Source organism: Haloarcula salina (assembly GCF_049603855.1).
GTDB classification, from domain to species: Archaea; Halobacteriota; Halobacteria; order Halobacteriales; family Haloarculaceae; genus Haloarcula; species Haloarcula salina_A.
On record NZ_CP187146.1, the window covers coordinates 2927171 to 3036733 of the forward strand.

The window sequence follows — 109563 nt, forward strand, 5'->3', positions numbered from 1 at the left end:
GCTGGACCGGCGCTGCTCGGCGTGGGGCCGGTGCTCGCGGTGGTCGCCCTGCTGAGCGCGGCGGCGCTGTACGCCGTCGAGCACGACGCGGTCCCGGGCGTCTATCCGGAGGTGACCGCGCTGGCGTCGCTCGTCGTCCTCGCGAGCGTCGTGGCGGGATTCGTCGTCGTCATCGAAGCGAGCGCGACGATCGTGCTCGCCGGCGCGCTCTCCGGGTTCGGGGGCGGCGTCCTGTGCTATCGGCTCTGCTACGGCTTTCTCTTGGCCGTCCCGGATTACCGACTCGATCGGGTCAGAGAGCGGTGATCCCGGCTACTCGACCACTTCGCCGTCCGCGTCGCGGACGTTCTCGCCCTGGTGGTCGTAGAACACGTCCTCCTCGCCCCCGTCGCCCAGCGCGTCGCCGCGCTCGTACACGACGGCCCCGCGGACCATCGTCCACTCCGGGAACACCGCGTCGAAGCCCTCGAAGGGCGTCCAGTCGCACTTCGAGTGAAGGGCCTCGCCACGGACCGCGGTCGTCTCGGTGGTGTCGACCAGGACGAGGTCGGCGTCCCGGCCGGCCTCGATCTCGCCCTTCTGTGGCAGGTCGAACACCTCGGCGGGGTTGCGCGCGGTGAGGTCACAGACGCGCTCGTAGGTGAGGTCGCTGTCCGAGTCGCGGGCCTCGGCGAGCAGGAGGGGGAGGGCCGTCTCGACGCCGGGGACGCCCGACGGCGCGTCCCAGATGCTCGCGTCCTTCTCCTCGCGGGTGTGGGGCGCGTGGTCGGTCGCGATCATGTCGACGGTGCCGTCGACGACGCGGTCGTAGAGCTTCAGTCGGCGCTTCTCGCGACGGAGCGGCGGATTCATCCGACCGAACGTGCCCAGGTCGGAGAGGTCCCGACGGGAGAGCAGCAAGTGGTGCGGCGTCACCTCGGTCGTCATGCCGGCCTCGCTGGCGATGTCGACGCCTTCCGGCGTGGAGGTGTGGGCGATGTGGATAGTCGCGCCGCGTTCGTTCGCGACCGAACAGGCGCGCTCGACGGCCTTCGCCTCCGCCGTCGCCGTTCGGAACGCGCTCCAGGCGTCTGCGTCGTCGCGGGCGCGGGCGTCGTCGTTGAAGTAGTCGGCGTCCTCCGCGTGGACCGTGACCGGCACCTCCTTCTCCGTCGCGGCGTCGAGCGCGTCGGCGAACAGGTCGGCCTCGATGCCCATGTCGCCGGTCGAGTCGGCGAGGAACACCTCGCCGAGGGCGAACAGTCGCCGTCGAAGGAGGACGTTCGGGATCCAGTCGGCCGTGACACCGCCGTTGATGCCCCAGTCGACGATGGCGTCGGCGGCGAACTCGGCCTTCTGGTCGAACGCCTCGCCGTCGATGGTCGGCGGGTCGGTGTTGGGCTGGTCGACGACGGTCGTGACGCCGCCGGCCGCCGCGGAGCGAGCGCCCGTCTCCCACGTCTCCTTGTGCGGATAGCCCGGTTGGCGAAAGTGGACGTGGGCGTCGATCATGCCGGGGAACAGGCGCTTGCCCGTCGCGTCGATGACGTGCTGGTCGTCAGCGTCGAGGTCGCGACCGACCTCGGCGATAGACTCGCCACGCACCCGGACGTCGCGCTGGCGACCGTCGGGCAGCGTCGCGTTTCGAATGAGCATACCTCCAGTCGACCGGGCGAACCCCTAAGTGTCTCGGATATGGCTCACCGAGACGTCCCGCCCCGCCGTCAGCGCCGCTTCGAGCGCCGCGACGACGCGGTCGGGGTCGCCGGTCCCGCCGGCGCGGGCGACGCTTCCGACGCTGTCAGGGTCGAAGGGAACGCCGAGCGCCGCGTACATCGGCGTCAACACCGCTGCGACCGCCTCGTGGTCGCGGACGACGACGACAGCGCCGACCACCGCGACGGACTGGCGGACCCGCTGGGCGAGGCCCGCGACCTTTCCATCGGCCTGCAGCGAGTGGGACCCCGGACAGAACGAATCGGGAGGCTCGCCCGCTCGGGCGTCGACGCCGCACTCGGCGAGGGCACGCCGGACCGAGTCGCTGACTCGGTCGTAGCGCGACTGGATAGTTCCGCGAGGGTCGTCGGTCGGCTCTGCGAGCGCGACGGCGACGGTCGACCCGGTGTAGGCGACGGCGCGGCCGCCCGTGGACCGCTCGACGACCGCGTAGCCCCGGTCGCGAGCGGCGGCCCTGGCTTGCTCGTAGCCGTCGCTGGAGGGGTCGCGGCGGCCGAAGGCGACCTGCCGGTGGGGTCGCCAGACGCGAAGCGCTGGCTCGCGGTCCGACGCGACGCGGTCGGCCATTTCCCGCGTCCGCCGGGAGTCGCAGTCTGGGTCGTCGGCCCGTCCCCGGAGGAGTCGCATAGCTCGACAGTGGGTCCGCGGGGACAAAACGCCCGCGGCGGCGGGTGCGGCGGACGAGCACCGGAGCTGATCGGTCCGCACGCCCACCGATGGCGAACAGGCGACACTCGGCCCTCGCGACGGGACGTGTCGCGCTATCGCAGCCCCCGTCGCGTCTGCAGTCAGCGCACGTCCGTGGGTGGTCCCGGCATCGGACATGAACCCTCGGGCGACAGCCACTTGCAGACGCACTCCCAATCAAGGGCGATGGCCGTGACGCTCTCCCGGGACGTACTCGCGCAGTACTACCGCTTCTCGCTGTACAACTCGCCGTTCGACGCCCACGACGAGGGGTGCGCGATCGACCTCTATCCCGAGGGAGAGCGCGCGCCGTCGCCGGTCGCCGGCGAGGTGCTCGACACCGAGACGGTCCGCGCACCGCCGAAAGCCTACGCCGCCGAGCACGACCACCTCGTCCTGGTCGACACGGGCGAACACGTCGCCCGGCTACTCCACGTCGACCCGTCCGTCGACCCCGGTGACTCGGTCGCGGTGGGCGACGACCTCGGCGAACTGGTCCGGGCTGGCTTCTTCGCACCGTGGGTCCCGAACCACGTCCACCTGGGATTTCGCGACCCGGACGCGAACCCCTACCGGGCGTCGGGGTCGCTCCCCGTCGACGTGGCCGTCGACGTCGAGGCGGTCTCGTGGGACGGAACCGGGACGGTCGCCGCGGCCGGCGAGACGTGGGCGCGACTGGACGCGCCCGAGCACCCCGCGCCGGGCGAGCGCTTCGCCGGGGTCGCAAACGGCGCTGGCGGTGATGGTGCCGGCGTCCTCGACAGCGGCCTCCCGCACTACGACGGCGGCGGCCTACTCGGCGGAAGCGGTGCCGACCACGCCGTCCTCGCCGGCCAGCGAGTCGGGACGGTCGCTGACCGCACCGTCACGTGGGACGACGTGACCGTCCTCGCGAACGGCGAGCCGGTGACCGGAATCGCGCTGTTCTGCGACCGGGAGCGGGCTGGCGTCAAGCTGGTCGGCCGTGAGATCGACCTCGGCGTCGGCGACGCGGTCAGGGTGACTATCGATCGCGAGACCGGTTCAGACGCCGGGTGACGGCGCTCCGGGCCATCCGCGACGTCGGGCGCGTCGCCGGGGACCGCGTCGGCCATCAGGCGAAGTCGAGGGCCGCGCGGTCGGTCACCTCGCCGAACAGCCAGTCGGCGTGCTCCAGCGCGTACTCGCGGTGGTCCGCCTCGATGAAGCCGATGGCGTCCTCGACGAGGACCGGGCGGTAGTCGCGCAGGCCGGCGCTGGAGGCGGTGTGGAGGACACAGACGTTAGCGAGCGTGCCGCAGATGACGAGGTCCTTGATACCGTGGGCGTCCAGCCAGCCGTCCAGTTCCGTCTGGTAGAAGGCGTCGTAGGTGTGCTTGACCACGACCAGGTCCTCGTCGGCGGGGTCGAGGTCAGCGACGAGTTCGGCCTCCCAGGAGCCCTCGACGACGTGTTCGCCCCACCGCTCGAACTCGTCGTAGTAGTGGGCGTCGTCGAACTGCTCGGGCGGGTGCACGTCGCGGGTGAAGACGACGCTGGCCCCGGCCTCGCGGGCGCGCTCGACCAGTTCGGCGCAGGGATCGACGGCCGATTCGCTGTCCGGTGCGTAGAGGCTCCCGTCGGGGTGACAGAAGCCGTTCTGCATGTCCACCACGACGAGCGCGGTCTGTGACGGATCGAGTTCCATACGCGGACGTTTGCACTGATAGCGTACCAACGTTACCCCGGCTAGCGTGTGACTTTTCACTGCGCTGGCCTACGTTCGGGTAGATGCGCCGCCCCCTCGCTCTCGCCGTCGTCTGTGTCGCGCTGCTGCTCGCAGGCTGTCAGGCCCCCGGGTCGCCGTCGGACCAGACGCCGCTTGCCGGTGACGCCGGGTCGACCGGTGCCCCCGAAACCCCGACAGAACCCGCGGTCGACCTCGCCGTGAACGGGTCGGCCCCGCCAGCGCCGACGGCGGACCGACTGGGCTACGAGAACGGCTACTGGTACAACGAGTCGCTCGCGGTGACGACCGAGGACGGCCTCAACGAGACCGAGCGCGAGGCCGTCGTCGCCCGGACGATGGCCCGCGTCGAGCGGATTCGCGGTCTGGAGTTCGAGGAACCGGTCCCCGTCTCTGTCGTCTCGCGGGCCGAGTACCGCAACAGCACCGGCGGCGAGACCGGCGAGTCGCTGCGGCGGTTCGACAACGCGAAGTTCGAGGCGCTGTTCTTCGTCGGCGAGGACCGCGACTCCATCGCGGTCCAGAACAGCAACCGCGGCGAGAGCGTGCTGGGCTACTACAGCAGTCGTCGGGGCGAGATCGTCGTGGTCAGCGACTCCGAGACGCCCACGATCAGCCGCGGGACGCTGGCTCACGAACTGGTCCACGCGCTCCAGGACCAGCAGTTCGGACTGGAGAGCGACGCGAACACGCGCGACGGCGTGCAGGGCCGGAACGGACTCATCGAGGGCGACGCCGTGGCGACGCGCCTGATCTACTCCGAGCGCTGTGGGTCGACGTGGGACTGCATCGAGACGCCGAGCGCTGGCGGCGGTGGCGGCGGCGACCGCCACTTCGGCATCAGCTTCATGCTCTATTTCCCGTACAGTGACGGTCCGAGCCTGATAGCCGACCTCCGTGAGCGCGACGGGTGGCGCGCGGTGAACGACGCCTACGACGACCACCCCGACAGCGCCGTCGAAGTGATCTATCCGGCCCGCTACCCCGACTGGGAGCGGGCGTCGGTGTCGCTCGCCGACAGGTCGAACGCCGACTGGGAGCGGGTCCGCCCCTCGACCGACCGCGACCGCCCGGACTACGCCGTCGTCGGGCCGTCGGCCATCGCGGCCTCGATGGCCTACACGCTCGCCGACGACTACAACGACTCGGCGGTGGTCCGCACGGGCGACGTCATCAACTACGAGTCGGACGGCTCGCTCCAGAGCGAGGACCCGTACAACTACGACCTGCCCGCCACCGACGGCTGGCGCGGCGGCCGCATGCACGTCTACGAGAACGACGGCGAGACGGCCTACGTCTGGAAGACGCGGTGGGACAGCGAGACCGACGCCCGGGAGTTCGCCCGCGCCTGGGAGCGCGTCGTCGCCCACTGGGGCGGGAGCCAGCGCGCCGACGGGACATGGGTCATCGCGGACGACAGCCCCTACGCAGACGCCGTCGATATCTCCGTGGACGGCCGGACGGTCACCGTCGTGAACGCGCCGACTGCGGCCGAACTCGACGAGGTCCACGATGCGTAGGCAGCGCCTGCTCGCGCTGTTACTCGTCCTCGCCACGGTCCTCGCCGGCTGTTCGGTCCCGTCGTTCGGCGGGAGCGACCACCCGGCGACGCCGGCCGGCGAGGACGCGGTCGGCTGGGAGGACGGCTACTGGTACGACGACCCCGTGCGCGTGACGACCGAGGACGGCCTCAACGAGACCGAGCGAGAGGCCGTCGTCGCCCGGACGATGGCTCGCGTCGAGCAGATCCGCCAGCGGGAGTTCGAGGAGACGGTCCCCGTGTCGGTCATCTCGCGGGCCGAGTACCGCAACCGCTCGCGCGGCAACGGGAGCGGCGGTGGCCCGCCGGCGGACCCCTGGAACGACCAGGTGTGGGAGGCGCTGCTCCTCATCGGCGAGGACTCCGGCAGTAGCGAGGAACTGGACGACACGCTCTCGACGACGGTCCAGGGGTACTACTCGCCGAGTCAGGACGAGATCGTCATCGTCAGCCCGACGGAGACGCCACAGATCGACCGACGCACGCTGTCGCACGAACTCGTCCACGCGCTCCAGGATCAGCACTTCGGCCTGAACGGCTCCGCGGAGACCCAGGACACCCAGCTCTCGCGCCAGGGCGTCACCGAGGGCGAGGCGAACTACGTCCGCATCTTCTACGAGCGCCGGTGCGGCGACCAGTGGGAGTGTATCGCGCTCCCGGACCGCACGTCAGAGAGCGGCGACGCCGGCGACGGAAACGGCAGTGCCGCACAGGAGCCGAGCTACAACGAGGGGCTGTTCACCGTCCTGTACCAGCCCTACGTCACCGGGCCGGCGTTCGTCCACGCTATCCGCGACGAGGGCGGCTGGGACGCCGTCGATGCGCTGCACGACGACTTCCCGGACAGCACCGAGCAGGTGCTCCACCCCGAGAAGTACCCCGACGAGAAGCCGGTCGCCGTCAGCGTCTCAGACCGCTCGACCGACGCGTGGAACCGCTTCGACCACGACCCGGTCGGCGACACCGTCGGTGAGGCGTCCATCTACGCGACGGTGTACCACAACGGCCAGACAGAGGGCGACCGCTACAGCTACGAGAGCGAGGCCTCAGAGGGCTGGGCCGGCGACCTCGTCGTGCCGTACCGGAACGGTTCAGGCGGTTACGGCTACGTCTGGGAGACGCGCTGGGACACCGAGGAAGACGCCCGGGAGTTCGCCGACGCCTACCGCGGCGCGCTGGTCGAGGAACACGACGCCAGCCAGCCGCGAGCGAACGTCTACGTCGTCCCCGAGGGCGACCAGTTCGCCGACGCGTTCCGCGTCGTCCGGTCGGGCAAGACCGTCCGCATCGTCAACGGGCCGACGGTCGACGACCTGAGCGAGATTCACCCGACCGAGGCGTGAGCGGGCGTCAGACGACGCGGCGGTAGGCGAACCGGCCGAACCCGATGACGGTGACGACGGCCGTCGCGTAGGCTGTCAGGTCGTGGGGCGGTTTCGAGACGGCGAGGTAGCCGCCGACCGTCCCGAGCGCGGCGAGGGCACAGAGCGTCCACAGCACGACGGCCCAGCGGCCGCCGACCGGCGCGTCGGGGTCCGAGTCGCCGCCGTCGGACTCGCCGGACGTAGCGTCGTCCCGGTCGAGAATCCGCGTCGGATCGTCGGGAACGCGGTCGTCGGTGTCGGGCCGGGAGAACGGATCGCGTTCGTTCTGATTCAGCGGGATCTTCGACAGGACGAATCGGAGCCACCGCGTTCGCGGCGTCAGCGCGTCGCCGAACAGGAGGAGGCCGAGCGCGACCAGGACGCCGACGGGGAAGAAGTCGAAGCGCTGGGCGAGGTAGGCGTCGCCGGGATTGGCCGGGTCGTAGCGAACGGTGACCGACGATCCCTCGGCGTAGTTCGACAGCACCCGCGCGGCGCGGTCCCGCTGGTTCGTGTCCACGTCGGTGCCAAAGGCGATGTCGCGGCCGGTGTAGGTCTGACCGTCGACGCGGTACGTGTAGGTCACGTTCGGCTGGTAGTACCGGTTGCCGCCGAGCGTGGGACGGCTGATCTCGGCGTAGCTGTCCATCTGGGCGTTCTCGACCGTGCCCGTCGTCGCGGCGTAGCCGGTGGCCGTCCGGTACTGCGAGACGCCGAGGACGGTCCCGGCGGCGAGCAGCGCGAGCGCGAGCAGGAGGGCGACGGAGCGGCGGGGGCTGAGCACGCCCGACGGGTATCGTCGGCGACGTAGAAAGTGTTACGAGGCAGTGTCACTCCGGCGGCGAGACCGGGCTGAGAGCGGTGTCTCGCGACCGTCGACCGGACCGCTTTTTCCCTCGCACGGCCGAAGACGGGACAATGACCGAGGAGTTCGACATCGTCTCGCCGGAGGCGATTCGCGACGGACGGGCGACCGACGCCTACTTCGACCGGACGATGGAGGCGCTAGAGCACGCGGAGAAGAACCCGGACGTCGTGGCGGAGGTCACGGCGAACCAGTTCGCGACGGGGACCTGGAAGCTGCTGGCCGGGCTGAAAGACGCCGCGCGATTGCTCGACGGGCGCGCCGTCGACGCCGACGCGCTCCCCGAGGGCCAGCTGTTCGACGGCGGACCGGTGATGCGCATCGAGGGATCCTACCGCGAGTTCTGCCGGCTGGAGACGGCGCTGCTCGGCTTCCTCTCGCACCCGACCGGTGTCGCCACGCGGGCGCTGGAAGCGCGCCACGCCGCGCCGGAGTCGACGGTGCTGTCGTTCGGGTCCCGCCACGTCCACCCCTCCATCGCCGCGATGATCGAGCGGGCGGCGCTGCTGGGCGGCCTCGACGGCATCTCGAACGTCGCCGCGGGCGAGGTCATCGGGCGCGAGGCGGGCGGGACGATGCCCCACGCGCTGGTCATCTGCTTCGGCCGGGGCAACCAGGAGGAGGCGTGGCGGGCGTTCGACGAGGCCGTCCCCGAGGAGACGCCGCGCATCGCGCTGACCGACACGTACAGCGACGAGACGGACGAGGCGCTCCGGGCGGCCGAGGCGGTCGCGGACTTAGACGGCGTTCGCCTCGACACGACCGGCTCTCGCCGCGGCGACTTCCGACACATCATCCGCGAGGTCCGCTGGACGCTGGACGCGTACGGCCACGAGGACGTGGACCTGTTCATCTCGGGCGGGCTCGGGCCGACGGAACTGCGCGACCTCCGCGACGTGGCCGACGGCTTCGGCGTCGGGAGCTACGTCGCCAACGCCGACCCACTCGATTTCGCGCTGGACATCGTCGAAGTGGACGGCGAGCCGGCGGCCAAGCGGGGCAAGCTCACCGGCAAGAAGTCGGTGTACCGGACCGCAGACGGCGGCCACCACGTCGGGCTGGCCGACCGCGAGGGACCGGCGAACGCCGAGTCGCTCATGGAACCGCTCGTCAGGGACGGCGACGTCGTGCGGGAGTTCGACCTCGACGCGGCCGTCGAGTGCGCGGCGACGGACGCCGAGCGGGTCGGCTACGAGGGCGTCGACGCGTCGGAAGGCCGGGATTAAGTCGGCCGACCGCCAACCGCGGGTATGGTCGACCGCATCATGAAGGTCAACGCGTACACGACCTTCGACCTGCTCGACGGCGAGGTAGAGGGCCACGGCTTCGAAGAGGAAGCGCTCGCGGTGCTGAACGTGACCGCGCCGCGGAAGAACCCGGACCACGTCGAGCTCCAGTTAGAGATGGACAACACCGACCTCGACGCGGTGAAACCTCACGCGGACTCGGTCACGCTGTCGGCCGAGCAGGCGCGTGAACTCGCGGCTGAACTCGAAGAGTACGCCGGACGCGTCGAGGATGCGCAGTCGGACGACTGAGCGCGTCGCACCGGCGACGAGCGGCGGTGCCTGACGGCACAGGGCGTGAACAGTCGGAAATGCTTTGGTGTGACGACACATACCAAAATTCATGTCGACCGAGACGCCCGGCAATCCCGCGGCGCGGGAGCTCGGCTACTGCCCGTGCTGTGGCTACCGGACGCTCCCCGAGGGTCGGCCCGGGTCCTACGAGATGTGTCCGGTGTGCCACTGGCTCGACGACCCGATCCAGTTCGGCGACGACGAGTACGTCAGCGACACGAACCACGTGTCCCTGCGCGACGCCCGCGAGAACTTCCGCGAACACGGCGCGTGTACGCCGGACGAGGTCGGCGACTGCGAGTCGCCGGACGGCATCGACCGCGACCCGAACTGGCCCTACGAGGAGTGAGAACGCGCTCGGCCGCCCGTTCACGCGGCCAGCGAGATGTCCAGGTACAGCATGACGACCACGCCGACCATCAGGCCGAGCGTGGCGACCCGTTCGTAGCCGTGCTGGTGCGTCTCGGGGATGATCTCGTCCGAGATGACGAACAGCATCGCCCCGGCGGCAAAGCCCATCGCGTAGGGCAGGAGCGGTTCGACGAGCGTGACCGCGACGGCCCCGAGCACCGCGAGCGGAATCTCCACGACGCCCGCGCGGACCCCGGCGAAGGCGGCGTAGAGACGGCGGTCCAGCCCGGCGTTTATCGCCGCGACTGAGACGGCCAGCCCCTCGGGGATGTTCTGGATGCCGATGGCGAGCATCAGCGAGAGCGCGCCACCGAGTCGGGCCGGGTCGCCGCCGGCCGCGCCGAAGCCGACGCCGACGGCGAGCCCCTCCGGCATGTTGTGCAGCGTGATGGCGAGGATGAACAGGACGACCCCCGTCAGGCGCGCCTCGTCGACCGGCAGGGACTGACTGGGGTTGGCGGCGTCGGTCCGCCGGCGGCCGGTCAGGAGGTAGTGTGCGTGGGGAACGAGAACGTCTGCCCGGTCCAGAAAGAGCGCGCCCAGCGCGACGCCGACGAGCGTCGGGATCGGGTTGCCGGCGGAGTACTCCTCGATTCCGGGGAGGATGAGGCTCGTGAACGCGGCGGCGAGCATCACGCCGGCTGCGAAGCCGAGCGCCGCGTCGAGGGCCCGCTCGGAGGGGTCGCGCCAGACGAACACGAGCGACGCGCCGAGGAGGTTCATGAACGCGATGACGACGCCGCCGACGAGGCCGCTTATCAGCGGGTCGGTGCCGACGACGCCGGCGAACAGTTCGACGAGCCCGGATTGCATTCGTCAGGGGGTGCGAGTCGATGGCCCTTTGCTGTACCGCCTCGGCGTCAGGAGCGGGCGCGCAGTGGCGAACCAGTCAGAACGGCTCCGGCGAGCCCATGAGACGGCGCATCTCCATCGCGCTGGCGAAGTCCTCCCGCGTCACGACCCGGGTCCCCTCGGGCCCGTCGACGAACGCGGCGGTCGCCCCGCTGGTATCGAGTTCGACGAGCGCGTCGAACGCCGCCGTCTCCGCGGCGAACCGCGGGAGGTCGGTCTCCATCAGGTCGGCGACGCTGTCTGCCTCGCGCTGGGCCTTGGACAGCGCTCGGAAGTCCGCGACCGTGACGACACCGACGACGTCGCCGCCGCGCGTGACCGCGAACTCGGTCCGCCGATCGGCGAACATCCGGTCGACGAGGTCCTCGACGGTCGCGTCGGCCTCGATAGTCGCTTCGAGCGGACTCGCCACGTCGTCGACAGTCATGCCGTCGAGCAGCGCGGCGAGCGCGACCGACCGGGACTCGCTCGCCGCCGCGCCGTAGACGAACAGCGCGAGCAACAGCAGCATCGGGCTGATGGAGAGGACGCCGACGACGGCGAACAGCACGGCGAACCCGGTCCCGATTCGGGACGCGATGCGAGTCGCCGCCGCGTAGGGCCGGTTCCGGGACAGCAGCGCCCGCAGGACGCGGCCGCCGTCCATCGGAAACGCCGGCAGCATGTTGAACACGGCGAGCAGGAGGTTCGTGACCGCCAGCCAGCCGACGAGGAACAGCGTCACCTGCGCGCTGGCCGGCAGGGCGAACAGCGCGGCGTAGCAGCCGACGCCGACGAGGACGCTGACCGCGGGCCCGGCCAGCGCGATGACCAGTTCGCGGTTCCACTCCTTGGGCATGGCTTCGAGGCTGGCGAGTCCCCCGAGGATCCAGAGCGTGATCGACTCGACGCGGAGGCCGTAGCGCATCGCCGCCCAGGCGTGGCCCAGTTCGTGTAAGGCGACGCTGACGAACAGCCCCACCGCCGCGGCACCGCCGATGAGCCACGGCGTCGACCCCGCCGTCAGTCGGCCCAGGTCCAGTGACACGCCGGCGAGTCCGCTCACGATTCCCGCGTACACCTCGATCTGCGCCCCACTCCCGATGATCCAGGCGAGCACCGGCAAGAAGACCAGCAGCGAGACGTTCACGCGGATCGGGATGCCCCAGACCGTCGTGATGTGGAAGTTTCGCACGCCGGAACCGACAGGTGGGCCGGAGTTATATCTTCGGCCCGCCGACGCCGACGAGTAGCTGACTTATTCAGGGTGTAGCCCGTACGGAGCACAATGACGATTCGACACGACGGGCTCACCGTCGACTGGCTCGGGTACGCCACGCTCCGCTTCGCCGGGGCGGACGACGTGGTGTACGTCGACCCGGGCCGGTACGGCGTCCTCACCGGCGAGTGGGAGCCCCACGTCGACGGCATCGGTCACCCGCCCAGCAGCGACTACCGGGCGGGAGACGGGGACGTTGTCTGTGTCACCCACGTCCACCACTACGATCCCGACGGCATCGAGCGCGTGGCGAGCGACGACGCGACCATCGTCGCCTACGAGGGTATCGACGAGCGCGTCGGTGACCGCGATCTCCCGCCCATCTCTTCGCTGGGCTACGATGTCGTCGAAGTGGGCACGAAGTCTCAGGTCACCGTCGGCGACGTACCCATCTGGTCGACGCCGGCGTACAACGAACCGGACGGGCCGCACACCCTCCCCGACGGAACGCCCTACCACCCCGAGGGGTTCGGCTGTGGCTTCATGATCGCCCTCGACGAGACCAGAGTGTTCTACCCCGGCGACTCGGACGTCCTCCCCGGCCACCGGACGCTGGAGGTGTCGCTGCTGTGTCCGCCCATCGGTCCACGGGCGACGATGGACCGCCACGAGGCCGCGGCGCTGGCCGCGACCATCGAACCGGACCTCGTCCTCCCGGTCCACTACAACACCTTCTCGAACCTCGAAGCCGACTCCCGAGAGTTCGCCGCGGACGTGGCCGAGGCCGGCGTGCCGGTCGTGCTGGACGAGCAGTGACCCCGGACGCCAGCGCCCACCCTCCGCGTCCACTCACCCGCTCTCGACCCACTCGCCTCGCTCCCGGTGCGCGTCGGCGACCGCGCCGATTTCCTCGGCATCGAGGACGCCCCGCTCCGTGACGACGGTCACGGCGTCCGCCGGCGTCACGTCGAACGTGGGGTTCGCCACGTCGACGGCGGCGTCGCCGTCGTACACCTCCGTCGGGTCGCGGTCCTCGCGCTCCCACTCGGCGGTCGGCGCGACCTTGTCCGTGGCACAGACCGCGTAGCAGTCCGCGCCCGCGGCGGCCGCCGACAGCGCCGCCGAGCGGGTCCCGACCTTGTTGACGACCCGGCCGTCGGGGAGGACCCAATCAGCGCCGACGACGAGTGTCTCGGCGTCCCACGCGGCCAGTTCGTGGCCGAAGGCCGCGTCGGTCGTCAGCGTCACCGCGGCGTCGTCGACGAGCGATTCGGCGACGCCGACGCCCTCCCGGCCGGGTCGCGACTCGGCGACGAGGACGGCCGACGGACCGGCGGCTTCGAGGACGGTCCGGACCGTTCCCGACCGCGAGAGGGTGGCGACGCAGTCGCCGACGTGGTCGGCGGCGACGGCCGCGGCGACCCCGTCCGCCCCCACGGCGTCCGAAATCGTCTCGGTCGCCGCTCGCTCGACGGCCGTCGGCGTGTGGTCGGCGACGGCGTGCATCGCCCGGTCGATCCGGTTCGCGACGACGACCATCGAGGGGCGGGCGTCGCGGAGCGTGCGAGCGAGCGCGGCGAGCGCATCCCAGTCGTTCCCGTCCCGTTCGGCCGTCTCCATGCTGTCGGCCCACTCCGACTCCTCCGGGTCGGCCGCCCGCCCGGTCGCAGCGAGAGCGGCCTCGTCCCGGAGGACTTCGAGCGCCCGCAGCGACAGCCACGCGGAACCGTGAGTGCGGTCCTCGTGGACCGTCGTGATCCGGGGCCGAACCCGGTCGTAGGCGGTCCACAGCCGTGGCACTGTCTCGCGGCGCAGTATCTCGGGCGGATGGACCCACGCCGTCGCCGCCGTCTCTGCGTTGACTCGCACGTCGCGAGAATCGCAATCGAACAGGAACGGGTGGACGACCCACCGGGTTCCGCGGTCGGCGTCTTCGACGGGAAACGAGGGTCCCCGGCGGGCCAGCGTGACCGCGTCGCCGAGTCCGGTCTCCTCCTCGACCTCCGCTCGCGCGGCCGCTTCCGGTTCCCGGTCGCGGCCGTCGTCGTCGGCGACGTGGCCCGCCACGCCGCCCCACCGGCCCGCGTACGACCCGACGGCGTCGCTCCGGCGCAACAGCAACACCTCGCCCTCGCTGCGCAGGAAGCAGGTGACGACGGGGCGTTCGTCCATGCGAGCGCGAACGGCCGGCCGGGACAAGAAGGTGCGGCCCGCGCCGAACGCGCCAGCGCTATGCGACGACCACGCCAGCGCTACAGCGCGTCGAGCAGGCGATCGACGTCGTCGGCCGTGTTGAACACGTGGACCGAGGCCCGCACCGCCCCGTCCGGGAACGGCAGTTGGCGGGCGACGATTCCCTCGTCGGCGAGGCGCTCGACCGTCGCGTCGGGGTCGTCGACCGCGAACGTCACGAGCCCCGACTCGTACTCGCGCGGGCTCAGGAGCCGGTCGCCGAGGCCGTCCTTGAGCCGGTCGGTCAGTCGCTCGACGCGGGCCTGGACGGTGTCGAGGCCGACCGACTCGATGGTCTCGACGGCCTCCGCGAGCGCGACGTAGGGGACCGGCGACGTGGTCCCGACCTCGAAGCGGCGCGCCCCCTCGTGGAACTCGTAGGCGTCTGCGGTCGGTTCCTCGACGCTTCGATAGCCGATTCGGGTCTGCCGGAGGCCGTCGTAGGCGTCCGGGTCGACGTAGAGGAACCCGCCGCCCCAGACGCCGAGCAACCACTTGTGACCCGCGGCCGCGACGAAGTCCGCACCCCACTCGGTCACGTCGACGGGGTGCTGGCCGACGGACTGAACGGCGTCGACGAGCACCTGCGCGCCCGCGTCGTGGGCAATGTCGACGACCTCGGAGACCGGCAGCCGGGTTCCGTGGGTCCAGGTGAGCGAACTCAGCGTCACGAGCCGCGCGTCCCCCACGGCCGTTCGAACGTCGTCGAGGTCGAGTCGGCCGCGCTCGGTCTCCACGACGCGGACCTCGACGTCGTGGGTGTCGGCCAGGCGGTCCCACGGGAGCGACCCGGCCGGGTGTTCGAGGTCGGTTCGGACGACCACGTCACCGGGCTGCCAGTCGATCGCGCCGGCGACGAGGTTCACCCCATCGGCCGTGCTCTGGGTGAACGCGACGGTCTCGGAATCGGTCCCGAGGTGGCCGGCGACGACCTCGCGGGCCGCCGCCAGTGCGTCCCAGGCGACTGTGTAGGGCCCCTCGCCGGCCGGGGCCTCGAAGGCGTGGCGTTCCAGAAACGCCGTGGCGCTCTCGACGACCGGCCGCGGCGTCGGCCCGCTTGCCCCCGTGTTGAAGTAGGTACAGCGGTCGAGCGCCGGAATCGACGCCCGCAGTTCGGCTGGCTCCATACCGCCCCCGTGGGCCGCCGGCGACTTCAGCCCTGCGTGCCGCGGACCGCCACGAGGTGCCAAACCGAAATAAACCGGTTCCCAACTGACTCGAGTTTATTCACGCAACCGAAGTCAGAAGACGATTTAGAATTGTTGCGTTTCGCAACTGCTATCAGTTGTTTCATCCACTACTCGTGCCCCAGCGTCGGGCGCATCGTGGCGAGAGGTCGGTCAGTCCTGCTGGCACTCACAGCCGCCCTGTTCGAAGAAGTCGGCGACGGCGTACTGGCTGCCACAGGACTGACAGAGCACCTGCGCGTCGAGGAACACCTCGAAGTCGTCGATGTCGATGCGGCCGGTGTCGCGCAGTTTCTCGATGCGCTGATCGGTGACCGACAGCGTCCGCGTCAGGAGCCGCTGGATGCTCTCTAGGTCCTTCTCGATCTTTTCGTCGTCGGAGAGCCCCTGGTACTCCGCGCCGCGCCACTCCTTGAGGTAGGAGCGGATCGCCTGGTAGGTGACGAAGTCCGTCTCCAGGCCGTCCACGTCGATGTCGTTTCGTTCGAGGCGGTTGCGCGTGTCCGTCCGGACACCGGTGCTGATGTCGTCACTGGTGAGGTTCTCGTAGGTCGATTCAACGTCGCTCTCGAGGGCGCTCATACCCGCGTCGACCAGGGCCCGCTCCAGCAGTCGCTTGTTGAAGAACTCCGCGAGGTCTCGCAGGCTCATCCGCTCCTCGCCGTCGCCGGTCCAGCGCGCCTCCATCTCCGCGCCCAGACCGTCGAGGTCGTACTCGTCGATGAGCCGGGCGACCTTGCTCGACGGTCGCCCGTCTGTCGTGTCTGCCATCTCTCGTCACCACGTACGTGAACCGGAAGTAAAAGGTGTTGGGGTTAGATCGAAGTGATGCGGCTGTAGTCGTCGTCGAGCGCCTGCGCGTCCTCGGGCAGCAGGGCGACGACCAGGTGCTCGGCGTAGTCGGCGAAGTAGTCGACGAGTTCGGCGATGCGCGCCGAGTCGATGGCTTCCAGCGAGTCCAGCAGCATGAACGGGACCGACTCGTGGAGGTCGTGGACCAGGTAGCCCGCCAGCGCGAAGATGAGTCCCGTCACCTCGCGCTCACTCTCGCTCAGGTGCTCGATGGTGTCCTCGTAGGCCGCGCCGTTCTCCGTGGTCCGGACGATGTGGAGTTCGAAGACCGTTCGGTCGACCTTCTGGCGGCCCTCGCGGACGGTCTGCTCGACGCGCTCGATCCAGATGCGTTCGAGGTTCTGGTACTCGAGGATGCCGAGGATGGCGTCCATGTGCTCGTTGAACTGCTCGACCGCGTTGGCCTCGATCTGGTCGATCTTGGTCCGCTTGTCGGTGAGTTGGTCGACCAGTTCGTCGCGCTCCTCGCGGAGGTCGTCGGCGCGCTCGACCATCGCCTCGATCTCCTCGATCTCCTCGCTCACGTCGTCGAGATCGGACTCCAGGCTGTCGATCTCGAACTCGAGCTGGTTCGCCTCCCGGTGGAGCGAGAGGATCTCGTCGAAGTCCTCGGACTCGAGGTTGTCGACCTCGTTTTCGAGGGCCTCGACCTCGTCGGTCAGTTCCTCGCGGCGGTCTTTCAGCGACGAGACCTGTTCGTCACGGCGCTCGATCTCCGTCTCGGTCTCCTGGATCTTGCGCTCGACGTTCTCTCGACGGCGCTGTTTCTTCTCGGCCTCGCGCTGGTCGGCCTTGAGGTCGTCGAGGTCGGACTTGATCTCGTTCAGATCCTCGACCTTCTCCTGGCGGAGATCCTGCAGTCGGTCGACGGTGTCCTCGATCTGCTCGCGGTCGACGGTCGAGCCACACGTCCAGCAGACGACGGACTCCTCGTCGTCGTCACCGAGCAACTGCTCGGTCACCGCGCCGTCTTCGGCGTCTGACGCGTCTTCGAGCGACTGGATCACGTCGTAGTCCTCCTCCTCCAGACGTTCCTCGTTGTACTGGATGAGACTCTGGAGGTCGGAGATCTCGCTGTTCAGCGTCTGGCGCTGCTCCCGGAGGCGCGCGATTTCGTCTTCGAGGTGCTGCTTGTCGCCCATCGGCGTCTCGGGGAGCTCGTCGAGTTCGTCTTCGAGATCCGCGAGCTCGCGCTTCAGCGACGAGATGCTGTCCTCCTGTGTCTCGATGTCCCGGCGGACGGATTCGAGGTCGGACCGCGTCGAGCGAAGCTCGTCGAGCTTCTCCTCGAGCACGTCCTGCTCCTGGCGGCTCTCCTCGATGTCGCGGCTGCTGTCGTCGATCTCCTCTTCGCGTTCCGCGAGTTCCTCGCGCTTGTCCTCGATCTGCTCGCGGATGTCGTTGCGGCGCTGTTCGAGATCTGGGAGGTCACGCTGACGGGACTCGATCGTGGCGAGTTCGTCGTTGATCTCGCCCTTCTCACTCTCCAGGCGTTCGACCTCGGACCGGATGGCGTCGATGTCGACCGGCCGCATGATGATCTCGCGGAGGTCGTCGCCGCGGGCGACGGACCGACGCGCTTCGTTGGTCTCGAGCAAGAACGCGAACAGGTCGGCGACGTCCGGGTCGTCGAGGTAGCCGTCACCGCTGAACTGGACGGTGTTGCCGGCTCGCGTCAGCGTGCGTTCGTACTCCTCGCCTCGGTAGGAGAGAGCCACGCGGCCTTCCTCCGCGTCGCCTTTGAGCGTCGCCTGTTTGCTTCCCATCGCCGCCATGATCGACTGCAAGAACGAGGTCCGGTTCGTCGCGTTCTTCCCGGTCAGAACCGTCACTCCCGGAGGAATATCGACCGACGTTTCGTCGATCCCACCGATGTGTTCCACATCGAAGTGGGCGATGCTAGATTCCTGCTGTGATTCTGGCATTATACGGCCCATTATCGTACAACGTATAAAAGTGGTTCCCTTCAGCTGAATTTCTGGCGGCGACCGGGCGGCTACAACGGTCTCGCGTTCAGGAACGTGGGATAGCGTTCGGAATAACATCTGTACCAATATTATTCTCCGGCCGCCAACGGGTCGCTCGGCGACGTATTTTTGTCTGACTCTAAAACGTATTTTCCTTGCGTCTCGTAATCTGTTTCGGTTATATATCGATGAAATATGAGAACGTATAAGGTGGGCGCATTGCAATACGTATCTATGACACGATACGAAACGCTGCTCGAAGTCGAACTCGACGAGTGGGACAGCGGGTACGGCGTCTTGCAGGTCGTCAAGCCGGACTACAGCGACACCGCCGAGCTCCGGTTCTGTTATTTCAACGACGACGGGAAGTTCACGAACCGACCGCTGACACTGCGACCGGACGAAGACGTGCTCGACCGGACGACGAAGATGGTCGAGAACCTCGGCTACGTGGCGCGAACCTTCGACCCGGACGAGATTCGCGAGCTCGTGGACACCCTCGGCGAGGAGCGGGTCATCGAACTCGCGCAGCTCGTGGACACCCTCGGCGAGGCGCGGCTGGCCGAGATTCTCGGAGACTGACGCATGGCCGACACCCATCCTCTCGTAACGATCGAGACCGTCGTTCTCGTCGGTATCGGGGGATTCGCGGGGTCGAACCTCCGGTACTTCGTCGGTCTCTTTCTGCCGGGGCTCCAGGGAACGGTGCTGGTGAACGCGCTCGGGAGCTTCGCGCTCGGGTTCTTGCTCTACGAGGCGCTACAGGTGGGCGTGCTGGCGAGCGAGACGAAACTGGCCGCCTCGACGGGGTTCATCTCGTCGTTCACCACCTACAGCACGTTCGCTGTCGAGACCGTCACGACGCCGGAGTGGGCGCTGGCGAACGTCGTCGGGAGCTACGCGCTCGGGTTCGCCGGCGTGCTGGCCGGCCGAGCGGTCGTCCGCCTGTTCGCGGGAGGCGATCGCTGATGGTCGCCGTCGACCCTGCACACCTGGTGGGTACCGGCGGCGCACTCGGCGCGCTCGGTCGCTACTACCTGACCCAGGCCGTCCAGCGGGAGACGTTCCCGCTGGGAACCCTCTCGGTGAACGTCATCGGGAGCTTCGCGCTGGGGCTGCTCACGTTCGCCGGGGTGACCGGCGAGGCGGCGCTGCTGGTCGGCGTCGGTGCCTGTGGCTCGTTCACCACGTTCTCGTCGTTCTCGTTCGAGACGGTGCGGCTGTGGGAGGACGGCTACGTCGCGCTGGCGGCGCTCAACGCCGTCGGCAACCTCGCCGGCGCGCTGGCGGCGGTCGGCCTCGCGTGGGCCCTCCTCCGGGTCCTGTGACGGCCCGGCGGTGTCACTCCGAGACGGGCGTCGCGCCCGGCAGCCGCTGGAGCACGCTCTCCAGTCGGTCGCCCACGTCGTCTGCGAGCGGGTCTAGCTCCGGGTTCTCCGTGACCGACAGCATCACGCTCGGATCGACCGCGCTCACGCCGACGTGGTCGTCGGTCTCGAAGACGACGACGTTACACGGGAGCAACGCTCCGATCTCGATCTCCTCGGTCATCGCCTGGTGGGCGAGCGACGGATTGCACGCACCCAGGATGCGGTACTTGCGGAACTCCTCGCCAAGCTTCTCCTTCAGGGTGGCCTGGACGTCGATGTCACAGAGGACACCGAATCCCTCCTCGGCCAGTTCGTCCTGGACCGCCGCGACGACCTCGTCGAACGCGCCGTCGACCCGGTAGCGAATGGTGTAGGGAGCCATACGGGCGACCCGACGGCCGGAGCCGAATTAAATCCCGCCGTCGGTACGGGTGGTCGCGGGCGGCCGGTCGCTCGCCCGCGGTGCCCCGCCACCGTGCGGCGTGTCGCGCTCGCGAACGGTCACGTGGTGGACGGACTCCGTCGCGTCGTCAACGACGAGCGCACCGCCGGTAGCGGTCGGCAGACGCTCCGAGAAATCGCCGTCGAGGTACGTCGGGCGCGCCGACCGGAGCGCGTCGACGTCCGCGGTGCTCGTCAGTCGATGCGCGATCAGCAGATCGGCCTGCGATATCGCTGTCGACGGGAGCGCGCTCGGGCGCTGTGTCGCGAGCACGACGCTCACGCCGGGCTGGCGGCCCCGCGTCAGGAGGCGGCGGATTGGCCGGGCCGCGACCCCATCGGTGAAGGCGTGGGCCTCGTCGACCAGCAGCCAGGGGAGTGGACCCGTCTCGCCTGCGGCCCGAGTCTCGTACAGCGCCGTCGCGACGGCCGCCAGCACCGCGCCCGCCGGGCGGGTGTCGAGACCGGCCACGTCGAGGACGGTCAGGTCGCCGCCGCACAGGTCCGACGCCGAGAGCCCGTCGGGGTCGAAGACGCCCCACGACGCCGCGAGTTCGAGGTGGTTCGCCGCCGCCCGCCGCGTCGGGTCGGCCGCCGCCGCGTCCGCGACCCACTCGCACATCCCGTCGAGCGTTGTCCGCTCGCTCGCCGCCCGCCAGAGCAGCGCGCCCGCGGCCCGTTCGGGGTCGAGGCCGAGCACGGTACACCACTGACGCGGCCCGAGAGAGTCCGCACACACCCGCGGGTCCACCACCGTCGCCGGCACGTCCGCGTCGGCGAGCGGCGTGAACGCGCCCATCGGATCGACGACGACCGGCGCGACGCCGTCGGCCGCGAGCAGCCCCTCGGCGAGCACGCCGAGCGTGTACGTCTTCCCCGATCCGCGCTTGCCGACGACGAGCCCCGCGTGCGGACGATCGAGATCGACATCGACCGCTGCACCGCGGCTCCCGTCCCGTGCCCGGTAGTGTCCGAGGCGTCCCGTCGGTCCGTTAGTCCCCTCGCGTCCGATGACGACCATGCCGAGGCTGGTCCCGCCCCGCTACGTGAACCTTCGGCCGAGGGTTCAAGTACGAGTCCGGGACCAGCCCCGTCCATGTCAGACTCGCTGTGGCGCGACGAACGCGCGATCGAAGGCCTGCCAATCCGCCTGGTCATCGCACTGGTGGTCGGCGTGGCCTGCCTCTCCGTGATGATGAGCACGATTTCGGGCATCGAGACGCTGCAGGTGACCGAAGTGGACGTGGAACCGGCCCCCGAGGTGACGACGCCGGGGACGCAGAACGTGACCGTCACCGTCGTCGACTCGAAGGGGTCGCCGGTGTCGGGCGCGACGGTCGTCGCCAAGAGCGGGACGGCGACGCTCGACGGCGTGCGGACCGGCGAGACGAGCGCCGCCGGGAACGCGACGCTCTCGCTGTCGCCGTCGCTCGGGTCGAACCAGCAGGACGGGACGGTCGTCTTCGAGGTGAAACCGCCCGCGGGAAGCAGCTACGAGGACGCGCGCTCGAACACCGACCTGCTCGTAGTCGAGTCGGGCTAATCCTCCCAGTCGATCCACTCCTGCTCCCAGCCGGCGCGGGACTGCGCCGCGCGGCGGGCGTGCTCGCGGTCTTCGCGGTGGGTGCGGTTCCGCTCGACGGTGTCGGCCTGCTCGCCCTCGACGAGCATCGGCTGGAAGGCGACGGTCCCGAGCCGCTCGGTCGAGCCGTCGGCCCCGACCACGGCCAGCGACTGCTCGCCGGTCCCCAGCGGCATCACCAGTCGACCGTCGTCCGCCAGTTGCCGGACGAGCGCGCGCGGTGGATCGACCGCGGCCGCTTCCAGCAGAATGCAGTCGTACGGCGCGTACTCCGGGAGTCCCTCGGCCCCGTCGCGGCGGTCGACGAGCACGGCCTCGTAGCCCGCCCGCGCGAGGTTCTGCCGGGCCTCGACGACCAGCCGTCGGGTGATGTCGATGGCCTGGACGTTCGCGGCCCCGACGCGCTCGGCCAGCACCGCGGCCGTGTACCCGACGCCGGCCCCGACCACGAGCACTTCGTCGTCCTCCTCGGGAGCCAGTGCCTCCAGCAACCGGGCGGCTGTGCTGGGCGAGAGCACGCGCGTCCCCAACCGTTCGAACGGGCGGTCGGAGTAGGCGTGGTCCTCACCGACGAACGTCTCGCGCGGGACGGCGCGCATCGCCGCCGACAGCCACGCGCTCTGGACGACGCCCTTGCTCTCGTGTTGCAGGCTGTCGACCATGTCGCCCCGCAGTACCGCCGGGTCCATATCCGAGGTTCCCGCCGGAGCTATATCAATCACGCGCCACGCACCGGCGGCCGTCCGTTGGTGATCGTCACGGGCGCCGGTCGGCCGCCGAGAATCACTGCAGCGGGACGAACCGAACGCTCCCGTGGTCCTCCCTGTCGAGCGTGCCGTCCGCTCGCTTGCGTGCCCGAACGAGCGTCTGGGTCCCGTCACCGATCGGTGCGAGCAAGTACCCGTCGGTCCGGGTCTGCTCGACCAGCGACGGGGGGAAATCGGGGGCCGCACACGTCAGATAGACGCGATCGTACGGCGCGTGCTCGGGCCACCCTTGCTTGCCGTCGCCGGCCCGGACCGACACGTCGCCGTGGCCGGTCGCGGCCAGCGTCTCCCGGGCCGTCGCCGCCAGTGACTCGTGGTACTCCACGCTGTAGACGTTCTCGGCGCCGACCAGTTCGGCCGTGACGGCCGCGTGGTACCCACAGCCCGTCCCGACTTCGAGGACCGCGTCGCCGGACGAGAGGTCCAGCAGATCGGCCATGATGGCGACCATGTGCGGGGCCGAGATGGTCTGTCCCTCGCCGATGGGGAGCGGGCGGTCGGCGTAGGCGTTCCGGCGCTTCCGCTCGGGAACGAACAGATGGCGCGGGACGCGCTCCATCGCGTCGAGAACGGACTCGTCTGCCACCCGCTCGCGCAGGTGCGTTACCAGCCGCGACCGTTCACGGTCCCAGTCGACCATCCTACCACGCCGACCACGCCGTCGTCGACTCGTCGCGCACGTACAACCGGTTGATATCCTTTGCAATCGCCGAATCACCGTCGTGGTCCATGTTCTCGTGGTCGTAGCCGGTGGCGTCGTCGCGGACGTGGATCCCCTCGACGGTGAACTCCTCGTCGCCGAACTCGTCGGTCTCGCCGACGACGAACTCGTAGTCGCCGGGGACGTGGAGCTTGAAGCTCTCGGTCTCATCGTGGCGACCGTCCTTCGGGTGCATCGTGACGTTGACCGCGACGTTCCCGACCGCGCGCGACCAGATCGTCTCGACGTCGCTGGCCGTCGCGTCGTCCTCGCGGCCGTCGTCGGTCTCCAGACTGGTGATGCGAGCGGTCACCACCGCCTCCTCGGTCTCCAGCAGGAACTCCTCGCCGACGGCGAGGGTCTCCTCGGCCGGCACGTCGACCGTCGCGGTGAAGGAGTCGCCGTCCTGCGAGACGACGACCTTCCGCTCCAGCGTCTCGTCTTCGGGAAGCTGTTCCTTGTGGACGTGGTCGCAGTCCGTACAGCGAACCGTCACGTGGCCGCCGGGCTTGAGCACCTCGTGGACCGTCTCCAGATCGGGTGAACAGGCCGGGCACGGCAAGGCGATGCGTTCGCCCGGTGTCGCGTCAGTCATACCTCGGCGTTGATTGCGCTCCCGTAAATGGTCGTCGCCACGGCTCTGCTCGTGGTTCGCCCTCGCACGGCGCGGCGCTGCCGCGGGGACCGTGCGGCCACCCGCTACGTAAGAATGTGCCGCCGAACTGTGGGTATGATCCGCCTACGGAATCGCTTCTGGCTCGCGAGTGCGGTCGTCGCACTGACGGCAGCCGGCGGGCGGACGGTTTCGCCGCTCACTCGGCACGTGGAAGTTTCACTTCCACGCCGACTCACGGCTCCTGTCAGTCGCCGCTCGCTTGTGGGAGGTCTACGACCTCCCTGTTCGCGGCTCGCAACGCTCGCCGCTCACTTTGCACGTGGAAGCTCCACTTCCACGCCGTCCGCATACACGGTCGGCTCTTGCAGAATCCCGTCCAGGTGGATCGGCGCGTGCACGTCGCCGCCCATGGCGTGGTCGTCGCCGATGGCGATGTGGACCGTCCCGCCGGCCTTCTCGTCGAGCAGGACGGAGCCGACGAGTTCGGACACGGCGACGTTCGTCCCGATGCCGAGTTCGGCGAGGTTGTAGGCGTCCCGTCCCACTTCCTCGGCGGCCGCCTCGACCTCCGCGCGGATGTCCGGGTCGTCGATGTCGGTGACGTAGCCGTCCTCGACTTCGAAGGTCAGGAGCCGTCCGTCGAGTTTGCCGTGGGGACGCATCGTCCCGTCGACGACGAACGTGCCGTCGGCGGTCTCCGGCGCGAGGAACACCTCGCCCGCGGGGAGGTTCGACATCTCGCCGGCCTCGTGAACGATGCCGGTGTCGAGGTGCCACTCGCGGGCGCCGACGCCGAAGGTGATGTCCGTCCCCTGGGGCGACGTGACGCGGATCTCGTCGGCGTCCTCGACCTGTTCGAGGACGGCCTCGCAATGGCGTTCGATCGACTCGTAGTCCGCGTCGAGACCCATCAGGAACACGCCCTCGCTGATGCCGGGGAGCGTCGCGACGCGCGCGCCGGCCTCGTTGGCCTCGGTCCGGGCCTCGGTGTGGCTCAGGCTCTTTGTCGTCGGCGCGAGCACCACGTCGGCGGACTTCATCGCGCCGGCGACGGGCGCGGGCGGTTCCTCACCGTGCTGGTCGCCCGGCGGGTAGCGCACGAAGGCCGCGTCGTCGGTGATTTCGGCGGCAACGCGGTACAGCGCTTCACCGATGGCCTTGCGCTGGTCGTCGGTCACCACCGCACACGACTCGTCGGACTGGAGATTCATGCACTGCCGGACGGCCGTTTCGGCGGGGACGCGAAGCGACGAATTGTCCATAGCAGTGCTGTGTGCTCGCGCTGAATAACTCTTGATGGAGGCGGCACGTCCCGACAGCGATTCAGCGCCGAGAGCGCCGCCAGCGTCGGTTGTGGCAAAAGTTGACATCCGTCGGTGGTACAACTATCTGAGTTAATTTCTTCAAATTTTAATCACAAAGAATATACTCTCCCCGAAGAAATGAAGGTGTATGCTCCACGTGGGCATCAACGGCTTCGGCACCATCGGGAAACGCGTCGCTGACGCGGTGCGTGTCCAGCCAGATATGACTGTTGCGGGCGTGGCAAAGCGCTCGCCGAACTTCGAGGCAACTATCGCACACGACCGCGGGTACGACCTCTATGCCGCCGACGGACGCGAACCGTTCGACGAGGCCGACCTCGCGACCGCCGGAACGGTCCACGATCTCATCGAGGCGAGCGACGTAGTGGTCGACACGACGCCGGGTGGCGTCGGGGAGGCCAACGCCCCGCTCTACGCCGAACACGACACACCGGCGATCTTCCAGGGTGGTGAAGACGCCGACGTGGCGGACGTGAGCTTCAACGCTCGCGCCAACTACGACAACGCCGTCGGGGCGGACACGGCCCGCGTGGTCTCCTGTAACACGACGGGACTCTCTCGCCTGCTGGCCCCGCTCAAGGAGTCCTACGGCGTCGAGAAGACGCGGGTGACACTCGTCCGCCGCGGTGCAGACCCCGGCCAGACCAGCCGCGGTCCGATCAACGACACCCTGCCGGACCCGGTCACGATCCCCTCCCACCACGGGCCCGACGTCCAGACCATCTTCCCCGACCTCGACATCGACACGATGGGGATGAAGGTCCCGACGACGCAGATGCACACCCACAGCGTCAACGTCACGCTGGAGAGCGAGCCGACCACGGAGGAGGTCACGGCGCTGCTCGCCGACGAGTCGCGCCTGTTCCTCATCCCCGAGACGCTCGGCATCGACGGCGCGGGGAAACTCAAAGAGTACACGCGCGACGCCGGCCGGCCCCGCGGCGACGTGTGGGAGAACTGCATCTGGGCGGAGTCAATCACGGTCCAGGGCCGCGACCTCTACCTGTTCCAGGCCATCCACCAGGAGGCCGACGTGGTCCCGGAGAACATCGACGCCGTCCGCGCGCTCTCAGAGCGGACCGCGAGCGCCGAAAAGAGCATCCGTCGGACCGACGAGGCCCTCGGCGTCGGCCGCGGGCTCGTCGAACACGAAGGCAACCCACAGCCCGTCGACAGTCACGCGGACGACTAGCCGGACTGCCGTTAGCCCAGTTCGTGGAACTCGATTTCGCCCGTTTCCGTCGAGAGCGTCGCGACTGAGAACGGCTCCGGTGCCGGCGGAATCGAGATGCCGCCGGGGTTGATTCTGACCGTCCCTTCGCGGTCCTCGGTGCCGCGTTCGTGAGTGTGACCGTGGAGGACGTAGTCGTAGGTGCCACAGTCGACCAGCGCATCCACGATGGCGCCGCTCGTACCGTGATACACCGCGACTTCGTGACCGTCCAGCGTGAGTTCACCCATCTCGCCGAAGTAGGTCCCGAACTCCGCGACCGTGGACTGGACCACCCACTCGCCGTCGTTGTTGCCCCGGGCGGCGTAGAACGACCAGTCGCCGTCGAAGGGCGTCACCGAGAACGGAGCCACGAAGTCGCCGCAGTGGACGACCGTCTCACAGCCGGCGTCCGCGAACGTCTCGACGGCGCGGTCGACCAGGTCCGTGTTGTCGTGCGTGTCCGAAACGATTCCGACCAGCATGGAGGCCCGTTTACCGCCCGCGTTCTTCAACGTACTCCCGGACGGGTGCCGACGTGCTTTTCCCGGCCAGGCGCGAAGCGGGGCCAATGGCACAGGGCATTCTGGACACCATCGGCCTGCTGACGGTCGTCGTCTTCGCGATTCCGGTCGCGCTGTTCGGGGCCGAGCACCTCGTCCGCGGCGAGGTCGTCCCCGGCGTCGCCTTTCTCGCCATCGCCGTCGCGATGGTCGCAATCGAGCAGTACGTCGTGACGCCGACGGACCTCCCCGGGATGGTCGCAGAGAAAACTGTTGGCGCGGTCGTCACGACGGACGACGAGGACGAGTAGGAGCCGACTACCCCGTGTCGCGCCAGCGGTCCGGGTCGTCCGCGGCGAGGTACTCCTTGAGCAGCGGTGGGAAGTTCCGGCCCTTGAGGTAGCGAAGGCCGAAGTCCTCCGCCCAGTTGATGATGCCCTGGTCCTCGGTGACGACCCCGGCGTCGAGTTCGCGGGCGAGGATGAGGAGGTCGAAGTCCTCGCGGGAGTCGAGCACGCCCTGCCGGAGCGTGTTCCGGTACTCGTCGCGCAGGTCCGAGATGACCTTGTCCACCTGCGTCATGTGGTCGTGTTCCTCGATGGTCTCCGCGCGAGACTCCTCGGCCTTGCGGACGGCCTTCTCCGAGACCCGGAGGCCGCGGTCGACCCGGTCTGACATCTCGTCGATGAACTCGTAGACCAGGTCGGCCGGGATCATCACCTCGTAGTGGGCGGGCGACTTCGTGATGACCCACGTGTCCAGTTTCGTCGTCACCTCGTCGCTGACCGCCCGGTCGGCGAGCATCGTCGTCAGTTCCGCCTTGATCGACGGCGGCATGTAACAGGAGATGTTGTGGACCAGTTTCGCCTCGGAGATGAGGTCTAACAGCTCCAGACAGGCCGCATCGAGGTCCTCGTCGTCCGACCGTATCTCCGGCGTGAGAAACAGCGACGTGTCGAGGACGAACCGTTGCTTGAGCGGGCGATCGACCATGTGTTTCGCTTCGACGGCCCGACACTAATGCCCTCTGGCGAGTCCCGACGAGTGGGACGCGCCAGCAGAACTTTGGGCGCGTGCCAATAATTACCACGCATGTCGCGAGACTGGGCGTCGGTGCTCGGCACCGACGCCGATGTCGACGACGTGCTGGAGCACTTCGACACCGAGTGGTTCCGCGGTCGGAAGTACCGGCACCTCGGCGACGCGCGCCACGGCATCGAGCGCGGGACGGCCCTCGTCGGCGACACGGTCGTTCGCGGCTACCCCTCGATGCCGCGCGCGCTCGTCCTCGAACCGGCAGTCGAGGAGGCGTTCGACGGCCCGGTCGCCGTCGAAGAGAAACTCAACGGCTACAACGTCAGAGTGGCTCGCGTCGACGGCGACGTACTGGCGTTCACCCGCAGCGGGTTCATTTGCCCGTACACCACCCGGAAGATCGAACGGCTGGTAGACGCCGACGCGTTCTTCGACGAGTACCCCGAGCACATGCTCTGTGGCGAACTCGTCGGGCCGGAGAACCCCTACACGAACCACGACTACGCCGAGGTCGACGAGGTCGGCTTCTACGTGTTCGGCGTCCGCCACCGCGAGAGCGGGGATCCGATGGGCGTCGAGCGGCGCCGCGACGCCTGCGAGACGTACGGACTCGACAGCGTCGCCCACTTCGGGACGTTCGCGCCGTCGGCTGCCGCCGCGGAAGCGCGCGAGCGCATCCACGACCTCGACGAGCGCGGCCGCGAGGGCGTGGTGCTGAAGTCGACCGACGGCCGCCAGGCGCTGAAGTACACGACGAGCGCCATCCACCGGGCCGACCTGGAACACGCCTTCGAACTCCCCTTCGAGTACGGACGGGACTTCGTGTTCACCCGGGTCATGCGCGAGGCGTTCCAGGCCGTGGAGTTCGAGGAGTCGGACGAGCGGGTCCGCGAGCGGGCCCAGCGACTTGGCGAAGCTATCCTCCGCCCCGCCGTCGAGACGATTCGCGCGGTCGAGGCCGGCGAGTCGGTCGGTGAGACCCACACCATCCGCGGCACGCCCGAGAGCATCGAAGACGTGCTGTCGTACTTCCGCGAGCAGGGGCTCGAACTCCAGGTCGAACGCGACGAGGGCGGCGACGGCGAGCGCGTCGTGACGTTCACGAAAGTCGCTCGGTCGACGCGAGACAAGACCACCTACTACCTCGACGGCGGGACCATCGACGAGTAGCGGCGGCGAAAACAGCGCGGCGTGCGACTCAGTCGGCAGCGATGGTGTCGCCAGCCTCGTCGAGCAGTTCGTCGATCGAGCGCTCGCTGGGTTCGTTCTCCAGCAGCACGTCGATGGGCAGCGTCGGCGCGCCGTCGACGAGATTCTCGAGCAAGACGAGTCGCTCCCGGGCACGGGACATTCCGACGTAGAACACGCGGCGCTCGTTGTCGGTCAGCGTCGGCACGGGGCTGGTGTGCTTGGTGAACTCGTCGACGCCGGGGACCTCGATGCCCTGCTGGTCGACGGTGGCGGCCATCTGCTCGACCACCTTCTCGGTGAGGTCCGTCGCGACGAACACGTGGTCGGCCTCGCGACCCTTCGCGGAGTGGATGGTGCCGACGCGGACGCGGTCGGTGTCCATGCCAGTGTAGTCGCCCCGGAAATACGCGTCGACGGTGCGCTCCTGGAAGTTCGTCACCTTCCGAAGCATGTCGCCAGCGGAGGCCGCATCCGGGATGAACGGGACGTGGTCGCGGACGACCTCGGGGTCGATCTCGATGTCCGCGATGTCCGCGTCCTCGTCCTCGTGAGCCTCTTCGATCTCCTCCAGCGCGTCGAAGAAGTCGTCGCGCTCGCCGGTGCCGAATGCGGAGTCGACGAGCATGTCGGCGAGTCGCCGGGCCTGAAGCACGGTGAGCGGTTCGTCGGCGTCGACGGACTCCAGCCCGCGGACGTATTGCGTGAGGCGGTCGGTCCACATCCGCTGGTCCGTGAGACAGGAGAAGGGGATGCCCTTGTCGATGAACTCGTCGATGAACTGGAACATCTGGTAGCGCGCCCGGAACAGCACCATCACGGTCTCGTCGGACTGTTCGATGGTACTCTGGACGTTGCGCGAGAGGTCGAACATCGAGGGGTTCTGGACCGCCTCGACACGACCCCCCTCCTTGCGCGGATTGAGGTCTTTCTCCTGGCGCTTCTCGATGTGGCGCACCTCGCGGTTGACGACGTTGAGGATGCGCGAGGGGAGCCGATAGGAGTTGGGCAGCACCTCGTCCTGTGTCACGTCCTCTTCGAGCAGGAGGTCGGGGTCCGCGCCCTGCCAGGCGTAGACGACCTGGTCGTCGTCGCCGGCGATGAGGACGCGCTCCATGTGGGGTTTCCACTCCTGATACACGTCGTACTGGAGGGTCGTGATGTCCTGGAACTCGTCGATGATGAGGTAGTCGACGTTGGGGAGCAGCGAGCGCTGGGCGACCCGTTCGAGCATGTCGGCGAAGCCGGTCAGATCGTTCTCGCCCTTGTAGGTGCGCCAGCCGCGGATGGCGGCGGGCACGTCCACGCGGTCGTCGTCGGTCGGCCACGTCGGCGTGTACTTGTTACCGGTCTGGGCGTTGTCGTCGATCTCGGGCGGGAGGCGGACCTCCTCGTCGTCCCACTTGAAGGGGACGTCGTACCAGTCGGCCACGTCGCGCCGGGTGCGCTGGAGCCACTGGCTCGTCGCGATGATCTTGTTCCCGAGCGTCGTCGAGCGGGCCGAGCGGCGGCGCGACCCCTCGTACTCGTCCTCGTAGTCGATGCCGAACTCCTCGCAGAAGGCCTCCTTGTCGTCCTCGCCGACGACGTCGCCGCGCGAGAGGTTCAACAGCTCGTATGCCTTCGCGTGCATCGTACAGACGTTGCCCCGGAGTGCGCGCGGCGACTCCCCGAGCCGTTCGGCGAGGCGCTCGCGCACCTCTGCGGCCGCGGCACGCGTGTACGAGACGACGAGCACGTCGCGGAAGTCGACGCCCTCCTCTTCCAGCAGTTCGTCGACACGGTCGAGCAACGCCGTCGTCTTCCCGCTACCGGGCCCACCGAACAGGCGGACAACCTCGGTGGTCGAATCAGCCATTGGACATGTAGTGGGGCCGCTGGCAGATAAACGACGTGCTTTCGTGAGCGAAACGCAGACCGGTCGGGCACCCTACCGATACAGCGAGACGTACAGCATCGAGAACCCGATGATGAAGGGGATGGTTTCGGCCATCTGGAAGAAGACGCGGACGAGCGCGCCCGTCTCGCCGGCGCTCAGTTGCGTGATGACGCTGGAGATGGCGACGCCCATGCTGATGAACGCGAACCCGACGAAGGCGTACTGGAGACGCTCTGATGGGCGTTTCCGGTAGGCCTGGAAGCTGATGAGGGTGATTCCGAGCGTGAGCCCGAACACCACCATCCGCATCAGGACGAGTGCGCCGCGGGCGAGAGCGACGCCGTCAGTCACCACGGTCAGACCTCACGTTCGTCAGCGTCATTCCGGATTCAGTTCGTCCCAGAGCTGGCTGAATCGGTCCGGGAGGTTCTCCTCTCGGTAGATACGGACCTTGTACTCTTCGTCCTCCAGGGAGATGACCGTCGACTCGAAGTTGGACTCGTACACCTTGTAGTGGTTCCCGTCCTCGGCGACGAGCGTTCGGTCTGTGACGAGGTCGTACTCGTCGAGCAGTTCGATACGGCGGTACACTGTCGGGAGAGAAAGATCACACTCCTCGGCGAGTTCCTTCGCCGACTGCGGTTCCCGGCTGATCGCGGCGAGTACGCGACGCGCGTGCTGGTCACCGATCGTATCGAGAATCTCCTCAATGCTCTGTTCCTCGGCCACTACCCGTTCGTTCTCGTCGCGATATATAAAATTTATCCAGCACAGCGGTACTTTCACGCTGAGAAAACACTGCACTGTTTATATGTTCATTCACCCTGTAGCGTCGGATGCAGATCGCGTTCAGGTGAGACGATGTCCGGAGACAACCTCCGTCGCGTGACGACGGGCAAGACACAGGGCGAGACAGCCGACGAGCGACTGACCCCCCTCGTCGGGATCGAGCGCCCGCATTCGCATGACCCGCCCAGTCGTGACGCCATCTCGGAGTCGCTGTTGGCTTCGGTCGTCGACGACGTCGCCGACGGCGATGTCGACATCGACGACGGACTCGTCACACAGAGTCTGGACGAAATCCTCCTGGCGATGATCGCCGTCGCCGACGGTGGCACCCACGGGACCGGACTGATGGAGGAGCTGTCGTCACAGTTCGGTGCCGAGCTGAGTCCGGGGACAGTGTACCCCCGGCTCCACGATCTGGAAGCCCAAGACACGCTCCAGATGCACGAACTCGTCCAGACGAAGCAGTATACGATCGCTGATACCGCGACTGCGAAAGAGCGGATCCAGAATGCCGCGTATCAACACCTCGTGCTCGGGATGTTCCTCCAACTGTCTCTCGACACGATGTGATCACGAGCGACCCATCGAGACGACGTCCACGCTGATTGGGCCGCTGTCGTGCGGTCAGGGGTGTGACGAAGCTCGGTGGGTCCGACACTGACCCCCCCAATCACGGTCGGCACCGCGCCGCTTGACCCCCGGCGTCGGTCGCCCGACTCTTGATTACCCACTTCCTACTGCGCCACGACGCACAGTCGTCAGTTCCGACTGGACGACCAGTGAGCCACGGGCTCGCGACCTGAAGGTCCGAAGAAACGAAATCCGGCCCAGTCAGTGTGCCGGTGCCCAGCCACACACCGAGCACTGGGACGCTGTCGACTCGTGAAGACCGCCACAATCCGGGCACTGCTTCTTGTTGTAGTTCTCCTCCCATCCGGTCTCGTCCACGTCGTGACCGCGCTGGGAAAGGAACTCGTCGAACATATCGTCACTACTCGGTGCGGACGCCATACATGTTAAGGTATAGCACACCATTATATAGGTCTATTGGTATTGCGAATCATTGCCACAACATGCGGTGACATTGAACAGTCAGGTAGTGCGGGGGCATGCCGTCGGTCGAACCCGCATATCGCCGACGGGCGTCGGATGAATCGGTGTCAGGGCGAACATATTCGCACCGGCCACCAGCGGCTGAGAACGCAGAAACCCCTTCTTGGGCGGCCCGGGCGAACGATCGCACACATGGAACTGAAACGCAAAACCATCGCGAAGGTGCTCGTCGTCGCCTTCGTGTTCAATCTCGTCGTGATGGGCGCAGGCGCGTGGATCGCCTATCAGGAGGCCCCACCCATCCCCGAACGGGTGGTCGGGCCCGACGGCGAGACGATCGTGACTGACGAACAGATTCGGGACGGCAAGAAGTCGTTCCAGAAGAACGGGCTGATGAACCACGGGTCGATCCTCGGCAACGGCGCGTACTACGGCGCGGACTACACCGCCGACGCGCTGGAGTTGAAGACCCAGTACATGCGGACGTACTACGCCGAGGAGCGCTACGGGACGGACTACGACTCGCTCGCCTCGGCCGAGCAGGCCGCGGTGAACGACGTGGTCAAATCTGACCTCGAAGGCGAGTACGGCGGCGGCCCCATCGAGTACTCCGCCGCGGAACTGTACGCCCACGAGCAGGTCCGCGAGGTGTACGTCGAGCGCTACCACGAGGGGAGCCACGAGCGCGGCGTCCCCGAGGGCATGATCGAGAACGCGGAGGACGCACGGAACTTCGCCGACTTCGCGATGTGGACGGCGTGGTTCTCTCACACCGACCGCCCCGGCGGTGAGCACTCCTACACGAACGACTGGCCCTACGAACCGGCCGCCGGCAACGACGCCACCGGCGCAGCGATGACCTGGAGCGTCGTCGCCATGGTCCTGCTCGTCGGCGGGGCCGGGGCCGGCATCTGGCTGTACAAGGCCGTCGACCTCCCGGAACCGTCCGCCGCAGGCATCTCCGTCCCCGAGCCCGGCGACGTGAGCGTCTTCCCCAGCCAGCGGTCGGCGCTGCGGTTCGTCCCGGTCGCCGCGGGGCTGTTCCTCGCGCAGGTGTTACTGGGCGGGTTACTGGCGCACTTCTACATCGAGCGCGCCGGCTTCTTCGGTATCGAGCGAATCTTCGGCGTCCACATCCTCCAGTTGCTCCCGTTCGCGATGGCCAAGACCTGGCACATCGACCTGGGCATCCTCTGGATCGCCGCGACGTGGCTGGGAGCCGGACTCTTCCTCCCGCCGCTGCTGACCGGCCACGAACCGAAGCGTCAGTCGACGTACATCGACGGCCTGCTGGTCGCCATCGTCGTCGTCACCGTCGGCGGCCTCGGCGGCATCTGGCTCGGCGCGAACGGCTACCTCGACGGCCAGCTCTGGTGGCTGCTCGGCAACGAGGGCCTGGAGTACCTCGAAGTCGGGAAGGTCTGGCAGGTCGGCCTGCTCGTCGGCTTCGGCCTCTGGGCGGTCCTCTCGATCCGCGGGCTGAAGCCGATGCTCGACCGCGAACAGCCGTTCGGTCTCGCGCACATGATCCTGTACGCCGGCGGCTCGATCGCCCTGCTGTTTACCGCCGGGTTCTTCTTCACCCCGGACACCAACATCGCCGTCACGGAGTTCTGGCGCTGGTGGGTCGTCCACATGTGGGTCGAGGGGGCCTTCGAGTTCTTCATCGTCGCCATCGTCGGCCTGACGCTGGTGTCGATGAATCTCCTCGAACGCAAGAGCGCCGAGAAGGCGGTCATGCTCCAGGCGCTGCTCGTGATGTCCACCGGCGTCATCGGCGTCTCCCACCACTACTGGTGGGTCGGGATGCCGGACATGTGGGTCCCCATCGGGAGCGTCTTCTCGACGCTTGAACTCATCCCACTGGTGTTCATCCTCTACGAGGCCATCGGGCAGTACCGCGCGATGACCGAGACGGGCGGGTTCACCTACAAACTCCCGTTCATGTTCATCGTCGCCAGCGGCGTCTGGAACTTCGTCGGGGCCGGCGTGCTGGGGTTCTTCATCAACCTCCCGCTCATCAACTACTACGAGCACGGGACCTACCTCACCGTCGGCCACGCCCACGCCGCGATGTTCGGGGCCTTCGGCTTCCTCGCGCTGGGGATGGTCACGTACATGCTCCAGATCTCCATCAAGCCCGAGCGCTGGGACGCGTCCTGGCTCCGCGGGGCGTTCTGGTGCTGGAACGTCGGCCTCGCGCTGATGGTGTTCGTCTCCGTGCTCCCGGTCGGCTTCCTCCAGCTAGAGGCCGCCTTCACCGGGAGCTACGCCGCCGCCCGCAGCGTGGCGTTCTACGAGCAGCCGCTCGTCCAGACGCTGTTCTGGGCGCGACTGCCCGGCGACACGCTCATCATCGTCGGGACGGCGCTGTACGTCGCCGACCTGATCCGCAAGCGGTTCGTCCTTCGGCAGTCCGAGGACGACCCCAGCGTCGACGACATGGCCGTCGCTGAAGGCGTGCTGAGCGACGACTGAGACGCGCCGCGGGCCGTGACCGACGGCCCACCACCACCACGACTTATGCGGTTTCGGGACAGACGCTCGTGAGACCGCCGTGCCAGCAATCCAGATCGAGTCCTTCCGCAAGTCGTACGGAGACGTGACCGCCGTCGGCGACCTCTCGCTGTCGGTCGCCGAGGGGGAGCTGTTCGGTCTGCTCGGACCGAACGGCGCGGGCAAGACCACGACGATGGAGACGCTCACCGGCCAGCTCGCCCCCGACGGCGGGGATATTTCGGTGCTGGGCGTCGACCCGGTCGCCCACCCGACGCGGGTCCGCGAGCGGGTCGGCATCCTCCCCGAGAAGGAGTCCCCGCCGAGCTTCATGACGCCGCGGGAGTACTTCGAGTTCGTCGGCGCGGTCCGGGGCCTCGACCCCGAGACGGTCGACGAGCGGATCGAGCGGTGGGCCGACCGGCTCGGCTTCACCGCGAAACTCGACACGATGGCCACCGACCTCTCGCGGGGCCAGCAACAAAAGGTGATGATCGCCGGCGCGTTCCTCCACGAGCCCGCGCTCGTGTTCATCGACGAGCCGCTGGCCAACCTCGACCCCATCGTCCAGGAGCGGGTCAAGCGCTTCCTCCGCGACTACCGCGACGCGGGCAACACCATCGTGCTCACCACCCACGACGTGGACGTGGCGGCCGAACTGTGCTCGCGGGTCGGCATCGTCTACGAGGGTGGCCTCGTCGCGGACGTGCGCCCGGCCGACCTCCCGGCCGACGAGACGCTGCTGGACGTGTTCCTAGACCGCGTCGACGCGACCGTCGAGGGGGAGGTCGGGGATGCCTGACGGGCGGACCCGCCGGGTCTTCGTCGCCATGCTCCGCGAGGAGTGGCGGCTCCACGGCCGCCTCTTTCGCGGGACGCGCTTCGCGCTGTTCCCGGTGCTGGTCGCGCTCGTCACCGCGGGAGCGGCGGGTGGGGTCGTCGCCACCGGGACCGCACCCGAGACCGTCTACGCCGGGCTGCACGCGCTGGCGGCCGTCTTCGGCCTCCACACCGGCTCGATCGGCTTCGTCGGGCGCGACGCTATCGACGACCTCCTCGGCGACCTGACCCTGCTGGTGTTCTCCGCGCGGACGCTCCCGCTGTCGCAGTCCCGACTGCTCGGCGTCTTTGTCGTCAAGGACCTCGTGTACTACGCGCTCCTGTTCCTGCTGCCGATCTCGCTGGGGACGGCGGCCGCGATCTCGGCCGTCCGCGGGGTCTCGGACGTAGCGTCGCTCGCCGGAACATCTGCCCTTCTGTGGGCGACGCTGACGTGTGCGTTCGTCCTGGGCATGGGCGCGACGCTCGCCGTCCTCGGGCTTACGGGTCGGGGCCTGCCGGGGCGTGCGGTCCTCGGCGCGGTCCTCGTCGCGGGCGGCGCGGCGTGGACGACTGGCGTCGACATCGCGGCCTACTCGCCCTACGGCGTGTTCCTCGCGCCGACGGGGCCGCGAATCGCGGCGACCGGAGTTGCCGTCGCGGCCGTTTCACTGGTCGGTGCCGCGACGTTCGACCCGTCAGCACGTCGGCCGGCGCGGACCGTCGGACCGTCGTTTCGCCGCTGGCGACGTCGCCTCGGCGACCCCATCGCGACGAAGACGCTCCTCGACGTCCACCGGAGTGCCGGCGGGTTCGGGAAGGTGCTGTTCTCCGCCGGCGTCCTCCTCGGCGTCACGGTCGGCCTGACCGACCTCGCGGGGCGAATCACGGGCGTCTCGCCCTCCGCCGGCATCTCGCTCGGCGCAGTGCTCGGGCTCTCGGGGTTTACCACATACAACTGGCTCACGCAGTCCGACGACGTGGACGCCTACCGGGCGCTCCCGCTGTCGGTCGCGTCCCTGTTCGCGGGGAAGCTCCGCGCGTTCCTCCTGCTCGGCCCGGCTGTGGGCCTCGCCGTCTACGCGCCCGCAGTTGTCTGGCGGGGCGGCCCGGTCGGCGAGGCGGTCGTCGGGGCCGCACTGCTCGTCGGCGTCGCCTGCTACATCTTCGGGACGACCGTGTTCCTGACCGGGTTCTCGCCCAACGAGTTCCTCTTCGACACCGCGCTGTTCGCCGTGTTCGGCCTCGCGATGATCGTCCCGCTCGTTCCCGTGCTCGTCGTCGGCTTCGCGCTCGCTCCCGTCTCGCCAGTTCTGCTCGCCGGCCTCGGCCTCGGGAGCGCGATGCTCGGTCTCGTCGGGTTCGCGCTCTATCGGCGCGCGATACCGAGGTGGACGCGGCGGTATCGGCAGGGCTGAGCGGCTTGCGACCCTGCGATCGCCGTTCGGAGAGCCGGCTTTCGGCCGCGGGAGGATGCCGCCAGATTTGGGTTCAGGATTCGAAATACAGAACTGTATCTACGATATATGTGGATAGAAATAGACTATTTGCTAGAGTGACGTACAGTGATAAATGCAGACCATTCCGACAGTCAACGCTGCCACTGAGCGGGAAAAACGCCCGCCAGCGCGTCGCGTCAGTAGAGCGCGTCGACGATGTCGTCGTCGAGGTCGTCGAACTGGTCGAGGTACGACTCGCGCTCGTCGCGGAGCGCCGCGAGCGTCGTCTCGTAGTCGTCGAGGTTCTCCGAAACGGCGAACTCGTCGATATCGAGACCGGAGACGGACGCGGGAACGGTGAAGCCGGTCGCCTCGTCGGTCTCCCACTCCAGCGTCCCGCGCGAGATGCCCCGGAGCAGCGTGATCGTGTCCTCGACGCCGACGTCTCGCGACCCGACGGAGCCTGTGTTCAGGACGTAGCAGTCGACGTCGAGATCCTCGATGAGGTCGCGGAAGCGATTGCCTTCCTCGCCCTCCGACCCGATGATGAAGGGGTTCGTCCCGACGACGCGGATGGACTGGCCGGCGGCGGACGGGTCGCCGGCGCTGGTCTGGATGGATTCACCCAGCATGAACGCGACGGCGGCCTCCTCGGGCGAGAGCTTCGCGACCGGCGGCATCGCGGGCTGGCGCGTGATGAAGAAGATCTGGTCGACCTCGGGGAGGTCGATATCCGCGCCCGCGGAAGAGAGCTTCTCGCGCTGGATGATCGCGCGGCCGTTCGAAGAGTAGCGATCGCTGTCGAAGTCTACCGTTCCGTCAGGAGCCACGTCGACGTTGTCCAGGACGGCCGACTCGTCCGTCGTGGCGTCGTAGATCCCCGGTTCCGTCTCCCGGTCGAGCCCGTGTGTCTTGACGAACAGGCCCTGTCCCTCGCTGCCGGCGACGCTCCCGTCGGGGAGGAGCGCGCACACGTCGTCCTGGAGCATCGTCGCGTCCTCCGGGTCGTCGAGCCAGAGACCGTGGGCGGTCAGCGTCGACTTCCCGGTCCCGGAGAGGCCGAGGAACAGCTGGCCGACGGTCTCCATCCCGTCGTCCGTTTCGAGTTCGACCTGCTTGCTCCCGGCGTGGAGCCCGAGGCCGCCCTGCTGTTTCGCGCGGAGCATGAACAGCCTGAGGAACGACTTCTTCGCCTCACCCGTGTAGTCGCTCCCGGCGACCGCGGTGAACCCCTCCTCGGGGAGGATTCGGATGGCCGTCCGGTCCCACTCGGGTACCTGGACGGTATAAAAGTCCGGTTCGGCGTCGGGATCGGCCGGTTCCAGCAGTTTGGCCAGGCTGAGCGCGATGCGGCTGTACTCCTCCGGGACGTAGTACCGGCAGGTGTAGCTGTTGTCCGCGTGGCGGCCGACTTTCCGGTCCAGACAGACCATCGCCTCCTCGGTGGCCACCGAGACGAGGTCCTCCATGAGGCGGTAGTCCTCGCCGTCGAACGCGTCGTCGACGTTGTTCTTCGTCTTGTCCGCGTTCCGGGAGCGCTCGTCGCTGACGTACGACGGTGCGCCGAAGGAGGTTGTCGTCTCCAGATCGCTGGAAAACGACCGTAGCTGTTCGAGCGACGGATTGTATCGAACGTTGTCGGCCGTTTCGGGATCTGGTAATCCAGAGACCAACTGGTGGGTCGCCGGAATGGAGTCGGACATCGTACCCGGTGGCAGGAGGTATCTGATAATAAATTTATGGGGACTCACAGTGTAGTTAATTCGTTCGCTCAAAGGGTTCTCACGGTAAATACGGCCAATACGAGTGTCTGCCACCGTCTCGGCCCGAGACCGGGGTGGTTCCCCATCGGCCATTTTCGCCCAAGTATCCCGTCGCCAACCGCGTCTCAGCACCCACATACTTTTATTGCAGATAGTTTGCGCAGCGAGTAGCCACGTGCGCGTGTCTGTCTGGAAACACTGACGCGACTCGGTCACCGTTCGACACTGTGGAATCCGGTCGATAACGAGCGTACGGTTGTTAGTCAAAGACATGGCATACAGGCACCCGGCGACGGCCTATCGAGGCGCGAGTGCCGCAGATGACCCCGAAACCCCGGAGGGTCCACGGTCCGAGGTGCGTGGTCGGTTCAGTAATCTGGAATCGACAGTATCGGCCGTCGAGTTGAGGCGACAGAACGCTCTGACGCACGGCCGAATATTCGAAGTATCGTTCGGCCGTTATGGACTTATATCACCGAAATCTGCAACCACATATCCATTTTCTAATTACAAATTTTGGTGTATGGGTTGTCCTCTTGAGAACACCACTGACTAGCCTGCGAATTTTGCTCTCGATGCTGTTCGTAGAACGCGCTCAGCAGGTCGTAGACCCCCAGTAGGGGCCACCACCATTCGGGAGCTGAAGTCGCCGACGGTCAGTCCGCACCCAAGCCTGCCGTGGTTACGGCTCGCCGAGTTCGCTGGTCCAGATGTGCTCGATGTCGTCCTCGAGGTCGTCCGTCGCCAGAACCTCGACCCCGGAGAGATACTCGCGTGCGTCGGTGAGGTGCTGCTGGACCTTACTCACCGACTCGACCGATTTCGCAGCGTAGAGCGAGATGCGGGCGCGGTTGATCTCCAGTCGCTCCGCGAGCGCCTGTTCGGTGGCGATCCCGTGCTCGTCGGCCAGTTCCGACATGTTTTCGAGCACGCTCGTCGGGACTTCCACCTGAGCGGTGAGTTCCCGCGACGGCAGGTCGAGCGTGACGACCGACGTTTCGCAGTCTCCCTCCCCCCACGGAGCGATGACGTACTCTCGCTGTTCGGTAGCCATGCTCGCACAGACGGAACAGGTAGGTATATTTACCCGCTGGCTAACGATCGGAATGGGCCGTATAACGCCCGAATCCATCGAAATCACCGGTGCGTGTGTACGGGTTACCCGGTGACCAGCGGGACGAGCACCAGCCCGAGTGGGACGGCGAGAAGCACGAAGGCGAAGGCGACGAACAGCCGTCGGTCGTCGAGGAGACGGTCGTACGCACCGAAGACACCCCGGCTGTAGGTGTCGAGGACGAGGAGCGCCGCGAGCGTCACCGCCGTCGCGACGACCAGGAGTTCGAGGACGACCGCGACGCCGACGGCCGAATCGAGCACGACCGCGACGAGGAGCGTGTCGAACAGCGTCCCGATGTTCGCTCCCAGAACGTACGGGACGAGTTCCTCGCGGGTGACGTAGCCGCGGTTGTACAGCGGGACGACGACGCCGAGCGAGAACGCGACGCTCGTGGTGAGCCCGGTCACCAGCAGCCCGACGGCGAACGAGACCCAGGTGCGCTGGAGGCGGCTGAAGAAGCGCTCGCGGAGCGTCTCGGTGTCGACGGTTCCGAGGAGTCGGTCGAAGAGCGTCAGGCTCCCGAACAGGAGCCCGACCGCCAGACAGAAGGTTAGCGCCGGCCCGACGCGCGCGGTGATTGCCGCCGTGAGCGGTTCGAGCACCGAGAGCGACCGGACGCCGAGTGACCAGTTCCGAGTGAGCGCCCCGAGCGGGTCGCGGAGCCACGGGAGCGCGACGTAGCCGAGGACGGTGACCGGGAGGTATATCGAGAGGGTCAACAGAAAGGCGAGCAGGCCCAGGCTGACCGACTCCTGCAGCGTGTAGCGCTCCTTTTGAAAGAAGTCGAGCGCGCCGATGAAGACGACGATGGCCGCGGCACCCAGACGCGACCCCGCGATCAGCAGGAACAACTGGGGGGCCGACACGACGTCGGCGGTGAACAGCGAGAGCGCGAGCGCCGCGACGACGGACCCGTTACCCAGCGCGTACGCGGCGAGCCAGCTCAGGCCCAGCGCGGCGGCGTCGCCGACGACGACGCGGAAGAACACCTGCCTGAGAAGCGGGGCAGCGGCGTCGGTCGCCGCTCCCAGTAACTGCACGGCGAACAGGAACAACAGGACGGTCACGACGGTTCCGAGGGGGAGACGCCCCGCCGAGGTGATCCGACCGAGTGTCTGGGAGACGCGGGAATCCATGGTAGCGGCTCCCGACTGCGCTGTCGCGTCGCCGGGAGCATCGTGGAGACGGTTCGACCAACGAGGTAATGGAAGCACCGAAAGGACAGTTATTTGCCAAGTATGTCCACGGTCGCTGCAAGCGGAGTCGGACCCGCTACAGGAGCGCGAGACCCAGTTGCGCTTCGACGTGAATCACGGCCACGAGGACCGTCTGGAAGACCGCGAGCGCGGCAATCGGGACCCAGACCGAGCGCGTCCGCTCGTAGCCCGACAGGCCGATGCCGAAGGCGGCGACCCAGAGCAGGTCGCCGACGGTCTGCGCCAGCGGCGTGAGGTCGGTGGCGAGGCCCAAAACGCCGACCGCGGCGAGGGCGAGCACGGCGGCGTGTCTCGCCTCCAGTGACCGGAGCGGCGCGTCCGATCGACGGTGGCGAGAGAGCACGCCGACGGCCATCCCGAACGCGACGCCGAACACCAGCGAGAGGACGACCTCGATGACTGCGCCGGGTGTGGTCGGGAACGGTCCCACGTCGATGGGGAGTAGCCAGAAGACGGCGACCAGCGACGCCGCGACGCTCACGGCGTGCTCCGGAAGGAGGTCCCGCACACCCTCGTAGACGACGCCACAGAACAGCAGGCCGTAGCCGACGCTGACGAACGCCGCCGGGAGGACGGCGAGGCGAATCAGGGAACCGGCCGAGGCGTCGGCGCTGACCCACCGCTGGGTCATCGCGCTCAGTCCGGTGTCGAAGAGAGTGTTCCCCGCGATTGCGACGCAGACCGCAAGCGCGGCGGGGGCGAGCGTCACCGCGAGCGCCGTCGACCACGAGCCCTGCCGCGGGAGCGCGAGTCGCAGATCGAGGTCCCGATACCACGCGTACGCCACCGCTCCCAGCGCCAGTCCGCCGAGGGACGTGATCGCCGAGACGACGAGCAGTGCCAGCGACGCGCCGTCGACCCACCGGGTCGCGAGGCGAGCGAGGGTCCCGACCGCCGACGTCCAGACGCTGATCGCGACGAGCGCGGCGAACAGCGCGCCCAGACCGAGCGCCGTCCGGTCGTGCTCGGGTACCACCCCATCTACTGCAGTTACCATCAGAAAACGTACCGAATATTCACACGTAAAATTTCGCCTGTATTTCGCCACCGGTTGGCAGGAATTCGCTGTCTCGACACCCAGAGGCGCTCTTTTCGATTGAGAGAATCGGAGCGTCGGACCGACGCGGGCGCCGGAGTGCTTTCGGTCCTGCCGCGAGTGAGTGGTCGGTATGTATACTAGACGACAGCTCCTCTCGGGAGCGGCGGTCGCTGGCTCGACGGCGCTCGCGGGCTGTTTCGGCATGTTCGGAACGGATCACGCCGCCTACAGCACGGCCGGCGACACCATCGAGGGCGTGGACTACGACTCGGTCCAGTCGCGCGCCCGCGAGGCCGGCTACACCGTCGAGGGCCCCTACTACGTCAACGCGAAACGGGAGATCGGCCGGGAACTGACAGTGCCGGCGCTCGCAGAGCAGTTCGGAACGGACGCCCGCGTGGTGCTCACGCAGTTCAATTACTCCGCGACGCGGTTCTTCGAGGTCGACTTCACGGTGCCCGACGGCGGCGTTCGACTGGCGTTCTTCGACGACGCGCTGGACTTCGAACAGCCGTTCCGGCCGACGAACCTCCCGCCGGACGACTGGCTCAGCGAGCAGTTCGCGCTCCTGTTCGACCTCTCCGCGTCGGCGACGGCGGGGCTCGTTGCGGACGTGAAATCGGCCGCCGCGGGCACGTCCGAGCACTTCCTCACGTACCGCGTCGACCGCGAGACCGACCTCGAAGCCGTTCACGGAGCGTTCGCCGAGCGGGCCACGTCGGTCACCACCTCGGAGACCTACGGCGACGGCTGGGCGAACCAGACGTACGCGGACGAGCGCGGGACGTTCGGCCAGTTCAGCGTCGTCGTCCCGAGCGTCCGAATCGTGACGACGGACGCCGGCCACGAGTACGTCGTCAAACTGGACCGCCTGGGCGGTCTGTGGCTCCTGGTGACGCTCGAACCGGGGGAGACGATCCCCGAAGACGAGTACCGGGGCGTCTTCCGGCAGATGTTCGAGGCGGTCGGGCTCCCGGCCGAGCGCGTCGACGAGTACGACTTCGAGTACACGCCGAGCAACTGGTGAGGCGTCGGCTCCGGCGGCGTCGCCGCGACCGTAACAGCGGTCGCGACCCGGTAACACTCGCGTCAGCACGAATTGAAGTACGCGCGACGCCTACTCGGAGTAATGACAGACGCACCACCGACGCCGGGGATTCACCACGTCACGTGCATCGCGGGCGACCCGCAGCGAAACATGGACTTCTGGGTCGAGACGCTCGGGCTCCGCCTCGTCAAGCGCTCGATCAACCAGGACGACCCGGGGACGTACCACTTCTTCTTCGCCGACGCGGAGGGGACCCCCGGCACGAGCATGACGTTCTTCCCGTGGGAGGACATGCGCCAGGGAAAGGTCGGGTCCGGCCAGGTCTCCCGGACGGCCTTCCGGGTCCCCGAAGGGAGCCTCGACTACTGGGAGGACCGATTCGACGAGTACGGCGTGGACTACGACGAGCGCGTCGAACGGTTCGGCGAAACCGTGCTCCCGTTCCGGGACCCCGACGGCCTGCCGGTGGAACTGGTCGCGGTCGAGATTCCGGACGACGACCCGACCGTGCCGTGGACCGAGTTCGTCCCCAATGAACACGCCATCCGCGGGTTCCACTCGGTGACGCTGTGGCTGGCCGACCCCGACCCGACCGAGGACCTGCTGCGGACGATGGGCTTCGACGAGGTCGGGACCGAACAGGCGCAAGGCGACACGCCGGGCGACGAGCGGACCCGCTTCGCCGCCAGCGGTCCGGTTGGGGCGTACGTCGACGTGCTCCCGACCATCCAGGGCGGCCGACAGGGCCACGGGACGGTCCACCACGTCGCCTTCCAGACGCCGACCGACGACGACCAGGCGGCGATGCGCTCGGCCGTCCGGTCGCGAGGGCTGCAGCCGACCCAGCAGATCGACCGTCACTGGTTCCGGTCGGTGTACTTCCGCGAGCACGGCGGCGTCCTGTTCGAACTCGCCACGAGCGACCCGGGCTACACCAGCGACGAACCCCTCGACGACCTCGGCGGTCGGCTCGTCCTCCCCGGGAAGTTCGAGGACCGTCGTGAAGAGATCGAAGCCGGGCTCACCGACGTGACCGTGCCGCGGGCCGAGACGGCCGACGCCGACGACTGACGGCCGCGGGAACGGCGGCCGGCGCAGCGGGAACCAAAGATTACGTGCGGGCGGCACCGTGTTGTCGAGTATGGTCCTCCTCCAGTCGCTCCTCGACACCGTCAGCGGGTGGCTCACGTTCGGGCTGTCGCTGCTGGTCCCCGGCGTCGTCGCGTCCGTCTGCTGGCTGCCGTTCCTGCTCGCGAAGCGGCTCCGAGCGCTGTTCCGGTCGCTGCCGCCGACCGAATCGCTCGCCCCGTCGTACGCTCTCTCCGGGATCGGGGCGTCGCTCCCGTTCGTCGTCGGGACGCTGGTGGTTCTCGCGACCGTCGACACGGCCGGCCGCGGCGGCGCGGTCCGATTGAGCAAGCCGCTGTTCACGATGTCGCTGCTCCTCTTCGGTGCGTACACCGCGGGACTGCCGGTGATCGGCGTCCTGGGACTGCCACGGGCCGGTATCGACTGGGATCCGACGGGCTACGGCGCGTCGACGTGGCTGGTGCTCGCCGGCGGCGGGGCCTGGTACGCGCTCCTGTTCGCGGTCCCGCTCGCGCTGGCGAGCATCGTCGCGGCGCTCCCCGGCGGGTACTGACCGGGCAGAGCGGCGCGCGGCCGAGCACCTATGGGGCCGCCGTGTGCAGTGTCAGGTATGTCCGATTCGGCCCGCACCGCCATCCTCGGCGGTACGTTCACGCCCGTCCACAACGGTCACCGCGCGCTCCTCCACAAGGCCTTCCAGACCGCGAGCCACGACGGCCCCGGCGAGGGCCACGTCATCGTCGGGCTCACGAGCCCGGACCTGGCTACGGAGACGCGCGGCGACCCCGAGCACGCGGACCTGCTCGGCTCCTACGAGGAACGCCGGGACGCCCTCGACGCGGAGCTGAGCGAACTCGACGACGCCTACACGGCGTCCTACGAGATCCTGAAGCTGGCCGACGTGCAGGGGCCGGCGGCGACGCGCGAGGACGTGGACGCGCTCGTCGCCTCGCCGGAGGCGAAGGCCCAGCGCCGCGCGTACGAACTCAATCGGGAGCGCCGCGAGAACGGCCTCCGGCCGCTGGAGATCCACACGCCGCCGTTCGTCGTCGCCGAGGACGGGACGCGCATCAGCAGCACCCGGATTCGAAACGGCGAGATCGACGTCCACGGCCGGCTGCTCGACGGGAGCGAGTGAGCCCCAACTCGACCGGCGTCGGCCCGGCGTCAGACGAGCTGGACCGGGCGGTCGGAGTGGGTGACCACCCGGTCCGCGACGCTACCGATGTGGTGGCCGGTCCGCGAGGCCCCGTGTCGGCCCAGCAGCGTCAGGTCGGCGTCGATTTCGTCGGCGTACGCCACGATGGTCTCGTGGGGCTCGCCGTGACAGCACTCTGCGACGAACTCCACGTCGCGGGCCTCGGCCCGTTCCTCGATATCGGCGAGCAGGTCCCGCGCGAAGTCCTCCAGTTCGTCGACGACGATCTCCGTCGTCGAGAGGGCCGGCTCGCCGTATCGACCGGTGTCGACGACCGAAATCGCGTGGACGACGGCCCCGCGACTGGCAGCCAGGTCCAGTGCGTATTCGACAGCGCGGTTCGCCGGGTCACTTCCGTCCGTCGCGACGAGGATCGTTTCGTACATCGTCATCCCGTCGTGTCAATCGTTCCCTATTATCAATAAAGTAACCTTCCGTGGCTGGCCGAACGACGGCCGGGACGCGACGCAGTTCGCGGTCACTCCGCCGCGTCGAAGTCCTTCGTCGCGAGGACCGGCGCGTCGCTGAGTCGAATCACGCGCTCGGTGACGCTGCCGAGGAGGTATCGGTCGAGCCCGGTCCGGCCGTGCGTGCCCATGACGATGCAGTCCGCGTCGTTCTCCTCGGCGTAGGCGTCGATGGCGCGGTACGGCGTCCCGTTGATGACCGACGCCTCGACGGTCGAGACGTCCGCCGCCTCGGCGCGCTCGATGACGCTGTCGAGCGCTCGCTGACCGGCCGCTTCGAGCGCTTCGAGCACCGTTCCGGTGTCGACGTCGCCCCAGAGGACGCCGAGGTCGACGACGTTGACGACGTGGAGTGTCGCGTCGGACGCGGCCGCGAGCGCGATGGCGAGGTCGGCGGCGGCCGACGCGCACTCGCTCCCGTCGGTCGGAACGAGGACGTCCTCGAAGGGCAGGTCGACCGTCGCGTCCTCGTGGACGGTCATGACCGGGACCGGCGCGTCGCGGAGCGTCTGTTCGGCCACGCTCCCGAGGACGAACCGATCCAGCCCGGTCCGGCCGTAGGTCCCCATCACGATGCAGTCCGCGCCGGCGTCTTCGGCGGCCTCGACGATCGCCTCGTGAATCTTTCCGGGGTCGTCGATGACGGCGGTCGTGGCCTCGACGCCGCCCGCGGCGGCCTTCTCGGCGATTTCCTCGGTGGCCCGTTCGCCGCGGTGGGCGAACTCGTCGGCGTACTCGTCGTCGACGCCCGGCGGGAGTTCCCCCAGTTCGAGGACGTGGACCGCGTGGATCGCGGCGTCGAACTCCCGGGCGAGCGCCACGGCCGCGTCGGCCGCTGCGGCGGCTACGTCGCTCCCATCGGTCGGAACGAGAATCTTGTCGTACATTGACACTCACGCGTAATTGAATCCGCTCCCGTCTAAAACTACGGCGTCGTTCCCGATCGGTGGGAAATCTGTCACGTTGGCGGGGCCGACGCGAGACGCGGCCCCGGACACGGGAAGGCCGCGAGCCGACCGGTCTCAGCTGGCGAACAGTCGGCGCTCGGCCCGTTCGTGGTCGGCGGCGAGCACGTCGACCAGCGGCGCGAACGGCGTCATGTCGTCGATGGTCCGGTCGGCGCTGTCCTCGACGGCCTCGGTCATCACCGCGCCGAGGTCGTCCAGGATGCGCTGGGCGTCGGTGTGGCCGAGCGAGAGCAGGCGCTGGGCCGCGCCGAGCAGGCCGGTGACGAAGCCGTGACAGCACAGCAGGCAGGCCTCGCGCTCGTCGACGCCGGCCAGGCCCGTCGCCGCGCCGAGGACCACGGCGTAGTTGCCGGGCGACTCGTCGGCGGCGACGCGGTCGGCGTAGTCCGTCAGGAGGGCGTCGTCCCGAAGCTCGGTCTGGAGCGAGAGCAGGCGGTCCCCGGACTGCTGGGAGCTCTCGCGGAACTCAGCGGCCAGCGTCACGGCGCTCAGTCGCCGGTCAGCCGCACACAGCGCGTCGAGATCCCCCTCTCGCGCGGCGGCGTGGGCAGCCCGGAGGGCCACGAGTTCGGCCGGGCCGACCTGCCGGCGAAGGTACGTCGCGAGCAGCGCTTCGAGATCGGCGGCGTCCTCGATTCGGTCGTCCTGCACGAACTGCTCCAGCCCGTAGGAGACGCTGTAGGTCCCCACCGGGAGGAAGGAGTCCGCGAGGCGGAACGACTCGAGGGTCGCGGCGTCGCTCACGGGTCGCCCCCGTCGATGGTCCGGACGCCGTGGTCGTGGTCCTCGCCGTCGCGGGAGTGGGTGTGGCCGTCGCCGCCGTGCGAGTGCGAGTGGGTGTGACCGTCGCCGTGCGAGTGGTCGCCGTGACCGTGGCGACCCTCGCCGGCGTGACTGTGGCCGTGGTCGGCGTGGCTGTGCCCGCCCTTGTCCCCGTGGCTGTGGTCGGCTCCACCGTCGTCGAACGTCGTCGGCGGGACGCGCTCGTACCGCGTCGGCACGTCGGGGAGGTGCTCGGCCACCGCGGCCTCCATCCGCGCCTTCGAGTCGGCGACCGGGAGCAGGACCTCCCCGTCGCGGACGGCGAGGTCCCAGTGCTTGTTGCCCACCGCGTGGCCGAGTTCGAGGGCCGCGGTCGGCGACACTTCGCCGGCGACGTCGAGCACGAGCGCCTCGACGGCGGCCAGTTCGACCACGACGAGCGTGCCGTCGTCGGCTTCGAGCACGTCGCCGTCGGCCAGGTCGCGGGCCACCACGATGCCGAGGTCGCGGCCTCCGACCGTCTCGGTCCGGACCCGCGAGCGGCGGCGCTCGGTGTCCGAGAGCACGACGGAGACGGACTCCGCCGCGGCGAGGCGGTCGGCGACGCTCTCCTCCTCGCGGTGGCCGACGTACGCCTTCGCGACCAGCATCAGTACTTCCTCCCGGTCGGCGCTGGGGCGTCGATCAGGTCCCGCCGAGCGTGGTCCCAGGCCGCGTGCAGCGTCGACTGCACGGTCTCGGCGCGGTCGCCGAGCGCCCGGACGGCGACGCCGGCACCGTTCGGGAGCGCCGTCGCCCCGGCGCGGGCCGGTCCCTCGGCGACGACCGCGTGCAGCGCGTCGCTCAGGGCGGCGGCGTCGCGGTCCGGTGCAACGACGAACGCGGTCCCGTAGACGGTATACTCGCCGAGGACGCCGGGCGCGGTCGGGTCGTCCTCGCCCGGCGTCAGGTGGGTCGCGTCCTCGAACAGGAGGCCGTCCGGCCCGGTCGCCCGCACGCGCGAGAGGTAGCGCTCGAACTCGAAGCGCTCGCCGCGGGCGAGGCGGCCCGGCACGACCACGTCGGCGACGACGGCCGTCCCGCCGGCGTCGAGGTCCAGCGAGAGATCCTGGACGTACCTGGCGTCGGCGTGGAGGATCGTCGGTTCGGGCACGTAGTCTAGGTGGCCGCCGGACTCGACGCGGAGCGCGGTGTCGGCGGCGGCGTAGTTGCACGTCATCGTCTGGACCTTCGTCGAACTCTGGGTCGAGACGTGGGCGACGGCGTCCTCGCCGACCTCGACCGTCACGTCGTGGCGGTCGCCCTGCGCCACGCCGCCGGTCGGCGACTGGACGAAGACGGTGTCGGCGTCGGGATGGGGGTCGTGGCCCAGCGTCCCCGAGACGTGGAACGGGACCGTCGCGTAGTCGTGGACCAGACGCGTCCCGTCCGCCGTCGCGGCGAACGTCAGTTCGAGGACGCCGTCCTTGCCCGGCGACCCCACGGCGGCCTGCGGGACGGCCTCGGTCGCGTACCCCTCGAAGGCCGGGTGGGGCGCGTCGGCGGCCATCAGGCGAACAGCACCCCCTCCCGGACGTGTGTCAGCACCTCGTCGACGCCCGTCTCGTCCTTGCAGTTGGTGAACACGACCGGGCCATCGCGGACCTCGCGGGCGTCCCGCTCCATCACCTCGACGTCCGCGCCGACGTGGGGCGCGAGGTCGGTCTTGTTGACGACGAGTAAGTCGCAGTCGACGACGCCCGGCCCGCGCTTGCGCGGGATGTCCTCGCCCTCGGCGACCGAGATTACGTACAGCGAGTAGTCGGCGAGTTCGGGGTTGAACGTGGCCGCGAGGTTGTCGCCGCCGCTCTCGACCAGCACGAGGTCCAGTTCTGGGTGCTCCGCGAGGAAGGCGTCGATCTGCTGGAGGTTCATCGACGGGTCCTCGCGGATGCCCGTGTGCGGGCAGGCCCCCGTCTCGACGCCGGCGACGAGGTCCTCGGGGACGACCCCGGCGAAGCGCTCGCGGAGCACGTCCGCGTCCTCCTGCGTGAGGATGTCGTTGGCGATGACGCCCACGTCGAGGCCCTGCTCGCGCAGTTTCGGGACGATGGCGGTCAGCAGCGAGGTCTTCCCGGAGCCGACCGGGCCGCCGATCCCGACCGTCGCCACGTCGCGGTGCGTGAGGCTCACTCCGCTGCCTCCGTCGCGGCGTCGTCTCCGCCGTCGGCGTCCGCGTCCTCCCCGTCAGCGTCGGCGATCCCGACGCTGTCCGAGCGGATGGGGTCGTGGACCGTGACGAGCTTCGTCCCGTCGGGGAACACCGGTTCGACCTGGATCATGTCGATCATCTCCGGGACGCCGTCCATCACGTCCTCGCGGCCGAGCAGCTTCGACGCGCCGGAGCGGATCTCGGCCACCGACTGGCCGTCGCGGCCCCGCTCGATGCACCAGTCGCTGATGTAGGCGACCGCCTCGGGGTGGTTCAGCGGGACGCCGCGTTCCTTGCGACGACGCGCGACCTCTGCCGCGGTGAAGACCGTGAGTCGTTCCTGCTCTTTGGCTGTGAGTTTCATAGCAAGTACCGCTGTGCGAGTGGCAGTTCGGAAGACGGTTCGCAGGTGACGTGTTCGCCGTCGACCCGCACCTCGAACGTCTCGGGGTCGACCTCGATGTCGTCGGGGCAGTAGTCGTTGTACACCATATCGTCCTTGCCGGGGGTGCGCGTGCCCTCGACGGGGACGACGGGCGTATCGAGGCCGTACGCCTCGCCCACGCCGGCCTCGGCGGCCGCCGGGGAGACGAACGAGAGCGAGAGAGCGTGTCTGGCCTTGCCGACCGCGCCGGCCCGCTCGCGCTGGAGGATCGGCTCGCAGGTCATCAGCGAGCCGTTGGCCTCGCCCATCTCGGAGTGGACCGGGAAGCCGCCCTTGAACGTCATCGCCGGCTTGACGCCGAAGAAGGCGGGGTCCCACAGCACCACGTCGGCGAGTTTGCCGGGTTCGAGCGTGCCGACGTACTCGTCGATGCCAGCCGAGATGGCTGGGTTGATGGTGTACTTCGAGATGTAGCGTTTGATGCGGAAGTTGTCGGCGTCGGTCCCCTCGTCCTCGGGGAGCGGGCCGCGCTGGGACTTCATCTTCGAGGCCGTCTGCCAGGTACGCGAGACGACCTCGGCCATCCGCCCCATCGCCTGTGAGTCCGAGGTCATCATCGAGATGGCCCCCATGTCGTGGAGCACGTCCTCGGCGGCGATGGTCTCCGCGCGCACCCGGGACTCCGCGAAGGCCACGTCCTCGGGCACGTCGGGGTTGAGGTGGTGACACACCATCACCATGTCCAGGTGCTCGTCGAACGTGTTGTCGGTGTAGGGCATCGAGGGGTTCGTCGACGACGGGAGCATGTTCGGCTCGCCGACCATCTCCATGATGTCCGGGGCGTGGCCGCCGCCCGCGCCCTCGATGTGGAACAGGTGCATCGTCCGCCCGTCGACGGCGCTGAACGTGTTCTCGACGAAGCCCGCTTCGTTCAGCGTGTCCGTGTGCATGCAGACCTGCACGCCCTCGTCCTCGGCCACGTCGAGGCAGGTGTCGATGGTCTCTGGCGTCGACCCCCAGTCCTCGTGGAGTTTCAGCCCGCACGCGCCGGCCGCGACCTGCTCGCGGAGCGGGCCGGGGTCCGAGGCGTTGCCCTTGCCGTAGAAGCCGACGTTGACCGGCCACGCCTCGGCGGCCTGCAGGAAGCGCTTGATGTTCTCCGGGCCGGTCGTACACGTCGTCGCGCCGCCGCCGTAGCCCCCGCCGAGCATCGTCGTGATGCCCGAGGAGAGGGCGTGCTCGTGCAGTTGTGCCGAGTTCCAGTGGATGTGGATGTCCAGGCCGCCGGCGGTCGCGATCTTCCCCTCTGCGGGATACACGTCGGTCGACGGGCCGACGACCATGTCGACGCCGTCCATCGTGTCGGGGTTGCCGGCCTTGCCGATGCCCGCGATCTCGCCGTTTCGGATGCCGATGTCGGCGGCGACGATTCCGAGAACGGGGTCGATGATCGTCGCGTTCGTCAGCACCCAGTCGAGCGCGCCCTCCTCCTGCGTGACGCCGGCGGCCATCCCGAGGCCGTCCCGGAGGGTCTTGCCGCCGCCGAACACCGCCTCGTCGCCGTGGGTCCGCAGGTCTTCTTCGACCTCGGCGAACAGTTCCGTGTCGCCGAGGCGGACCCTATCGCCCGTCGTCGGCCCGTAGAGGTCCGCGTAGTTCTCGCGGTCGATGTCGCGTGTCACTCCGCACCCTCCTCCTCGCTCCCGCCGTCTGTCGCCGCGTCGGCCCCGGTGTCGCGGAAGCCCGCCGCGCGCATGCGCTCGACCGCGTCGCTCGTGTCGCCGTCGACGCTCCCGTTCACGAGTCCGTTCATGCCGTGGGCGCGGCGCTTCCCGCCGATCTCGACGAGTTCGACGGTCTGCTCCTCACCGGGTTCGAACCGGACGGCCGTGCCGGCGGGGATGTTCAGCCGCATCCCCATGGCCGCTTCGCGGTCGAACTCCAGGGCCGCGTTGGCCTCGAAGAAGTGAAAGTGCGACCCGACCTGCGAGGGGCGGTCGCCGGTGTTCCCGACGGTCACTTCAGTCGTCTCCCGGCCCTCGTTCAGCGTCACGGTCCCCTCGCCCGGGACGACCTCGCCGGGTACGAGTCCGTCACTCATCGCGACGGCACCCCGCCGATTTCTGACTGTTCGTCTATCATCTGCCCGTCTCTTTGGATACTCATACTAAAATGGTTGCTCTCGACGCAATTGACGCCCCTTCATCGGCAAGAGATTGAGATTCCAAAGTTACGGCCGAACACGACGGGGCGAAAGTGGCGAACTGTCTTACTTTCGGTCGTCGTCGGCGATTCCGTCAAGTCCGGCGACGGGCCCGGAGTCGCCGTCGAGGCGAGCGGCCGCCTCGGCGACGGTGAGGGGGACCTCGTCCGTCCGCCCGTCGAACAGCCGAACGATCTGTGGCGGGCGGAGCGCACAGTCGGTCAGCAGGTCGGTGTCGGTCAGGATGTCGCGGGTCGGCCCGTCGGCGGCGACGGTCCCCTCGGCGTCGAGCAGGACGACGCGGTCGGCGACGTGCGGGACGAGTTCGGCGTCCGGGGTCGAGACGACGAGCGTGACGCCGTCCGCGGCGAGGTCGTCGAGCAGGTCGAGAACCGTCGCGCGGTTCGCGGCGTCGACGTTGCTCACCGGCTCATCCAGCAGAAGCACGTCCGGTTCGACGGTGAGCGCGCTGGCGAGGGCGGCCCGGCGCTGCTCGCCGCCGCTGAGGCGGAAGGGCGGCTTCGAGAGCAGGCCGTCGAGGTCGAGTCGGTCCGCGACGCGCTCGACGCGCCGGTCCACCGCCTCGCGCGAGCACTCCAGTTGGGCCGGGCCGTAGGCCAGGTCCTCGCGGACGGTCGGATTGAACAGGTAGTCCGCGGGGTTCTGCGTGAGGACGCTCAGGCGACTGCGAACCGAATCGGCGTCGGTCGTCTCCCCGAAGTACCGGACTCGGCCGCCGTCGGGCTCGATCAGGCCGCCGAGCAGTTCCAGTAGCGTCGACTTGCCGGCCCCGTTCGGCCCGAGCAGCGCGACCCGCTCGCCGCGCTCGACGGTCACGTCGACGCCGTCGACCGCGAGCGTCCCGTCGGGGTAGGCGTACCGGAGGTCGGCGGCGTCGAGGACGGTCACGCGACCACCACCGCGACGGCGAGCGCGACGACGAGGCCGAACGCGAGGTCCGCCGCCCCGAGCGACTCACGGGACCGGACCGGCGTTCGACCCGTGCCCCCGCGTGCGCGGGCGGCCCGCTGGACGCGCTCGCCCCGCTCCAGACTGCGCACGAGGAACGAGCCGACGGCGTTCCCGGAGTCCCGCCAGGTGCGCCGCAGGCTCGGTTCCGCGACGGTCCGACTCCGGCGGGCGCGGACCAGCCGTTCGAGTTCGGCGAAGAAGAGGAGCAGATAGCGGTAGGTGATGCCGAGCAGCGAGACGGCGATGGGCGGCGCTCGCAGGCGGCGAAGCGCCCCGAGCAGGTCGGCAAAGCGCGTCGTCACCAGCAGGACCGAGAGGAAGCCGACGCAGGCCGCCACGCGGACGACGAAGGTGAGGACGTAGTCGACGCCGGCGGCCGACAGCGGGAGCGATCCGAGCGTGGGGCCGCCCATCAGCGCGGCCTGGGGGGCGACGACGACGAGCGCGAACGCCGGCGGCCCGGTCAGGCGACCGAGGAAGGTGCGGGCCGGAACCCGCGACAGCGCGGCGAGCGCGGCGGACAACAGCGCGAGCGCGGTGACCGTCGGGAGCGAACGCTGGGTCACGGTGAGCGCCACGAGCGCGACGATCCCCAGCAGTTTGACGCTCGGCGTGACGCGCTGGAGGAAGCCGTCGCGGTCCGGCAGGTCCTCGGCGAGCAGGAACCATCGGGCGCGCTCGGCGACGGTCGCGACCGTCCGGTCGAACAGGGCGCGCCCGCTCATCTCACCGCCCGTCGCCGGCATCTGCCCCGAGCAGCCGGCCGATGCCGACCCCGAGCAGGAGCGTCAGCGCGGTTCCGATAACGGCCGAGAGGAACGTGCCCGTCGGCCCGCCGAGGCCCGCGACGCCGTAGTCCGGGAACGGGGCCGTCCCGGTGGCGCTCGCGTGTTCGGTCGCGCCGGTCGCCTCGGCGGCGTTCTCTAGTGGTTCGGCGTAGCCGACCTGCCCGGCGGCCCAGCCGAAGACGGGTGTGAGCAGCGCCAGGACGAACAGTGCGGCGAGCGCGCGCGGGAGCCAGTCAGGCAGCGTCATCACGCGGTCACCTCGGCGACGGCGTCGGGTCGGAGGTCGGGGCGAGCGCGGGCGAGGTAGCGGTAGACGAAGGCGGTGATCGCGCCCTCGACGAGGCCGAGCGCGAGGTGGCCGACGCCCATGATGGCCAGCGTGGTCACGAGCTGGTACTCGAACGCCGAGGAGAGGCCGAGCTGGACGGCGGCGGCGAGCGCGCCGGCCGTGATGCCCAGCCACCCGGCGGCGAAGGCCGCCCGGAACTCGCCGAAGGGCGCGAGGAGGCGGTAGATCGCGTAGCCGACGTACACCTCGACGACGGCCATGTTGAACACGTTCGCGCCGAGGACGACGAGACCGCCGTCGCCGAAGACGAGCGCCTGAATCGCGACGACAGTGGCGACACAGAGCGCGCCCAGGTGGGGACCAAGGAGGATGGCGGCGAACGCGCCGCCGACGAAGTGGGCGCTCGTCCCGCCGGGGATCGGCCAGTTGAGCATCTGCGCGGCGAAGACGCCGGCCGCGACGACCCCGAGCAGGGGCGCGCGGCTGTCGGGAATCTCGCCGTTGACGCGCTTCGCCGCGAGGCTCAGCACGGCGACGGCGAGCGCGCCGACGGCGAGCGCGATGGGGAGATCGATGTACCCGTCCGGGATGTGCATGCTACCCGCTACTGCCGGCCGGGCGCTAATAATACTTTTTCATCGAACAGTATTACCGGCGAGTGGAGAGTATTACCGACGCCCGGATAGCCATATGGTCGCGGGCGTCTACGTCTGGTATGAGTGAGGACCTCGACCGAATCAGCCTGACGCTCCCGTCGTCGATGGTCGACCGGCTCGACGGCATCGTCGACGAGTGGGAGTACGCGAGCCGGTCGGAGGCGATACGGGACTCGCTGCGGGATTTCTTCGCGACCTACGAGTGGGAGTCCGGCGGCGAGCGCCACCACCACGGGACCGTCGTCATCGTCCACGACCACCACGTCTCGGGCATCGCCGACGACCTCCAGACGATCCAACACGAGATGGCCGAGATCATCACCTCGGTCCAGCACATCCACCTCTCGCACGACACCTGCATGGAGACGCTGGTCGTCGACGGAGCGGCCGGCGACATCACCGAGCTGGCCAACCGACTGCGCGCGCTCGGTGGCGTCCAGCAGGTCAAGGTCGTCGTCGTCGACGAGTAGCCACCGGGGTGCGCGCGAGCCATAGGCCCCCGATATCGGCCGGTTTTCGGGGCGAAGTAGACACAAATCTGATAGTTCGTTCGTCGATGCCGCGAACCGCCCGCACCCTCCCCCGTGTCCGGATCGTTCAGCGTCCGACCCGAAATGGTGAAAGATTCAAAATTTCCCGTCAGTATTGACCGATCACCTTGCTGTTTCTAATTTCCTTCCACGTCCTTATACACCTGAGTCTGTATGGAGGACAATATAAGATCAGAGTGGTAAACCTTATTTACTTCCTGCTGAACGGCAACACTGTGTACGAAATCATGGACGAACGTTCGGATATCTATGGAGAAGTTGCGAGTATGACCAGTGTTTGTGGGATCGATGGTGGACACCGCAGTGTTCTCGGAGGCCAGGCATGAACCGCTCGTCGATGAGCCGCCGGCAGTTCCTCGGGGCCAGCGGGGCCGCGGTCGTCGCCGGGCTGGCCGGCTGTTCGGGCGGCCAGGGCCAGAGCGGCGCGACGACCGACACCGCCAGTAGCGCCGACGTGGTCAAGATCGGCGTGCTGGAGGACCAGTCCGGGAACTTCGCGCTGGTCGGCGCGCCAAAGCACAAGGCGTCGATGCTCGCCATCGAGGAGATCAACGCCAACGGCGGCATCGACGGCAAGCAGATCGAGACCTACGCCAAGGACCCCCAGTCCGACAACCAGCGCTACCAGGAGCTCACCCGCGAGATGATCAACGAGAACGACGTCGACGTGCTCTGGGCGGGGTACTCCTCGGCGACCCGCGAGGCGATCCGGCCAACCATCGACCGCAACGAGCAGCTGTACTTCTACACCACCCAGTACGAGGGCGGCGTCTGCGACAAGTACACGTTCGCGGTGGGGCCGACGGCCCGCCAGCAGCTGGGCATCGTCCTCCCGTACCTGCGCGAGGAGTTCGGTCCGAAGATCTACACCATCGCGGCCGACTACAACTTCGGTCAGCTGTCGGCGGACTGGGTGAAGGTACTCGCGGACGAGAACGACGCCGAGGTCGTCGGCGAGGAGTTCATCCCGCTCAGCGAGTCCAGTTTCGGCTCGGTCATCAACAACATTCAGGACGCCGACCCCGACTTCGTGATGTCGATGCTGGTCGGCGCGAACCACACCGCCTTCTACAAGCAGAAGGCCTCCGCCGGCCTCGACGTTCCGATCGGCACGTCGACGGCGATGGCCCAGGGCTACGAGCACCGCCGCCTCGACCCGCCCGCGATGGCCAACATCTACGCCGGCGTCAACTACATGGAGGAGGTCCCGACGACGAGCAACACGAGCGACGGCGGCTTCGTCGACCGCTACTACGAGATGTACCCGGACGCCCCCTACCTCAACGAGGAGGCCGAGACGAACTACTTCTCGACGTACATGTACAAGAAGGCCGTCGAGCAGGCCGGCACGCTCGAACAGCCGGAGGTCATCGAGGCCCTCGAATCCGGCATCGAACTGGGGACCGAGCGCGCCCCCGAAGCGCCCGAAGGCGAGACGATCAAGCTCGACGGCGCGACCCACCACGTCGACCACCACATGTGGGTCATGAAGGCCGACGAACAGCACAACGTCGAGGCAGTCAAGAACGAGCAGATCCCCGAACAGTTCCTCTCGGAGACGGTCGGCTGTGACCTCACCGAGAAGACGGAGACCACGCAGTACACCCCGGTGGACTACTTCGAGGAGGCAGAGTAGCGGGATGGTAAACGGGATCAACCTCGCGTTACAGTTCCTCGATAGCTTCGCGTTCATCGTGCTCGCAGCGGCGGGGTTGGCCATCATCTTCGGCATCATGGGCGTCATCAACCTCGCTCACGGGGAGTTCATCCTCGTCGGCGCGTACGCGACGACGCTCTCGGCGACGAAGCTCGGCCTCCCGCTCGTGGTCGCGATGGTCGTGGGAACGCTCGTCACCGCCGCCTTCGGCGTCCTCGTCGAACGGTTCATCATCTCCGGGGCGGTCCCCAACTGGATCGGCCAGCGGACCGTCGGTCGCGACTTCGTCGAACCGCTGTACGACCGACTCGCGGACTCGATGGTCGCGACGTTCGGGCTCAGCCTCATCATGGTCCAGGGGGCGCGCGTCGTCTTCGGGAACTCCATCGACACGGTGGGCACGCCGTTCGGCAACATCGCCTACGGCGCGTTCTCGTACTCGACGTACCGCATCGTGCTCTCGGGAATCAGCATCGCGCTTCTGGTCGCGGTGTACTACATCTTCACCAAGACGGAGTACGGGATGACCGCCAGGGCGACGATTCAGGACGAGGAGACCGCCCGCGCGCTGGGGGTCGACACCGAGCGGATCTACATGGCGACGTTCGCCATCGGGTCCGGCCTCGCGGGGCTGACGGGCGCGCTGTTCGCCCCGACGCTCTCGATGCAACCGACGCTGGGCGACCAGTTCCTCGTCGAGGCGTTCGTCGCCGTCGTCGTCGGCGGCCCGAGCGTCGTCCTCGGCACGGCGCTGTCCGGCGGGGTGCTCGGTGCGATTCAGGCCGTGTTCACGAACCTCTACGGGACGTTCTTCGGCCGCATCGCGCTGCTCGCCGCCGCGATGGTCGCGCTCCGGTTCCTGCCGGACGGGATCACCGGCTTCATCGAAACGGTACAGAGCCGCAGACAGGAGGGCGAGTAGATGGCGACCGATACGCGAACGGACGGCGGCCAGTCGCTGTCCGCTCGGGTCCGCGCCCGCTTCGAGGGACCGAACACCATCGGGAACTCGAACGGGTTCTGGGTCGGCTTCCTCGTCGCGGTCGCGGCGCTGGTCGCCTTCCCGCTCGTGGGGAACGCGGAGCAGTTCTCGCTGTTCCTCGTCCTCTCCCTGCTCGGCCTCTCGCTGTCGGTCGTGTGGGGGTACACCGGCGTGCTGAGCTTCGGTCAGGTCGTCTTCTTTGGCCTGGGCGGGTACACCTTCGCCGTCGTCTCCATCAACTTCGCCACGCCGGGCGGCATCACCGCGGCCGTGCTGGCCGGCGTCGTCGGCGGCGGCCTCGGTGCCGCCGTGCTCGGCTACTTCATGTTCTACGGCGGCGTCCGCGACGTGTACGTCACCATCATCACGCTCGTCGCGACGATGGTGCTGCACACGTTCATGGCCCAGACCGCCGGCTCCGAGTGGACCATCGGCGAGGCCGCCCTCGGCGGCTTCAACGGGATGCCGGACATCCCGCTGCTGAAACTCGGCGTCGGGGCCGCGTCGTTCCAGTTCATGTACAACGCGATTCCAGTCTGGGTCCCCGGGTTCGGGACGGTCGAACTCGACCCGTTCTACTACCTCGCGCTGGTCCTGCTCGTCGGGACGTACCTCGGCCTGCGCGCGCTCGTCAACTCCGACTACGGCCGCGCGATGGTCGCCGTCCGCGAGGACGAGGACCGCACGCGGATGTTCGGCTACAACGTCAAGCGCATCAAACTGGTCGTGTTCATCCTCGGCGGCGCGCTCGCGGGCCTCTCGGGCGTGCTGTACGCCGCGCGGAACGTGTTCATCGATCCGACGGTGTTCACGCTGCTGTTCGCGACGCTGCCCGTCATCTGGGTCAGCGTCGGCGGCCGCAAGAGCCTGCTGGGCGCGATCATCGCGACCATCGCCATCGAGTACATCCGCGTCACCCTCGGCGGCGAACTGGCCCTCGTCTTGCTCGGCGCGCTGTTGCTTGGGACCATCCTGTTCCTCCCCAACGGCATCGTCCCGTGGGTGCACACGCAGGTCAGACAGAACCGCCCCGCCCCCGCGGACGCCGAGGGGCCGGAGACGCCCGATCCGACGGAGGCGAGCGAATCATGAGCGAAAGCGAGAGTGAATCACGACCGGAGTCGCTGGGACCGAACGTCCGCCAGACGGCCGCCGAGATGGCCACTGGCGACCGAACCGACACGCTGTTGCAGACCGACGGGCTGGTCAAGCGCTTCGGCGGGTTCACCGCCACCGACGACGTGGACTTCGGCGTCGCGTCGGGCGAACTGCGCTGTCTCATCGGCCCGAACGGGGCCGGCAAGTCGACGCTGCTGAAGCTCATCACCGGCACGTACGAGGCCAGCGAGGGACACATCTACTACGACGGCCACGACATCACCGACCTGGAGCCACACGAGCGGGTCCAGCGAGGGATCAGCATGAAGTTCCAGGTCCCGTCCGTCTACGGCGACCTGAGCGTGCGCGAGAACGCTCGACTCCCCATCCAGCGCTTCGCCGACGGCGCGGAGCGACGCGAGCGCGTCGATCGAGCCATCGAGGCGGCCGGTCTCACCGGCTACGAGCACGTCGACGCGAGCGCGCTCTCACACGGCCAGCAACAGCAACTGGAGATCGGGATGGCGGCGTCGCTGGAGCCCGACCTCCTCCTGCTGGACGAACCGGTCGCCGGCCTCGACGTGGCCGAGCGCGAGGCCATCGCCGAGCGCGTGACCCGGCTCAACGAGGAGGAGGGCATCGCCTTCGTCGTCATCGAGCACGACACCGACTTCGTGGCCTCCATCGCCGACGAGGTGACCGTCCTTCACAACGGCGAGGTATTCAGGGAGGGACCGATCGACGAGGTCAAGGCCGACCCCGCGGTCCAGCGGATCTACCTGGGGGAAGAGGAATGAGCCTGCTCGAACTCGACGGCGTCACCGCCGCCTACGACAGGACGCCCATCCTCCGGGGCATCGACCTCTCGGTCGACGAGGGCGAGATCGTCGGCGTGATGGGGAAAAACGGCGTCGGAAAGACGACGCTGCTGAAGACGGTGATGGGCCTGCTCGAACCGACCGAGGGGAACATCCGCTACGCCGGTACGGACGTGACGAGCGCCTCGGCCGACGAGCGCGCCCGGGCCGGGATCGGCTACATCCCGCAGGGCCGGGACGTGTTCCCGAAGCTCACGGTCGAGCAGAACATCAGGATGGGCGAGAAGATCCGGGCGGACAGCGACGAGACGCTGTACGACCAGATCTACGGCTACTTCCCCATCCTCGAAGAGCGGGCGAGTCAGGACGCCGGCACGCTCTCGGGCGGCCAACAGCAGATGCTCGCCATCGCGCGGGCGCTGGTCTCGAACCCCGACCTCCTCCTGCTCGACGAACCGAGCGAGGGCATCCAGCCCTCCATCGTCGACCAGATCAGCGAGGACATGCAGGCCATCAACGAGGACCTCGGCACGACCATCCTCTTCGTCGAGCAGAACCTCGGCGTCATCCGCGAGATGGCCGACCGCTGTTACGCGATGGAGCGCGGCGAGATCGTCGACGAGGTCGGCCCGACGACGCTGGCCGACGAAGACGCCATCGCCGAGTACCTCGCGGTCTGAGACGGCGCTCGGTTCGACGCACTCTTTTCGGTCGCCTCAACCGCCAAACGAGGCCTTCGGCCGGCGACTGCGCCGCTTACCGACGGAGCCACCACCAGCCGGCACCGAGCACGACCGCCGCGAGCACCGCCGCACCGACGACGACGGCGGTGTCGCCGCTCGGCCCCGTGGGTTCCGCGATCGTCACCTGCACGAGCGACGCGTCCGTGCGGACGGTGTCGCCGTCGGCCGTCTCGGCGGTCGCGTTGAGCGCGACGGCGTGGGTGCTCTCGACCGCGTCCTCCGAGACCGTGAGTTCGAAGCCGAGCGTCGCAGTCTCGCCGGGGTCGAGCGCACTGACGAACGCGCTCGGCGACTCGCTGGTGAACGGCGGGGCGGTCGCCAGGCTGACTCGCACGTCTTCGAGGCGCGCGTCACCGACATTCGTGACGCGGACGCGGAGCCTGTTGCTCGTGTCGATGCCGTAGCTGGCGTTTACCGCCTCGAACGCGAGGCGGTCGGGCTGGGGCGCGACATCACCGCGAAGGCGGAGCGGTGGGCTCTCCCTGGCGTCGTCGCCCGGTCCCTCGTAGCGGACGGTGAGGTCGAACGGCCGGGGGCCGGCCTCGGCCGTCGGCGCGACCGCCGCGTCGAACGCGAAGTCGGCCGACGAGCCCGCATCGAGATCACCGAGGGCGTACGTGGTCTCCGCGAACCGGACGTTCGGCGACGGAGAGGAGACGACGACCACGGCCTCTCGTGCCGGCGTGGGACCGCGGTTGACGACAGTCCCACGCACCTGCCCCTCCTCGCCGACGGCCAGCGAGACGGCGGCGTCGCGGACGGCGAAGTCGGGGTCGGGCGCGACGGTCACCCCGACGCTCGCGGGTCTGGCAGAGGCGTCGACGCCCGCGGCGGTCCGGTAGTCCACGGCCGCGTCGAGCGTGTAGGTCCCGCCGTCAGTCCCGGGCGGCGCGGTCACGCCGACGGTGACGGTCCGCTCGGCCCCGGCCGGCCAGTCCCCGAGGTACCGGGTGGTCGCGCCGCCGCCGTCGACGGTGAGCGCCCCGTCAGTCGACCGGAGGGCGAGCGTGGCATCGCGCGTCCGCGGCCCGTCGTTCCGGAGCGTGACGGTGAGCGTCCCCGTCCCGCCGGCTGCCACGTCGCTCGCCGCGTCGGTGACGACGAACCGGCGACCGGCCCGTGGCTCGACCCCGACGACGCCGGACTCGTCGGTCCGCCGGACGCCGCGGTCGTCGTCGAACGCCGTCGTCACCCGGAAGGGGTAGGTCGCGTTCGTCGCCGTCTCGGACGCCGAAACCACGTAGGTGAGCGTCCGCCGCTGGTCGGGTTCCCACGCGCCGGCGTACTGGCTCGACGACCCCGACGACCCGACCCGTACGTCCGGGTCCAGCGAGTCGAGCGAGACGGCCGTCTCGTTGGCCGCCTCGCTCCCGACGTTCTCCAGCGTCACGGACACCGTGCCGACGCTCGCCGGCCCCACGTCGCCCTCGGTATCGACGACTGCAAAGCGGGCCCGCTCAACGACCCGGACCGTCACCGACAGCGTCTCCTCGACCGTCCGCGTCCGGGAGAAGCCCCCGCCCTCGTCGATCTCCGCCGTGTGCGTGTACGTCACGCGGAGGGGGAGCCGATAGGTCCCCGGCGAGGCGTCCTCGTCGACCGAGACGGTGAACGGGACGACCCGCTCCCCGCCGTCGGCGACGCTCCCGACGCTCTGGCGACCAGTGGTGACGGAGAGCGGCGCGCCGTCGGCCCGGAGTCTGGCGCTGACGCCGGTGGCGGTGAGGACGCGCTGGTTCAGTTCCGGGTTCGTCGTCGACATGGTCTCCAGTTCGCCCGCGTTCGTGAGCGTCACCTCGAGCGTCGCCTCTTCGCCCGCGACGACGCGGTTCTCGGCGAGCGAGGCGGAGAGTTCCGGCGACCCCTCGACGAACCCGACCACGACGCCCGAGGCGAGCAGCGAGCACACGACCACGACGGCCAGCAGCCTCGCTCCGGCGGCGAGTCGGCTCATGCGGCCTCCGTCGAACGGCTCGTCTCGGTGGCGATCCCGCCGTCGTGTCGTGTGGTAGGGTCGTACATTGGTTGTCGGTGGGTCAGCGGTCGGCCGCAGTCATCAGATGTCCCGCCGTTCGAACAGGACGACGCTCACGCCGACGCAGGCGATGGCCCCCGCGAGCAGGACCAGCGCGCCGGCCACGTCGTAGGTCCCCTCGCCGAGGATGTCCACGGGGCTGTAGTACCGCGTCGGGCTGAGGGCCCCGAGCCACTCGAAGTCGGTATCGGTGCTCACCGTGTCCAGCAGGAACAGCCCGAACACCGCGCCGATTCCCCCGCGCTGGGCGATGTCGGCGCGGTCCAGGCGGACGGACAGCAACAGTCCGACGCCGGCGCAGGTCAGCAGGTACGGGATCGAGAGCAGGTGGAGCGCGAACAGCGACACCGGATCGATCGACTCGCCGATGGCGAAGAGGCCGACGTAGACGACGAACGGCGTCACCAGATTGACACCGAGGACGGGGACCAAAAGCGAGAGGTACTTCTCGATCAGGACCCGCGAACGCGAGATCGGCGTCGCCAGCAGCATGTCCAGCCTGCCGGACTCGACGTCCGCCGCGACGAGCGCGCCCGCGCTGTAGGCGAGGTACAGCCCGAGTAACAGAAGCCAGAGGAACTGGTACATCTCGACCGAGAGGAACCCCTCGACGGTCGAGAAACTCGCCGACCCGATGAACCCCTCCCGGAACGCCGGCGGGAGGCTCTCGACGTACTCCTCGAAGTCGACGTTCGACTCGGCGATCGACGGGTACAGGAAGACGATGAGCAGCGCGTAAACCGCGAGCAAGGCCGTGAGGACGGCCGTCCCCCGCACTCTGCGGCGCCCCTCGTAGCGGGTCACCTCGAACATCAGTCCTCACCGTAGAAGTGCATGAACACGTCTTCGAGCGGCGGTTCCTCGATTTCGAGATCGACGATGTCGTACTCGCCGAGCAGCGACACGAGGGCGTTGTAGTCGCCGGTGAACGTGAACTGGACGCCGTCGTCGAAGGACTCCAGATCGACGATGCCCTCGCCCTCGAGCCCCGACGGGCCGATATCGGATCGCGTGTGAACGCGAACGCGCTTCCCGCCGCGCCGGAGCAGCGCGTCGATGTCCTCGAGCGCGACGAGTTTCCCCTCGCGGATGATCCCCACCCGGTCACAGACCCGCCGGACCTCGCCGAGGACGTGCGACGAGAAGAACACCGTCTTGCCCTGCTCGCGCTCGCCCCGGAGAAACTCGTTGAAGGCCTCCTGTTTCAGCGGATCCAGCCCCGAGGTCGGCTCGTCCATGATGACCAGTTCCGGGTCGTGCATGAACGCCTGGACGATACCGACCATCTGCTTGTTGCCCCGGGAGTACTCCCGGATCTTCCGGTCGAGCGGCGGATCGAACAGTTCCAGCAGTTCCTCGCGGCGCTCGTCGCCCTTCAGCGCCGCCTGGTAATCGAGGTACTCGCTACCGGTGACCTGCTCGTCGAGGCCCGGATCGCCCGGCAAGTAGCCGATCTCGGCCTTCGCGTCGATGAGTTCGGCCTCGTCGCGCACGTCGTGGCCGAGCACCCTCGCGGTCCCCTCCGTCGGCGACTGAAAGCCGAGCAGGTTTCGGATCGTGGTCGTCTTCCCCGCGCCGTTCGGCCCGAGGTAGCCGAAAATCTCGCCCTCCCGGACGGTGAACGTCAGGTCGTCGTTGGCCCGCACGTCGCCGTAGTGCTTGCTCAACCCCGACACCTCGATCGCCGCCATAGCCAAATATGACGGCAGATGCACATAATATTTTAGACGGATCTGGCTGTCCGAGCGGCGGTGTCGGTGCGATTCAGCGCGCTGACCGCGCGCTCGCCGCGTCCGCCTTTCCAGAAGTATGGGCCCTGCCAGGACGAGGATGGGACCCCGACAGGACGCATTCATCCTTTTCGGACGCCAATCAATCCGGTCATACTCGAAAGAGTTGTCTTTGAATTCACCAACAACAGTCGAAAATATCGGGTGTAAGTCGGATCCAATCGTAAACCCACCAAGTGAAAAACGAAATCAAGGTGGCCGCAGACTTGAGGAATTACGCCATATGTTTGACGATCGAATTAGATCAAGTACGACCGTGGTCTCGTGACTCATCCACGTTTTGAGTTCAACGGAATCAGATCTCTACCACTAAATGAATCCTTCACCGAGGCCAGAGTCTCATATGGGCGGGATCAACAGAAATTCTGCGTCGCGTATATTCGAGTCATACCATCGACTTCGACCACAGAGACACCAATCCCTTCTGACTCGAATCGCGCTCTAAGAATGTTCTCTCGGTGGCCCGTAGAGTTCATCCAGCCATTGACGAGTCCGACGGCAAGTTCCTGCTCGGTATCGTAATAGCGAATCCCACCGTCCGTCCGAACAGTCTCTTCCCAATACGTGTAAGCAATATTCTCGCCACCGGCACAGTCGATACCGAATTGTCGGTAGCGGTCTTCGAGGGACTCGCCGTCTGGAGAGTCATGAGCGAAGTACCCCTCCGTAGCCATGTCCCTCGAATGATAGCGAGCAACTTCTGCAATATCAGAGCGATGTTCCAACGGGTTCCGACCATTTGCGGTCCGTCGCTGATTTATTTCCTCATGTACCGCCGCCTCAACGGCTGAGATATCAATTTCACCTGTACCACTATTTGCCGATTGGCCGTCGGATGTGGAAGTCTGCGTGGTTTCAGTGGACCCGCTGGCTGTTGTCGATATATCCGTTGACCCATTCACAGACAGATTAGCAGCAAGCGCTGAGAGAGGGCGGTGGATGCCAGCCTGTTCAGCGATCTCTGTAGACGTTTGGTCCACTGGTTCAATGCCTGTCCCGACAGTCATCCCTATAAGGCCGGCGGCGAGTGAGAGAACCGCCGCGACAATCAGCGTCCGCTTCGTCCACCGGATTCCGCGCCGTTTCCACAACAGCCAGTTAGGCCAGTGAGTGGCAATCCGGAGCACCGGCAGCCCTGCCTTCCAGCCACACCGATGGCAGGTTGTGAACCGATCTGTTCGTCGCCGTGAGACCCACTGTCCGCAGTGTGGGCAGTCACCGTTGTACCGCGGTCCTGCACTAGCCCCAGCAAAGAGTTTCTGAATCGGCTCGACAAGAGAACTTGCTGTGTGAGATGCAGACTCCGACGCGTCTCCACTGACGATACTCCCGTCAGTAGCTACGTCAGGACTGCTCTCATATTGTCTCTCTCTCGAAGGAGGGTGTGCCTCATTCGCTGGTTCTGTGTCTTCTTGGTCTGCGCTCTCGTCATCCTTCGTTCCAGAATCGTCGAGATCTGGTTTCCTTGGCGGGCCCGATGTGTGTTCTGATGGACTGCCGTCGTTCTCCCCGAGAACAACGTCCGACTTCGCCTGGCGAAATTCTGGCCCTAACGTCTCTGCAGAATGAAGAGCGGGGCAATTGTGCTTTTCAGGGAGAACGTGCTCAGAACAGAACGTTCCCTGGCAGTACGTGCAATTGTTTGAGAGGCCCCCATCTTCCCCACAGATGTTGCATCCTGCCATCCAATTCTTGGGTTCTACTTGCTGAATTGGTATCAATATTGTGACTACCTTGCATACAAATACAGCTCTAGTCATCTGTCTATCATTTGCTGTTCAGACAGGTTGCTCTGGTGAATCGCTGGACAGCGTCGGCTTCGACCGTCAGAACTAGGACGTTGAAGCGGGAAACCGCCGATGCTCTATGTCGAAGATCTCCCGCTTCACAAGCAAAGCGGTCCAGTTAGCTAAAAATGCTGTTGGTGAGCGAGGCGAAGTCGCCGCCCCCGAAGGGGGTGGCGGCTTCGCCGAGTATGCGGTGGTGTCGCTGCACTGTCTGCGGGTTTACCTGGAGAAATCCTACCGAGAAGCACTTGATTTGCTGAGCGAGATGCCACAAATACTTGGGGAGATCGGCCTCAGCGCGGCCGATCTCCCCGACCACTCCACGCTAGTCAAGTGGTTTGACAGAATCAAGACAGCACTCTGGCGAGTGCTGCTGCGCCTGTCGGCGCAGCTGCACAAGCCGAGCGGACACGCCGCCATTGACGCGCATTTTTCGACCGAGAAACCGCTAGCAAGCACTACTGTCGGCGGACGAATTACCGCGTACAGACGCTCAAAACAACTGCTCTCGTCGACACAGAAAGCCAAGCCATTCTAGACGTTCACTGTACGACCGAGAAACGCCACGACACACAGCTCGGCTGGCAGGTCGCCCGCCGTAACGCGGGCAATCTCGCCAGCCTCGCTGCCGACAAAGGCTACGACTGGATGCAGTTACGCGACAAACTCCGCGAAGAGGGCGTAAGACCGCTGATTAAACACCGAGAGTTCCGGCCCATCGATCACGCGCACAACGCGCGGATCGATGGGCCTCGATACCGCCAGAGAGCGATGTGTGAGACCGTTTTCTCCACGATCAAGCGCACGCTCGGCGACACCGTGCGTGCGCGAGCTTGGTACGGTGAATTTCGTGAACTCGTCTTGATGTGTGTGTGTGTTTCACAACATCAAGCAGTCTCTGAAACAGTGAAATCAAGCTACGTCTGGCGATTCACCACGGCCGGACAGTCGTATATGATACCGTCGTGGCGTAGGCGTTTAACCTGGTCCCCGCAAAGAAACGCTGGGTCGTGGAAGCCAGATACTGGTCTGCATGGCTGTAGTGCGCTATGATGCGCCATCAAGACCACGCTGGAAATTCCCCAGGCACTCCACGTTTTCAATCCGGTTAATACCTTAGTCGCCCTGACTACGGACGAGGGAGATCAACAGGTAATTCGCTACGTTCGTTGATCGCATTGCCAACGTAAGCCAAATCTCCACTCTCGCCAACTGCTGTGCGCTCATAATAATCTGTTGAGAGATGCCGATTCGCTTGGCCCCAGAGGTCAGGTGAATCAAATACCACATATCTTGGTATCCGGTCATCAGTAACCGAGATATCCGATGACCCATTCACAGTCCCAATGACAATTGTCCGGAATAAGGTCCCATTCTGGTCATAAAGGAGGACAGAGACATTGGTGTATTGACCTGGCCCGCTGTAATAAGCCTCGCCAATGGTCCCATTTAACACGAACTCTCCTTCCTGTACTTCGATTGTACCAGCATACGAGAGTTTTCCACCCTGATCACCGCACCCTGCAAGAGGGAGAATAGATAGCACTACGATGAATATGAGAAATACTCGCATAGCAGTCACGGTTCACTCACTGTGGTCAGTTCTTCAATGCTGAATGGATAGTATAGTTTTCCATTATGATAGTGTGCGATATTACTGTCCCACCCGAATCTCATTACACTCCAGTCATTTGAACGGCCCGGGATATCCTCTGGGGTCTGGTCATCTGGTGCCTTACTACCCTCGTACCCACTATACACTTCACCGAAGGGTAAGGGCTTCCACGAGTCATCATTCTCACCAGCACCGAACGAATGGCCTATCTCGTGCATCGCCACGTGGGCAGCCACCACCTGCGTCTCATTCTCATAGGGAGATTGATTCAGATGACGGTGATTTACCCTACCAAGGAGACCCGAATTCGCGATTGACTCCGCATAGACGTACATTCCAGTACTCGGTACCTGGACAGGTTTATATGATTCTGACGTGGCGTAGCCATTAAACCCGGTTCCAGAGAAGATGCTTTCTGTGGTCACTGCCATGTACTGATCGGCATCCGTAGATTTCGAAAGCGGCGCACTATCTGCGATGGGATCAGATACTCGTTCGTCGCGAACGATATCAATGTCTATCCCATAGAGTGCGTAGTTCTCTTCGATCCCACGCTCCCATCCTGAGTCGTTCAGGCGCTTGTTCGGCAATCCCTCCACGAAGTCAGTCTCAATGGATAGGTCAACAGTCTCACTCTGTGTGGTTGGATCCATCTCCCATTGTAGCTCCCCGACTTGAAGATTGGAACGTTCCACACGGCCATCGTTGTCATAATCGACCGTTGCCGCCGTAACACTCCCCGGCACATTGTGGACCTGCCAGCGATCGTGAACGCCAGCCTGCTCTTCGACGATCTCACTTCCTTCGATACCGTCCCCACTCTGCAGATGCTCCCGGTACAACACGACGTTGTCGGTGTGCCCAACGCCGTAGACGCCGATCCAGCCGTCCCAGTAGCCGTCGTCATCCGTGTCCGGTGTCGTCGGATCTGTCTGATAGGTCTCGCCGAGCTGGCTGACCTGGACTCCATCCATCTCCTGACCGTCCGTGAGGCCGTCGTCGTCGGTGTCTGGATCCCATGGGTCGGTCTGGTACTCCAATGCGGGGTTCAGCCCCGGATGGTGGTAGTTCGGGTCCACCGTTCGAATTTCGTTGCGATTCGACACCCAGTAGTCCGATCGCGATTGGCCATCGAGTCCTGTGAACGTGTATCGGTCGAACCCGGTTTCGCTGTCGACCGTTACGAAGTCGAACGAATCGCTCGCGTCCGTGAAGTTCGGATCCGAGCGGTCCTCGACACCGTGCATGCGGTCGGTGTCCAGCCCCATCTGGTTCGTTAATCCCGCACGAGTGTACGAACTCGGGCCACCAAACACCTGCTCGAACCGCTGCTCGCGCTCGGCGGTGATTCCGTAGGTTCGTTTGGCGCTCGGGTCGGTGTGCGTGAGATTCTTCTCTTCGGGGTCGGTCAGGCCGTCCTCGTCGGTGTCGAGCGTTTTCGGGTCCGATGTCACAGTGATCTTCTGGGACGGTTCTGCACAGGACCCTTCCTCACAGGCGTAGTCGTACCGATACGGGTCGGCGTGGCCGGTCTTGTTGACCACGGAGATATTCCATCCGTTGACTTCCGTCGAATCGTTAATCGTATCGCCGTCGGTGTCGGTTTTCGTCGGATTGCTGTTGATCCGCCAATAGCCACCGCGCACTGACTGAGCGACAGCTTCGCCGTCCGTGACGACGGTGAACGCCTGCGTCCGGACGTGAACTGACTTGACTTCTTCGCCGTCGGTCAGGCCGTCACCATCCGTGTCAGGATTATTCGGATCAGTGGAGAACGGTTCGACCGTCAGCGGCAGTGACGATCGCGTGAACCCGCCCGTTTCGGTCGCGTCAGGCAGGCCATCCCCGTCGCTGTCTGTGACCTGTCCACCCGTCGTGTTCGTCGCCACGCGCGAGAACACTTCGGGTAGTTCGTTCGCGTCCGACGCGAAGTACGCCTGGCCGCCGGTGGTGTTGGCGACCTCGCGCAACAGCGGTTTGTCAGCACCGCCGAAGCCGACCGCGTACACCGTGATGTCCTCCTGGGCGGCGCGTTCAGCCTGGGCAATCGTCTTTGCATCCGAGCCCGCGCCCGGTGCGTTTTTCCCGTCCGAAAGCAGCACGATGGCACGCCGATGCGATGGGTTGCTGTGGGCGAGCTTGTAGTCGATAGCGTCTCCGAGGCTCGTGTTGATGGCCGTCCCGCCTCGCCCGCCGTGATAGTTGATCCCCTCGATCGTCTGGTTTACCTGGTCGTGATCGGTGGTGTAGTTCTGCTTGATCTCCGCCTCGTTGGCAAACACCGCGACTGCCGCCCGGTCGGTGTCGAGGAGACTGGCCGTGAACTCCTTGCCGGCGTCCTTGGCGATGCCGTTCGGATCGTTCCCGTTCATCGATCCCGACGTGTCCATCAACAGCACCACGTCGAGGGGCCTTACGGTCGTGTTGCCCCCGGCGTTCTGGGTTGCGTTCGCGGCGGGAACCGACGTGAAACTGTCCTTCCACTGGGAGACGTCCAGCACCACGTACCGCGAGAAGTGTTCGGTGTCGGCAGTGACGGTGCCCTCGCTGGTGTCGACAGTCGAGTTCACCGGCTCGAAGCCCTGTGCTGACTCGTTCCAGCGGAAGACCGCCAGCTGGCTGGTGGTACTCGCTGCCGACGCGTCGTCGACCTCGAAGGTGAGCGTCGCGTTGGTGACCGCTCGCTTCGAGCGAATATCGACGACCGGACTCACGGCGGTCGAGTCCATCTGGGGCGTGTCGAATCGCCCGGTTTCGTCGGCGGCGATGGAGACACTGCCGGCGACGTTGCCCTGACCGGTAACGTCGACGGTCAGGCCGACGGACTGGTTCCGTGCCGTGGAGGTGTAGGTTTCGTTGCCGTCGACGATACCGTCACCGTCGGTGTCGGGATCCAGCGGATCGGTGTTGAACGGGACCGTCAGTTCGGCACCGTCAGCCAGGAAGTCCTGATCCGTGTCGGCAGCGAGCGGGTCCGTCCCGCGGTCGAGTTCGTCGGGATCAGTCAGGCCGTCGCCGTCGGGGTCGGCGCCCAGTGGGTAGGTCCCCGCAGCCAGTTCCGCCTCGTGCGTGAGGGTGTCATTGTCGGGGTCCTCACGGTTGTCCGTGACGTTGTCGCCGTCGGTATCGGGATTCAGTGGGTCCGTCTGAGTGATCCGCTGTTCGCCCCCGTCGCTCAGGTTGTCGCCGTCGGTGTCGGCGACCATCGGATCCGTCCCGAGGTCTCGTTCCGTGAGCGTTCCGAGGCCATCGCTATCGTAATCCTCGCGGCCGTCGATCGTTCCGTCGTCGGCTTCGGTGGCGTTCGTCGCGTTGGAGTCGCTGTCGAAATCCAGCGGATCCGTGCCCGTCACGCGACGCTCGTAGGCCATCTCTAGCCCGTCACCGTCGAGGTAAAGGGTGGCCGTCGCGTCGTCGCTGGGACGGCCCTCGTCGTCGACCCACTCGTGGTCGTCATCGTCGCCACGCCAGCCTTCGTTCTCCTCGTCGTCGCCACGCCAGCCCTCGTTCTCCTCGTCGTGTGCTGAATCGCGGTGGTCGTCGTCCCAGGAGCGCCCCGACCGACGGTTGTCAGATCGGTCGGGTCGACCACGCGAATTGCCAGTGCCAGCGGCTGGTCCCGTCGCGTCTCGACGATGCCGGTCGCGCCTGTTCGCCCGGTCGCGCGAGGGATGCTCGGTGACACGGTCGTTCCAGTCGTCCGTCCAGCGGCTAGTTCGGCCACGGCGGTCGCGGTCCCGGTGACGTCGGTCCCGGTCGGCGGCTGTTTCGTTGACGCTGACCTCGATCGTATTCACCCGCTCGGTCAGGTTCACCACCGCTCGATAGGACACGTTTTCTCCGGGCGCGGCGAGCTTGCTCCTCGGAGCTGTCGTCACCGTCCGATTGTCGTTGATAGTGATCGTGACGGTATCGAGCCTGGCCGGGCGAACCGTCGAGACGGTCCCCGTGATGCGATAGCTGACCGTGCGGTTGCCGTCCCGAACCGGGTCGGCCGTCTGGTCGATAGTCACCTGCGGATCGGTGTCGCGGTCGACCGTCTCGAGGGCGAGTTGTGACTGGCGGTGTGCGATCCGGAGGTGGTGCAACGCCCGCGCTCTGCTGGCGATGTCGCGGCGGTCGCCACCGCGCGCAACGGTGCGCTCGGCGCGGTCGAGTGCTCGGTCGGCGATCCGAAGATGGACCTCGGCGGCACGTTCGCGCCCGCGGGTACCCTCGTCGTCGCCGTACTGATCGAGCACTCGACGCGCGTCCGCGACGGCGACGTGAGCGGACGCGTTGTCGGCCGCGTACACGAGCCGTGCCGCCCGGCGGGCGTCGTCGCGAGCACCTCCCTCACGGCCGTGTTGAAGCTGTCGCAGCGCAATCGCGTCATCGGTGAAGACGCGACTCTCGTTGACCCGGACCGGGTCCTGATAGTACTGGAGCGTGCGGTTGCTGCGAGCGTGTGCCCAGTCGACCCGACGGTCCTGCCCCCGGTGGCCGTCCGTCTCGATCGAGTCGATCAACTGGACGGCGTAATATTTCTTGACGATCGGCGGTTCGGTCGTCAGGTTCGTCGGGATACTGGTCTGTGGACTAGTGTCGGTCTGATTGGACCTCGTCCGTGACTGGTTTTCTGCTTCTGTGGAGTGCTCCGTCGGCGGAGACTTGGGATCGGTCCCAGGCAGACCCACTTCCGATCCCGACGGTTCCGCTTCCTCCGGCGTCGCTGTCGCGACTGGAGTCGATTCCGTCTCTGTCGGCTGGTTCCCAGCCTCAGTCGATTGTGCCGCCGCGATACCCGCAACCGGTGTGATAGTCGATAAGACGATTGCTGTTGCTATGAGGACTGCAAGCCCCTTTCCACCCAAACCCATATTTCCGAACTCGTTCACTTTGACTTAAAACTATGTTTTATACCGGGAAATAAAACCAATTTATACAAATAGTATATCACCTCTCGTGGCTCTGTTGAACTCCAAAGAAACTGACAGGGATGTCCTGCGGGATACAGAGAGTGTAGTCAGCAGAGGTCGGTGGCCCGCGAGAAATACAGTGAGGCGATGCTTTTGTGAGTCAATCCTGGTGATCTTGTGGATTACCACCAGCCTCATTGGCCCAAGTTTCAGGTCCCGTTTCGAGATGGGCGAGGTCTTTTTGTAGTCGCTTGATAGGGTCAGTCAGTTCCTTGACAGAGAGTGTGCGGAGCCGGCGAAATTCTGGTTTTCTTGGAGGGGTCAGACCTCCCCGCCCAGGAGACTCCTCGAGGCGTTCTTTGCGAATTTTCTCTTCCTGAGCAGCTCGGATTTCTTTTTTGAGGTGTGTTCGGTCTTTCATAAGACATCCTGCTCAGCATTTTATCCGCGTCATCCTGAACCCTTGAGAGGGAAACAGGCTGACGGTAGAAGTGCTGAGCAATCATCCACCGAGTGGATAGTGAAGGCTTGATCTGGTCTGTTGCAACCTCAAGCGGCTTGTATTGAATCTACTCCGAGAGATCTTGTAGAGGGGAGTTGCCAAGTTCACGGTCGATCCGCTGTTTCTGTTTGACAACCTTCTCTTCAAGTGTGATGAGAAAGCGCCTCGCTGAGAGGACTGCTTCGTTCACCTCTGATTGGTCGCATTCAAAATATATGTCCCTAAGATGGTAGTTCGGGTTCCTCGTTGAGTAAAAAGAGGTTTCATGTTCCCAATCAGACAGCTCGCTGGCCACGTCATCTACAATCCAGCGAGCTATCGCGTGCTGGTCCAATTGCTCACGGTTGTCTGTATTGTAATTGTCATAGTACATATATGGCTCCGGGATGTGCCCAATCAGAACCTCCACAGAGTCCTCTTTCTCAAAGAGGTAGATTCCGGCGTCAAGAGTACTGAACGGAGTCGCAATATCGTACGAAACGTCTGCTTCGTCAGCTTTCCGGTCCGAACGCGAAGGTGAGCTATTTGCCATATCAGGTTGTTAATGGCGTATCCTAATAGTCTTTTCGCCAATTTGCCGAATTGCCTAATAGTCTATTTGCCAAAGAATATATGGCGGTCACCACGACTGGTAGACATGCCGAGTTCACTAAACCCGCGTTTGGAATACGAATTGAAGGAGTTGATCGAGGATATTGCAGGTCGTGATCGGACTATTAGCGGGACTGCAGCAGATTTAATCAGAATTGGAATTGAAATCCGTCGGTCCGACGTCGAACCCAAAATTGTTGGGCCGCTGGGCCTCCCTCGTCCATTTGCTAAAATCAGTCTCGGTGATCAGACCAGTGAATTACGGACCGAAGTCAGTGATACTACCGCTGACGAGCTCGTGGAGTATTTCGACAACAAACCAAATACCGCCGCGCGGGAGGCCATTCGACTAGGGATTTTGGCTGTGGCCGCAGATGAGTTCACTGTCAAGGGACCCGTGGGCGGGCCTCGGCCATGGGCAGAAATTGATCTTGGTGGTGTTAACGACCAAGATATTGTTAATCTAGTAGAAGAGCTCCGATCTCGTATTTAGATTGATTCTTCCCGACCTACAAAGTAGTGACAGTTGAGGAGTTCTCTCTAGTAGATACCTCTGCAGTGGTCCGCATCCTCATCTGTAACCCGAGTCGGCTTGCTTTCGACTCACTGCTGTATTAGCGCGTTATATCTTGCGCTCCCTGAATTAATCTATCCAGTAGCTGCCAGATTCGGCGTGCGAGATACAGAGGGTGAAGTCAGCACTCAGCAATCGTTGATTGCACACCGATTCAGATGAATCAGCTGCTCGGTGTGGGTGCCTAATACGTGATGACGCTCAGTCAGTGACAGGATATGGTTGCTCGCCACTTGCAGCGATTTCCCCGTTGCTCCCAACTGAAATTTGCAATGCAACCTCGAATTGAGAGTCTGTACTCGTAAACCTCAGTCGGTCTTCAAATCGATACGTCCCTGCTGGATAGCACTCGTCTGTTTCCGAACGACTGTAGACAAATACGGTTTCAGTGAATTGGTCGCCGGGATTGAGCGTTATAAAGTCCGCAATTGAAATAATTTCCAGATAAGTGTCGCTGGCCACCGACCAACATCCGTCAGTTCGTTCCGGGTTCGAACCCAGATTTGCACCACTGCTTTCCGGTTCTATTGCAATTTCTTCTCCCCACTCGGTACTACCTGAATCGTCGCTAAATAGCAATGCAGCCCCGTATTCAATCTCTATAGGCTCCGTTGCATTGTTTATGAGAGCAATTTCAATAGACGGTGGCTCTTCGGTCGTGGCTTGGTTGAGGACATTTGCTGTGAAAGATAACTCACTAGCACTTGGAGAAAATACGTCTGTGGATGTTTGAGTTCCCTCAGTGGGGGTCGGACCGTACTCAGCAGATGAGGTGGTGTGTTCAGGAGACCGAGACTCCTCGTCCGAAGACACGCAGCCACCAAGACCAGACACATATGCTACCCCTGCCGCAGTAAGAAAAGCCCGTCTCTGCATAATCTGCGTGACAAACCCATCGGCTAAATGCTTTGTCTGTACTGACCGGTCCTACCTGTTCAATTTGTATCTGATTCTGTGCGAGATACGAGCTTTGTATTCAGCACGACTGCTGGAACCCGTCACTTACGGCGAGTTTCAACAAGCTACTTACACTCAAGTTCACAGTTTATAGTTCTGTCTCGATTTCGTCACGCCGCCAATTGATTCATAAGAATCCTGCTCAATATGCGATTGATTACATACCAACCCCGCGTCGAATATCACAGAAGCTCGGAGGGCGGTGACCTGCGTATAACGTATGGTTGAACTCCAGAAGAATGCGACCCGAAAAACCGATGGTGGAACGGTAAAATCAAGAGTAAAGGGTATCTGTCTCCCGATACCGTTAGCTAACAATTGTTCAAAGTATGGATGGGCCCTGCCGGATTTGAACCAGCGCTCAATCGGTGTCCCACGTCAGCGGACTGAACCGATGATGATATGAGCCGATCGCTTTAACCAGACTAAGCTAAGGGCCCTCGCCAGTGGTTTCTTCGGTCCACCTCTTTAGCTTGTCGGGTCGCTATCGGTGGGTTCGATGTCCGCAAGTACCGTCTCAATCGCGTAGTCGGCCGCCCAGTTGATGCGGTCGGACTCCTTCTTCGCCGAACCGTAGCGGAGCGTCATGGTATTGGCGTTCGCGTCGTCGATATCGATCAGGTAACAGCTGTCGGTAATCGGGTCGAAAACGGCGACAGAAGCAGCGTAGAGACGCCACCGCCAGGGCTCGAACAGATGCGAGACGGTCGCCCTCGCTTCGTTCAGGCGCTGCGGCTCGCGTGTTCGAGCCCTGTCGTATCCCGCCCACACGGTTCGCTGCAGACTCGCATCGCTCGTCAGCTAGCGAAGCGAAGGAAGCGCCACCGCCAGGGCTCGAACCTGGGACAACCTGGGTAACAACCAGGTGCTCTACCAACTGAGCTACGGCGGCTTGTACGCATACTGTGCTTGCCACAGTTGGTAATTAGGGCTTTCGCTTCGGGCCGGCATCGACACGCTTTCACGCACTCTGGGAGTAACCGGCGGTATGAGCGACGAGTTCGACGCCGTCGTCGAGGCGGTGCGAGAGCGGGTCTCGCCCACCGACGACGAGCGAGCGCGGTTACAGCGGGTCGCCGACGCGGTGATAGCCGACGCCGAGGCGGCGGTCGCCGACCTGCCGGTGGACGCCGAGGTCGTCCAGGTCGGGTCGACGGCGCGCGGGACGTGGACCGCCGGCGACCGGGACGTGGACGTGTTCGTCTGCTTCCCGCCGACGCTGGACCGGGAGACGCTGGAGGAGTACGGGTTGACCGTCGGCCACGCGGTGTTGCCCGAGGGCCGTGAGGAGTACGCCGAGCACCCCTACGTCGTCGGCGAGCGCGACGGCTACGCCGTGGACCTGGTCCCGTGCTACGCGGTCGAGTCGGCCACGGAGATCCTGTCGGCGGTCGACCGCACGCCGTTTCACACGCGGTACCTGGAGGAACGGCTGGACGCGGACAGCGCCGGCGACGTGCGGGTGACAAAGCAGTTCCTGAAGGGCATCGGCGCGTACGGGAGCGACCTGCGAACGCGGGGGTTCTCGGGCTACCTGACGGAACTGCTGGTGCTCGCGTACGGCGGCTTTCGCGGACTGGTCGAGGCGGCGGCGGACTGGCACCCACCGGTCCGTCTCGACCCGGCGGACCACGGGACGGCGACCTTCGAGGACCCGCTGGTGGTCATCGACCCGACGGACCCGGAGCGAAACGTCGCCGCGGTCTGTTCGGCCGCCAACGTCGCCCGGCTCCAGCACTACGCCCGAGAACTGTTGGACAACCCGCGGACCGACCTGTTCACCGAGCGCCAGCCGGAGCCGCTGGACGCGAGCGAGGTCGAGGCGACGGTGGAGCGACGAGCGACGACGCCGGTCGCACTCCGGTTCGCGGCCCCGGACGTGGTGGAGGATCAGCTCTGGCCCCAGTTGCGCAAGTCGCTCGACGGCCTGCGGGGCGAACTCGACCGCCGCGGGTTCGACGTGTTCCGAGCCGCGGCGTTCGCCGCGGACGGTGCCAGTGCTTCCGAGGGGGCCGGGGACGCGACGGGCGACGCCGTCCTGTTCGTCGAACTCGCCGTGGCCGAACGGCCGGCCATCGAGCGCCACGAGGGGCCGCCGGTCCACGTCCGCGAGCACGCGAGCGGCTTCTCCGAGAAGTACGACGGCGACCCGGACGTGGCCGGCCCCTTCATCGACGGCGACCGATACGTCGTCGAGCGACCGCGAGAGTTCACCAGCGCGTCGGAATTCCTGTCGAGCGACCGCGTCTTCGACGTGGGGCTCGGGCCGCACGTCGAATCGGCGCTAGCCGACGGCTACGATCTGCTGGTCGGGACTGAGATCGCGGCGCTCGCGGAGGACTTCGGCGCCGACCTGGCCCGTTACTTCGATCCGAAGCCCTGATCGGCGAGGCGGTCGAGCACGTCGCGGGCGTCGTCGCTGACCTCGTCGTCGGGCTCCATCGGCTGGTAGCCGTCGAACACCTCGTGGACGGTCGTCAGCGAGTCGGCGAGCGTGTCCAGCCCGTAGCCGCCTTCGAGGACGAAGCCCAGGTCGGCCCCGCAGGCGTCGGCGAGCGTGCGCACGCGGTCGGTCATCGCGCCGTAGCCCTCGGTCGAGACGCGCATCCGAGAGATGGGGTCGTGTTCGTGGGCGTCGAAGCCGGCGCTGATGAGCAGCAGGTCGGGGTCGTAGTCGCGAATCGCGGGGGCGAGGCACTCGTCGATGGCGGCGAGGTAGTCGGCGGTGTCGGCCCCCGGCTTGTACTTTACGTTGAGGTTCGTCCCCTCCGCGTCGCCGGTGCCGGTCTCGTCGACGTCACCCGTGCCGGGGTACAGCCCGTCCTCGTGGATCGAGGCGTAGAACACGTCCGAGCGGTCGTAGAAGATGTCCTGCGTTCCGTTGCCGTGGTGGACGTCCCAGTCGAAGACGGCGACGCGCTCCGCGTCGGCTTCGAGGGCCGCCTGCGCGGCGACGGCGACGTTGTTGATGAAGCAAAACCCCATGGCGTCGTCGCCGACGGCGTGGTGGCCCGGCGGTCGGCCGAGCGCGAAGGGAGTGTCGCGGCCGTCGTCGCCAGCGAGCGCGGACTCGGCGGCCCAGACGGCGAGGCCGGCGGCGGCGAGCGCGGCGTCCCACGTGGCCTCGACGGCGACGGTGTCGGCGTCCCAGTTCCCGCCGCCCTCCTCGCAGAACGCCCGGAACTCGTCGATGTAGTCCGCCCCGTGGACCTCGGTGACGAGGTCGACGTCGACGTCGCTCGCGGCGACGTACTCGACGCCGTGGTGTTCCTTGAGCGCGCGCCGTATCGCTCGAAGCCTGTCGGGACTCTCGGGGTGTCGCGGGCCGGTGTCGTGGTCCAGACAGACTTCGCGGTAGCCGAAGTTCATTCAGTAGTACGTGGCGAGTTCGAAGTAGGTTTCGACGTCCGCTGCCTTGATGGTCCGGCGGTCAGCGTGACGGGCCAACATCGCGGCCGCCGCGGCCGTGTCGTCGGCATACGTTTCGAGGATCGACGCCAGCGCGACGCGGGCATCCATGGCGACGCGGTAGTCGTCGTCGATGTCGAGCCGGGCGATGCGGTCGACCGGGGCGACGGGGAGTTCGAGTCCGTCTTTCTCCGGGACCCCTTCGACGCCGAAGTCCGTTGGCATCAGCGTCTTCCGGCCGTCGGCCGTGGCCTCCTCAGCCGCGGAGACGGCCAGCGTGGCCCCGTGGTCCTGTATCCGGCGAGCCAGTTCCTCCGCAGCGTCGGCACTCACCCGGAGTCCGTCCGCGTTCCGTCGAATGACTGCATCCACCGGGGCGAACGGTAGCTCGACACTCATACGCAAACCCGGGAGTGTTGCGGTCTTAAGAGTTTCCGTAGCGCCGCTCGGCGACTCAGAACACGTCCTCGGCGTCGAGGCGGTCGTCGCGGAGTTCGCCACGGACCGTCACCTCCTGACCGAGCTGGACGCGCTCGCCGGTCTCGACGCTCATCGTCTGCTCGCCGTCGTCGAGAACGACGGGGTCGCCGGTCTGGACGACGGTGCCGGTGAACTCGACCTGCTGGCCCGCGCTCTGGGAGGCGTCGTCGGTGGTCGCATCGGGTGTCCCCCCGCTGGTAGCGCCCGCGTCGCTCCCGGCGTCAGTGGCCCCGCCGTCGCCGTCGGCGAACGACGAGAGCCCGGCGTTCGCCGAGTCGTCGGTGTCCGCGCCGGGCGCTGCACCGCCGGTGTTCAGGTTCGCGCCGTCGTCGAGGACGACGACCGTCGACTGCCAGCCAGCGGAGGCCTCCTTGTCGTCCTGCCAGCCGTCCTGGATCTCCACGTCGGCCGCCAGCACCTCGTCGCCCGGCGCGATGTCGGCGTCGGCCTTCTCGCCCCACAGCGCCACGCGGATGTCGCCGGTGGCGTCCTGGATTCGGACGTTGCGGACCTGTCCCTCGCTGCCGTCGTCACGGTCGAACGTCCGCTTGGGGTCGGCCGAGCGGACCACGCCGGCGATGTCGACCGTGTCGCCGATCTCGACGCGGTCGATCGCGTCTGCCTCCGGTTCGAAGGCCACGTCCTCGTCGACCTCGTCGACCGCGCCCTGGTCGCCGACGTGCAGTTCCAGCGAGCCGTCGCGCTCGCGGACGTACCCGTCCACGACTTCGACGGCCGCGCCGGCGTCCAGTTCCTCGGCGCGGTCGGCCCGGTCGTCCCACAGCGTGACGCGGATGCGACCGGTTTCGTCGCCGAGCGTGAGGTTCGCGACCCGGCCCTCGCTGCCGTCGTCCCGGTCGAACGTCCGAATCGAATCGGTGTCGAGGACCAGTCCCCGGAGGGTCACGTCCGACTGGCCCATCGTCAGCGAGTCGATGGACGAGCCGGCACCCGGCTCCACGTCGATCTCGGCGTCCTCGTCGGGTTCGGCCTTGTCGACGGACACTTCCAGCCCGTTGTAGCCGTCCTTCGGCCGGCCCTTGACGCGCAGCACGTCGCCGACCTCCAGCCCCCCGTCGTCGATGTCGACGGCCTGGCCGTCCCAGAACGCCAGCCGGACGCTCCCGGTCTCGTCGGCGGCGTCGACGTTGATGACGCGGCCGTCTTCGTCCTCGCCGTCGCGTTCGAACGTGCGCAGATCGCCGACCGACAGCACCTTCGCCAGAAACTTCACCTCGTTCATCCCCGGTTCGATGTCGGCGATGGCGTTGACCTCGTTCTCGTTGAGTTCGTGGGCGAGCAACATCGCGGCCGTCTCCTCGTCCGCGAGCCCCCCCATCTGCTCGACCTTCTCCTCGACAGCCTCGCGGAACTCCTCCTCGGAGACGTCCGTCTCCAGGTCCTCGTAGATCTCCTCTATCGCACCCATCTATCTATGGGACGCAAGGTTGGTGCGCGCTTAAGCGTTGTCGTTGGGCGGTCGTAGGGCCGCTGTCCGTCGGTTTCGAGGTCAGATCGTCCATCACACCGGTCTGGTCGCGGGATGGGATATAAACGCTCGGCCGCGGCCGGCGGTCGCGCGAACTGGGCCGACTCAGAGCGTCACCGTCGCCACCGCCGACGGTCCGTCGCCGTGGTCGTGCGTGACTGTGACCGACCCCGGGAGACCGCCGTCGACCGTCACGACCGCACGGTAGTCGATCTCCACGATGGCCTGCGTGCACCCGCCGCCCGCGCCCTCGCGGTCGGTCACGGCGACGGCGACCGTCAGTTCGTCGGCGTCGCCGTCGTACGCCGCATCCACTAACTCGGCCGTCTTACAGCCGTTCGCGCCCCAGATGGTCCCCTCGACGACGATCCGTTCGTCCTCGAAGGAAATGGTCGCGTCGCTCACTTGCGTACCCGAGGCGCGCCCGGTGACGGTGAACTGGGTGTCGGTCACGGTCGGCCCGTCGGCCGACTGGTCCGTGGGCGTTTCGCCGGTCCCCGAGTCGTCACCGAGACAGCCTGTAAGCGCCCCCGCTCCGACCACGCCGACGCACCGGACGAACTGTCGCCGTCGCATACGTGACGATTATCGGGCACGCGAAAGGTCCTGTCGGTGGCTCAAATTCGCCTTTCAGCGAGGTGTGTCCACTCGTCGCGTGGCGGTAGGCGAACCGTCACCCTTTTTAGAGGGACCACCCTCTCTCGATATGAGTCCGGATAGGGTAGTGGACTATCCTCTTGGCTTGCGGAGCCAGGGACCGGAGTTCAAATCTCCGTCCGGACGTTTTCCATTCCACAAGACGACGAGCGTAGCGAGGAGTCTGTGGAATGTGAAAATAACTCACGGAGATTTGAACACGACAGTCGCAGCGCGACCGAAGGGAGCGACCGTCTGTCACCTGTTCAAATCTCCGGCCGACCTGTTCGGTCGGCCGTGCTCCACGCTCGCGGTGCTCGCGTGGAACTCCGTCCGAACGATCACTGCGTTCACGAGCGTACACTCGCGTACACCTCCAGGCCGGTGTGGTTTTCCGCCGGCCCGGCCAACGGACGAGTATGCGCGCGCACCTCCGGGCCGGCATCGCCGTCTACAACGAGGGCCGCTATCACGCCGCCCACGACGCGTGGGAGGACTACTGGCTGGACCTCGATTCGGGTGACGACGAGCGCTTCCTCCACGGCCTCATCCAGTTCACGGCGGTCGTTCACCACGCCACGCGGGAGAACTGGTCCGGCGCGGAGGGGCTGGCAGAGAGCGCGAGCGAGTACCTCGGTTCCCTCTCAGACCCCTACCGCGGCGTCGCGCTGGCGGACGTGCGAAGCTTCCTCGGCGAGACGGCGGCGGACCCGCGCTACGCGGGGCGAGTCGACCCGCCGGTGCTGACACACGAGGGTGAGGCGGTCGACTACGACGCGCTCGACTTCGAGGCGACGGCCGTCGCCGCCGCTGTCCTGGCCGAGGCCGACGGCTACGACGAAGACACTATCGACGCGGCGGTCGACTACGCGCGGGCCGAACTCGACGACGGGGGCGGCGAGCGCTTCGTCGGAATGTTGTTCTCGTTCGTCCGCGAGCGCGACCAGCGACCGGTAGTCTATCAGCGACTGCGCGATCACGTGGACCGAGAGCAGCAGAAAGACGACGACGTGCGCGGGCTGTTCGACTGAGCGCGAGAGCCGGTGTCGGGAAACGAGAGTTGCTACGCGTCCGGTTCGGCGACGCGTTCCTCGCCGTCGAAGTGCGCGGAGTTGTCCTGGGGGTCGTAGCCGAGCGCTTCTTTCGCTCGCTCCAGCGAGTAGTACTTCCGGTCGTTGTCGGAGATGCCGTAGACGATCTCGAAGTCGTAGTCGGCCTCCAGCGCGCACTCGTGGATGTGAGCGCAGTCGCGGTAGGAGAGCCACATCGCCTGGCCGCGCTCGTAGTCGATGGGGGGATGGCCGCGGGTGAGGTTGCCGATGCGGATGTTACAGACGGAGATGCCGTGTTCGTCGTGGTAGTAGCGGCCAAGCACCTCGCCGGTGGCCTTCGAGACGCCGTAGAGGTTGCCGGGGCGGGGCAGTTCCGTGCCGTCGAGGCGGTAGTCGTCGGCGGGGCGGTACAGCTCGGGCGTGCGCTCGTCGGTCTCGAACGCCCCCACGGCGTGGTTCGAGGAGGCGAAGACGAACTTCTCGACGCCTTCCGCGACGGCGGCCTCGTACATCTTCTGGGTCCCGTCGATGTTGTTCGAGAGGACGGAGTCCCAGGGGGCTTCGGGCCGGGGGTCGCCGGCGAGGTGGACGACGGCGCCGACGCCGTCCATCGCCTCGGCCACGTCGTCTTCGCTGCTTACGTCGCCGACGAGGTACTCGTAGTCGGGCTCCTCGGCGGGCGGGCTGTGGAACATGAGCTTCCACTCGTAGGCGTCCCCGATGCCTTCGAGGATGGCCGCCCCCACAGCGCCGCCAGCGCCGGTGAGCAGAACCGAATCGTCCATTCGAGTGTAAGATACGCCGCCCCCAATAGGTAGCTTGCGGTTCGCTTTTGTGTCGCGCCGGCGACCCGTGGCTATGGACCCGACGACGCCACAGACCGCCTGTTTCGAGGCGGGCATCAAGTTCGGCTCGCTGTATCACCAGTTCGCCGGGACGCCGGTCAGCCCCGAGAGCGCAGACTCGCTGGCGACGGCGATGGAGGAGGCCATCGAGAACCAGCCGTATTGCGAGTCAGTCACCGTCTCGGTGAACGAGGAGGCGCTCGCAGCGGCCATCGAGGACGCCGGCGCGGACTACACCGAACTCACGGGTCGGCTCGTCGACGTCGAGATGGTCGTCGACTACGAGGGCGTCACCGTCGAGACGAGCATGGCGATGGCGGACGGCTACCCGCTGATGCAGGTCGATGCGGTGCGCGAGTGAAAGGAGGAGACAGAGCGAGGCGGCGGCCGTCACCGGGCGCGATGACGACAGCCCGTATGAATCACTGTCACCCCTCCGAAAATTTTACGCGACAGGCAGGTGAGTCTCTGCTCACATGGCCCTCCACGCAGTAGACGACATCGACGACGCCATCGACGCCACGAAGTCGTTTCTCTTCCCGTTCGAGAAGTGGACGTGGCTCAAGATGGCGTTCGTCGTGTTCTTCATCGGCGGTGGCGGCGGCGGTTTGAACAACGTCCAGTCGTTCAGTAACGTCGGCGACTTCGGCAACGGCGGCCCGGGAAGCGGGAGCGGCGGCTCGGCGAGCGGAGAGTTCTCGCTGTCAGCGCCGCTCGAATCGGTCGCGGGACTGCCCGGCGACGCCCTCTTGCAGGTCTCCGAGCCGGGGGTCCCATCGGACGTGCCCACGGAAGCCCTCGCCGGCCTCGGGTTCCTCGTCCTCGCGCTGGTGGGACTGTTCGTCCTGCTCGCGCTCGTCTACGGCATCCTGAGCAACTTCATGGAGTTCGTGCTGACGCAGGCGCTCATCGACCGCGAGATCCACGTCCGGCGGTACTTCAGCGACCACGTCGGGAACGGATTCCAGCTGTTCCTGTTCCGCCTCGCGCTCGGCGTCGTCTGGCTCGGGGTCGCGCTCGCCATCGGCGCGGCCGTGTTCTTCCTGGCGCTCGGCGGCGAAATGGCGAACGTCGGCGCGTCGAGCATCGTCGGGCTGTCGGGGCTGTTCATCGTCGTGTTCGCGGTGCTCGCCGTCAGCTATGGCGTCGTCTTCGGCTTCACCACGGTGTTCGTCGTCCCCATGATGACGGCGAACGACGAGGGCGTCCTCTCCGGGTGGGGCCGGCTCTGGGGATCGATGAAAGCCGAGCCCAAGCAGTACCTCGCGTACTTCGGGCTGTCCATCGTCCTCCAGATCGGCGTCGGCATCCTGCAGGCGATCCTCGGGGTCATCGCCTTCATCGTCATGGCGATCCCGTTCGGCCTGCTCGGGCTGGTCCTGTTCCTCGCGCTCGGTAGCGGCGGGACGCTGGCGTGGGCCGCGGTCGGCATCGTCGGCACGCTCGGCTTCCTCGCGTTCGTCGTCGTCGGCGCGCTGATTCAGGTGCCGCTGACGACGTTTCTGCGGTACTACGCGATGCTGGTGCTTGGCGACATCGACGCGGACCTCGACCCGATCCCGGACGTGCGCGCGGACATTCGCTCGGCCTGACCGCCTGATTCGTTTTCGGTTTCGCGAGCGACCGCCCGCTCACGTCTTGCGGTTTCACTTTCACTTTCAGGCGGGCTTTTAACCCCACACCGCTCGAATCGGGAGGCATGAGTCAGACGAGTCTGGACGACGACGAACTGTTCGGCGAGGCGGCCAACGAGATGCGCACGGACGTGGAAGAGTCGCTGTCGAAGGCCCGCGAGGCGCTCCCCGAGGCCGACGCAGTCTGGGACGTAGAGGCAGACAACACGCTCGGCGTGCTCAACGCGCTCAAGACCGCTCTCGACGTGGGCGACGCGGAAGACCACCTGCGGGACGCCAAGAAGTGGTACACGATGGGCGAACGCGCCGACGCCTTCGAGGACGCCGACGACCTCGCCGAGGAGATCGAGACCATCGCCGACCTCGTCGACGACGTGGACGACGCCCGCGAGCAGGTCGGCGACCTGACCGCGACGATCCCGCAACTCCGCAGCACGCTGGAGGAGTTCGAGGACGAGGAGGGCGCGGACGCCGAGGCCGACGGCGACGGCGAGGCCGAGGCGGAAGCCTGAGTCAGCGTCGGTCGCTCAGGTCCCGCTCGGCCACGCGCGAAAGAAGCGTCGAAAGCGCCTCGCTCGCGTCGTCCAGCAACTCTTCTCCCCGGTCGGCCCCGCCCTCGCGCGGGTCGCCGACCGTCCCGTTCTCGCTGAACTCCGCCGAGTCGTAGGCCAGATTGACGCCGCTGACCCACTCGCCCCAGCCGTCGGCACCGTCCGCCGCGGCCTCGTCCAGTCGGTCCTCGCGGACGAGATCGGAGTGGGCGTGCTGGAGCAGACTCGTCTCGACCGGCCCGCCGTGGCCCATGTCCGGGGCGTCGGCGGCGTCGAACCAGGTGAAGGGGACGGCGTAGGCGTCGTCGTGGCGGGAGATGCGAGCGCAGACCTCCCGGAGGGCCGCGATGTTACCGCCGTGGCCGTTGACGACGACGACGCGGTCCCAGCCGTGGTGTGCGAGGCTCGCGACCGTCTCGCGGACGTAATCGCGGAAGGTGTCCTCCTCGACCCAGAGCGTCCCGGTGAAGTGACGATGCTCCTCGGCGATGCCAACCGGGACCGCCGGCGCGACGACGACCTCGCCGTCGTAGCGCTCGACGCCGGCGTCGGCGACTGCCTCGGCGGTCAGTACGTCCGTCCCCAGCGGCGCGTGGGGTCCGTGTTGCTCGGTGCTCCCGACCGGCAGCACCGCGAGGTCCGTCTCGACGGCGTCGGCGTCCGTCCACGTGGCGTCTTGTAAGTGCATATGGGCCGGTGTGACCGCCGGGGACACAAACGTAGCGGTCACGTGCGGCCGACGCTCACCGCTGGGAGTGCGGTAGCACGTAAAATCGGGCGGTCCTCAGACGATGGAGTCCGGTCGGGTCGAGAAGTAGGTGAACACCATTCCGAGGCCGACGCCGTAGACGACGTGGGCGACGAGCGTCAGGACGGCGTACAGCGCCAGCGTGAGGCCGGACTGGTCCGTGTAGAAGGCGAGGACGAAGCCGGTCCACATGGCCGCACCGAAGAACGCGCCGCTGACGGCGTCGGACTCGCCCGGGAGGTAGGCCTTCAGCGAGGCGAACAACAGCGGCCACGGGAACATCCCGCCGCCGAGGAAGATGAAGAAGCCGAACAGCACCTCGGGGACGTAGCCGGTCAGGCCGACGAGTTCGGTGAGGATGGCGAAGTCGGAGAGGCTGAACGCGCCGACCGACTGCGCGATGAGGAAGACGACCGTCATCATCGCCGTCCCGACCAAGCCGCCGGCGGCCCCGACGACGCCGTCGGCCAGGATACCCGCGAGGCTGTCGAACTCCTCGGCGTCGGTGAACGACTCGTCGGACACGGGGTCGTCGACGCCAGTGGACGTGTCTTCCATGGTGTGTCGTAACATACCAGTAGATAAAAAAGTTCCCGCACATATCGGGGTCGAGATTGATAGGGGGCCCCGGGTGTCCACAATACCTAATACCTGTTGGGAATAATCATGTAGGAAATGTCGAGCTTCGTGTTACCACGCACCGCGGCAGTGTTCCCCTTGCATGGTGGCGGTGTCAGGGCACCCAGTGAGGTATTCGCTCAGATTTTCGAGGTGTTCCTCCTACTGGGGACGGCAGTCGGAATCGTCGTCGTGGCCTACACGATGTATCACGCGCTCAAGTACCGCGACGACGGGGGTGCTGACCCCTACGCGGACAAGGTCGAGCGCCCCCAGATGGGCGAGATGCCCACCGGCGGCTCGGGCGGCCGGAAGGTGTTCTACTCCTTCAGCATCAGCGCCATCATCGTCGTGTCGCTGATCGCCTGGACGTACTCGCAGTTGCTCTACATCGAGCAAGGACCGGACCCAGCCCAGACGGACGCGCTCGAGATCGACGTGGAGGGCTTTCGCTTCGGGTGGGAGTTCGCCTATCCGAACAACCACACGACGAACACGCTCTACGTGCCACAGGACCGGGTGGTCAGATTACAGGTGACTTCGCGGGACGTGTTCCACAACTTCGGGATCCCGGAGTTGCGCGTCAAGACTGACGCCGTCCCCGGCCAGTACACGTCGGCGTGGTTCACGGCGAACGAGACGGGCACGTACGAGGCCAAGTGCTACGAACTGTGTGGCAGCGGCCACTCGCTGATGATCGCGGAAGTCCGCGTGCTGCCCCAGGACGAGTACGAGTCGTGGTACAACGAAACTGGAACCGGGAGCAACCAGACGGCAGCGAACGGGACCGAAACCGCGACCGAATCGGCGAGCCTCGGAACCCCGACCGCAGGGACGCTCCCGGCCGCGACCGCGGGAGGTGTCGGCGCGTGAGCCACGACCACGAGCACGGTCTGCCGCCGAAGTCGTCGGTGAGCCGATGGTTCCTCACGACGAACCACAAGGACGTCGGCGTCCTGTATCTCATCACCGCGCTGTTCTTCCTCGTCTTCGGCGGGGTGTTGGCCCTGCTCTTCCGGCTCGAACTCATCACGCCCGGGGCCGACCTGCTGGGACAGATGGGGTACAACCAGGCGGTGTCGACCCACGGCCTGCTGATGGTGTTCTGGTTCATCTCGCCCTTCGCCTTCGGGTTCGCCAACTACGTCGTGCCGCTCCAGATCGGCGCCGACGACCTCGCGTTCCCGCGCCTGAACGCGCTGTCGTACTGGCTGTACCTGTTCTCGGGGCTCCTGATGGGGGTCTCCTTCTTCCAGGGCTCGACGTTCGCCGGCGGCTGGACGATGTACGCCCCGCTGAACACGCCGGCGTACATCCCCGGCGAGGGGCTGGGTGCGACTTCAGTCGTGCTCGCGCTCATCATGTTCACCGCCGCCGTGACGCTCGGGTCGGTGAACTTCCTGACGACGATGTACCGCATGCGCGCCGAGGGCCTGCGGATGCGGGACATCCCGATCTTCTCGCTGTCGATCAACCTCACCGTCTGGATGATGCTGTTCGCGTTCGCGGCGCTGCTGGCCGCGCTGATGATACTGGCCTCCGATCACATCCTCGGGACGACCTACTTCCGGTACTCTATCGACGGGACGACGATGGCGACCGACGCGGACAACCCGGGCGCGTCGCTGCTGTGGGCACACCTGTTCTGGTTCTTCGGCCATCCCGAGGTGTACATCGTCTTCTTCCCCGCGCTCGGCGTGATGGCCGAGTGCTTCCAGACCTTCACGGGCCGGCGCCTCGTCGGCCGGAAGTGGTTCATCATCTCGATGGTGCTCGTGGCGATCCAGAGCTTCGTCGTCTGGATGCACCACATGTTCCTGACCGGCATCAACCTCCCCATCAAGACCATCTTCATGGCGACCACCATCGGCATCTCGCTGCCGTTCGACCTGATGGTGTTCTCGCTCATCTACACGATGGCGAAGGGACGGGTCCGCTTTACCACGCCGTTCCTGTTCTCGCTGGGCGCGCTCCTCCTGTTCATCATCGGCGGCATCACGGGCGTCTTCCTCGGAGCTATCGTGCTCGACTACCAGTTCCGCGGAACCTACTGGGTCGTCGCGCACTTCCACTACGTGATGGTCGCGGGCGCGACCGCCCTGTTTGGCGGGCTGTACTACTGGTACCCGAAGATCACCGGGAAGATGTACGACGAGCGCCTGGGGAAGATCCAGTTCGCCGTCTACTTCGTCGGCTTCAATCTGCTGTACTTCCCGATGTTCATCGCCTGGGAGACCCCGCGGCGGGTGTTCGTCTACCCCGAGAGCCTGCAGATCTGGCACTCGATGGCGACCGTCGGCGGGTTCGTGCTGGGCGCGAGCTTCCTCATCATGTTCTACAACCTCTTCGTCAGCCTCTGGCGCGGCGAGGACGCCGGGGACAACCCCTGGGAGTACGCCACCTCCGCCGAGTGGGCGGTGTCCTCGCCGCCGCCGCTAGAGAACTTCCCCGGCGTGCCCAGTTACGCCACCGGCAAACTGGAGTTCCTCGACGACGAGACGGTGGCGGAGCGGACCGAAGGTGCGCCCGGGGCCGCGGCGCACGGCCACGCCGCGACGGACGGCGGGACCGCGGCCGACGGCGGGGCCGTGACGACCCGAGCCGCGGCGACGGCCACCGCGATGAAGCCGGCCCACGAGACCGCCGGCGAGGAGCACGCCAGCCACGCGAGCTTCTGGCCGTTCCTGATCAGTCTCGGGGGCTTCGTCACGTTCCTCGGTCTCTCAGGCGTGCGGACGGGGAGTGTCGTGTACCTGTCGATGGCGGCGATCGGCGGCCTCGTGACGTTCGGGTCGCTGTTCGGGATGACCCGCGAGCCGTTCCACGCGCCGGAGATGGCTATCGCCGAGCGCTGGCCCTTCTCGTCGGTCGAGAAGATGAAGCTCGGGATGTGGACGTTCCTGGCGAGCGACATCGTCCTCTTCGGGGCGTTCATCGGCTCCTACGCCTTCGTCCGGGTCGCCTACGGCTGGACGGCCTGGCACCACGACCTCATTCCCGCCGAGCACGTGACGATGCCGGGCCTCATCAACACGTACCTGTTGCTCACGTCGAGTTTCCTCGTCGTGCTGGCGATGGTCGCCGCCGAACGGGAGAGTCGGCGCGGCACCGTCGCCGCGCTCGTCGGGACGTTCGCGCTGGGCGTCGGCTTCCTCATCAACAAGGGACTTGAGTGGCAGCACCTGTTCCACATCCACAGCGAGGCCTTCCCGAACGGGTGGAACCTCTCGACGAACATCGCGTCGTCGACGTTCTACCTGACCACGGGACTGCACGGAGCCCACGTCACCATCGGGCTCATCATCTGTGCGTACATGGCCGTCAGGGCCTGGAACGGGGCCTACCAGGGCGACGACAGGGCCATCGAGTACTTCGGCCTGTACTGGCACTTCGTCGACATCGTCTGGCTGTTCCTGTTCCCGCTGTTTTACATCCTCTAGAACAATGGACTGGAAAGGATACACCGTCATATACGTCGTACTGTTCGTGTTCGCGACCGCGCAGGCCGTCGTCGAGTTCGCCGGCCTCGTCGAGAGCGCGTACTGGATCGCCTTCGCCGTCATCATGGTGCTGTCGGTCATCAAGGCCGTCGGCGTCGCCGCCTACTACCAGCACCTGCGCTGGGAACCGCGCGCCGTCACGTACCTCGTTGCCGGCGGCACGGTCGCCGCGCTCGCGCTGACCGGCGCGGCGGCGTACTCGATTCTGTGACCGAGGGGGTCAGGCCAGCAACTGGAGGCTGACCGCGACGAGAAAGAGGACGCCCGCGACGGTCGCGGACTCGGCGACCGCCAGCGATCGGGGATGGCCGCGGCGCGTGGCCGAGAGGTACACACCGAACAGCAGGTATCCGGCGAGGACGAGGCCGCCGGCGACGGCCACCGCCAGCCCGGCTGTGGCCTGGCTCTCGACGGGGCCCGAGATGGCTGCAATGACCCCGAGGACGAAGCCCACGACCAGGACCGCGAAGGCGACCACCCAGGTCACCGGCCGGCCGGCCATCGCTTCGAGGCGACTCCCGCGGTCGGTCGCCGGCGACCAGTCACCCGTCGACTCCGGCGGGCGGTAGTGATACCAGCCGCGGCCGCGGATCATCCATACCACCACCGCTATCACGAGCACGCCCATCAGCGCCGTGCTCGCGAGATACGCGGTTGTCATGTGATGGCATACATGATGCTAGACAATAATCGTTTACCTCACCCGGACGCGGTCGTCAGCGGACCGGGACGACATCGACGCCGGTGAACTCGAAGCGGGCGCCACCGCCATCGCCGCTGGTGACGCGAAAGTCCCAGCCGTGGGCGTCGGCGACCTGCCTGACGATAGCCAGCCCGAACCCGGTCCCGTCCTCGACGGTCGTGTATCCGGCGTCGAGAACGGCGTCGCGATCATCGGGTGCGATTCCCGGGCCGTCGTCCTCGATGTAGAATCCCTGGCAATCGGACTCGTCGATGTCGCCGACGGTCACGGCCACCGCACCCCCAACGTGCTCCACCGCGTTCCGGAGGAGGTTCTCGAACAACTGCTTGAGGCGCGATTCGTCGGCGTGGACGATCCGATCGGTGTCGACGACGAGCGTGGACGCCCCGGTCTCGACGGTGTTCCAGCACGCGTCGACGACCACGGACAGCGGGACCGGGTCCGGGTCGTCCACGAGGCGGCCGTCGCGGGCCAGCGCCAGCAGGTCGTCGACGAGCGACCGCATCCGGTCGTGGGCCCGCGCCACGTCCGCCAGCCGCGGGCTGTCGCAGTCCTCCATCGCCAGGTCGAGGTGGCCCTCGGCGACGGTCAGCGGGTTCCGGAGGTCGTGGCTGACGACGCTCGCGAACTCGTCGAGGCGGTCGCGCTGTCGCTGGAGTTCGCGCTCCTGGCGCTTCCGGTCGGTGATGTCCGTCGCCGTCAGGTACACCCGTTCGAGGGTGTCGGCGTACTCCGTCGGGACGTTCAGTTCGATGATCTCGTCTTTGCGCTCACCCGACAGCGTCCGGCCGACGGTCTCCCAGCGGTAGGTCGTCTCGCCGTCGGCGAGCGCGAGCCACATCCCCACGGCCGACTCGTAGGCCTCGTCGGTGAACACCGTGTCCAGGTTGTCGAGGAGGGCCTCCTTCGACGGGGCGTCGTAGTACGCCAGCGCGTTCTCGTTGACGTCGACGATATCGATATCGGCCATCAGTTCGCGGACGACCTCGGGGTTGGCCTCGAAGTGGGCTTCGAGGTCGTCGACGCGCGACGTGATCTCGTCCAGTCGCCGCTTGCTCGCCGAGTAGTCCTCCTCCCAGATGATGTGTGGATTGTTCTCGAACAGCGAGCGGTACCGCTTCTCTGCGTCCCCCGTGTGCTCGACGAGGCGGCGCTGTTCGACGGCGTCGCGGACCGTCGAGACAAGCACGTCCGGCCACCGACTGGCGTCGGGCGGCCGGCGAAGCGTGCGGGCCGCGCCGCGCTCCAGCGCGGTGAGCTCCCGAGACCCGTCGCCGGTGTCGAACACCGCGACGAACGGCGTTGCGTCGTCGAGGGCGTCCAGCACGGACGGGCCGTCGACTGCTGGCGCGTCGAACTCACAGACCACGCAGTCGACGGGCACCGACGCGCACTGCTCGATGGCGTCGGCGGTCCCCGTCGAGCGGTGGACGGATCGGATCGACGGTTCCGATTCGAGGGCCGCGACCGCCCGCCGAGTTCGGTCGTCGTTCCGACCGCCGCCGACGTACCGGACCGAAATCGGGTCCCCCACCTCACTCATGGGGTTATGCATGGGATACTCCCTGATAACGTTGTGCGTCAGGTGAGCCATCGGTCCCGAGTCCCGGGCGGACGGGCCCGTTCCGACGGCATCGGGGACTCAATCGTCCGCGTCGGTCCGCGCTCGCCGCTCGACCGCCCGCCGGACGAACTCCTCGGGCAATTCGTCGATCTCGCCGGCCTGGACCGCCCAGAGGTTCGCGTACAGCCCGTCGGCCGCGAGCAGGTCGTCGTGGGTGCCGCGCTCGACGATGCGCCCGTCTTCCAGCACCAGGATGCGGTCGGCGTCCTTCACCGTCGAGAGGCGGTGGGCGATGGCGAACGTGGTCCGGTCGGCGGTCAGGTCATCGAGCGAGCGCTGGATGAGCAGCTCCGTCTCCGTGTCCACGTCGCTGGTCGCCTCGTCGAGGATCAGGATCTCCGGATCTTTCAGTATCGCCCGAGCGATGGCGATGCGCTGGCGCTGGCCGCCGGAGAGCTTGACACCGCGCTCGCCGACCATCGTGTCGTAGCCGTCGGGCAGGTTCCGAACGAACCCGTCGGCCTCGGCGGCCTCCGCCGCGGCGACGACCTCCTCGTCGCTGGCGTCGAACGAGCCGTAGGCGATGTTCTCCCGGACCGTGCCGTAGAACAGGAACGTCTCCTGGCTGACGTAGCCCACGGCCCGCCGGATGCTCTGGATCTGCACGTCGCGCACGTCCTGGCCGTCGATGCGGACTGCCCCCTCGTCCACGTCGTACATCCGGAGCAGGAGCTTCAGGACCGACGATTTGCCGGCCCCGGTCGGGCCGACGAGCGCGACCGTCTCGCCGCCGTCCGCGTCGAAGGACACGTCCGAAAGCACCGGCTCGTCGTCGTAGCCGAAGGACACGTCGTCGTACTCGACGGCCCCCTCGGTCACGGAAAGCGGCGGGGCGTTCTCGACCTCGGCGAGGCGGCCCGGCGTGTCCATCAGTCCGAAGACTCGCTCGGCGGAGGCGTAGGCCCGCTGATACATGTTGATGACCTGCCCGAACTGCGCCATCGGCCAGACGAATCGCTGGGTGTAGATGATGAAGGCGACGAACTGGCCGGGCGTCAGGCTCGCCGTGAGCGGCCCCGGCGGCTGGCCGATGACCATCAGGCCCCCGACGACGAACGTGACGACGAAGCCGATTCCGGAGACCAGTCGGAGGCCGGGGAAGAAGGTGATGCGCGTCTCGATGGCGTCCCAGTTCGCGTCGAGGTAGTCCTGCGAGGAGTCCTCGACCCGGTCGGCCTCGTAGGGCTCGGTGTTCGCGGTCTTGATGATCTGGATGCCGCTCAGGTTGTTCTCCAGCCGGGAGTTGAGCGTGCCGACCGTCGACCGGACCTCGGCGTACTTGGGCTGGATAGTCTCGATGAACCGCCTCGTGAACACGGCGATGATCGGAACGGGGAGGAGTGCGACGAGCGCCAGCTGCCAGTTCATCACGAACAGGTACGTGGCGATGCCGACGACCATGATGACCATCCGCGAGGCGGAGTTCAGGCCGTCGTTGAGGAACTTCTCCAGCCGGTTCACGTCGTTGGAGAGGACGGACATCATCTCGCCGGTCTGCTTGTCGGCGAAGAAGTCCATGTTCAGCCGCTGCATCGTCTCGTAGGTGTCTGTCCGGACCGCGTGCTGGACGTGCTGGGCGAACTTGTTCCACCCCCAGTTTCGGCTCCAGTGAAACACCGCACCGAGTCCGAACGAGGCGGCGACGATGCCGGCCGTGAGCCACAGTCGAGCGCCCTGTCCCGGCGGAATCCAGGCGTCCGGCACCAGAAAGAGACTGTAGGCCGCCTCTTCGCGGATGACGGCGTCGATGGCGAGCGCAAGCAACAGCGGCGGGAGCAGGTCGAGCATCCGGGCGGCGATCGAACTGACCAGACCCACGGCGAACGCGCCGCGCTGTCCGCCCCCGTACTCGGAGAACAACCGAACCATCGGCCGATCGACGCGCTCCCGTGCGTCCTCGAACGCGTCGTCGTCCGCGGCCGCGTCGATATCCATTGTCGAATCGAGGGGGCGAACCCGCAAAAGGGCGTCGGGCTACGCGACTTCGGCCGGCAGTTCGACCCGGTCGCCCACGGCCACACCGGTCCGGTTCGTCCACCCGCGGTTCACTTCGAGGACGTACTTGCCGTAGCCCGAATAGCGCTCGCTGTACTGTTCCCCGTCGGGCGGCGTCGGCGCGTGGTGGATCGTCGTGATCGTGCCGTTCTCCGCGACGAAGATGATGTCCAGCGGAAACGACATGTTCCGCATGACGTAGGTGTGGGTCTCCTCGGACTCGTGGACGAACAGCATCCCCTCGTCCGGCCCGAGCGACGCCGTCTCGCTCAGCCCCACGTAGCGCTGACGCCCGGTATCCGAAATATTGACCGTGACGGTCGCCAGTTGCCGTGAATCGGAGCAGGCTACCACTTCCGTCGCGTTGGGCGAACGATCACATGGTATTGGGGTCGCCGTCTCAGGTGTGGTATTGTCATGGATCGTCACCGTCCCCTCCTCGTAGTCGCCGACGCCGACGACGTCGACCCAGAGCCCCGGCAGGACCGTCGCGGCACCGAAGACGACCGCGACGGCCACAGCGGCGACGGCGATTCCAACCGCGAGACGGCGCTGCATATCTCACGTGTCGGCGAGCGTGTGGGTAATACTGTCGGTGCCCACTGCCGGCCGAGAGAGAAAGCGTTATTCCTGCCGATGGGAAACGGTGAAATGCGGGTCCGTGGTCTAGTTGGTTATGACGTGGCCTTTACAAGGCCGAGGCCGGTGGTTCGAATCCGCCCGGACCCATTCTGCGACGAACGGACGTGAGGAGCGAATGGGCCACGGATTCGAACTCCGAGAGACGCGCGCAGCGAAGTGAGCACGTCTGTCGACAGTTCGAATCCGCCCGGACCCACTTCTGACACCGACTGCGACGAGTGCAACGAGGAGCCAGCGGTGTCTGTGTGGGAGATGGTGATTCGAGCCCTGGAAGACGAACGTAGTGAGTCTTCCTTCGGTTCGAATCCGCCCGGACCCATCGATTCTATCGCGAACGCTCCGTGAGCGATGAATCCGCCCGAACAGACTCCCGACACGAGTGCGACGACACATCGAGGAGCCAGCGGCGTCCGTTCGGCGGACTGGTACTCCCAGCGGACAGTGGCCAGGTCGCGAGCGTCGTGTCTGTCCGGCAATAGCTCCCGAAAGGCATATATCGAGTGTCGCGTTACCGCAGAGCATGATAGACGGGTCGACGTGTCCGCAGTGCAGCGGGCACGTCTCGACAGCCAATGGGACGGAGTACGAGTGCGACGACTGCGGGTCGACGTTCGACAGCGCCGACCTGTTTCTCCCGTAGCGCGTCGTGAGTGAGGCTCGTACGACGCGATAGACCGCCCGCCGGCTTTCGAAATCCTTTTTTCTACCCTCGTCCTCGCTTGGAGTGCGCGCCGCCTTAGCTCAGACTGGGAGAGCACTCGACTGAAGATCGAGCTGTCCCCGGTTCAAATCCGGGAGGCGGCATTTCTGCTACGAACCATACCGTGAGCAGCAGAAATCCAATCGGGTGAGTTTGAGCCACGGTCTCGCAGTCAAGCAGGCAGAGTGAGCGGCGGCGGCGCAAAATCGCCATAAGTCGGCAGGTAAAGTAGCCATTGAAATTCAATACACACCTAATCGCACGACTGCAGCGCGATCGATATATAAATCGTTTCAATTGTTACGAGAGCATCAGACCCCACGGGACAGATTTGTGTGGTGGTTCGCGAGGTGGTAGTTGTCTTTTAACTGCTCCAGTGGCCGTAATCGGTGATCCGATCAATCATCGTGCGATCGTATTCGAATCGCAACGGGGGGATCCGTCCGTACACCTCCAGCCCATCCGGACGTTTATATCTGCAGCATAGTATTGGTGAATAATGGACCGTGGAAGGGACTCTATTACCCCAGTAGAGAGACAGACACCACTCAGACGGTCGCTTCTTCGCTTCTTTCCGAATATCATACTTCGCTACTGGTTCGGCGATCCCTCAGAGCAGCGGCAAGCGTTCGAATCTCAGTTGAATGATATCGAGAAAGACATCAATAGTCTGATCGCGGAGCGAAACGCGGTACTCAACGGCGAGCAGTACCTGACGACCACGGAACAACGCCGGTTTCGTACCGACATACAAGCAGTTACCAGCGAGTACGAGGACATTCGATCGGAATCATGGCCGTTCCGGTATTCGGATGAGGACATCAAGCGACTGTCAGAGGTACGGTCGGCGTTGCAATCGATTGGCCGCCAAGTAGAGGACTACAACGCCGAGTTCGTTGAACGGCAGGTGAAACGCTATGATGACCTGTTCACAGATATCGACGATGACGGAAATGGTCTGAACCGTGAGCAACGGAGGGCTGTCGTCAGAAACGACGCATACAACCAGGTCATTGCCGGCGCAGGGACCGGCAAGACGCTCGTTCTCACCCATCGGATCGCGTACCTGATCGAGCGCGGCGTCGAGCCGGATCGCATCGCGGCGATCACGCTCACGAACAACGCCGCCGACGAAATCACGGATCGTCTCGCCGAGCGATTCGACATCACGGATGTCAACGTGAAAACGATTCACAAGTTCGCGACGGATATCGCTCACGTGGATCGGACCGGCCACGTCGATGTCCTCAACAATGATCAGCGGAAGAACATTGTCAAGCAAGTGATTCGCGAAAAGACCGGCGACAGCGGAAGTGACTTCGCCTGGCACTACCGGCAGTTCTTGACCAACTACGAGACGACGGCCTCCGACCTCGAAGGCTACGAGTCCGAGGAGGATTACATTCGGGAACGTGCCGAACTGGACTACAAGACGATCGCGGGGGAAGAAGTAGCCTCCCGCGCAGAGAAGACCATCGCCGATTTCCTGTTCACCCACGGCGTGGACTACCAGTACGAGGCAATCGCCGGCTGGGCGAACACCGCCGAAGACAAGGGAGGCTACTACCCGGATTTCTACCTCCCCGAGTACGACCTCTACATCGAACACTGGGGAATCGACGAAGCCGGAGAGGTGGCGCCGTGGTTCTCGTGGTCGGCCGAAAAGTACCTTGAGAAACTCCACTGGGCTCGCAGTGAGTTCGCTGGCACCGAGCACTCGCTGGTCGAGACCTACGACTTCGAGCACTGGGCGGGTCAACTGGAACGGGCTCTCGAGCATCGACTCGCTCACCACGGTGTCGCGCTCGATCCGATGGACATCGACGAGCTGGTCGAGTACGTCCTTGACGAGCACAACGAGAAACGTCAGATTGTGGAGCAGTTCTCGAAATTCTTGGCCAACGCGGCTACGTTTCGAACGACGCCGAAGCAGATCTTGGAGCGGCTCTCGCGATCAAACCCGCGCGAGTACCACTTCGGCGTGTGCGGTGCGATGCTCCTCACGGAGTACGAACTAAAGAAGGCACAGAACGACCAGATCGATTTCGTCGACATGATCTACAACGCCGTCGAGGCCGTCGAGGAGCAACCCAAGCGCTTCCAGAGCCTGTACGATCACCTACTCGTCGACGAGTTTCAAGATGTCTCGATCAGTCAGATAGAGTTGCTTCAGACGCTGACCGACGACGAGGACGCGCCCAACCTATTCTGCGTTGGCGACGACTGGCAGAGCATTTACGCGTTCCGTGGGGCGGTCGTCGAGTACTTCGTCGACTTCGAGGAGTACTTCGGCCCGGCAGCAATCACTGAACTCCGGGAGACCTACCGGTGTCCGGAGACGGTGCTATCCGCTAGCACCGACCTCATCGCGAACAATCCCGAGCAGATCGAAAAGGATCCCGACGCCTACAACGGACGCGACACCACGCCCCGGCTCCACGCGCTTGACGCCGACGATGACTGGAAATACGTCCACCGGGTCGGCAAGTACGCCGCAGACCTCGTCGAAGAGTACACCGCTGGCAAGAGCGAGCCGAAAGACGTGATGATCCTCTCGCGATACGACAGCGGTGCCAACTTCGTCAACCAGGTGAAAGACGAACTCGAGAACCGTAACATCCCGTACGATGGCAAACAAGATACATTTCGTCCGGGTCGCGCCCCGCCAGCCGATAGCGATGCGGACGGCGGGGGCGTCTCGGTATTCTCCGCCCACCAGGCGAAGGGCCGAGAGGCACCACACGTCATCTTGCTCCATGTCGGAGAGGGCGAGAACGGATTCTCACCCGACGTCCGAAACGATGAACTCCAAAACGTCGTTCGAGACATCCCGGCTAACACAGCGGCCGAGGAGCGGCGGCTCTTCTACGTTGCACTAACGCGCTCGAAGGAGACGCTCGACCTCCTGACGCGTGTCGGGAAGGAATCGCCGTTTCTCGACGAGATCGACGACCACGTCGAATCAATCGCACCCCTCTCAAATCCCGGCGCAGTCGGCGACCATCTGACGATCACCGCGCAGGTCACTCAGCTCTGGGAGGACACGCACGAGTCTCAAGACCAAGCAGGATTGCTCAAGGACGCGACGGGGCGGATCAAGTTCGTCGCCTGGCAACGGACCGATCCGCCGACGGTTGAGGAGGGTACGTGGTACGAATTAACGGATGTCAAGGTCGCGGAATTCGACGGCAGTCGGGAACTCCACTTTACTGACGGAACGAGAGTTTCGGCGCTGGGTTGAGAAGCCGATTTACTGTGGTTTCGGACCGAGATACCGGAGAGTTCCCCAGAGATTCTGTGTGGAATCCACCGGCGGGAATGAGATGCGACCGACGGCCGACGACTCTCGAACAGGGGGCACGAAGCGACCCCGGTCGGGCCGAACGATCACTCCAGATATCGGTGAGTCGAATGTCCGGCAGGAGGGTCGCGTGAGCAGTCGGTTTCAGACCGGGCCGTCTCGGTCCCGACGAGCAAGGGAGTCCGTGCTGGAGAGCATCACGAACGCACACGGGCGATCCACCGCTGTCGGAACAGGTACTTCCGTGGTGGCGAGTAGCATGAGTATGGCAGAGGAGTCAGCACACGAGCAGATGGAGCGTCGCGCAGCGCTGACCGACGAACTTGAAACCGTACGGGCCGAACGGGATTCGGTCGAAGCGTCGGTACGGGACCGTCTCGGCGACGCGATCGAAGAGGCGACCGCCGATGCTGGCACGAACGTCGGTAGTCTCGGGCAATCGAAGGACGGCAAGCGGTTTCGGTTCGAGGCGCGACTGGACAGGGCGGCGCTCGTGGCGGCGGTGACCGAGGCGTTGCCGGAGGGGTTTGTCGTCTCCCACGTCAATACCGACGGGACGCTGAGCGTAGACTGGACCGGTGACAGCACCACGCCATCGAAACGGGAGCATGGGGCCATCCTGAAGGCCATCATCGCCGAAGAAACCGAAATCGACAGCGATGGCTTCATCGAATCCGTCGCCAGCCGTGATCGGGTGCTCTCGCGGGCTGTCGAGCTGGGCGTCGACGAGGCGGACGCGGCCGACCGCCTCGCACGACTGGCGACGCTGGACGTGGTAGATCTCGCGGAAGATGGAGTGTATCCTGACGAGAACTTCTCGCGGTACTGACGGGCACCAGCGGATGCCGACTGGCAAAAGATATCAGATTATCGAGCACAACAGGGGGACGGAACCGACGTTTATTACTTGGTCCGGCCGCTTGTGTCGTCTGAAATGTCAGTTCTATCGACAGAAGACGAAGGGAAGTTCCTGATGGACGCACAGGGCGAGCAGATCGGCATCGTGACGGAAGTCGATCCGAAGGCGCAGATCGCCTACGTCGAGCCGGAACCGAACCTCACCGAGGCATGGATCCAGGGGCTCGGATTCGGTGACGCCGACGAAGACGACATCGAGGTGGCCGGCGACGCCATCGAGACGATCACGGACACGGAACTGCGCGTGGCCGTCGACCTGTAGCGAAGCCCGACAATCCCGCCGCCAGAGCCGCGAGACGGCCGACGTGAACTGCCGCGTCAATTCGTTGGGGGGACTTCGCCCACGGCGAACGTCCACCACTTGACGAACTGCGTGCGTTCGTAGAGGTCGAGGAGTCGGGCCGAGCGGTCGGACTCAGAGATGCTCGCGAGCATGAGCGGGGAGCCGAGCGTCTGCGAGTGGACGAGATCGAATGCCGCTTCGACGAGGTCGGTGACGGCGGTCTCCGAGAGGTGGCCGTAGATGTCGGTGTCCTCGTCGAGCGCGCCGAGGCGGAACGCCGCGCCTTTGGTGAGCCGACGGTACAGCCCCGGGGTCCCTTCGAGCAGGGCGAGTCGGCCGCCGGGACGCAGGACGCGGGCGGCCTCGGCGACGATTCGCTCGCGGTCTTCAGGAGGGACGTGGTGGAGGAACCGACGGCCGATGACGGCGTCGAAGCTGTCGTCGTCGAAGGGGAGCGAGCGGGCGTCGCCGGCCAGTGCCGGTTTCCGAACGGTCTTGGCGTTCGACGGCCACCCTTCCAGGCCGATGTCCGCACGCGGGTGCATGTGCTGGCCGAACGCGAGTTCGAGCGTGCGACCGGCGGGCAATCGGTCCGCGATGAGCCGGTCGTGGCGCTGGTAGATCCGCTCCAGGAGCGGGTGTTGCTGTACGTCGCGTGGTCGCTCCACGATCGCGCCGTCCTGAACGTCCCACGTGGCTTCGGACATACCAGTCAGTCTCGTCAGTTCCGACGAGACCTGTTGTCTTTCTTATATCCTCGGTAAGAATCGGGAGGCAGCGGACTTAACAAGGAATTCACGATACCGTCGTGTCGATTAGCGATGAGATAAGTGTGCGAAGCGGATGCCGGATCGGCGAAACGGCGGCGCGATCACTCGATGTCGATCCGGTGGCTGTCGTCCGTCTCGTCGGCGGCGACCGGGAGCGTGATTTCGAGGACGCCGTTGTGGTACGAGGCCGAGATCTCGTCTTCGAGGACGGATTGGGGGAAGGACAGGCGTTCGTCGACCCGCCGACTGCGGCGGCTGGCGACGTTGTCGTGCTCCTCGCTGACCTCGCTCTCGCCGTGGATGGCGAGGACGCCGTCGTCGAAGCGAATCGAGAGGTCGTCCTTCTCGAAGCCCGGGAGGTCGGCCATCACGACGAAGCCCGCGTCGGTCTCCTCGACGTCGACGTTGGTGTCGACGGTGTGTCGGCCGCTGCCGTCGTTCCAGCCACCGGCGCGTCGCGCCGGCAGACCCGACGCGGCGTCACCGCCCATTCGGGCGTCGTCCCACATGGAACGGCGCGCCTGTTCGAAGAATCGGTACATGTTCTCGAAGGGGTCATGTCGGGTCGTCATAACACCATAATATAGGCTAGTATCGATATTAACCGTTGCGAGAACAGTGCTATCACTGCCTGAGACGGACATTTAGGGATTTCGCGGTCGACGCTACGGCGGGGCCGGGCGGAAGCGGCGAACCGCGTTCGCGCCGGGACAGTGCGGCGTGGTACCCCGTAACGGAACTATTTTGTCGGCCGTGGAACTAGCCGGGACAGAGACCCGACGAGTGCCCGGCGGCGCGGCCGGGCGGAGAGAGCGAGGGTCGAGACACACCATGGCAACCGACTCCGGCACCCGGGCCGACCCCGCGGCCGACGAGGCATCGAACTACGACTACCGGAACGACAGCGTCGCCCGATCGGGCCTCGTCGACGACCTGGACTCACGGATCGAGGGGGAAGTCCGCTTCGACGAGTACTCCAGACAGCTGTACGCCACGGACGCGAGCATCTACGAGGCGCTGCCCATCGGCGTCGTCTTCCCGCGCTCGACGGCGGACGTGTCGGCAGTCGTCACCTACTGCGCCGAGCGCGAGATTCCGGTCCTGCCCCGCGGCGGCGGGACGAGCCTCGCCGGCCAGACCGTCAACGAGGCCGTCGTGCTGGACTTCTCGCGGCACATGACCGACCTCGTATCGTTTCGCCCGGAGGAACGGCGGGCGCGGGCCCAGCCGGGCATCAAACTGGGCGATCTGAACGCCGAACTCGAATCCGAGGGCCTGAAGTTCGCCCCCGACCCTGCCTGGGGCGACAAGAGCGCGCTGGGCGGGGCCATCGGGAACAACTCCACCGGCGCGCACTCCCTCCAGTACGGCAAGACCGACGCGTACGTCGAGGAGTGCGAGGTCGTCCTCGCGGACGGGACTGTCACCACCTTCGGCGAGGTGACCCGCGAGGAACTGCGCGAGCGGGCCGACTCGGACGGCGACCTCGAGGCCCGCATCTACGCCGAAGTCGAGCGCGTCCTCGCCGAGGAGGGCGAGGAGATCAGGAGCCGGTACCCAGACCTCAAGCGCAACGTCTCGGGGTACAACCTCGACTGGCTGGTCGACGACGCCGCGGACGGCACGCTCAACCTCGCTTCCCTGCTGGCCGGCAGCGAGGGGACGCTGGCCGTCGTCACCGAGGCCGAGGTGTCCCTCGAACCGATTCCCGAGACGAAGTCGATGGCGCTGCTGGCCTACGAAGACCTCATCGCGGCCATGGAAGACGTCTCGGACATCCTCGAACACGACCCGGCGGCCGTCGAGGTCCTCGACGACGTGCTCATCGACCTCGCGCGGGACACCGCGGAGTTCGAGGACGTGGTCGAGATGCTCCCCGAGGGGACGCGGGCGGTCCTCATCGTGGAGTTCTACGCCGACGACGACGCGGCTGGCGAGGAGACGGTCGCCGACCTGCTGGCCGATCGGACGGCCGGCGTCGGGACCGTCGCCGATCCGACCGAGGGCGGCCCGGTCGCCGACGCGCCGGTGCGGGCCTTCGACGCGATGGAGGCCCACGACGAGGCGACGCGGACGAAGTTCTGGAAGCTCCGCAAGTCCGGTCTCCCCATCCTGCTCTCGCGGACGAGCGACGCGAAACACGCCGCGTTCGTCGAGGACACCGCCATCCCGCCGGAGAACCTCCCGGAGTACGTCGCGGACTTCCAGGAGATTCTCGAGGACCACGACACCTTCGCCTCGTTCTACGCCCACGCCGGGCCGGGCGTGCTCCACATCCGCCCGCTCGTCGACACGAAGACCGTCGACGGGGTCGCACAGATGGAGTCTATCGCCGACGCGGTGACCGACCTCGTCGTCAAGTACGGCGGGAGCGTCTCGGGCGAGCACGGGGACGGCCGCGCCCGCACGCAGTGGAACAGGAAGCTCTACGGCGAGAGCATCTGGGAGACGTTCCGCGGCCTGAAGTCGGCGTTCGACCCGGACTGGATACTCAACCCCGGACAGGTCTGTGGCGACGTGGACATGACCGAACACCTCCGGTTCGATCCCGACTACGAGTTCGACGCGGGCTTCGACCCCGCGCTGGAGTGGGACAACGAGAACGGGATGCAGGGGATGGTCGAACTCTGTCACGGCTGTGGCGGCTGTCGCGGCCCGCAGGAGACCACCGGCGGCGTGATGTGTCCGACCTACCGCGCCGCCGAGGAGGAGATCACCGCGACCCGGGGCCGTGCGAACATGCTCCGACAGGCGATGAGCGGCGACCTGCCCGAGGACCCCACCGACGAGGAGTTCATGCACGAGGTGCTGGACCTCTGTATCGGCTGCAAGGGCTGTGCGAAGGACTGTCCGAGCGAGGTCGACATGGCGAAGCTCAAGGCCGAGGTGACTCACGCTCACCACCAGGAGCACGGCTCCAGCCTGCGGGACCGCCTGTTCGCGAACGTCGACCTGCTGGCGAGCCTCGGGAGTTCGTTCGCGCCGCTGTCGAACCTCGCGACGAAGGTCCCCGGCGCGCGGACCGTGCTGGCGAAGGCGGTCGGGATCGCCCCCGAGCGGACGCTCCCGAGCTTCGAGCGCGAGACGCTCCGGGACTGGTTCGACGAGCGCGGCCCGCAGGTCCCAGCGGACGAGGCCGAGCGCAAGGCTATGCTGTTCCCCGACACGTACACGAACTACAGCCACCCCGAGGTCGGCAAGGCGGCCGTCCGGGTGCTCGAAGCCGCCGGCGTCCACGTCGCGCTGGCCGACCGGACCGACAGCGGTCGGCCCGCCCACTCGAAGGGCTTTCTCGACCAGTCCCGGGAGACTGCCGCTGCGAACGTCGACGCGCTCGTCCCGGCGGTCGAGGACGGCTGGGACGTGGTCCTCGTCGAACCGAGCGACGCCGTGATGTTCCAGTCGGACTACCGCGACCTGCTCTCGGGACCCGACGTGGAGACGCTGGCCGCGAACGCCTACGGCGTCTGCGAGTACCTCGACGCCTTCCGGCTGGACGCGGGCGTCGACTGGGAGGCCGGGCGCGAGACGCTGACCTACCACGGCCACTGCCACCAGAAGGCGACGAAGAAGGACCACCACGCCGTCGGCGTGCTCCGGCGGGCCGGCTACGAGGTCGACCCGCTCGACTCCGGGTGTTGCGGCATGGCCGGCTCCTTCGGCTACGAGGCCGAGCACTTCTCGATGAGCCGGGCCATCGGCGACATCCTGTTCGACCAGATCGGCGACAGCCGCGGCGAGACGGTCGTCGCGCCCGGGGCGTCCTGTCGCACCCAACTGGAGGACTGGGAGGAAAGCGACGGCGAACCGCCTCACCCGGTGGAGAAGCTGGCGGCGGCGCTGGCCTGAGAGGGCACACGGCGCTGGGGCTCACCCCCACGTAACTCAACAGTTAGGTGACGGGAAGTCGGACGGTACCACATGCCAGACCCATTCGTCGTGGTCGGCGGCGACGCCGCCGGGCTGAGCGCGGCCAGCAAGTTCGCCCGCGAGCGACCGGAGCGCGACGTGCTCGTCTTCGAGAAGGGCGCGTGGATCTCCTACGCCCACTGCGGGACGCCCTACTACGTGAAAGGCGAGGTCGAGCGCCTGACGGACCTGCTCTCGCTGTCGCCCGAAGACGCCCAAGAGCGGGGCATCGACCTCCGCCGACGCCACGAAGTCACGGCCGTCGACCCCGACGCGAAGGCGGTCACGGTCGAACACGACGGCGAGACGACGCGCCAGCCCTACGGGGACCTGCTCGTGGCGACCGGCGCACACGCCGTGACGGGGCCGATTCCCGGTTCGGACCTCGACGGCGTGTTCACCCTGCACGGACTGGACTCGGCGGCGGCCATCCGCGCGTACCTCGCGGACCCGGACGACGACGACATCGCGGACGTCGAAGAGGTCGACCGTCCGCTGATCGAGCGCTACGCCGACCGGATGCCGCCGGAGCGCGTCGCCATCGTCGGCGGCGGCTACGTCGGCGTCGAGATGGCGGAGGCCTTCCGCGCTCGCGGACTCGAAACGCACCTGTTCCAGCGCCCCGAGCAAGTTCTCCCGCCGTTCGGCGAGGCGGTCGGCGAGCGCGCGGCCGACCACCTCCGCGACCGGGGAGTCCATCTCCACCTGGACACGAGTGTCGAGCGACTGGTCGGTGACGACCACGTGACGGCCGTCGCCCACGAGGGCGGCACGACGGGCGTCGACGCGGTGCTCGTGGGCATCGGTATCCGACCGAACACCGACCTGCTCTCGGAGACTGGGGTCGAACTCGGCGACTCCGGCGCGGTCGCGACCGACGACTACGGCCGGACGACCGTCGAGGGCATCTACGCCGCCGGCGACTGCGCCGAGATGCGCCACGCCGTGACGGGCGAGTCGGCGTGGGTCCCGCTCGGGCTGACGGCCAACCGCGCCGGCCGCGCCATCGGCCAGACGGTCGCCGGCGACCCGGAACCGGTCGGGGACATCGCCGGAACGGCGGTCGTCAAGGCGTTCGACCTGGAATGCGGACGAACCGGTGTTCTCGACCACAAGGAGGCACGCGAGGCAGGTTTCGAGCCCGTCTCGGAGACCATCACCGCCGGCTCGCGGTCGGGCTACTACCCCGGCGGCGACGAGACGACCGTGACGCTGACCGCCGACGCGGAGACCGGGCGGCTCCTCGGCGGGGCCATCGCCGGCCGCGACCGGGCGGCCATCCGCATCGACACGCTGGCGACGGCGCTCGAAAGCGACCTCACCGTCGCGGAACTCGAACGCCTCGACCTGGCGTACGCGCCGCCGTTCAGCCCGGTCTGGGACCCGGTACTGGTCGCGGCGAAGGTCCTCCGGGGCTCGCTCGACTGACTACCGGGACGCCGCGGTGGCGACACCGACGGTCTGGCCGACGAGCGCGAGCGCGATACCGGCGACCAGGAGGCGCGTCTCGGCCGGGAACAGCGCGACCGCGTAGACCACGGCACCGAGGGCGCTCAGGCCCGCGGCGGCGGTGTAGACCCGGTCGGACTCGGCGACGTGCTTTCCGGTGAAAAAGAGGCCGACGGCGGGGACGGCCATCCAACCCAGTATCGTGACGGTGAGGAACGGGTCCCGGACCTGCACGACGAGCAGGCCGACGATGCCACCGACCGTCAACACGAGGCCCACGAGCAGGATATCGCGCCAGATTCGGAGGACGCCCGACGCCATCTCGTCCCAGGAGCGGGCGGTAAAGCCCGCGACGACGAGGGCGACGACGACGTGGAAGACGAGGACTCCCCGACCGGGGACCCTGTCGAAGTGCGCGAGGGCCACGAGCGCCCAGGCGAGCGGCACGAGGACGGCCGGGCCCTGGGTCTGCAAGCGACGGAGCATACCACCGACTGTTCGCTCCAGCGTCAAGAAGTGTCGGTCGTGTGAACTCCCCTCACGATCGCGGGAGCGTCACCACGAAGTGCGCACCGCGCATCTCGGCGGGGCACGGCGACCGCCCCGAGTCGTCCGCGAGGCGGACCTCGCCGTCGAAGCTGTCAACCAGCGTCTCGACGAGGTGGAGCCCGCCGCCGTGGGTCTCGCCCGCCCGCGCCTCGAAAATCGTGTTACGCTTGTCGTGCGGAACGCCCGGGCCGTCGTCGCAGACGTGAATCTCGACGGCGTCGGCGGTCACCTCGATCCCGACGACCACCGGTGGGCGGTCGTCGCGGTCCGCGAGCACGGCGTCGGCTTCCGATGTCCGCGAACTGTCGGTCGACGCGCCGGTCCGCTCTCGCGCGGCCGCTCGGTCGGGTCGGTCGGTCGCCGCGGCACCGTGCTCGACCGCGTTCTCGACGAGGTTCCAGATGACGGGACGGACGGCGTCGTTTGCACGCACCGTCGCCCCGTCCGGCCCCCTGACGTCGATGGGCACGTCGCGCGTTCGCTGGATCCGGTCGACCACCTCTCCGGTGACAGCCACCACGTCGACCGGTTCGAACGTCGCGTCGCCGGCCAGCGTCTCGGCGACCGCCCCGGCGTTGTCGATGAGCCTGTCGAGTTCCGTCACCTGTTCGCGGATCGCCTCCACGGCGTTCCGGGCATCGGTGGACTCGAGCTGCCGGTGCAGGATCGACGCCCGCCCGTCGATGACGAGCAGTCCGTTCGCGAGGTCGTGGCGGAGCAGGTCGTTGACGAACGACAGCGTCCCAGCCGTTCGGACCGCGCGCTCGGCGTCCTGGCGGGCCTGTATCGCGAAGTAGCCGGCGACGAGGCCGGCGACCGCGCCCGCCTCCACCGAGAGTAGCGTGACGAACACCGGTTCGGCGACCGTTCCGCCCTCAAACTGCCGTATTACCACGCTCAGACCGATGAGCGTCCCGATGGACGCGCTGCCGACGACGCTCCAGACGAACACCGTCCAGATCTGTTCTCCCGGCGTCGCGGTCTTGACGAGCCGGTACCCGCCGTAGACCAGTGCCAGCGGGAGGACGCCGTCCAGCGCGAGCGCGAGCATCGGCCCGCCGAGTCGGCCCAGCTGTCTGGCCTCGATCCCGAGGTGCCAGCCGACGGCGACGACGACGAGCACGAGCCCGTAGCTGGCCAGCAGCCAGGGAGCGAGTCGGGCTCGTGCGTTCGCGTCCATATGGACAATCGTTGTCGATAACTCGGGAAGTGGATTTGGTTAGTGAGTCACTAATGCGGCGGCTGGCACGCGGGCTGGAGCGACAGACGCGAGGGCCACTGCGACACTGTATGGGCCGAAGGCGGCGTCTGTCCGCCGAGTTGGGCCGTCGAGCGGCACGGTACGCGTACCGACACTGTTATCCGTGGTGCTGGTCTCTGTTCGGTTGCAATGGCGAAAGGAACGGTTGATTTCTTCAACGACACTGGCGGTTACGGTTTCATCGACACTGAGGACGCGGACGAGGACGTCTTCTTCCACATGGAAGACATCGGCGGCCCGGACCTCGAGGAAGGACAGGAGCTCGAATTCGACATCGAGCAGGCGGACAAGGGTCCGCGCGCGAACAACGTCACACGGCTCTAACAATGGCGACAGGCACTGTCGACTTCTTCAACGACACGGGCGGGTACGGCTTCATC

The 109563-nt window shown here is 66.7% G+C and carries 107 protein-coding genes, 5 tRNA genes and 1 pseudogene (2 of these 113 only partly in view); 49 read left to right on the forward strand and 64 right to left on the reverse strand.

Annotation, left to right across the window (positions count from 1 at the left end):
• A protein-coding gene (locus ACOZ4I_RS14850) for a hypothetical protein (protein WP_424000878.1) crosses the window boundary here: on the forward strand, window positions 1–306 show its 3' portion. The gene continues 135 nt to the left of window position 1, outside the view; the window shows 306 of its 441 coding nt (coding positions 136–441); its start codon lies off the left edge, out of view; its stop codon occupies window positions 304–306.
• A gap of 6 nt (window positions 307–312) precedes the next feature.
• Here the strand turns inward: ACOZ4I_RS14850 and ACOZ4I_RS14855 are convergent, their stop codons facing one another.
• Both ACOZ4I_RS14855 and ACOZ4I_RS14860 read right to left on the reverse strand, forming a co-directional pair.
• Window positions 313–1635, reverse strand: coding sequence for a dihydroorotase (locus tag ACOZ4I_RS14855; RefSeq protein ID WP_424000880.1), 1323 nt, complete (start codon window positions 1633–1635; stop codon window positions 313–315).
• Between the two features lie 24 nt (window positions 1636–1659).
• Window positions 1660–2343, reverse strand: a complete 684-nt coding sequence (locus ACOZ4I_RS14860) for a lipoate--protein ligase family protein (protein WP_424000882.1) — start codon at window positions 2341–2343, stop codon at window positions 1660–1662.
• Between the two features lie 246 nt (window positions 2344–2589).
• Between ACOZ4I_RS14860 and ACOZ4I_RS14865 the strand changes: the two genes are divergently transcribed.
• On the forward strand, window positions 2590–3441 hold the full coding sequence (locus ACOZ4I_RS14865) for a hypothetical protein (protein WP_424000884.1): 852 nt from the start codon (window positions 2590–2592) through the stop codon (window positions 3439–3441).
• A 55-nt stretch (window positions 3442–3496) separates the two neighbouring features.
• Here ACOZ4I_RS14865 and ACOZ4I_RS14870 read toward each other — a convergent pair whose 3' ends face one another.
• Window positions 3497–4069: a cysteine hydrolase family protein gene (locus ACOZ4I_RS14870; RefSeq protein WP_424000886.1), complete on the reverse strand. Its 573-nt coding sequence runs from the start codon at window positions 4067–4069 to the stop codon at window positions 3497–3499.
• Between the two features lie 83 nt (window positions 4070–4152).
• On the opposite strand from ACOZ4I_RS14870, the gene ACOZ4I_RS14875 reads away from it, so the two are divergent.
• Both ACOZ4I_RS14875 and ACOZ4I_RS14880 read left to right on the forward strand, forming a co-directional pair.
• A complete protein-coding gene (locus ACOZ4I_RS14875; protein ID WP_424000888.1) occupies window positions 4153–5628 on the forward strand; it encodes an Hvo_1808 family surface protein in 1476 nt (491 codons plus the stop codon).
• Entirely contained in the window at window positions 5621–6991 is a 1371-nt protein-coding gene (locus tag ACOZ4I_RS14880) for an Hvo_1808 family surface protein (protein WP_424000890.1), read from the forward strand. Before ACOZ4I_RS14875 ends, ACOZ4I_RS14880 begins: the two co-directional genes overlap by 8 nt.
• A 7-nt stretch (window positions 6992–6998) precedes the next feature.
• Here the strand turns inward: ACOZ4I_RS14880 and ACOZ4I_RS14885 are convergent, their stop codons facing one another.
• Window positions 6999–7796 carry a DUF3592 domain-containing protein gene (locus ACOZ4I_RS14885; protein WP_424000892.1) on the reverse strand — a complete coding sequence of 266 codons (798 nt, stop codon included), beginning with the start codon at window positions 7794–7796 and terminating at the stop codon, window positions 6999–7001.
• A 134-nt stretch (window positions 7797–7930) separates the two neighbouring features.
• On the opposite strand from ACOZ4I_RS14885, the gene ACOZ4I_RS14890 reads away from it, so the two are divergent.
• The 3 genes from ACOZ4I_RS14890 to ACOZ4I_RS14900 all read left to right on the forward strand — a co-directional run bounded on the left by ACOZ4I_RS14890 (window position 7931) and on the right by ACOZ4I_RS14900 (window position 9806).
• Entirely contained in the window at window positions 7931–9103 is a 1173-nt protein-coding gene (locus ACOZ4I_RS14890) for a nicotinate phosphoribosyltransferase (RefSeq protein WP_424000894.1), read from the forward strand.
• A gap of 24 nt (window positions 9104–9127) precedes the next feature.
• Window positions 9128–9415 carry a DUF6360 family protein gene (locus tag ACOZ4I_RS14895; protein WP_424000896.1) on the forward strand — a complete coding sequence of 96 codons (288 nt, stop codon included), beginning with the start codon at window positions 9128–9130 and terminating at the stop codon, window positions 9413–9415.
• 91 nt (window positions 9416–9506) lie between these two features.
• The gene (locus ACOZ4I_RS14900) at window positions 9507–9806 is read left to right on the forward strand and encodes a CPCC family cysteine-rich protein (protein ID WP_162415027.1); all 300 of its coding nucleotides are present in this window, start codon (window positions 9507–9509) and stop codon (window positions 9804–9806) included.
• A gap of 20 nt (window positions 9807–9826) precedes the next feature.
• Here the strand turns inward: ACOZ4I_RS14900 and ACOZ4I_RS14905 are convergent, their stop codons facing one another.
• Window positions 9827–10681: a ZIP family metal transporter gene (locus ACOZ4I_RS14905; protein WP_424000898.1), complete on the reverse strand. Its 855-nt coding sequence runs from the start codon at window positions 10679–10681 to the stop codon at window positions 9827–9829.
• 76 nt (window positions 10682–10757) lie between these two features.
• On the reverse strand, window positions 10758–11894 hold the full coding sequence (locus ACOZ4I_RS14910) for a site-2 protease family protein (protein ID WP_424000900.1): 1137 nt from the start codon (window positions 11892–11894) through the stop codon (window positions 10758–10760).
• A gap of 93 nt (window positions 11895–11987) precedes the next feature.
• Between ACOZ4I_RS14910 and ACOZ4I_RS14915 the strand changes: the two genes are divergently transcribed.
• A complete protein-coding gene (locus ACOZ4I_RS14915; protein ID WP_424000902.1) occupies window positions 11988–12734 on the forward strand; it encodes an MBL fold metallo-hydrolase in 747 nt (248 codons plus the stop codon).
• Window positions 12735–12767: 33 nt separating this feature from the next.
• Here ACOZ4I_RS14915 and ACOZ4I_RS14920 read toward each other — a convergent pair whose 3' ends face one another.
• The 4 genes from ACOZ4I_RS14920 to ACOZ4I_RS14935 all read right to left on the reverse strand — a co-directional run bounded on the left by ACOZ4I_RS14920 (window position 12768) and on the right by ACOZ4I_RS14935 (window position 18114).
• Window positions 12768–14090: an NUDIX domain-containing protein gene (locus ACOZ4I_RS14920; RefSeq protein WP_424000904.1), complete on the reverse strand. Its 1323-nt coding sequence runs from the start codon at window positions 14088–14090 to the stop codon at window positions 12768–12770.
• A gap of 80 nt (window positions 14091–14170) precedes the next feature.
• On the reverse strand, window positions 14171–15277 hold the full coding sequence (locus ACOZ4I_RS14925) for an aminotransferase class V-fold PLP-dependent enzyme (RefSeq protein WP_424000906.1): 1107 nt from the start codon (window positions 15275–15277) through the stop codon (window positions 14171–14173).
• 213 nt (window positions 15278–15490) lie between these two features.
• On the reverse strand, window positions 15491–16108 hold the full coding sequence (rdfA, locus tag ACOZ4I_RS14930; RefSeq protein WP_424000908.1) for a rod-determining factor RdfA: 618 nt from the start codon (window positions 16106–16108) through the stop codon (window positions 15491–15493).
• 44 nt (window positions 16109–16152) lie between these two features.
• Window positions 16153–18114, reverse strand: coding sequence for an archaea-specific SMC-related protein (locus ACOZ4I_RS14935; RefSeq protein ID WP_424000910.1), 1962 nt, complete (start codon window positions 18112–18114; stop codon window positions 16153–16155).
• 276 nt (window positions 18115–18390) lie between these two features.
• Here ACOZ4I_RS14935 and ACOZ4I_RS14940 point away from each other — a divergent pair, with 276 nt between their 5' ends.
• From ACOZ4I_RS14940 to crcB, 3 genes are read left to right on the forward strand one after another with little or no spacing between them, the layout of a single operon-like run.
• Window positions 18391–18738 carry a hypothetical protein gene (locus ACOZ4I_RS14940; RefSeq protein ID WP_424000912.1) on the forward strand — a complete coding sequence of 116 codons (348 nt, stop codon included), beginning with the start codon at window positions 18391–18393 and terminating at the stop codon, window positions 18736–18738.
• A gap of 3 nt (window positions 18739–18741) precedes the next feature.
• Window positions 18742–19125 carry a fluoride efflux transporter FluC gene (locus ACOZ4I_RS14945; RefSeq protein WP_424000914.1) on the forward strand — a complete coding sequence of 128 codons (384 nt, stop codon included), beginning with the start codon at window positions 18742–18744 and terminating at the stop codon, window positions 19123–19125.
• On the forward strand, window positions 19125–19484 hold the full coding sequence (gene crcB / locus ACOZ4I_RS14950) for a fluoride efflux transporter CrcB (protein WP_424000916.1): 360 nt from the start codon (window positions 19125–19127) through the stop codon (window positions 19482–19484). Before ACOZ4I_RS14945 ends, crcB begins: the two co-directional genes overlap by 1 nt.
• 13 nt (window positions 19485–19497) lie before the next feature.
• On the opposite strand, the gene ACOZ4I_RS14955 is transcribed toward crcB, so the two are convergent.
• Window positions 19498–19908 carry a DUF302 domain-containing protein gene (locus tag ACOZ4I_RS14955; protein ID WP_424000918.1) on the reverse strand — a complete coding sequence of 137 codons (411 nt, stop codon included), beginning with the start codon at window positions 19906–19908 and terminating at the stop codon, window positions 19498–19500.
• Window positions 19909–19935: 27 nt separating this feature from the next.
• Complete coding sequence (locus ACOZ4I_RS14960; protein ID WP_424000920.1) at window positions 19936–20988, reverse strand: ATP-binding protein; 1053 nt, start codon at window positions 20986–20988, stop codon at window positions 19936–19938.
• 75 nt (window positions 20989–21063) lie between these two features.
• On the opposite strand from ACOZ4I_RS14960, the gene ACOZ4I_RS14965 reads away from it, so the two are divergent.
• Entirely contained in the window at window positions 21064–21510 is a 447-nt protein-coding gene (locus ACOZ4I_RS14965) for a DUF7382 domain-containing protein (protein WP_424000922.1), read from the forward strand.
• Here ACOZ4I_RS14965 and ACOZ4I_RS14970 read toward each other — a convergent pair.
• The 4 genes from ACOZ4I_RS14970 to ACOZ4I_RS14985 form a co-directional block, all read right to left on the reverse strand.
• Entirely contained in the window at window positions 21507–22238 is a 732-nt protein-coding gene (locus ACOZ4I_RS14970; RefSeq protein ID WP_424000924.1) for a protein-L-isoaspartate O-methyltransferase family protein, read from the reverse strand. The two genes, ACOZ4I_RS14965 and ACOZ4I_RS14970, sit on opposite strands and share 4 nt — an antisense overlap.
• A gap of 94 nt (window positions 22239–22332) precedes the next feature.
• Window positions 22333–22956: a protein-L-isoaspartate(D-aspartate) O-methyltransferase gene (locus ACOZ4I_RS14975; protein ID WP_424000926.1), complete on the reverse strand. Its 624-nt coding sequence runs from the start codon at window positions 22954–22956 to the stop codon at window positions 22333–22335.
• Between the two features lies 1 nt (window position 22957).
• Entirely contained in the window at window positions 22958–23611 is a 654-nt protein-coding gene (locus ACOZ4I_RS14980; protein WP_424000928.1) for an HVO_0476 family zinc finger protein, read from the reverse strand.
• A gap of 329 nt (window positions 23612–23940) precedes the next feature.
• On the reverse strand, window positions 23941–24894 hold the full coding sequence (locus ACOZ4I_RS14985) for an aminopeptidase (RefSeq protein WP_424000930.1): 954 nt from the start codon (window positions 24892–24894) through the stop codon (window positions 23941–23943).
• Window positions 24895–25084: 190 nt separating this feature from the next.
• Here ACOZ4I_RS14985 and ACOZ4I_RS14990 point away from each other — a divergent pair, with 190 nt between their 5' ends.
• Window positions 25085–26149 carry a type II glyceraldehyde-3-phosphate dehydrogenase gene (locus ACOZ4I_RS14990; RefSeq protein ID WP_424000932.1) on the forward strand — a complete coding sequence of 355 codons (1065 nt, stop codon included), beginning with the start codon at window positions 25085–25087 and terminating at the stop codon, window positions 26147–26149.
• An 11-nt stretch (window positions 26150–26160) separates the two neighbouring features.
• On the opposite strand, the gene ACOZ4I_RS14995 is transcribed toward ACOZ4I_RS14990, so the two are convergent.
• Window positions 26161–26652: a metallophosphoesterase gene (locus tag ACOZ4I_RS14995; RefSeq protein ID WP_424000934.1), complete on the reverse strand. Its 492-nt coding sequence runs from the start codon at window positions 26650–26652 to the stop codon at window positions 26161–26163.
• 86 nt (window positions 26653–26738) lie between these two features.
• Between ACOZ4I_RS14995 and ACOZ4I_RS15000 the strand changes: the two genes are divergently transcribed.
• Window positions 26739–26981 carry a DUF7533 family protein gene (locus ACOZ4I_RS15000; protein ID WP_424000936.1) on the forward strand — a complete coding sequence of 81 codons (243 nt, stop codon included), beginning with the start codon at window positions 26739–26741 and terminating at the stop codon, window positions 26979–26981.
• Window positions 26982–26988: 7 nt separating this feature from the next.
• Here the strand turns inward: ACOZ4I_RS15000 and ACOZ4I_RS15005 are convergent, their stop codons facing one another.
• On the reverse strand, window positions 26989–27663 hold the full coding sequence (locus ACOZ4I_RS15005; protein ID WP_424000938.1) for an RNA ligase partner protein: 675 nt from the start codon (window positions 27661–27663) through the stop codon (window positions 26989–26991).
• Between the two features lie 99 nt (window positions 27664–27762).
• Between ACOZ4I_RS15005 and ACOZ4I_RS15010 the strand changes: the two genes are divergently transcribed.
• Window positions 27763–28875, forward strand: a complete 1113-nt coding sequence (locus tag ACOZ4I_RS15010; protein WP_424000940.1) for an RNA ligase — start codon at window positions 27763–27765, stop codon at window positions 28873–28875.
• Window positions 28876–28903: 28 nt separating this feature from the next.
• Here the strand turns inward: ACOZ4I_RS15010 and ACOZ4I_RS15015 are convergent, their stop codons facing one another.
• The 3 genes from ACOZ4I_RS15015 to ACOZ4I_RS15025 all read right to left on the reverse strand — a co-directional run bounded on the left by ACOZ4I_RS15015 (window position 28904) and on the right by ACOZ4I_RS15025 (window position 31501).
• Window positions 28904–30751 (reverse strand): UvrD-helicase domain-containing protein, encoded by a 1848-nt coding sequence (locus ACOZ4I_RS15015; RefSeq protein ID WP_424000942.1) that lies wholly within the window; start codon window positions 30749–30751, stop codon window positions 28904–28906.
• A 72-nt stretch (window positions 30752–30823) separates the two neighbouring features.
• Window positions 30824–31123 carry a DUF7521 family protein gene (locus ACOZ4I_RS15020; protein WP_424000944.1) on the reverse strand — a complete coding sequence of 100 codons (300 nt, stop codon included), beginning with the start codon at window positions 31121–31123 and terminating at the stop codon, window positions 30824–30826.
• Window positions 31124–31150: 27 nt separating this feature from the next.
• On the reverse strand, window positions 31151–31501 hold the full coding sequence (locus ACOZ4I_RS15025) for an ArsR/SmtB family transcription factor (RefSeq protein WP_004515333.1): 351 nt from the start codon (window positions 31499–31501) through the stop codon (window positions 31151–31153).
• A gap of 132 nt (window positions 31502–31633) precedes the next feature.
• Between ACOZ4I_RS15025 and ACOZ4I_RS15030 the strand changes: the two genes are divergently transcribed.
• Window positions 31634–32131, forward strand: coding sequence for a helix-turn-helix transcriptional regulator (locus ACOZ4I_RS15030; protein WP_424000947.1), 498 nt, complete (start codon window positions 31634–31636; stop codon window positions 32129–32131).
• Window positions 32132–32392: 261 nt separating this feature from the next.
• On the opposite strand, the gene ACOZ4I_RS15035 is transcribed toward ACOZ4I_RS15030, so the two are convergent.
• Window positions 32393–32572 (reverse strand): HVO_0416 family zinc finger protein, encoded by a 180-nt coding sequence (locus ACOZ4I_RS15035; RefSeq protein WP_424000949.1) that lies wholly within the window; start codon window positions 32570–32572, stop codon window positions 32393–32395.
• A 234-nt stretch (window positions 32573–32806) separates the two neighbouring features.
• Here ACOZ4I_RS15035 and ACOZ4I_RS15040 point away from each other — a divergent pair, with 234 nt between their 5' ends.
• The 3 genes from ACOZ4I_RS15040 to ACOZ4I_RS15050 all read left to right on the forward strand — a co-directional run bounded on the left by ACOZ4I_RS15040 (window position 32807) and on the right by ACOZ4I_RS15050 (window position 37347).
• Window positions 32807–35092 (forward strand): nitric-oxide reductase large subunit, encoded by a 2286-nt coding sequence (locus ACOZ4I_RS15040; protein WP_424000951.1) that lies wholly within the window; start codon window positions 32807–32809, stop codon window positions 35090–35092.
• Between the two features lie 79 nt (window positions 35093–35171).
• Entirely contained in the window at window positions 35172–35912 is a 741-nt protein-coding gene (locus ACOZ4I_RS15045) for an ABC transporter ATP-binding protein (RefSeq protein WP_424000953.1), read from the forward strand.
• Window positions 35905–37347 carry a hypothetical protein gene (locus tag ACOZ4I_RS15050; protein WP_424000955.1) on the forward strand — a complete coding sequence of 481 codons (1443 nt, stop codon included), beginning with the start codon at window positions 35905–35907 and terminating at the stop codon, window positions 37345–37347. The genes ACOZ4I_RS15045 and ACOZ4I_RS15050 overlap by 8 nt, the downstream gene beginning before the upstream one ends.
• 218 nt (window positions 37348–37565) lie before the next feature.
• Here the strand turns inward: ACOZ4I_RS15050 and ACOZ4I_RS15055 are convergent, their stop codons facing one another.
• The 4 genes from ACOZ4I_RS15055 to ACOZ4I_RS15070 form a co-directional block, all read right to left on the reverse strand.
• Complete coding sequence (locus ACOZ4I_RS15055) at window positions 37566–39071, reverse strand: phosphoenolpyruvate carboxykinase (ATP) (RefSeq protein ID WP_424000957.1); 1506 nt, start codon at window positions 39069–39071, stop codon at window positions 37566–37568.
• A 742-nt stretch (window positions 39072–39813) separates the two neighbouring features.
• Window positions 39814–40185 (reverse strand): hypothetical protein, encoded by a 372-nt coding sequence (locus ACOZ4I_RS15060; RefSeq protein WP_424000959.1) that lies wholly within the window; start codon window positions 40183–40185, stop codon window positions 39814–39816.
• 104 nt (window positions 40186–40289) lie between these two features.
• The gene (locus ACOZ4I_RS15065; RefSeq protein ID WP_424000961.1) at window positions 40290–41384 is read right to left on the reverse strand and encodes a sodium:phosphate symporter; all 1095 of its coding nucleotides are present in this window, start codon (window positions 41382–41384) and stop codon (window positions 40290–40292) included.
• 136 nt (window positions 41385–41520) lie between these two features.
• Complete coding sequence (locus ACOZ4I_RS15070) at window positions 41521–42462, reverse strand: hypothetical protein (protein WP_424000963.1); 942 nt, start codon at window positions 42460–42462, stop codon at window positions 41521–41523.
• A 172-nt stretch (window positions 42463–42634) separates the two neighbouring features.
• On the opposite strand from ACOZ4I_RS15070, the gene ACOZ4I_RS15075 reads away from it, so the two are divergent.
• The 4 genes from ACOZ4I_RS15075 (at window position 42635) to ACOZ4I_RS15090 (ending at window position 45779) form a co-directional block, all read left to right on the forward strand.
• Window positions 42635–43531 (forward strand): hypothetical protein, encoded by an 897-nt coding sequence (locus ACOZ4I_RS15075; protein ID WP_424000965.1) that lies wholly within the window; start codon window positions 42635–42637, stop codon window positions 43529–43531.
• A gap of 102 nt (window positions 43532–43633) precedes the next feature.
• Window positions 43634–44623 carry a ring-cleaving dioxygenase gene (locus ACOZ4I_RS15080; protein ID WP_424000967.1) on the forward strand — a complete coding sequence of 330 codons (990 nt, stop codon included), beginning with the start codon at window positions 43634–43636 and terminating at the stop codon, window positions 44621–44623.
• A gap of 70 nt (window positions 44624–44693) precedes the next feature.
• Entirely contained in the window at window positions 44694–45194 is a 501-nt protein-coding gene (locus ACOZ4I_RS15085; protein WP_424000969.1) for a hypothetical protein, read from the forward strand.
• Window positions 45195–45251: 57 nt separating this feature from the next.
• Window positions 45252–45779: a phosphopantetheine adenylyltransferase gene (locus ACOZ4I_RS15090; protein ID WP_424000971.1), complete on the forward strand. Its 528-nt coding sequence runs from the start codon at window positions 45252–45254 to the stop codon at window positions 45777–45779.
• 29 nt (window positions 45780–45808) lie between these two features.
• On the opposite strand, the gene ACOZ4I_RS15095 is transcribed toward ACOZ4I_RS15090, so the two are convergent.
• From ACOZ4I_RS15095 to ACOZ4I_RS15155, 13 genes are all read right to left on the reverse strand, one after another.
• The gene (locus ACOZ4I_RS15095) at window positions 45809–46225 is read right to left on the reverse strand and encodes a universal stress protein (protein ID WP_424000973.1); all 417 of its coding nucleotides are present in this window, start codon (window positions 46223–46225) and stop codon (window positions 45809–45811) included.
• A 92-nt stretch (window positions 46226–46317) separates the two neighbouring features.
• Window positions 46318–47193: a universal stress protein gene (locus tag ACOZ4I_RS15100; protein ID WP_424000975.1), complete on the reverse strand. Its 876-nt coding sequence runs from the start codon at window positions 47191–47193 to the stop codon at window positions 46318–46320.
• Between the two features lie 135 nt (window positions 47194–47328).
• Window positions 47329–48018 carry an urease accessory protein UreF gene (locus tag ACOZ4I_RS15105; protein WP_424000977.1) on the reverse strand — a complete coding sequence of 230 codons (690 nt, stop codon included), beginning with the start codon at window positions 48016–48018 and terminating at the stop codon, window positions 47329–47331.
• Window positions 48015–48686 carry an urease accessory protein UreE gene (locus ACOZ4I_RS15110; RefSeq protein WP_424000979.1) on the reverse strand — a complete coding sequence of 224 codons (672 nt, stop codon included), beginning with the start codon at window positions 48684–48686 and terminating at the stop codon, window positions 48015–48017. Before ACOZ4I_RS15110 ends, ACOZ4I_RS15105 begins: the two co-directional genes overlap by 4 nt.
• Window positions 48686–49585: an urease accessory protein UreD gene (locus tag ACOZ4I_RS15115; protein WP_424000981.1), complete on the reverse strand. Its 900-nt coding sequence runs from the start codon at window positions 49583–49585 to the stop codon at window positions 48686–48688. The genes ACOZ4I_RS15110 and ACOZ4I_RS15115 overlap by 1 nt, the downstream gene beginning before the upstream one ends.
• Window positions 49585–50208, reverse strand: a complete 624-nt coding sequence (gene ureG / locus ACOZ4I_RS15120) for an urease accessory protein UreG (protein ID WP_424000983.1) — start codon at window positions 50206–50208, stop codon at window positions 49585–49587. Before ureG ends, ACOZ4I_RS15115 begins: the two co-directional genes overlap by 1 nt.
• A complete protein-coding gene (locus ACOZ4I_RS15125; RefSeq protein WP_424000985.1) occupies window positions 50205–50591 on the reverse strand; it encodes an urease subunit gamma in 387 nt (128 codons plus the stop codon). The genes ureG and ACOZ4I_RS15125 overlap by 4 nt, the downstream gene beginning before the upstream one ends.
• The gene (ureC, locus tag ACOZ4I_RS15130) at window positions 50588–52294 is read right to left on the reverse strand and encodes an urease subunit alpha (protein ID WP_424000987.1); all 1707 of its coding nucleotides are present in this window, start codon (window positions 52292–52294) and stop codon (window positions 50588–50590) included. The genes ACOZ4I_RS15125 and ureC overlap by 4 nt, the downstream gene beginning before the upstream one ends.
• The gene (locus ACOZ4I_RS15135) at window positions 52291–52713 is read right to left on the reverse strand and encodes an urease subunit beta (protein WP_424000989.1); all 423 of its coding nucleotides are present in this window, start codon (window positions 52711–52713) and stop codon (window positions 52291–52293) included. Before ACOZ4I_RS15135 ends, ureC begins: the two co-directional genes overlap by 4 nt.
• Before the next feature lie 168 nt (window positions 52714–52881).
• Window positions 52882–53724 (reverse strand): energy-coupling factor ABC transporter ATP-binding protein, encoded by an 843-nt coding sequence (locus tag ACOZ4I_RS15140; protein ID WP_424000992.1) that lies wholly within the window; start codon window positions 53722–53724, stop codon window positions 52882–52884.
• Window positions 53721–54512, reverse strand: coding sequence for a cobalt ECF transporter T component CbiQ (cbiQ, locus tag ACOZ4I_RS15145; protein ID WP_424000994.1), 792 nt, complete (start codon window positions 54510–54512; stop codon window positions 53721–53723). The genes ACOZ4I_RS15140 and cbiQ overlap by 4 nt, the downstream gene beginning before the upstream one ends.
• Window position 54513: 1 nt before the next feature.
• A complete protein-coding gene (locus ACOZ4I_RS15150) occupies window positions 54514–54822 on the reverse strand; it encodes a PDGLE domain-containing protein (protein ID WP_424000996.1) in 309 nt (102 codons plus the stop codon).
• A complete protein-coding gene (locus ACOZ4I_RS15155; protein ID WP_424000998.1) occupies window positions 54822–55460 on the reverse strand; it encodes an energy-coupling factor ABC transporter permease in 639 nt (212 codons plus the stop codon). Before ACOZ4I_RS15155 ends, ACOZ4I_RS15150 begins: the two co-directional genes overlap by 1 nt.
• 119 nt (window positions 55461–55579) lie before the next feature.
• Here ACOZ4I_RS15155 and nikR point away from each other — a divergent pair, with 119 nt between their 5' ends.
• The 6 genes from nikR (at window position 55580) to ACOZ4I_RS15185 (ending at window position 61306) form a co-directional block, all read left to right on the forward strand.
• Window positions 55580–55990 carry a nickel-responsive transcriptional regulator NikR gene (gene nikR / locus ACOZ4I_RS15160; RefSeq protein WP_424001000.1) on the forward strand — a complete coding sequence of 137 codons (411 nt, stop codon included), beginning with the start codon at window positions 55580–55582 and terminating at the stop codon, window positions 55988–55990.
• 403 nt (window positions 55991–56393) lie between these two features.
• The gene (locus ACOZ4I_RS15165) at window positions 56394–57707 is read left to right on the forward strand and encodes an urea ABC transporter substrate-binding protein (protein WP_424001002.1); all 1314 of its coding nucleotides are present in this window, start codon (window positions 56394–56396) and stop codon (window positions 57705–57707) included.
• A 4-nt stretch (window positions 57708–57711) separates the two neighbouring features.
• Window positions 57712–58650: an urea ABC transporter, permease protein UrtB gene (urtB, locus tag ACOZ4I_RS15170; RefSeq protein ID WP_424001004.1), complete on the forward strand. Its 939-nt coding sequence runs from the start codon at window positions 57712–57714 to the stop codon at window positions 58648–58650.
• Window positions 58651–59802, forward strand: coding sequence for an ABC transporter permease subunit (locus tag ACOZ4I_RS15175; RefSeq protein ID WP_424001006.1), 1152 nt, complete (start codon window positions 58651–58653; stop codon window positions 59800–59802). It begins immediately after the preceding gene.
• Window positions 59799–60605 (forward strand): ABC transporter ATP-binding protein, encoded by an 807-nt coding sequence (locus ACOZ4I_RS15180; RefSeq protein ID WP_424001008.1) that lies wholly within the window; start codon window positions 59799–59801, stop codon window positions 60603–60605. The genes ACOZ4I_RS15175 and ACOZ4I_RS15180 overlap by 4 nt, the downstream gene beginning before the upstream one ends.
• A 2-nt stretch (window positions 60606–60607) precedes the next feature.
• The gene (locus ACOZ4I_RS15185) at window positions 60608–61306 is read left to right on the forward strand and encodes an ABC transporter ATP-binding protein (protein ID WP_424004822.1); all 699 of its coding nucleotides are present in this window, start codon (window positions 60608–60610) and stop codon (window positions 61304–61306) included.
• Between the two features lie 76 nt (window positions 61307–61382).
• Here ACOZ4I_RS15185 and ACOZ4I_RS15190 read toward each other — a convergent pair whose 3' ends face one another.
• The 4 genes from ACOZ4I_RS15190 to ACOZ4I_RS15205 form a co-directional block, all read right to left on the reverse strand.
• The gene (locus tag ACOZ4I_RS15190) at window positions 61383–63323 is read right to left on the reverse strand and encodes an NEW3 domain-containing protein (RefSeq protein WP_424001010.1); all 1941 of its coding nucleotides are present in this window, start codon (window positions 63321–63323) and stop codon (window positions 61383–61385) included.
• 102 nt (window positions 63324–63425) lie between these two features.
• Complete coding sequence (locus tag ACOZ4I_RS15195) at window positions 63426–64217, reverse strand: ABC transporter permease subunit (protein WP_424001012.1); 792 nt, start codon at window positions 64215–64217, stop codon at window positions 63426–63428.
• A complete protein-coding gene (locus ACOZ4I_RS15200) occupies window positions 64217–65095 on the reverse strand; it encodes an ATP-binding cassette domain-containing protein (RefSeq protein ID WP_424001014.1) in 879 nt (292 codons plus the stop codon). Before ACOZ4I_RS15200 ends, ACOZ4I_RS15195 begins: the two co-directional genes overlap by 1 nt.
• Before the next feature lie 452 nt (window positions 65096–65547).
• Window positions 65548–66954 (reverse strand): CAP domain-containing protein, encoded by a 1407-nt coding sequence (locus ACOZ4I_RS15205; protein WP_424001016.1) that lies wholly within the window; start codon window positions 66952–66954, stop codon window positions 65548–65550.
• 106 nt (window positions 66955–67060) lie between these two features.
• On the opposite strand from ACOZ4I_RS15205, the pseudogene ACOZ4I_RS15210 reads away from it, so the two are divergent.
• Window positions 67061–67881, forward strand: a pseudogene (locus tag ACOZ4I_RS15210) (IS5 family transposase); the annotation flags it as partial.
• Window positions 67882–68559: 678 nt separating this feature from the next.
• Here the strand turns inward: ACOZ4I_RS15210 and ACOZ4I_RS15215 are convergent.
• Together ACOZ4I_RS15215 and ACOZ4I_RS15220 are read right to left on the reverse strand one after the other, a co-directional pair.
• Window positions 68560–73473: a VWA domain-containing protein gene (locus ACOZ4I_RS15215; protein WP_424001018.1), complete on the reverse strand. Its 4914-nt coding sequence runs from the start codon at window positions 73471–73473 to the stop codon at window positions 68560–68562.
• A 590-nt stretch (window positions 73474–74063) separates the two neighbouring features.
• Window positions 74064–74528 carry a hypothetical protein gene (locus ACOZ4I_RS15220; protein WP_424001020.1) on the reverse strand — a complete coding sequence of 155 codons (465 nt, stop codon included), beginning with the start codon at window positions 74526–74528 and terminating at the stop codon, window positions 74064–74066.
• Window positions 74529–74633: 105 nt separating this feature from the next.
• Here ACOZ4I_RS15220 and ACOZ4I_RS15225 point away from each other — a divergent pair, with 105 nt between their 5' ends.
• Entirely contained in the window at window positions 74634–75080 is a 447-nt protein-coding gene (locus ACOZ4I_RS15225; RefSeq protein ID WP_424001022.1) for a hypothetical protein, read from the forward strand.
• A 282-nt stretch (window positions 75081–75362) separates the two neighbouring features.
• On the opposite strand, the gene ACOZ4I_RS15230 is transcribed toward ACOZ4I_RS15225, so the two are convergent.
• From ACOZ4I_RS15230 to ACOZ4I_RS15245, 4 genes are all read right to left on the reverse strand, one after another.
• Window positions 75363–76037: a hypothetical protein gene (locus ACOZ4I_RS15230; RefSeq protein WP_424001024.1), complete on the reverse strand. Its 675-nt coding sequence runs from the start codon at window positions 76035–76037 to the stop codon at window positions 75363–75365.
• A 415-nt stretch (window positions 76038–76452) separates the two neighbouring features.
• Window positions 76453–76558: transfer RNA gene (locus ACOZ4I_RS15235), tRNA-Ile, on the reverse strand.
• Between the two features lie 28 nt (window positions 76559–76586).
• The gene (locus ACOZ4I_RS15240) at window positions 76587–76889 is read right to left on the reverse strand and encodes a hypothetical protein (protein WP_424001025.1); all 303 of its coding nucleotides are present in this window, start codon (window positions 76887–76889) and stop codon (window positions 76587–76589) included.
• Window positions 76890–76937: 48 nt separating this feature from the next.
• A tRNA-Asn gene (locus ACOZ4I_RS15245) sits at window positions 76938–77010 on the reverse strand.
• Window positions 77011–77106: 96 nt separating this feature from the next.
• On the opposite strand from ACOZ4I_RS15245, the gene cca reads away from it, so the two are divergent.
• Window positions 77107–78501, forward strand: coding sequence for a CCA tRNA nucleotidyltransferase (gene cca, locus ACOZ4I_RS15250; protein ID WP_424001027.1), 1395 nt, complete (start codon window positions 77107–77109; stop codon window positions 78499–78501).
• On the opposite strand, the gene ACOZ4I_RS15255 is transcribed toward cca, so the two are convergent.
• The 4 genes from ACOZ4I_RS15255 to ACOZ4I_RS15270 all read right to left on the reverse strand — a co-directional run bounded on the left by ACOZ4I_RS15255 (window position 78480) and on the right by ACOZ4I_RS15270 (window position 82071).
• Window positions 78480–79487, reverse strand: coding sequence for a histone deacetylase family protein (locus ACOZ4I_RS15255; protein WP_424001029.1), 1008 nt, complete (start codon window positions 79485–79487; stop codon window positions 78480–78482). The genes cca and ACOZ4I_RS15255 overlap by 22 nt on opposite strands.
• Entirely contained in the window at window positions 79488–79925 is a 438-nt protein-coding gene (locus ACOZ4I_RS15260) for a histone (RefSeq protein WP_424001031.1), read from the reverse strand.
• 55 nt (window positions 79926–79980) lie between these two features.
• Window positions 79981–81435: a single-stranded DNA binding protein gene (locus ACOZ4I_RS15265; RefSeq protein ID WP_424001033.1), complete on the reverse strand. Its 1455-nt coding sequence runs from the start codon at window positions 81433–81435 to the stop codon at window positions 79981–79983.
• Window positions 81436–81600: 165 nt separating this feature from the next.
• Entirely contained in the window at window positions 81601–82071 is a 471-nt protein-coding gene (locus ACOZ4I_RS15270; RefSeq protein ID WP_424001035.1) for a hypothetical protein, read from the reverse strand.
• 134 nt (window positions 82072–82205) lie between these two features.
• On the opposite strand from ACOZ4I_RS15270, the gene ACOZ4I_RS15275 reads away from it, so the two are divergent.
• A tRNA-Arg gene (locus ACOZ4I_RS15275) sits at window positions 82206–82278 on the forward strand.
• 272 nt (window positions 82279–82550) lie between these two features.
• The gene (locus ACOZ4I_RS15280; protein WP_424001037.1) at window positions 82551–83162 is read left to right on the forward strand and encodes a DUF309 domain-containing protein; all 612 of its coding nucleotides are present in this window, start codon (window positions 82551–82553) and stop codon (window positions 83160–83162) included.
• A 32-nt stretch (window positions 83163–83194) separates the two neighbouring features.
• On the opposite strand, the gene azf is transcribed toward ACOZ4I_RS15280, so the two are convergent.
• The gene (azf, locus tag ACOZ4I_RS15285) at window positions 83195–83968 is read right to left on the reverse strand and encodes an NAD-dependent glucose-6-phosphate dehydrogenase Azf (protein ID WP_424001039.1); all 774 of its coding nucleotides are present in this window, start codon (window positions 83966–83968) and stop codon (window positions 83195–83197) included.
• Between the two features lie 73 nt (window positions 83969–84041).
• Between azf and ACOZ4I_RS15290 the strand changes: the two genes are divergently transcribed.
• From ACOZ4I_RS15290 to ACOZ4I_RS15300, 3 genes are all read left to right on the forward strand, one after another.
• Window positions 84042–84389 (forward strand): dihydroneopterin aldolase family protein, encoded by a 348-nt coding sequence (locus ACOZ4I_RS15290; protein WP_424001041.1) that lies wholly within the window; start codon window positions 84042–84044, stop codon window positions 84387–84389.
• A 115-nt stretch (window positions 84390–84504) separates the two neighbouring features.
• Window positions 84505–85620: a DUF7544 domain-containing protein gene (locus ACOZ4I_RS15295; RefSeq protein WP_424001043.1), complete on the forward strand. Its 1116-nt coding sequence runs from the start codon at window positions 84505–84507 to the stop codon at window positions 85618–85620.
• A 107-nt stretch (window positions 85621–85727) separates the two neighbouring features.
• Window positions 85728–86174, forward strand: coding sequence for a DUF5790 family protein (locus tag ACOZ4I_RS15300; RefSeq protein ID WP_424001045.1), 447 nt, complete (start codon window positions 85728–85730; stop codon window positions 86172–86174).
• A gap of 1 nt (window position 86175) precedes the next feature.
• On the opposite strand, the gene ACOZ4I_RS15305 is transcribed toward ACOZ4I_RS15300, so the two are convergent.
• Both ACOZ4I_RS15305 and ACOZ4I_RS15310 read right to left on the reverse strand, forming a co-directional pair.
• Entirely contained in the window at window positions 86176–86901 is a 726-nt protein-coding gene (locus ACOZ4I_RS15305) for a creatininase family protein (RefSeq protein WP_424001047.1), read from the reverse strand.
• A gap of 96 nt (window positions 86902–86997) precedes the next feature.
• Complete coding sequence (locus tag ACOZ4I_RS15310; protein WP_424001049.1) at window positions 86998–87519, reverse strand: DUF6789 family protein; 522 nt, start codon at window positions 87517–87519, stop codon at window positions 86998–87000.
• A 117-nt stretch (window positions 87520–87636) separates the two neighbouring features.
• On the opposite strand from ACOZ4I_RS15310, the gene coxB reads away from it, so the two are divergent.
• Genes coxB through ACOZ4I_RS15325 form a run of 3 tightly spaced genes read left to right on the forward strand, consistent with a single transcriptional unit; the run spans window position 87637 to window position 91290 of the window.
• Window positions 87637–88452, forward strand: coding sequence for a cytochrome c oxidase subunit II (gene coxB / locus ACOZ4I_RS15315; RefSeq protein WP_424001051.1), 816 nt, complete (start codon window positions 87637–87639; stop codon window positions 88450–88452).
• Window positions 88449–91019, forward strand: coding sequence for a cbb3-type cytochrome c oxidase subunit I (locus ACOZ4I_RS15320; RefSeq protein ID WP_424001053.1), 2571 nt, complete (start codon window positions 88449–88451; stop codon window positions 91017–91019). The genes coxB and ACOZ4I_RS15320 overlap by 4 nt, the downstream gene beginning before the upstream one ends.
• 4 nt (window positions 91020–91023) lie before the next feature.
• Complete coding sequence (locus tag ACOZ4I_RS15325; protein ID WP_424001055.1) at window positions 91024–91290, forward strand: cytochrome C oxidase subunit IV family protein; 267 nt, start codon at window positions 91024–91026, stop codon at window positions 91288–91290.
• A 9-nt stretch (window positions 91291–91299) separates the two neighbouring features.
• On the opposite strand, the gene ACOZ4I_RS15330 is transcribed toward ACOZ4I_RS15325, so the two are convergent.
• From ACOZ4I_RS15330 to ACOZ4I_RS15345, 4 genes are all read right to left on the reverse strand, one after another.
• Window positions 91300–91740 carry a hypothetical protein gene (locus tag ACOZ4I_RS15330; RefSeq protein ID WP_424001057.1) on the reverse strand — a complete coding sequence of 147 codons (441 nt, stop codon included), beginning with the start codon at window positions 91738–91740 and terminating at the stop codon, window positions 91300–91302.
• A gap of 55 nt (window positions 91741–91795) precedes the next feature.
• A complete protein-coding gene (locus ACOZ4I_RS15335; RefSeq protein ID WP_424001059.1) occupies window positions 91796–93325 on the reverse strand; it encodes an ATP-binding protein in 1530 nt (509 codons plus the stop codon).
• A gap of 99 nt (window positions 93326–93424) precedes the next feature.
• Window positions 93425–95341, reverse strand: coding sequence for an ABC transporter ATP-binding protein (locus ACOZ4I_RS15340; protein WP_424001061.1), 1917 nt, complete (start codon window positions 95339–95341; stop codon window positions 93425–93427).
• A gap of 39 nt (window positions 95342–95380) precedes the next feature.
• On the reverse strand, window positions 95381–95959 hold the full coding sequence (locus ACOZ4I_RS15345) for a DUF192 domain-containing protein (protein ID WP_424001063.1): 579 nt from the start codon (window positions 95957–95959) through the stop codon (window positions 95381–95383).
• Between the two features lie 97 nt (window positions 95960–96056).
• Here ACOZ4I_RS15345 and ACOZ4I_RS15350 point away from each other — a divergent pair.
• The 5 genes from ACOZ4I_RS15350 to ACOZ4I_RS15370 all read left to right on the forward strand — a co-directional run bounded on the left by ACOZ4I_RS15350 (window position 96057) and on the right by ACOZ4I_RS15370 (window position 101224).
• Window positions 96057–96130: transfer RNA gene (locus ACOZ4I_RS15350), tRNA-Val, on the forward strand.
• Window positions 96131–96773: 643 nt separating this feature from the next.
• Window positions 96774–96847, forward strand: a tRNA-Phe gene (locus ACOZ4I_RS15355).
• 395 nt (window positions 96848–97242) lie between these two features.
• On the forward strand, window positions 97243–99984 hold the full coding sequence (locus ACOZ4I_RS15360; RefSeq protein ID WP_424001065.1) for a UvrD-helicase domain-containing protein: 2742 nt from the start codon (window positions 97243–97245) through the stop codon (window positions 99982–99984).
• Window positions 99985–100303: 319 nt separating this feature from the next.
• Entirely contained in the window at window positions 100304–100873 is a 570-nt protein-coding gene (locus ACOZ4I_RS15365) for a hypothetical protein (protein ID WP_424001067.1), read from the forward strand.
• Between the two features lie 105 nt (window positions 100874–100978).
• Complete coding sequence (locus tag ACOZ4I_RS15370; RefSeq protein WP_424001069.1) at window positions 100979–101224, forward strand: hypothetical protein; 246 nt, start codon at window positions 100979–100981, stop codon at window positions 101222–101224.
• Window positions 101225–101280: 56 nt separating this feature from the next.
• Here ACOZ4I_RS15370 and ACOZ4I_RS15375 read toward each other — a convergent pair whose 3' ends face one another.
• Both ACOZ4I_RS15375 and ACOZ4I_RS15380 read right to left on the reverse strand, forming a co-directional pair.
• Window positions 101281–101952: a class I SAM-dependent methyltransferase gene (locus ACOZ4I_RS15375; RefSeq protein ID WP_424001071.1), complete on the reverse strand. Its 672-nt coding sequence runs from the start codon at window positions 101950–101952 to the stop codon at window positions 101281–101283.
• Between the two features lie 164 nt (window positions 101953–102116).
• Window positions 102117–102587: an Hsp20/alpha crystallin family protein gene (locus ACOZ4I_RS15380; RefSeq protein WP_424001073.1), complete on the reverse strand. Its 471-nt coding sequence runs from the start codon at window positions 102585–102587 to the stop codon at window positions 102117–102119.
• A 259-nt stretch (window positions 102588–102846) separates the two neighbouring features.
• Here ACOZ4I_RS15380 and ACOZ4I_RS15385 point away from each other — a divergent pair, with 259 nt between their 5' ends.
• Window positions 102847–105864 carry an FAD-binding and (Fe-S)-binding domain-containing protein gene (locus tag ACOZ4I_RS15385; protein ID WP_424001075.1) on the forward strand — a complete coding sequence of 1006 codons (3018 nt, stop codon included), beginning with the start codon at window positions 102847–102849 and terminating at the stop codon, window positions 105862–105864.
• 72 nt (window positions 105865–105936) lie between these two features.
• The gene (locus ACOZ4I_RS15390) at window positions 105937–107352 is read left to right on the forward strand and encodes an FAD-dependent oxidoreductase (protein WP_424001077.1); all 1416 of its coding nucleotides are present in this window, start codon (window positions 105937–105939) and stop codon (window positions 107350–107352) included.
• Here the strand turns inward: ACOZ4I_RS15390 and ACOZ4I_RS15395 are convergent, their stop codons facing one another.
• Together ACOZ4I_RS15395 and ACOZ4I_RS15400 are read right to left on the reverse strand one after the other, a co-directional pair.
• A complete protein-coding gene (locus ACOZ4I_RS15395) occupies window positions 107353–107859 on the reverse strand; it encodes a hypothetical protein (protein ID WP_424001079.1) in 507 nt (168 codons plus the stop codon).
• Window positions 107860–107911: 52 nt separating this feature from the next.
• Window positions 107912–109102, reverse strand: coding sequence for an ATP-binding protein (locus ACOZ4I_RS15400; protein WP_424001081.1), 1191 nt, complete (start codon window positions 109100–109102; stop codon window positions 107912–107914).
• Window positions 109103–109312: 210 nt separating this feature from the next.
• On the opposite strand from ACOZ4I_RS15400, the gene ACOZ4I_RS15405 reads away from it, so the two are divergent.
• Together ACOZ4I_RS15405 and ACOZ4I_RS15410 are read left to right on the forward strand one after the other, a co-directional pair.
• On the forward strand, window positions 109313–109507 hold the full coding sequence (locus tag ACOZ4I_RS15405; protein ID WP_004515390.1) for a cold-shock protein: 195 nt from the start codon (window positions 109313–109315) through the stop codon (window positions 109505–109507).
• Window positions 109508–109509: 2 nt separating this feature from the next.
• Window positions 109510–109563, forward strand: partial view of a cold-shock protein gene (locus ACOZ4I_RS15410; RefSeq protein ID WP_049981782.1) — the beginning only. Its footprint extends 141 nt past the window's final position; 54 of the gene's 195 nt are visible here — the first part of the coding sequence; its start codon is at window positions 109510–109512; its stop codon lies off the right edge, out of view.

What these genes read in the sequence shown, in the direction of transcription:
- ACOZ4I_RS14970 (WP_424000924.1), bottom strand. Translation starts at nt 22,238, where the DNA reads ATGGACCCGGCGGTACTGCGGGGCGACATGGTCGACAGCCTGCAACAC.
- ACOZ4I_RS15205 (WP_424001016.1), bottom strand. Translation starts at nt 66,954, where the DNA reads ATGACTAGAGCTGTATTTGTATGCAAGGTAGTCACAATATTGATACCA.
- ACOZ4I_RS14855 (WP_424000880.1), bottom strand. Translation starts at nt 1,635, where the DNA reads ATGCTCATTCGAAACGCGACGCTGCCCGACGGTCGCCAGCGCGACGTC.
- ACOZ4I_RS14865 (WP_424000884.1), top strand. Translation starts at nt 2,590, where the DNA reads ATGGCCGTGACGCTCTCCCGGGACGTACTCGCGCAGTACTACCGCTTC.
- ACOZ4I_RS15400 (WP_424001081.1), bottom strand. Translation starts at nt 109,102, where the DNA reads ATGGACGCGAACGCACGAGCCCGACTCGCTCCCTGGCTGCTGGCCAGC.
- ACOZ4I_RS15310 (WP_424001049.1), bottom strand. Translation starts at nt 87,519, where the DNA reads ATGGAAGACACGTCCACTGGCGTCGACGACCCCGTGTCCGACGAGTCG.
- ACOZ4I_RS14920 (WP_424000904.1), bottom strand. Translation starts at nt 14,090, where the DNA reads ATGGACGAACGCCCCGTCGTCACCTGCTTCCTGCGCAGCGAGGGCGAG.
- nikR (WP_424001000.1), top strand. Translation starts at nt 55,580, where the DNA reads ATGAGTGAGGACCTCGACCGAATCAGCCTGACGCTCCCGTCGTCGATG.
- ACOZ4I_RS15220 (WP_424001020.1), bottom strand. Translation starts at nt 74,528, where the DNA reads ATGGCAAATAGCTCACCTTCGCGTTCGGACCGGAAAGCTGACGAAGCA.
- ACOZ4I_RS15270 (WP_424001035.1), bottom strand. Translation starts at nt 82,071, where the DNA reads ATGCGACGGCGACAGTTCGTCCGGTGCGTCGGCGTGGTCGGAGCGGGG.
- ACOZ4I_RS15125 (WP_424000985.1), bottom strand. Translation starts at nt 50,591, where the DNA reads ATGAAACTCACAGCCAAAGAGCAGGAACGACTCACGGTCTTCACCGCG.
- ACOZ4I_RS15155 (WP_424000998.1), bottom strand. Translation starts at nt 55,460, where the DNA reads ATGCACATCCCGGACGGGTACATCGATCTCCCCATCGCGCTCGCCGTC.
- ACOZ4I_RS15190 (WP_424001010.1), bottom strand. Translation starts at nt 63,323, where the DNA reads ATGAGCCGACTCGCCGCCGGAGCGAGGCTGCTGGCCGTCGTGGTCGTG.
- ACOZ4I_RS15325 (WP_424001055.1), top strand. Translation starts at nt 91,024, where the DNA reads ATGGACTGGAAAGGATACACCGTCATATACGTCGTACTGTTCGTGTTC.
- crcB (WP_424000916.1), top strand. Translation starts at nt 19,125, where the DNA reads ATGGTCGCCGTCGACCCTGCACACCTGGTGGGTACCGGCGGCGCACTC.
- ACOZ4I_RS14935 (WP_424000910.1), bottom strand. Translation starts at nt 18,114, where the DNA reads ATGCCAGAATCACAGCAGGAATCTAGCATCGCCCACTTCGATGTGGAA.
- ACOZ4I_RS14945 (WP_424000914.1), top strand. Translation starts at nt 18,742, where the DNA reads ATGGCCGACACCCATCCTCTCGTAACGATCGAGACCGTCGTTCTCGTC.
- ACOZ4I_RS14900 (WP_162415027.1), top strand. Translation starts at nt 9,507, where the DNA reads ATGTCGACCGAGACGCCCGGCAATCCCGCGGCGCGGGAGCTCGGCTAC.
- ACOZ4I_RS15340 (WP_424001061.1), bottom strand. Translation starts at nt 95,341, where the DNA reads ATGGATATCGACGCGGCCGCGGACGACGACGCGTTCGAGGACGCACGG.
- ACOZ4I_RS15110 (WP_424000979.1), bottom strand. Translation starts at nt 48,686, where the DNA reads ATGCTGGTCGCGAAGGCGTACGTCGGCCACCGCGAGGAGGAGAGCGTC.
- azf (WP_424001039.1), bottom strand. Translation starts at nt 83,968, where the DNA reads ATGGACGATTCGGTTCTGCTCACCGGCGCTGGCGGCGCTGTGGGGGCG.
- ACOZ4I_RS14995 (WP_424000934.1), bottom strand. Translation starts at nt 26,652, where the DNA reads ATGCTGGTCGGAATCGTTTCGGACACGCACGACAACACGGACCTGGTC.
- ACOZ4I_RS15135 (WP_424000989.1), bottom strand. Translation starts at nt 52,713, where the DNA reads ATGAGTGACGGACTCGTACCCGGCGAGGTCGTCCCGGGCGAGGGGACC.
- ACOZ4I_RS14880 (WP_424000890.1), top strand. Translation starts at nt 5,621, where the DNA reads ATGCGTAGGCAGCGCCTGCTCGCGCTGTTACTCGTCCTCGCCACGGTC.
- ACOZ4I_RS14895 (WP_424000896.1), top strand. Translation starts at nt 9,128, where the DNA reads ATGGTCGACCGCATCATGAAGGTCAACGCGTACACGACCTTCGACCTG.
- ACOZ4I_RS15375 (WP_424001071.1), bottom strand. Translation starts at nt 101,952, where the DNA reads ATGTCCGAAGCCACGTGGGACGTTCAGGACGGCGCGATCGTGGAGCGA.
- ACOZ4I_RS15050 (WP_424000955.1), top strand. Translation starts at nt 35,905, where the DNA reads ATGCCTGACGGGCGGACCCGCCGGGTCTTCGTCGCCATGCTCCGCGAG.
- urtB (WP_424001004.1), top strand. Translation starts at nt 57,712, where the DNA reads ATGGTAAACGGGATCAACCTCGCGTTACAGTTCCTCGATAGCTTCGCG.
- ACOZ4I_RS15380 (WP_424001073.1), bottom strand. Translation starts at nt 102,587, where the DNA reads ATGACGACCCGACATGACCCCTTCGAGAACATGTACCGATTCTTCGAA.
- ACOZ4I_RS15330 (WP_424001057.1), bottom strand. Translation starts at nt 91,740, where the DNA reads ATGACAACCGCGTATCTCGCGAGCACGGCGCTGATGGGCGTGCTCGTG.
- ACOZ4I_RS15295 (WP_424001043.1), top strand. Translation starts at nt 84,505, where the DNA reads ATGGCCCTCCACGCAGTAGACGACATCGACGACGCCATCGACGCCACG.
- ACOZ4I_RS15065 (WP_424000961.1), bottom strand. Translation starts at nt 41,384, where the DNA reads ATGGATTCCCGCGTCTCCCAGACACTCGGTCGGATCACCTCGGCGGGG.
- ACOZ4I_RS15035 (WP_424000949.1), bottom strand. Translation starts at nt 32,572, where the DNA reads ATGGCGTCCGCACCGAGTAGTGACGATATGTTCGACGAGTTCCTTTCC.
- ACOZ4I_RS14860 (WP_424000882.1), bottom strand. Translation starts at nt 2,343, where the DNA reads ATGCGACTCCTCCGGGGACGGGCCGACGACCCAGACTGCGACTCCCGG.
- ACOZ4I_RS15115 (WP_424000981.1), bottom strand. Translation starts at nt 49,585, where the DNA reads ATGGCCGCCGACGCGCCCCACCCGGCCTTCGAGGGGTACGCGACCGAG.
- ACOZ4I_RS15225 (WP_424001022.1), top strand. Translation starts at nt 74,634, where the DNA reads ATGCCGAGTTCACTAAACCCGCGTTTGGAATACGAATTGAAGGAGTTG.
- ACOZ4I_RS15385 (WP_424001075.1), top strand. Translation starts at nt 102,847, where the DNA reads ATGGCAACCGACTCCGGCACCCGGGCCGACCCCGCGGCCGACGAGGCA.
- ACOZ4I_RS15000 (WP_424000936.1), top strand. Translation starts at nt 26,739, where the DNA reads ATGGCACAGGGCATTCTGGACACCATCGGCCTGCTGACGGTCGTCGTC.
- ACOZ4I_RS15230 (WP_424001024.1), bottom strand. Translation starts at nt 76,037, where the DNA reads ATGCAGAGACGGGCTTTTCTTACTGCGGCAGGGGTAGCATATGTGTCT.
- ACOZ4I_RS15085 (WP_424000969.1), top strand. Translation starts at nt 44,694, where the DNA reads ATGGTCCTCCTCCAGTCGCTCCTCGACACCGTCAGCGGGTGGCTCACG.
- ACOZ4I_RS15300 (WP_424001045.1), top strand. Translation starts at nt 85,728, where the DNA reads ATGAGTCAGACGAGTCTGGACGACGACGAACTGTTCGGCGAGGCGGCC.
- ACOZ4I_RS15175 (WP_424001006.1), top strand. Translation starts at nt 58,651, where the DNA reads ATGGCGACCGATACGCGAACGGACGGCGGCCAGTCGCTGTCCGCTCGG.
- ACOZ4I_RS15180 (WP_424001008.1), top strand. Translation starts at nt 59,799, where the DNA reads ATGAGCGAAAGCGAGAGTGAATCACGACCGGAGTCGCTGGGACCGAAC.
- ACOZ4I_RS15255 (WP_424001029.1), bottom strand. Translation starts at nt 79,487, where the DNA reads ATGAACTTCGGCTACCGCGAAGTCTGTCTGGACCACGACACCGGCCCG.
- ACOZ4I_RS14940 (WP_424000912.1), top strand. Translation starts at nt 18,391, where the DNA reads ATGACACGATACGAAACGCTGCTCGAAGTCGAACTCGACGAGTGGGAC.
- ACOZ4I_RS15055 (WP_424000957.1), bottom strand. Translation starts at nt 39,071, where the DNA reads ATGTCCGACTCCATTCCGGCGACCCACCAGTTGGTCTCTGGATTACCA.
- ACOZ4I_RS15290 (WP_424001041.1), top strand. Translation starts at nt 84,042, where the DNA reads ATGGACCCGACGACGCCACAGACCGCCTGTTTCGAGGCGGGCATCAAG.
- ACOZ4I_RS15370 (WP_424001069.1), top strand. Translation starts at nt 100,979, where the DNA reads ATGTCAGTTCTATCGACAGAAGACGAAGGGAAGTTCCTGATGGACGCA.
- ACOZ4I_RS15040 (WP_424000951.1), top strand. Translation starts at nt 32,807, where the DNA reads ATGGAACTGAAACGCAAAACCATCGCGAAGGTGCTCGTCGTCGCCTTC.
- ACOZ4I_RS15030 (WP_424000947.1), top strand. Translation starts at nt 31,634, where the DNA reads ATGTCCGGAGACAACCTCCGTCGCGTGACGACGGGCAAGACACAGGGC.
- ACOZ4I_RS14980 (WP_424000928.1), bottom strand. Translation starts at nt 23,611, where the DNA reads ATGACTGACGCGACACCGGGCGAACGCATCGCCTTGCCGTGCCCGGCC.
- ACOZ4I_RS15075 (WP_424000965.1), top strand. Translation starts at nt 42,635, where the DNA reads ATGTATACTAGACGACAGCTCCTCTCGGGAGCGGCGGTCGCTGGCTCG.
- ACOZ4I_RS15070 (WP_424000963.1), bottom strand. Translation starts at nt 42,462, where the DNA reads ATGGTAACTGCAGTAGATGGGGTGGTACCCGAGCACGACCGGACGGCG.
- ACOZ4I_RS15395 (WP_424001079.1), bottom strand. Translation starts at nt 107,859, where the DNA reads ATGCTCCGTCGCTTGCAGACCCAGGGCCCGGCCGTCCTCGTGCCGCTC.
- ACOZ4I_RS14925 (WP_424000906.1), bottom strand. Translation starts at nt 15,277, where the DNA reads ATGGAGCCAGCCGAACTGCGGGCGTCGATTCCGGCGCTCGACCGCTGT.
- ACOZ4I_RS15365 (WP_424001067.1), top strand. Translation starts at nt 100,304, where the DNA reads ATGAGTATGGCAGAGGAGTCAGCACACGAGCAGATGGAGCGTCGCGCA.
- ACOZ4I_RS15335 (WP_424001059.1), bottom strand. Translation starts at nt 93,325, where the DNA reads ATGAGTGAGGTGGGGGACCCGATTTCGGTCCGGTACGTCGGCGGCGGT.
- ACOZ4I_RS14975 (WP_424000926.1), bottom strand. Translation starts at nt 22,956, where the DNA reads ATGGTCGACTGGGACCGTGAACGGTCGCGGCTGGTAACGCACCTGCGC.
- ACOZ4I_RS15010 (WP_424000940.1), top strand. Translation starts at nt 27,763, where the DNA reads ATGTCGCGAGACTGGGCGTCGGTGCTCGGCACCGACGCCGATGTCGAC.
- ACOZ4I_RS15360 (WP_424001065.1), top strand. Translation starts at nt 97,243, where the DNA reads ATGGACCGTGGAAGGGACTCTATTACCCCAGTAGAGAGACAGACACCA.
- ACOZ4I_RS15060 (WP_424000959.1), bottom strand. Translation starts at nt 40,185, where the DNA reads ATGGCTACCGAACAGCGAGAGTACGTCATCGCTCCGTGGGGGGAGGGA.
- ACOZ4I_RS15150 (WP_424000996.1), bottom strand. Translation starts at nt 54,822, where the DNA reads ATGACGCTGCCTGACTGGCTCCCGCGCGCGCTCGCCGCACTGTTCGTC.
- ACOZ4I_RS15095 (WP_424000973.1), bottom strand. Translation starts at nt 46,225, where the DNA reads ATGTACGAAACGATCCTCGTCGCGACGGACGGAAGTGACCCGGCGAAC.
- rdfA (WP_424000908.1), bottom strand. Translation starts at nt 16,108, where the DNA reads ATGGCAGACACGACAGACGGGCGACCGTCGAGCAAGGTCGCCCGGCTC.
- ACOZ4I_RS15405 (WP_004515390.1), top strand. Translation starts at nt 109,313, where the DNA reads ATGGCGAAAGGAACGGTTGATTTCTTCAACGACACTGGCGGTTACGGT.
- ACOZ4I_RS14915 (WP_424000902.1), top strand. Translation starts at nt 11,988, where the DNA reads ATGACGATTCGACACGACGGGCTCACCGTCGACTGGCTCGGGTACGCC.
- ACOZ4I_RS15195 (WP_424001012.1), bottom strand. Translation starts at nt 64,217, where the DNA reads ATGTTCGAGGTGACCCGCTACGAGGGGCGCCGCAGAGTGCGGGGGACG.
- ACOZ4I_RS14965 (WP_424000922.1), top strand. Translation starts at nt 21,064, where the DNA reads ATGTCAGACTCGCTGTGGCGCGACGAACGCGCGATCGAAGGCCTGCCA.
- ACOZ4I_RS15165 (WP_424001002.1), top strand. Translation starts at nt 56,394, where the DNA reads ATGAACCGCTCGTCGATGAGCCGCCGGCAGTTCCTCGGGGCCAGCGGG.
- ACOZ4I_RS15280 (WP_424001037.1), top strand. Translation starts at nt 82,551, where the DNA reads ATGCGCGCGCACCTCCGGGCCGGCATCGCCGTCTACAACGAGGGCCGC.
- ACOZ4I_RS15260 (WP_424001031.1), bottom strand. Translation starts at nt 79,925, where the DNA reads ATGAGTGTCGAGCTACCGTTCGCCCCGGTGGATGCAGTCATTCGACGG.
- ACOZ4I_RS15390 (WP_424001077.1), top strand. Translation starts at nt 105,937, where the DNA reads ATGCCAGACCCATTCGTCGTGGTCGGCGGCGACGCCGCCGGGCTGAGC.
- ACOZ4I_RS15090 (WP_424000971.1), top strand. Translation starts at nt 45,252, where the DNA reads ATGTCCGATTCGGCCCGCACCGCCATCCTCGGCGGTACGTTCACGCCC.
- ACOZ4I_RS14905 (WP_424000898.1), bottom strand. Translation starts at nt 10,681, where the DNA reads ATGCAATCCGGGCTCGTCGAACTGTTCGCCGGCGTCGTCGGCACCGAC.
- ACOZ4I_RS15305 (WP_424001047.1), bottom strand. Translation starts at nt 86,901, where the DNA reads ATGCACTTACAAGACGCCACGTGGACGGACGCCGACGCCGTCGAGACG.
- ACOZ4I_RS14870 (WP_424000886.1), bottom strand. Translation starts at nt 4,069, where the DNA reads ATGGAACTCGATCCGTCACAGACCGCGCTCGTCGTGGTGGACATGCAG.
- ACOZ4I_RS14875 (WP_424000888.1), top strand. Translation starts at nt 4,153, where the DNA reads ATGCGCCGCCCCCTCGCTCTCGCCGTCGTCTGTGTCGCGCTGCTGCTC.
- ACOZ4I_RS15200 (WP_424001014.1), bottom strand. Translation starts at nt 65,095, where the DNA reads ATGGCGGCGATCGAGGTGTCGGGGTTGAGCAAGCACTACGGCGACGTG.
- ACOZ4I_RS14955 (WP_424000918.1), bottom strand. Translation starts at nt 19,908, where the DNA reads ATGGCTCCCTACACCATTCGCTACCGGGTCGACGGCGCGTTCGACGAG.
- ACOZ4I_RS14960 (WP_424000920.1), bottom strand. Translation starts at nt 20,988, where the DNA reads ATGGTCGTCATCGGACGCGAGGGGACTAACGGACCGACGGGACGCCTC.
- ACOZ4I_RS14990 (WP_424000932.1), top strand. Translation starts at nt 25,085, where the DNA reads ATGCTCCACGTGGGCATCAACGGCTTCGGCACCATCGGGAAACGCGTC.
- coxB (WP_424001051.1), top strand. Translation starts at nt 87,637, where the DNA reads ATGTCGAGCTTCGTGTTACCACGCACCGCGGCAGTGTTCCCCTTGCAT.
- ACOZ4I_RS15345 (WP_424001063.1), bottom strand. Translation starts at nt 95,959, where the DNA reads ATGCAGCGCCGTCTCGCGGTTGGAATCGCCGTCGCCGCTGTGGCCGTC.
- cca (WP_424001027.1), top strand. Translation starts at nt 77,107, where the DNA reads ATGAGCGACGAGTTCGACGCCGTCGTCGAGGCGGTGCGAGAGCGGGTC.
- ACOZ4I_RS14890 (WP_424000894.1), top strand. Translation starts at nt 7,931, where the DNA reads ATGACCGAGGAGTTCGACATCGTCTCGCCGGAGGCGATTCGCGACGGA.
- ACOZ4I_RS15100 (WP_424000975.1), bottom strand. Translation starts at nt 47,193, where the DNA reads ATGTACGACAAGATTCTCGTTCCGACCGATGGGAGCGACGTAGCCGCC.
- ACOZ4I_RS15080 (WP_424000967.1), top strand. Translation starts at nt 43,634, where the DNA reads ATGACAGACGCACCACCGACGCCGGGGATTCACCACGTCACGTGCATC.
- ACOZ4I_RS14985 (WP_424000930.1), bottom strand. Translation starts at nt 24,894, where the DNA reads ATGGACAATTCGTCGCTTCGCGTCCCCGCCGAAACGGCCGTCCGGCAG.
- cbiQ (WP_424000994.1), bottom strand. Translation starts at nt 54,512, where the DNA reads ATGAGCGGGCGCGCCCTGTTCGACCGGACGGTCGCGACCGTCGCCGAG.
- ACOZ4I_RS15015 (WP_424000942.1), bottom strand. Translation starts at nt 30,751, where the DNA reads ATGGCTGATTCGACCACCGAGGTTGTCCGCCTGTTCGGTGGGCCCGGT.
- ACOZ4I_RS15265 (WP_424001033.1), bottom strand. Translation starts at nt 81,435, where the DNA reads ATGGGTGCGATAGAGGAGATCTACGAGGACCTGGAGACGGACGTCTCC.
- ACOZ4I_RS15005 (WP_424000938.1), bottom strand. Translation starts at nt 27,663, where the DNA reads ATGGTCGATCGCCCGCTCAAGCAACGGTTCGTCCTCGACACGTCGCTG.